At 56.2% G+C, this 113839-nt stretch carries 112 protein-coding genes, 1 tRNA gene and 1 pseudogene (1 of these 114 only partly in view); 39 read left to right on the top strand and 75 right to left on the bottom strand.

All coding sequences use genetic code 11. The features are described 5' to 3' along the window. The 4 genes in view from C5F52_RS01060 to fliJ are tightly spaced (at most 2 nt apart) and all read left to right on the top strand, a layout consistent with a single transcriptional unit that may run on beyond the window. Positions 1 to 460: the final stretch of a FliH/SctL family protein gene (locus C5F52_RS01060; protein WP_104796484.1), read on the top strand. Its footprint begins 956 nt before the window's first position; the window shows 460 of its 1416 coding nt (coding positions 957-1416); its start codon lies beyond the left edge, outside the window; it ends in the stop codon at positions 458 to 460. Next, complete coding sequence (locus C5F52_RS01055; RefSeq protein ID WP_104796483.1) at positions 447 to 1145, top strand: hypothetical protein; 699 nt, start codon at positions 447 to 449, stop codon at positions 1143 to 1145. The genes C5F52_RS01060 and C5F52_RS01055 overlap by 14 nt, the downstream gene beginning before the upstream one ends. Positions 1146 to 1147: 2 nt before the next feature. Then, positions 1148 to 2467 (top strand): FliI/YscN family ATPase, encoded by a 1320-nt coding sequence (locus C5F52_RS01050; protein ID WP_104796482.1) that lies wholly within the window; start codon positions 1148 to 1150, stop codon positions 2465 to 2467. Further along, the gene (fliJ, locus tag C5F52_RS01045; protein WP_104796481.1) at positions 2464 to 2904 is read left to right on the top strand and encodes a flagellar export protein FliJ; all 441 of its coding nucleotides are present in this window, start codon (positions 2464 to 2466) and stop codon (positions 2902 to 2904) included. Before C5F52_RS01050 ends, fliJ begins: the two co-directional genes overlap by 4 nt. On the opposite strand, the gene C5F52_RS01040 is transcribed toward fliJ, so the two are convergent. Continuing rightward, positions 2905 to 3645 carry a hypothetical protein gene (locus C5F52_RS01040; protein WP_104796480.1) on the bottom strand — a complete coding sequence of 247 codons (741 nt, stop codon included), beginning with the start codon at positions 3643 to 3645 and terminating at the stop codon, positions 2905 to 2907. It lies immediately after the preceding gene. 6 nt (positions 3646 to 3651) lie between these two features. Beyond that, on the bottom strand, positions 3652 to 4044 hold the full coding sequence (locus C5F52_RS01035) for a surface-adhesin E family protein (protein WP_104796479.1): 393 nt from the start codon (positions 4042 to 4044) through the stop codon (positions 3652 to 3654). Between the two features lie 104 nt (positions 4045 to 4148). Between C5F52_RS01035 and C5F52_RS01030 the strand changes: the two genes are divergently transcribed. Genes C5F52_RS01030 through C5F52_RS00995 form a run of 8 tightly spaced genes read left to right on the top strand, consistent with a single transcriptional unit; the run spans position 4149 to position 10696 of the window. Beyond that, entirely contained in the window at positions 4149 to 4421 is a 273-nt protein-coding gene (locus C5F52_RS01030) for a flagellar biosynthetic protein FliO (protein ID WP_104796478.1), read from the top strand. After that, positions 4411 to 5181, top strand: coding sequence for a flagellar type III secretion system pore protein FliP (gene fliP, locus C5F52_RS01025; protein WP_104796477.1), 771 nt, complete (start codon positions 4411 to 4413; stop codon positions 5179 to 5181). The genes C5F52_RS01030 and fliP overlap by 11 nt, the downstream gene beginning before the upstream one ends. An 11-nt stretch (positions 5182 to 5192) precedes the next feature. Further along, positions 5193 to 5462: a flagellar biosynthesis protein FliQ gene (gene fliQ / locus C5F52_RS01020; RefSeq protein WP_104796476.1), complete on the top strand. Its 270-nt coding sequence runs from the start codon at positions 5193 to 5195 to the stop codon at positions 5460 to 5462. 14 nt (positions 5463 to 5476) lie between these two features. Beyond that, positions 5477 to 6244 (top strand): flagellar biosynthetic protein FliR, encoded by a 768-nt coding sequence (fliR, locus tag C5F52_RS01015; protein ID WP_104796475.1) that lies wholly within the window; start codon positions 5477 to 5479, stop codon positions 6242 to 6244. Between the two features lies 1 nt (position 6245). Then, positions 6246 to 7394, top strand: coding sequence for a flagellar biosynthesis protein FlhB (gene flhB / locus C5F52_RS01010; RefSeq protein ID WP_104796474.1), 1149 nt, complete (start codon positions 6246 to 6248; stop codon positions 7392 to 7394). A gap of 20 nt (positions 7395 to 7414) precedes the next feature. Beyond that, positions 7415 to 8986, top strand: a complete 1572-nt coding sequence (locus C5F52_RS01005; protein ID WP_104796473.1) for an SPOR domain-containing protein — start codon at positions 7415 to 7417, stop codon at positions 8984 to 8986. Between the two features lie 22 nt (positions 8987 to 9008). Then, a complete protein-coding gene (locus tag C5F52_RS01000; protein ID WP_104796472.1) occupies positions 9009 to 9416 on the top strand; it encodes a hypothetical protein in 408 nt (135 codons plus the stop codon). Between the two features lie 2 nt (positions 9417 to 9418). Then, positions 9419 to 10696 carry a hypothetical protein gene (locus tag C5F52_RS00995; protein WP_104796471.1) on the top strand — a complete coding sequence of 426 codons (1278 nt, stop codon included), beginning with the start codon at positions 9419 to 9421 and terminating at the stop codon, positions 10694 to 10696. A gap of 62 nt (positions 10697 to 10758) precedes the next feature. Here C5F52_RS00995 and C5F52_RS00990 read toward each other — a convergent pair whose 3' ends face one another. The 3 genes from C5F52_RS00990 to C5F52_RS30350 are packed head-to-tail and all read right to left on the bottom strand — an operon-like array spanning position 10759 to position 13897. Beyond that, the gene (locus tag C5F52_RS00990) at positions 10759 to 12384 is read right to left on the bottom strand and encodes an FMN-binding glutamate synthase family protein (protein WP_104796470.1); all 1626 of its coding nucleotides are present in this window, start codon (positions 12382 to 12384) and stop codon (positions 10759 to 10761) included. Positions 12385 to 12413: 29 nt separating this feature from the next. After that, on the bottom strand, positions 12414 to 12941 hold the full coding sequence (locus tag C5F52_RS00985; protein ID WP_104796469.1) for a hypothetical protein: 528 nt from the start codon (positions 12939 to 12941) through the stop codon (positions 12414 to 12416). Further along, positions 12938 to 13897 carry a ParA family protein gene (locus tag C5F52_RS30350; RefSeq protein WP_255416338.1) on the bottom strand — a complete coding sequence of 320 codons (960 nt, stop codon included), beginning with the start codon at positions 13895 to 13897 and terminating at the stop codon, positions 12938 to 12940. Before C5F52_RS30350 ends, C5F52_RS00985 begins: the two co-directional genes overlap by 4 nt. 314 nt (positions 13898 to 14211) lie before the next feature. Here C5F52_RS30350 and C5F52_RS00975 point away from each other — a divergent pair, with 314 nt between their 5' ends. From C5F52_RS00975 to C5F52_RS00935, 9 genes are all read left to right on the top strand, one after another. Further along, on the top strand, positions 14212 to 14700 hold the full coding sequence (locus C5F52_RS00975; protein WP_236657676.1) for an OmpA family protein: 489 nt from the start codon (positions 14212 to 14214) through the stop codon (positions 14698 to 14700). A gap of 24 nt (positions 14701 to 14724) precedes the next feature. Then, positions 14725 to 15615, top strand: coding sequence for an NUDIX domain-containing protein (locus C5F52_RS00970; protein WP_104796466.1), 891 nt, complete (start codon positions 14725 to 14727; stop codon positions 15613 to 15615). Positions 15616 to 15620: 5 nt separating this feature from the next. After that, positions 15621 to 16388, top strand: coding sequence for an enoyl-ACP reductase FabI (fabI, locus tag C5F52_RS00965; protein ID WP_104797107.1), 768 nt, complete (start codon positions 15621 to 15623; stop codon positions 16386 to 16388). A gap of 8 nt (positions 16389 to 16396) precedes the next feature. Further along, positions 16397 to 17824, top strand: a complete 1428-nt coding sequence (locus tag C5F52_RS00960) for a bifunctional enoyl-CoA hydratase/phosphate acetyltransferase (RefSeq protein WP_104796465.1) — start codon at positions 16397 to 16399, stop codon at positions 17822 to 17824. Continuing rightward, on the top strand, positions 17821 to 19005 hold the full coding sequence (locus tag C5F52_RS00955; RefSeq protein ID WP_104796464.1) for an acetate/propionate family kinase: 1185 nt from the start codon (positions 17821 to 17823) through the stop codon (positions 19003 to 19005). The genes C5F52_RS00960 and C5F52_RS00955 overlap by 4 nt, the downstream gene beginning before the upstream one ends. Positions 19006 to 19026: 21 nt before the next feature. Continuing rightward, positions 19027 to 19497 carry a flavin reductase family protein gene (locus C5F52_RS00950; RefSeq protein ID WP_201746935.1) on the top strand — a complete coding sequence of 157 codons (471 nt, stop codon included), beginning with the start codon at positions 19027 to 19029 and terminating at the stop codon, positions 19495 to 19497. A 6-nt stretch (positions 19498 to 19503) separates the two neighbouring features. Beyond that, positions 19504 to 20418, top strand: a complete 915-nt coding sequence (locus C5F52_RS00945) for a ZIP family metal transporter (RefSeq protein WP_104796463.1) — start codon at positions 19504 to 19506, stop codon at positions 20416 to 20418. Positions 20419 to 20471: 53 nt separating this feature from the next. Beyond that, the gene (locus C5F52_RS00940) at positions 20472 to 20810 is read left to right on the top strand and encodes a hypothetical protein (protein WP_104796462.1); all 339 of its coding nucleotides are present in this window, start codon (positions 20472 to 20474) and stop codon (positions 20808 to 20810) included. Between the two features lie 58 nt (positions 20811 to 20868). After that, a tRNA-Met gene (locus tag C5F52_RS00935) sits at positions 20869 to 20945 on the top strand. 57 nt (positions 20946 to 21002) lie between these two features. Here C5F52_RS00935 and C5F52_RS00930 read toward each other — a convergent pair. The 7 genes from C5F52_RS00930 to C5F52_RS00900 all read right to left on the bottom strand — a co-directional run bounded on the left by C5F52_RS00930 (position 21003) and on the right by C5F52_RS00900 (position 27472). Then, on the bottom strand, positions 21003 to 21524 hold the full coding sequence (locus C5F52_RS00930; RefSeq protein ID WP_161499631.1) for a hypothetical protein: 522 nt from the start codon (positions 21522 to 21524) through the stop codon (positions 21003 to 21005). A gap of 115 nt (positions 21525 to 21639) precedes the next feature. Next, positions 21640 to 22377: a TerC family protein gene (locus tag C5F52_RS00925; RefSeq protein WP_104796460.1), complete on the bottom strand. Its 738-nt coding sequence runs from the start codon at positions 22375 to 22377 to the stop codon at positions 21640 to 21642. 87 nt (positions 22378 to 22464) lie between these two features. Next, positions 22465 to 23244 carry an enoyl-CoA hydratase gene (locus C5F52_RS00920; protein WP_104796459.1) on the bottom strand — a complete coding sequence of 260 codons (780 nt, stop codon included), beginning with the start codon at positions 23242 to 23244 and terminating at the stop codon, positions 22465 to 22467. 50 nt (positions 23245 to 23294) lie between these two features. Next, entirely contained in the window at positions 23295 to 25112 is a 1818-nt protein-coding gene (locus tag C5F52_RS00915) for a M61 family metallopeptidase (protein ID WP_104796458.1), read from the bottom strand. A 4-nt stretch (positions 25113 to 25116) separates the two neighbouring features. Further along, positions 25117 to 25569, bottom strand: a complete 453-nt coding sequence (locus C5F52_RS00910) for a DUF3429 domain-containing protein (protein WP_104796457.1) — start codon at positions 25567 to 25569, stop codon at positions 25117 to 25119. A gap of 33 nt (positions 25570 to 25602) precedes the next feature. Then, complete coding sequence (locus C5F52_RS00905; protein ID WP_104796456.1) at positions 25603 to 26328, bottom strand: DsbC family protein; 726 nt, start codon at positions 26326 to 26328, stop codon at positions 25603 to 25605. A 22-nt stretch (positions 26329 to 26350) separates the two neighbouring features. Continuing rightward, entirely contained in the window at positions 26351 to 27472 is a 1122-nt protein-coding gene (locus C5F52_RS00900) for an FAD-dependent monooxygenase (protein WP_104796455.1), read from the bottom strand. 32 nt (positions 27473 to 27504) lie between these two features. Here C5F52_RS00900 and C5F52_RS00895 point away from each other — a divergent pair, with 32 nt between their 5' ends. After that, positions 27505 to 28503 carry an MOSC domain-containing protein gene (locus tag C5F52_RS00895; RefSeq protein WP_236657675.1) on the top strand — a complete coding sequence of 333 codons (999 nt, stop codon included), beginning with the start codon at positions 27505 to 27507 and terminating at the stop codon, positions 28501 to 28503. Positions 28504 to 28528: 25 nt separating this feature from the next. Here C5F52_RS00895 and C5F52_RS00890 read toward each other — a convergent pair whose 3' ends face one another. Continuing rightward, complete coding sequence (locus tag C5F52_RS00890) at positions 28529 to 28960, bottom strand: hypothetical protein (RefSeq protein ID WP_104796454.1); 432 nt, start codon at positions 28958 to 28960, stop codon at positions 28529 to 28531. Between the two features lie 63 nt (positions 28961 to 29023). Here C5F52_RS00890 and ychF point away from each other — a divergent pair, with 63 nt between their 5' ends. Then, the gene (gene ychF, locus C5F52_RS00885) at positions 29024 to 30115 is read left to right on the top strand and encodes a redox-regulated ATPase YchF (RefSeq protein WP_104796453.1); all 1092 of its coding nucleotides are present in this window, start codon (positions 29024 to 29026) and stop codon (positions 30113 to 30115) included. A 64-nt stretch (positions 30116 to 30179) separates the two neighbouring features. Here the strand turns inward: ychF and accD are convergent, their stop codons facing one another. The 10 genes from accD to leuC form a co-directional block, all read right to left on the bottom strand. Further along, positions 30180 to 31052 (bottom strand): acetyl-CoA carboxylase, carboxyltransferase subunit beta, encoded by an 873-nt coding sequence (gene accD / locus C5F52_RS00880; RefSeq protein WP_104796452.1) that lies wholly within the window; start codon positions 31050 to 31052, stop codon positions 30180 to 30182. 73 nt (positions 31053 to 31125) lie between these two features. After that, positions 31126 to 31935, bottom strand: a complete 810-nt coding sequence (gene trpA / locus C5F52_RS00875) for a tryptophan synthase subunit alpha (protein WP_104797104.1) — start codon at positions 31933 to 31935, stop codon at positions 31126 to 31128. 8 nt (positions 31936 to 31943) lie between these two features. Further along, positions 31944 to 33233: a tryptophan synthase subunit beta gene (gene trpB, locus C5F52_RS00870; RefSeq protein WP_104796451.1), complete on the bottom strand. Its 1290-nt coding sequence runs from the start codon at positions 33231 to 33233 to the stop codon at positions 31944 to 31946. A 68-nt stretch (positions 33234 to 33301) separates the two neighbouring features. Next, positions 33302 to 33982, bottom strand: a complete 681-nt coding sequence (locus C5F52_RS00865) for a phosphoribosylanthranilate isomerase (protein WP_104796450.1) — start codon at positions 33980 to 33982, stop codon at positions 33302 to 33304. After that, the gene (gene truA, locus C5F52_RS00860; protein ID WP_104796449.1) at positions 33979 to 34776 is read right to left on the bottom strand and encodes a tRNA pseudouridine(38-40) synthase TruA; all 798 of its coding nucleotides are present in this window, start codon (positions 34774 to 34776) and stop codon (positions 33979 to 33981) included. The genes C5F52_RS00865 and truA overlap by 4 nt, the downstream gene beginning before the upstream one ends. A gap of 5 nt (positions 34777 to 34781) precedes the next feature. Beyond that, positions 34782 to 36443 carry a FimV family protein gene (locus C5F52_RS00855; RefSeq protein WP_104796448.1) on the bottom strand — a complete coding sequence of 554 codons (1662 nt, stop codon included), beginning with the start codon at positions 36441 to 36443 and terminating at the stop codon, positions 34782 to 34784. A 21-nt stretch (positions 36444 to 36464) separates the two neighbouring features. Beyond that, positions 36465 to 37595: an aspartate-semialdehyde dehydrogenase gene (gene asd, locus C5F52_RS00850; RefSeq protein ID WP_104796447.1), complete on the bottom strand. Its 1131-nt coding sequence runs from the start codon at positions 37593 to 37595 to the stop codon at positions 36465 to 36467. Positions 37596 to 37912: 317 nt separating this feature from the next. Beyond that, the gene (leuB, locus tag C5F52_RS00845; protein WP_104796446.1) at positions 37913 to 38998 is read right to left on the bottom strand and encodes a 3-isopropylmalate dehydrogenase; all 1086 of its coding nucleotides are present in this window, start codon (positions 38996 to 38998) and stop codon (positions 37913 to 37915) included. Positions 38999 to 39019: 21 nt separating this feature from the next. Next, entirely contained in the window at positions 39020 to 39664 is a 645-nt protein-coding gene (gene leuD / locus C5F52_RS00840; protein WP_104796445.1) for a 3-isopropylmalate dehydratase small subunit, read from the bottom strand. 12 nt (positions 39665 to 39676) lie between these two features. Next, on the bottom strand, positions 39677 to 41098 hold the full coding sequence (gene leuC, locus C5F52_RS00835) for a 3-isopropylmalate dehydratase large subunit (RefSeq protein ID WP_104796444.1): 1422 nt from the start codon (positions 41096 to 41098) through the stop codon (positions 39677 to 39679). Positions 41099 to 41326: 228 nt separating this feature from the next. On the opposite strand from leuC, the gene C5F52_RS00830 reads away from it, so the two are divergent. Further along, positions 41327 to 41956 (top strand): hypothetical protein, encoded by a 630-nt coding sequence (locus tag C5F52_RS00830; RefSeq protein WP_104796443.1) that lies wholly within the window; start codon positions 41327 to 41329, stop codon positions 41954 to 41956. Positions 41957 to 42019: 63 nt separating this feature from the next. Then, positions 42020 to 43237, top strand: coding sequence for a CaiB/BaiF CoA transferase family protein (locus C5F52_RS00825; protein ID WP_369951834.1), 1218 nt, complete (start codon positions 42020 to 42022; stop codon positions 43235 to 43237). A gap of 66 nt (positions 43238 to 43303) precedes the next feature. Here C5F52_RS00825 and C5F52_RS00820 read toward each other — a convergent pair whose 3' ends face one another. From C5F52_RS00820 to C5F52_RS00800, 5 genes are all read right to left on the bottom strand, one after another. Further along, positions 43304 to 43726, bottom strand: a complete 423-nt coding sequence (locus C5F52_RS00820; protein ID WP_104796441.1) for a biopolymer transporter ExbD — start codon at positions 43724 to 43726, stop codon at positions 43304 to 43306. A gap of 2 nt (positions 43727 to 43728) precedes the next feature. Further along, the gene (locus C5F52_RS00815; RefSeq protein ID WP_104796440.1) at positions 43729 to 44151 is read right to left on the bottom strand and encodes a biopolymer transporter ExbD; all 423 of its coding nucleotides are present in this window, start codon (positions 44149 to 44151) and stop codon (positions 43729 to 43731) included. 3 nt (positions 44152 to 44154) lie between these two features. Then, positions 44155 to 44907 (bottom strand): MotA/TolQ/ExbB proton channel family protein, encoded by a 753-nt coding sequence (locus C5F52_RS00810; protein ID WP_104796439.1) that lies wholly within the window; start codon positions 44905 to 44907, stop codon positions 44155 to 44157. Between the two features lie 48 nt (positions 44908 to 44955). Further along, positions 44956 to 45609, bottom strand: a complete 654-nt coding sequence (locus C5F52_RS00805; protein ID WP_236657674.1) for an energy transducer TonB — start codon at positions 45607 to 45609, stop codon at positions 44956 to 44958. 111 nt (positions 45610 to 45720) lie between these two features. Beyond that, positions 45721 to 46047, bottom strand: a complete 327-nt coding sequence (locus C5F52_RS00800) for a polymer-forming cytoskeletal protein (RefSeq protein ID WP_104796437.1) — start codon at positions 46045 to 46047, stop codon at positions 45721 to 45723. Positions 46048 to 46163: 116 nt separating this feature from the next. Between C5F52_RS00800 and C5F52_RS00795 the strand changes: the two genes are divergently transcribed. Next, positions 46164 to 46790 (top strand): ParA family protein, encoded by a 627-nt coding sequence (locus tag C5F52_RS00795; RefSeq protein ID WP_104796436.1) that lies wholly within the window; start codon positions 46164 to 46166, stop codon positions 46788 to 46790. A gap of 13 nt (positions 46791 to 46803) precedes the next feature. Here the strand turns inward: C5F52_RS00795 and C5F52_RS00790 are convergent, their stop codons facing one another. The 27 genes and pseudogenes from C5F52_RS00790 to recC form a co-directional block, all read right to left on the bottom strand. Then, a complete protein-coding gene (locus tag C5F52_RS00790; protein ID WP_201746934.1) occupies positions 46804 to 47160 on the bottom strand; it encodes a flagellar protein FlaG in 357 nt (118 codons plus the stop codon). Between the two features lie 137 nt (positions 47161 to 47297). Further along, on the bottom strand, positions 47298 to 49262 hold the full coding sequence (gene acs, locus C5F52_RS00785; protein WP_104796434.1) for an acetate--CoA ligase: 1965 nt from the start codon (positions 49260 to 49262) through the stop codon (positions 47298 to 47300). Positions 49263 to 49397: 135 nt separating this feature from the next. Further along, on the bottom strand, positions 49398 to 50846 hold the full coding sequence (locus tag C5F52_RS00780; protein ID WP_104796433.1) for an EH signature domain-containing protein: 1449 nt from the start codon (positions 50844 to 50846) through the stop codon (positions 49398 to 49400). Between the two features lie 15 nt (positions 50847 to 50861). Next, complete coding sequence (locus C5F52_RS00775; protein ID WP_104796432.1) at positions 50862 to 51614, bottom strand: OmpA family protein; 753 nt, start codon at positions 51612 to 51614, stop codon at positions 50862 to 50864. Between the two features lie 31 nt (positions 51615 to 51645). Further along, positions 51646 to 53196, bottom strand: a complete 1551-nt coding sequence (locus tag C5F52_RS00770) for a hypothetical protein (protein ID WP_104796431.1) — start codon at positions 53194 to 53196, stop codon at positions 51646 to 51648. Between the two features lie 57 nt (positions 53197 to 53253). After that, the gene (gene recD, locus C5F52_RS00765) at positions 53254 to 55071 is read right to left on the bottom strand and encodes an exodeoxyribonuclease V subunit alpha (protein WP_161499630.1); all 1818 of its coding nucleotides are present in this window, start codon (positions 55069 to 55071) and stop codon (positions 53254 to 53256) included. 5 nt (positions 55072 to 55076) lie between these two features. Next, the gene (paaX, locus tag C5F52_RS00760; protein ID WP_236657673.1) at positions 55077 to 55964 is read right to left on the bottom strand and encodes a phenylacetic acid degradation operon negative regulatory protein PaaX; all 888 of its coding nucleotides are present in this window, start codon (positions 55962 to 55964) and stop codon (positions 55077 to 55079) included. Between the two features lie 111 nt (positions 55965 to 56075). Continuing rightward, positions 56076 to 57134, bottom strand: coding sequence for an NAD(P)-dependent alcohol dehydrogenase (locus C5F52_RS00755; protein ID WP_104796428.1), 1059 nt, complete (start codon positions 57132 to 57134; stop codon positions 56076 to 56078). Beyond that, positions 57131 to 58351, bottom strand: coding sequence for an MFS transporter (locus tag C5F52_RS00750; RefSeq protein WP_104796427.1), 1221 nt, complete (start codon positions 58349 to 58351; stop codon positions 57131 to 57133). The genes C5F52_RS00755 and C5F52_RS00750 overlap by 4 nt, the downstream gene beginning before the upstream one ends. Positions 58352 to 58354: 3 nt before the next feature. Further along, entirely contained in the window at positions 58355 to 59452 is a 1098-nt protein-coding gene (gene paaE / locus C5F52_RS00745; protein WP_104796426.1) for a 1,2-phenylacetyl-CoA epoxidase subunit PaaE, read from the bottom strand. Between the two features lie 20 nt (positions 59453 to 59472). Beyond that, complete coding sequence (gene paaD, locus C5F52_RS00740; RefSeq protein ID WP_236657672.1) at positions 59473 to 59985, bottom strand: 1,2-phenylacetyl-CoA epoxidase subunit PaaD; 513 nt, start codon at positions 59983 to 59985, stop codon at positions 59473 to 59475. After that, a complete protein-coding gene (gene paaC / locus C5F52_RS00735; RefSeq protein WP_104796425.1) occupies positions 59982 to 60761 on the bottom strand; it encodes a 1,2-phenylacetyl-CoA epoxidase subunit PaaC in 780 nt (259 codons plus the stop codon). Before paaC ends, paaD begins: the two co-directional genes overlap by 4 nt. Further along, a complete protein-coding gene (gene paaB / locus C5F52_RS00730) occupies positions 60761 to 61072 on the bottom strand; it encodes a 1,2-phenylacetyl-CoA epoxidase subunit PaaB (protein WP_104796424.1) in 312 nt (103 codons plus the stop codon). The genes paaC and paaB overlap by 1 nt, the downstream gene beginning before the upstream one ends. Then, the gene (gene paaA / locus C5F52_RS00725) at positions 61069 to 62076 is read right to left on the bottom strand and encodes a 1,2-phenylacetyl-CoA epoxidase subunit PaaA (protein WP_104796423.1); all 1008 of its coding nucleotides are present in this window, start codon (positions 62074 to 62076) and stop codon (positions 61069 to 61071) included. Before paaA ends, paaB begins: the two co-directional genes overlap by 4 nt. A gap of 71 nt (positions 62077 to 62147) precedes the next feature. Continuing rightward, entirely contained in the window at positions 62148 to 63293 is a 1146-nt protein-coding gene (locus tag C5F52_RS00720) for an ABC transporter substrate-binding protein (RefSeq protein WP_104796422.1), read from the bottom strand. A 31-nt stretch (positions 63294 to 63324) separates the two neighbouring features. Then, entirely contained in the window at positions 63325 to 64530 is a 1206-nt protein-coding gene (gene pcaF / locus C5F52_RS00715; protein WP_104797102.1) for a 3-oxoadipyl-CoA thiolase, read from the bottom strand. A gap of 12 nt (positions 64531 to 64542) precedes the next feature. Then, positions 64543 to 65859 carry a phenylacetate--CoA ligase PaaK gene (paaK, locus tag C5F52_RS00710; RefSeq protein WP_104796421.1) on the bottom strand — a complete coding sequence of 439 codons (1317 nt, stop codon included), beginning with the start codon at positions 65857 to 65859 and terminating at the stop codon, positions 64543 to 64545. Between the two features lie 32 nt (positions 65860 to 65891). Next, on the bottom strand, positions 65892 to 66344 hold the full coding sequence (paaI, locus tag C5F52_RS00705) for a hydroxyphenylacetyl-CoA thioesterase PaaI (RefSeq protein WP_104796420.1): 453 nt from the start codon (positions 66342 to 66344) through the stop codon (positions 65892 to 65894). Positions 66345 to 66346: 2 nt separating this feature from the next. Beyond that, positions 66347 to 67144, bottom strand: coding sequence for a 2-(1,2-epoxy-1,2-dihydrophenyl)acetyl-CoA isomerase PaaG (gene paaG, locus C5F52_RS00700; RefSeq protein WP_104796419.1), 798 nt, complete (start codon positions 67142 to 67144; stop codon positions 66347 to 66349). Positions 67145 to 67159: 15 nt separating this feature from the next. Further along, positions 67160 to 68827 carry a phenylacetic acid degradation protein PaaN gene (gene paaN / locus C5F52_RS00695; protein WP_104796418.1) on the bottom strand — a complete coding sequence of 556 codons (1668 nt, stop codon included), beginning with the start codon at positions 68825 to 68827 and terminating at the stop codon, positions 67160 to 67162. 125 nt (positions 68828 to 68952) lie between these two features. Beyond that, the gene (locus tag C5F52_RS30140; protein WP_236657711.1) at positions 68953 to 69654 is read right to left on the bottom strand and encodes an ABC transporter ATP-binding protein; all 702 of its coding nucleotides are present in this window, start codon (positions 69652 to 69654) and stop codon (positions 68953 to 68955) included. A 216-nt stretch (positions 69655 to 69870) separates the two neighbouring features. Next, positions 69871 to 70263 (bottom strand): annotated as a pseudogene (locus C5F52_RS30135) (hemerythrin domain-containing protein); the annotation flags it as partial. 10 nt (positions 70264 to 70273) lie between these two features. Continuing rightward, positions 70274 to 71035: an ABC transporter ATP-binding protein gene (locus C5F52_RS00685; protein ID WP_104796416.1), complete on the bottom strand. Its 762-nt coding sequence runs from the start codon at positions 71033 to 71035 to the stop codon at positions 70274 to 70276. Between the two features lie 2 nt (positions 71036 to 71037). Next, positions 71038 to 71970 (bottom strand): branched-chain amino acid ABC transporter permease, encoded by a 933-nt coding sequence (locus C5F52_RS00680; RefSeq protein WP_104796415.1) that lies wholly within the window; start codon positions 71968 to 71970, stop codon positions 71038 to 71040. A gap of 2 nt (positions 71971 to 71972) precedes the next feature. Continuing rightward, positions 71973 to 72848 (bottom strand): branched-chain amino acid ABC transporter permease, encoded by an 876-nt coding sequence (locus tag C5F52_RS00675; protein WP_104796414.1) that lies wholly within the window; start codon positions 72846 to 72848, stop codon positions 71973 to 71975. 148 nt (positions 72849 to 72996) lie between these two features. Further along, complete coding sequence (recB, locus tag C5F52_RS00670) at positions 72997 to 76635, bottom strand: exodeoxyribonuclease V subunit beta (protein ID WP_104796413.1); 3639 nt, start codon at positions 76633 to 76635, stop codon at positions 72997 to 72999. Then, a complete protein-coding gene (recC, locus tag C5F52_RS00665; RefSeq protein ID WP_104796412.1) occupies positions 76632 to 80198 on the bottom strand; it encodes an exodeoxyribonuclease V subunit gamma in 3567 nt (1188 codons plus the stop codon). Before recC ends, recB begins: the two co-directional genes overlap by 4 nt. Before the next feature lie 157 nt (positions 80199 to 80355). On the opposite strand from recC, the gene C5F52_RS00660 reads away from it, so the two are divergent. Both C5F52_RS00660 and C5F52_RS00655 read left to right on the top strand, forming a co-directional pair. Then, complete coding sequence (locus C5F52_RS00660) at positions 80356 to 80595, top strand: DUF333 domain-containing protein (protein WP_104796411.1); 240 nt, start codon at positions 80356 to 80358, stop codon at positions 80593 to 80595. A 51-nt stretch (positions 80596 to 80646) separates the two neighbouring features. After that, positions 80647 to 81318, top strand: a complete 672-nt coding sequence (locus C5F52_RS00655; RefSeq protein WP_104796410.1) for a hypothetical protein — start codon at positions 80647 to 80649, stop codon at positions 81316 to 81318. A 22-nt stretch (positions 81319 to 81340) separates the two neighbouring features. Here C5F52_RS00655 and C5F52_RS00650 read toward each other — a convergent pair whose 3' ends face one another. Then, entirely contained in the window at positions 81341 to 82255 is a 915-nt protein-coding gene (locus tag C5F52_RS00650) for a LysR family transcriptional regulator (RefSeq protein ID WP_104796409.1), read from the bottom strand. A 95-nt stretch (positions 82256 to 82350) separates the two neighbouring features. On the opposite strand from C5F52_RS00650, the gene C5F52_RS00645 reads away from it, so the two are divergent. From C5F52_RS00645 to ttdB, 3 genes are read left to right on the top strand one after another with little or no spacing between them, the layout of a single operon-like run. Next, positions 82351 to 83319, top strand: a complete 969-nt coding sequence (locus C5F52_RS00645) for a tripartite tricarboxylate transporter substrate binding protein (protein ID WP_104796408.1) — start codon at positions 82351 to 82353, stop codon at positions 83317 to 83319. A 30-nt stretch (positions 83320 to 83349) separates the two neighbouring features. Continuing rightward, a complete protein-coding gene (gene ttdA / locus C5F52_RS00640) occupies positions 83350 to 84249 on the top strand; it encodes a L(+)-tartrate dehydratase subunit alpha (RefSeq protein WP_104796407.1) in 900 nt (299 codons plus the stop codon). After that, on the top strand, positions 84246 to 84854 hold the full coding sequence (ttdB, locus tag C5F52_RS00635) for a L(+)-tartrate dehydratase subunit beta (protein WP_104796406.1): 609 nt from the start codon (positions 84246 to 84248) through the stop codon (positions 84852 to 84854). The genes ttdA and ttdB overlap by 4 nt, the downstream gene beginning before the upstream one ends. Before the next feature lie 46 nt (positions 84855 to 84900). Here ttdB and C5F52_RS00630 read toward each other — a convergent pair whose 3' ends face one another. The 3 genes from C5F52_RS00630 to C5F52_RS00620 are packed head-to-tail and all read right to left on the bottom strand — an operon-like array spanning position 84901 to position 87688. Then, complete coding sequence (locus C5F52_RS00630) at positions 84901 to 85905, bottom strand: tripartite tricarboxylate transporter substrate binding protein (RefSeq protein ID WP_104796405.1); 1005 nt, start codon at positions 85903 to 85905, stop codon at positions 84901 to 84903. A gap of 17 nt (positions 85906 to 85922) precedes the next feature. Beyond that, positions 85923 to 86921 carry a tripartite tricarboxylate transporter substrate binding protein gene (locus C5F52_RS00625; protein ID WP_104796404.1) on the bottom strand — a complete coding sequence of 333 codons (999 nt, stop codon included), beginning with the start codon at positions 86919 to 86921 and terminating at the stop codon, positions 85923 to 85925. A gap of 26 nt (positions 86922 to 86947) precedes the next feature. Further along, positions 86948 to 87688: a GntR family transcriptional regulator gene (locus C5F52_RS00620; RefSeq protein ID WP_104796403.1), complete on the bottom strand. Its 741-nt coding sequence runs from the start codon at positions 87686 to 87688 to the stop codon at positions 86948 to 86950. Between the two features lie 37 nt (positions 87689 to 87725). On the opposite strand from C5F52_RS00620, the gene C5F52_RS00615 reads away from it, so the two are divergent. Continuing rightward, a complete protein-coding gene (locus C5F52_RS00615; protein WP_236657670.1) occupies positions 87726 to 88535 on the top strand; it encodes an amidohydrolase in 810 nt (269 codons plus the stop codon). 28 nt (positions 88536 to 88563) lie between these two features. After that, a complete protein-coding gene (locus C5F52_RS00610) occupies positions 88564 to 89541 on the top strand; it encodes a tripartite tricarboxylate transporter substrate binding protein (protein WP_104796401.1) in 978 nt (325 codons plus the stop codon). Here the strand turns inward: C5F52_RS00610 and C5F52_RS00605 are convergent. Both C5F52_RS00605 and C5F52_RS00600 read right to left on the bottom strand, forming a co-directional pair. Further along, complete coding sequence (locus tag C5F52_RS00605) at positions 89538 to 92612, bottom strand: efflux RND transporter permease subunit (protein ID WP_104796400.1); 3075 nt, start codon at positions 92610 to 92612, stop codon at positions 89538 to 89540. The genes C5F52_RS00610 and C5F52_RS00605 overlap by 4 nt on opposite strands. Beyond that, the gene (locus C5F52_RS00600) at positions 92609 to 93838 is read right to left on the bottom strand and encodes an efflux RND transporter periplasmic adaptor subunit (RefSeq protein ID WP_104796399.1); all 1230 of its coding nucleotides are present in this window, start codon (positions 93836 to 93838) and stop codon (positions 92609 to 92611) included. The genes C5F52_RS00605 and C5F52_RS00600 overlap by 4 nt, the downstream gene beginning before the upstream one ends. A 63-nt stretch (positions 93839 to 93901) precedes the next feature. Between C5F52_RS00600 and C5F52_RS00595 the strand changes: the two genes are divergently transcribed. Together C5F52_RS00595 and C5F52_RS00590 are read left to right on the top strand one after the other, a co-directional pair. After that, positions 93902 to 94591 carry a response regulator transcription factor gene (locus C5F52_RS00595; RefSeq protein ID WP_104796398.1) on the top strand — a complete coding sequence of 230 codons (690 nt, stop codon included), beginning with the start codon at positions 93902 to 93904 and terminating at the stop codon, positions 94589 to 94591. Further along, positions 94588 to 95988, top strand: coding sequence for a sensor histidine kinase (locus C5F52_RS00590; RefSeq protein ID WP_104796397.1), 1401 nt, complete (start codon positions 94588 to 94590; stop codon positions 95986 to 95988). Before C5F52_RS00595 ends, C5F52_RS00590 begins: the two co-directional genes overlap by 4 nt. 23 nt (positions 95989 to 96011) lie before the next feature. Here C5F52_RS00590 and C5F52_RS00585 read toward each other — a convergent pair whose 3' ends face one another. Next, the gene (locus C5F52_RS00585) at positions 96012 to 96800 is read right to left on the bottom strand and encodes an energy transducer TonB (protein WP_236657669.1); all 789 of its coding nucleotides are present in this window, start codon (positions 96798 to 96800) and stop codon (positions 96012 to 96014) included. 105 nt (positions 96801 to 96905) lie between these two features. Here C5F52_RS00585 and C5F52_RS30400 point away from each other — a divergent pair, with 105 nt between their 5' ends. Together C5F52_RS30400 and C5F52_RS30395 are read left to right on the top strand one after the other, a co-directional pair. Then, positions 96906 to 97205, top strand: coding sequence for a hypothetical protein (locus C5F52_RS30400; RefSeq protein WP_369951833.1), 300 nt, complete (start codon positions 96906 to 96908; stop codon positions 97203 to 97205). Then, positions 97187 to 97408 (top strand): hypothetical protein, encoded by a 222-nt coding sequence (locus C5F52_RS30395; protein ID WP_369951832.1) that lies wholly within the window; start codon positions 97187 to 97189, stop codon positions 97406 to 97408. The genes C5F52_RS30400 and C5F52_RS30395 overlap by 19 nt, the downstream gene beginning before the upstream one ends. 73 nt (positions 97409 to 97481) lie before the next feature. Here C5F52_RS30395 and C5F52_RS00575 read toward each other — a convergent pair whose 3' ends face one another. The 8 genes from C5F52_RS00575 to C5F52_RS00540 all read right to left on the bottom strand — a co-directional run bounded on the left by C5F52_RS00575 (position 97482) and on the right by C5F52_RS00540 (position 104837). Further along, positions 97482 to 98096 (bottom strand): flavin reductase family protein, encoded by a 615-nt coding sequence (locus C5F52_RS00575; protein WP_104796396.1) that lies wholly within the window; start codon positions 98094 to 98096, stop codon positions 97482 to 97484. 57 nt (positions 98097 to 98153) lie between these two features. Continuing rightward, the gene (locus tag C5F52_RS30345; protein ID WP_161499629.1) at positions 98154 to 99746 is read right to left on the bottom strand and encodes an ion transporter; all 1593 of its coding nucleotides are present in this window, start codon (positions 99744 to 99746) and stop codon (positions 98154 to 98156) included. 65 nt (positions 99747 to 99811) lie between these two features. After that, entirely contained in the window at positions 99812 to 100384 is a 573-nt protein-coding gene (locus C5F52_RS00565; protein WP_104796394.1) for a DUF4337 domain-containing protein, read from the bottom strand. A gap of 12 nt (positions 100385 to 100396) precedes the next feature. Next, on the bottom strand, positions 100397 to 100606 hold the full coding sequence (locus tag C5F52_RS00560) for a hypothetical protein (RefSeq protein ID WP_104796393.1): 210 nt from the start codon (positions 100604 to 100606) through the stop codon (positions 100397 to 100399). 18 nt (positions 100607 to 100624) lie between these two features. Continuing rightward, positions 100625 to 101581, bottom strand: coding sequence for an ion transporter (locus C5F52_RS00555; protein ID WP_161499628.1), 957 nt, complete (start codon positions 101579 to 101581; stop codon positions 100625 to 100627). Between the two features lie 8 nt (positions 101582 to 101589). Next, complete coding sequence (locus C5F52_RS00550; protein WP_104796391.1) at positions 101590 to 102501, bottom strand: ion transporter; 912 nt, start codon at positions 102499 to 102501, stop codon at positions 101590 to 101592. A gap of 108 nt (positions 102502 to 102609) precedes the next feature. Further along, positions 102610 to 104253, bottom strand: a complete 1644-nt coding sequence (locus tag C5F52_RS00545; protein WP_104796390.1) for an ion transporter — start codon at positions 104251 to 104253, stop codon at positions 102610 to 102612. 8 nt (positions 104254 to 104261) lie between these two features. Beyond that, the gene (locus C5F52_RS00540; RefSeq protein ID WP_104796389.1) at positions 104262 to 104837 is read right to left on the bottom strand and encodes a hypothetical protein; all 576 of its coding nucleotides are present in this window, start codon (positions 104835 to 104837) and stop codon (positions 104262 to 104264) included. A 409-nt stretch (positions 104838 to 105246) separates the two neighbouring features. Here C5F52_RS00540 and C5F52_RS00535 point away from each other — a divergent pair, with 409 nt between their 5' ends. After that, positions 105247 to 106506 (top strand): putative Na+/H+ antiporter, encoded by a 1260-nt coding sequence (locus C5F52_RS00535; protein ID WP_104796388.1) that lies wholly within the window; start codon positions 105247 to 105249, stop codon positions 106504 to 106506. Further along, complete coding sequence (locus C5F52_RS00530; protein WP_104796387.1) at positions 106503 to 108263, top strand: ABC transporter transmembrane domain-containing protein; 1761 nt, start codon at positions 106503 to 106505, stop codon at positions 108261 to 108263. Before C5F52_RS00535 ends, C5F52_RS00530 begins: the two co-directional genes overlap by 4 nt. On the opposite strand, the gene C5F52_RS00525 is transcribed toward C5F52_RS00530, so the two are convergent. From C5F52_RS00525 to C5F52_RS00505, 5 genes are all read right to left on the bottom strand, one after another. Continuing rightward, on the bottom strand, positions 108249 to 109016 hold the full coding sequence (locus C5F52_RS00525; RefSeq protein WP_104797100.1) for an ABC transporter permease: 768 nt from the start codon (positions 109014 to 109016) through the stop codon (positions 108249 to 108251). The two genes, C5F52_RS00530 and C5F52_RS00525, sit on opposite strands and share 15 nt — an antisense overlap. Before the next feature lie 5 nt (positions 109017 to 109021). Further along, on the bottom strand, positions 109022 to 109846 hold the full coding sequence (locus C5F52_RS00520; RefSeq protein WP_104796386.1) for an ABC transporter ATP-binding protein: 825 nt from the start codon (positions 109844 to 109846) through the stop codon (positions 109022 to 109024). Positions 109847 to 109861: 15 nt separating this feature from the next. Beyond that, on the bottom strand, positions 109862 to 110896 hold the full coding sequence (locus tag C5F52_RS00515; RefSeq protein ID WP_104796385.1) for an ABC transporter substrate-binding protein: 1035 nt from the start codon (positions 110894 to 110896) through the stop codon (positions 109862 to 109864). A gap of 247 nt (positions 110897 to 111143) precedes the next feature. Further along, on the bottom strand, positions 111144 to 111833 hold the full coding sequence (locus tag C5F52_RS00510) for a TerC family protein (RefSeq protein WP_104796384.1): 690 nt from the start codon (positions 111831 to 111833) through the stop codon (positions 111144 to 111146). A 202-nt stretch (positions 111834 to 112035) separates the two neighbouring features. Beyond that, positions 112036 to 113523, bottom strand: coding sequence for a nucleobase:cation symporter-2 family protein (locus C5F52_RS00505; RefSeq protein ID WP_104797099.1), 1488 nt, complete (start codon positions 113521 to 113523; stop codon positions 112036 to 112038). Between the last annotated feature and the right edge of the window lie 316 nt (positions 113524 to 113839).

The raw sequence follows: 113839 nt of genomic DNA, 5'->3' as shown, positions 1-113839 counted from the left end.
CGTCTCGACCGAACTGGGTGCTTTGATTGCAGACCCAAAGAAATTTTTCGAGCCACTCAAACGCCTCGCCCTGCACATTGCAGAGCAAGTGGTGGTGGGTGAGCTGCAAACATCCAGCAAAGCCATTGAGCGCTTGGTGCAACGCTGCTTGGATGAGTTAGATCACCCTGTGCATGGTGCCGTGGTGTTGGAACTCAACCCACAAGACAAAGAGCGCTTGCAAACACATGCCTCTGAGTTCATCCAAGGCATGCGCCTCGAAGCCGTGCATGACATGCAAATGGGCAGTGTGCGCGTGTTTGCCAATGACACGGTGGTGGAAGATTTGGTCGCACATCGACTCGAAGGCTTGGCACGTGCCCTGCTGGTCGATGTGGACGAGTGGCGTGCCAAATCGCCTTTGGCACAACGAATTTTAGAAGTTCAAGAAGAAGCGGAGGACGGCGATGTTCATTCCTGATGTCATCAATACTTTGTTGATGGGTTTGATTTTCATGGTCGTGATCGTGACCATCGTGCGCCCCTTTGTGCTCAATATGGTGGGCCATGCAGCATCGAACAGCGACATGCAAAAAGCAGCGGTTGCAGCGGTGGAGCGCGAGATGATTCGCAAAGCCGAATTGTTTGAGGCCCAACGCGCCGACAAAATCAAATACCAAATGTTGCTTTTGGAAAAACCCGAAAAGCCAAAACCAAAGCCTGTGTTCGAACCCGAGCCAGCACCCGAAGTGGTGCCCGTGCCTGTGGCTGAAGTGGTGCCAGAACCTGTGGTGGATGAAGCGCCTGAGATGGTGGCTGAACAGTCTGCAACGCCTGATGCGGTGGAAACGCACGCAGAAGAAGTGACCGCAGATGCCTTACCCACAGAAGGGGAGGCCACCACAGCCGAGACCGCAGAAGCGGCTAACGAAGAAGAAGCTTTGGGCGAAGGTGAAATTGAAATTCGCGAAGGCGAGACCTTGGCCGAAATCAAAGAGCGCATCCGCAAAGAACAACAAAAAGCCAAGAAGCCAACCATTCCGCCAGAGTTGCTCAACAGCGCCAACAGTTACGAAGACAAAGTGGGCGTGGTGCGCATGGTGGTGCAAGCCGACCAGAGTCGCGTGGCCAATGTCATTCGCGGCATGATTCAGGTCGGTAAATAAACATGCTCGACTTTGCCAAAGAAGTTCAGACCAGCTTGCCCAAGCTGCGCACGCCTGAGCCGCAACGCAGCGGCACCTTGGTGCGCTTGGTGGGACTGACTTTGGAGACGCGCGGCATCATGGCTCCCTTGGGCGCCTGCTGCGAAGTGATTGGCCAAGGCGGCCACCGCGTGGAAGCCGAGGTCGTGGGTTTCAACGACAAAACTTTGTATCTGATGCCCTTCACCGACCCCGTCGGTGTGGGCCCTGGTGACACGGTGCGCGTGATGTCTAACTCCGGCATGGTGAATTTGGGCAACGAACTTTTAGGCCGCGTGATTGATGGTCGAGGCATGCCGATTGATGGCAAGCCCATGCCGCACTTGCCCGATCAGCTCAGCCTGTTGGGCCGCCCGCTCAACCCCATGGAGCGCGGTCCGATTGACCACATTTTGGATGTGGGTGTCAAGGCCATCAATGGCGCATTGACGATTGGCCGTGGCCAACGCATTGGTTTGGTCGCAGGCTCTGGTGTGGGTAAGAGCGTGCTCTTGGGCATGCTGACGCGCTTCACCAAAGCCGACATCGTGGTGATTGGTTTGATTGGTGAACGTGGCCGCGAAGTGCAGGCGTTCATTCATGAATCGTTGGGTGAAGAGGGCTTGGCCAAATCGGTGGTGATTGCGGCACCCGCCAACGTGTCGCCTGTGCTGCGCCTCAAGGCCACGCACATGACACACGTGGTGGCTGAATATTTCCGCGACCAAGGCAAAAACGTGTTGATGCTGTGCGACAGCTTGACCCGTGTGGCCCATGCCCAACGCGAAATTGGCTTGGCCATTGGCGAGCCACCGACTGCCAAAGGCTATCCACCTTCCGTGTTTGCTTTGTTACCCAACTTGATTGAGCGTGGTGGTGTAGGCCGCCATGGCCATGGCTCGATCACCTCGATTTACACCGTGCTCGCTGAAGGCGATGACGGCAACGACCCGATTGTGGACATCGCGCGTGCGTCGCTCGACGGTCAAGTCATGTTGTCACGTCGCTTGGCGGACCAAGCGCATTACCCCGCAATTGACTTGAACGGTTCGATTTCGCGTGTGATGCAAACCTTGGTGAGCCCCGAAGAATTGAAGCAGTCCAACAAGCTGCGCCGCTTGTGGTCGGTCTACCAACAAAACGCCGATTTGGTGCAAGTGGGTGCGTACGAAGCGGGCAGCAACCCCGAGTTGGACGACGCCATTCGCCTGCGCGAGCAAATGGTGGACTTTTTGCGCCAAGACATGGACAAGGGCCAGGACTACGCGATGACGCGCAACCAACTGAGCCACATGCTGTCATGAAGCCACGCGCCGCATGGCCTGTGTTGGCCAAGAAAGCCAAAGAAAAATGCGATGAAGCCCTCGCAGAGCTTAAGAAAGAACGTGACCGTGCTTCGCATTTAGAGCAAAGCCGTGCACGTATGAACTTGCTGTATGTTGATTACATGCGACGCAGCAAAGAGGCAGAAAGCCGCGCTCACAGCATGTCTGAGACGTTGAATTTTCGGGGTTTCATGCAGCAATTGCAGTCCCTCATCAGTCGTGTAGACATTGACTTGATGGAGGCGCAGCACGCGGTCGAGGTCAAACGTTTAGCCCTTAAAGCGGCTGAGCAAAAACGCATCCAAATGGAAACCTTGGTCGAACAAGACCTCAAGGCGGTGCGTGATTTTCATCGCAAGCGCGAGCAAAAAGAAATGGATGCCGCAGGCGTCACTCTTTACAACCTCAAGCACTGATCAAGCACTGACCCAACCCGCTTGCAGCCAATGCCAGTAGCTGGGTTTGAACGCCCAAGGCATCCATGTGGTGTGCGTATCTGGTGCAAACACATGGCCCGTGAGGTGGTCTTGCCACACCTCTTTGGCGCCCACACTGGCCAACAGCTTTTGTGAAAACGCAGGCACCATGCCTTGCTTGGCCGAGACGTGGTGGCTCCACACATTCAAACCTGCAGGCAGCAAGCGTCCATCGGTGGGGCCTGACAATACATCATGCAAGCTGCCCCAGTTGCGGCCTTGGAGTGTGGTTTTGAGTTGCCCCAGTTCGCGTTCCACACGCGCTTCATCACGCACGCGGTAGCGGTGTTGGCCCAGCACGTTGTCAAACCAAATGCAAGCTTGTGGGCGTTCGTTCAAGATTTCTGGCAAAGCCACCAGCGCATCTAAGCGATGGTGATGCACCTCAATACCCATCGCCCTGAGGCTGCGGCCATGGCGCCAGTCGAACAGCCAAGGTGCCAAAGGGTCAATGTCGTAAGCATCGATGCGTTTGAAACGCGCCAACCAGCTTGGCGGCATCATCCAGCCAGCACTACCGCCTATGAGCAACAAGTGGTCAGACTTTGGCGTGACTTGCGCCAAGAACTGATCGACCAACTGCACCGTGGGTTGCCAGCGCTTGCGCGCGTAATGCGCATGCACGTGCCAGTTCAGGCCACCCGTGCCGCCTGCATGGATCAGATCGCGAAGCAAGCCCATGTGTGCTTAGCAGACCAAACGCATGATTTTGAAAATGGGGGTCTCGGGTGGCACAGGCTCAAACGGGCCAATCACACCTTCGGTCGACAAGGTGTCGCCACTCAAACGCACACCGGTGTGATACGACAGCGATAGGGTGCGCACGGTTTGTTCTTTGCAGTTGAACTCCATTTGCATGCGGGTGGATTTGAAGTTCTTGCCGGTGGGGGTGTGTACTTTGGGATCACGGTAGTCCAGCATGGTCCACGCTTTGTGGTTCTCGCCCGCATGGGTGATGTTGTCGAGGTCTACATAAAAAGTACCGATGTCAAACAAACCCACCGCCATCCACTGAGCGGCAAGCGTGAGGTTGCTGGTGAGCACGAGGCTGGCAAGGAGGAGGGCTTTGAGGTGATGCATGAAATAACTATACCGTGCCGAGAAGCTGGCACGTGCCTTGCAATACCCCTAGAGATAGGCACGTCCAGTGTCAAAAAACCGTCATCGCGCACAGGAAAAACATCATGCAAAGTTTCGATTGGGGTCAATTCATTGCCAGCACGCTCAGCGTGTTGCTGCTGCTATGCGGCGCCCTGTGGTGGGTCAAGCGCAACCGCGGTTTTGCAGCGAATGGTACCGAAGAAAAACGCATTCAAGTGCTGGAGGCCTTGCCTTTGAGCTTGAAGCACAAGATGGTGTTGATCCAAGTCGACAACCAAATGGTGCTGGCCAGTGTCAGCCCCGCAGAAGTGAAAACACTGCACGCTTGGACGCAGGAGGCCAGCCATGCTGCGTAAGCCCATCACCAAAAAAATTCTCTACGTCATCTTGGGCTTGCTCTTGGTGGCGTTGGCTTCGTTGCCCATGATGGCCCACGCCCAAGGCATTCCCTTGGTCAACGTGTCGGGCGCTGGCAAAGGTGGTCAGCAGTACAGCATGAGCCTGCAATTGCTGGGCTTGATGACCACGCTCACGCTGTTGCCATCCATGCTGTTGATGATGACGTCTTTTGTGCGCATCATCATCGTGCTCTCGATCTTGCGTCAAGCCATTGGCACCGCGCAAACGCCGCCCAACACCGTATTGGTCGGTTTGGCTTTGTTCCTGACCTTCTTCATCATGTCGCCCGTGTTTGAGACGGTTTACAAAGAAGCGATTGGCCCATACATGAACGGCAACCTCGACTTTGACAAAGCCTTGATCAAAGCCGAAGTGCCTGTGCGCGATTTCATGACCAAGCAAACCCGTGAAGACGACATTGCCATGTTCATGCAAATTTCTAACCGTCGTGAATTGACAGATGCCACGCAAGTGCCATTCACCACCTTGATGCCAGCGTTCATCACGTCTGAAATCAAGAGTGCATTCACGATTGGTTTCTTGATTTACATCCCGTTTGTGGTGATTGATTTGATCGTTGCCAGCGTGTTGATGTCCATGGGCATGATGATGTTGTCGCCCATGATCATTTCGATGCCGATCAAGCTCATGCTGTTCGTGCTGATTGACGGTTGGACGCTGTTGATGGCCTCGCTGGCCAACAGCTTTGTGTTTTAAGGAGCCGCATCATGGATAGCGCAGCAGTTGTTGATTTGGCCCGCCAGGCCCTGTGGATGACGATGATCATCTCAGGCCCTTTGCTGGCGGTGGGTTTGATCGTGGGTTTGGTGGTGGGTATTTTTCAAGCCGCCACCTCGATCAACGAGCAAACCTTGAGTTTTATTCCTAAGATTTTGGCGATTGGTTTGACCATGTCACTGGCCGGTGGCTGGATGATCAATACGATGGTGGACTACACCAAGAGTATCTTCACCCGCATCCCTAGCTTGTTCATGTAACTCGCCTTGACGCCATGAACGCTTCGCTCATTGAAATCCTAGACAAGTTTTTGGTCGTCATTTGGCCATTGCTTCGCTTGTCTGCGTTTTTGGCGTTCACGTCTATTTTTTCGGCCCGTGCGGTGAATATGCGCATTCGCATGTCACTGGCGTTTGCGATGGCATTTTTTGTATCGCAGCAAATTGAGATTCCCAAGATTGATCCTGTCACTGCCGACGGCTTGATGGAAATTTCGCGTCAAATTTTGATTGGCTTAACCATGGGCTTGGTGTTCCAAGTGGCCTCGGCCGCCTTGGTGGTAGCCGGCCAAGCCATGTCGGGCTCGATGGGCTTGTCCATGGCCAACATGGTTGACCCCAACATGGGCAGCGTGCCGGTGTTATCGCAGTTGTTCAACATCATGGGCACGCTGGTCTTCTTGGGCATGGGTGGCCATTTGATTGTGTTTGGCTTGGTGATGGAATCGTTCAAACTCATCCCCATTGGCCAGCCGTTTTTCAGCCAAGACATGTTGGGCAAGATGATCAACTGGAGCTCCATGATGTTTTTGGGTGCTTTGTTGATTGCTTTGCCTGTGATGATGACGTTGCTGTTCATCAACGTGGGTTTGGGTTTTGTGGCCCGTGCGGCACCCAGCTTGAATATTTTTACCGTGGGCTTTCCCGCGCTGATCTTGACGGGTTTCATCGTCATGATTTTTTCAATGGGCAACAACGTGGCTCGCATTGATTGGGTATGGACGCAGGCATTCATGATGCTGCGTTCGTATTTGGGAGGCTGACATGTCGGAAGAAAGCGGCCAAGACAAAACCGAAGAACCCACGGCGCAGCGGTTGAAGAAAGCCCGTGAAGACGGGCAAATCGCGCGTTCGCAAGAATTGGCGCCTGCAGCCATGATGGTGATCGCCACCATGTTTTTCAGCATGATGGGGCACCAAATTTTCAACGGCATGAGTAGCTTGTTCAAAAGCCAGTTGCAGTTTGATCGCCGCATCACCGACAAGGCCGAATTGCTGCCCGCAATTTTTGGTAACTCGATGGTGGATGGTTTCTTGATTGTGTTGCCGTTGATGGCCATTCTGTATGTGATCGCTATTTTGTCGACCACGTTGGCGGGGGGATTGATCTTCTCGCCCCAAATGGTCATGCCCAAGTTCAGCAAGCTCAACCCGATGACGGGTTTGGCGCGCATGTTTGGCAAAGATGCCTTGATCAATTTGGGCAAAGCCTTGATCAAGTTCTTGCTGGTCGGTGCCATTTTGTTGGTCTCGGTCATGAACAACTTGGAAGACCTCACGCATATCTCGCAGATGGATCTGAATGCCGCGATCAAAGTGGCTGGCACCATCATTGTGGATTCATGTGTTTGGCTCAGCCTCGGTCTGGTGTTGGTGGCCTTGGTCGATGTGCCACTGCAACGCCATCAGTTGAACGAAAAACTGAAAATGACCAAGCAAGAGGTGCGCGACGAGATGAAGAACTCGGAAGGTAACCCCGAGGTCAAGGGCCAAATCCGCCGTCGCCAACATGAAATCTTGAACAACAAGATGATGAGCAAAGTCAAAGATGCTGACGTGGTCATCACCAACCCCACACACTTTGCGGTGGCCCTGTCGTATGACCCCATGGGTGACGGTGCGCCGCTCTTGATTGCCAAGGGCGAAGACGGCTTGGCAGCTCGTATCCGTGAGGAAGCCAAAGAGCACAACGTTTATATTTTTGAGGCGCCTTTGTTGGCTCGCGCCTTATACTTCACGACCAAGCTGGATCATCCGATTCCAGAGGCGCTGTACCACGCTGTTGCGCAGGTCATTGCCTATGTGTTCAGCCTGAACCAGTCTTATGGTCGTGGCCAGGAAGTGGTCAAACCATCGCCCTCCGTTCCGAACGACATGAAGTTCGATTCGAACGGCGCTTTGATGAACTCTTAAGACCCGAAGTTTGAGCCTGCATGACTGACATCTACCAAAGCCCCGGTGACCGGTTGCGATTTGAAATCCTCCTGAAGTCTTTGACCGAAGGCAGTATCAATCTTGCCGTGTTGAGCGACCACGACAGGGTGCTCGATGACTACGGCAGCTTGTTTGAAGAGCGTCTGCGCGCCAAGGGTGAAAGCCACATCGAGTGGTGCAGCTCGACCAACTCAGAAAAGCTGGTTCAAAAGTTCAACGAAATTCTGTCTGAAATCACGCTCGACCAAGCGCTGGAGAAAGACAAAAAACACGCGCCACGTCGCTTCTTGCTATTCCGTGACTCGATCTTGATGCAAGACTTTGAGTTGCAGTTGTTGGCCCGTTTGGTCAATGGTTTTCCGGCTGGCAACATCAGCGTGATTTTGCTCATCAACAGCGCTGGCAACTACCACAGCAAGTTGGAAGCGTTTGGCAAAAACTTGCTCAAGTGGGAAGTTGAAACCGAAGCTGGTGAGGCCAAGCAAAAATTAACCGATTGGGTCGCTACCACACCCGATCCTGAACCCACCTTGATTGAGCCTTCTTTCTTGCCAGAGCCACCCACGCTCAGCGATGAAGTGACGCCTGTGTCTAAGCTGCTCAACCTCCCCACCAAAACGGCTTGGCGCGTGCCAGGCTTTGGTAAAAAGCAAGAGCCCCAGTTGGAGGTCGAGCCTTTGCCCGCGTTTGTGCCGCCTCCCTTGTCATCGGTTGCGCCCGCCCTTGCGCCATCTGTGCCGCCTGTGACGGCATCTGCTGCTGCGCTTGCTCCCGACGCCTCACGTGAACCTACCTTGAGTTCGCCAACGCCTTTGGCTGGCGCAACAGCGGCATCTGCCGATGTGGACCTGTTCAAACGTCCTGCGCGCAAATCGTACGCAGGTTGGGTGCTGTTGGTCTTGCTTTTGTCGATGGCTACGTTTGGCTTCATGTACAAAGATTTGGTGCTGGAAGAAGCTGAGTTGTTGAAGAAATATCTGCTGCGCGGCACACCCGCCGTGGCTGCCCCTGATGAAGCGGCCAGTGCTGCTGCCGCTGCTGCAGCCGCAAGTGCCGAGGCCTTGGCTGCTGCAGAGCTGGCCGCATCCGTGGCCAGCGATGCTGCGCGCGTGGCGAGCCAAGCCGACCAAGTGGCCTCTGCGGCCAGTGCCATGGCTGTGTCGGCCGTGCCCGCTGCGGTGGTGGCTTCTGAACCCGTCGCTGTCGCATCGGCCGAGCCGAAGGCAAAGAAGCCCGCTGACAAGGTTGAGGCAAAGGCGGAAGCCAAACCAGAGGCCAATTCAGATGAGGCATGGGTCAACCAATTGCCCACCAATGGTTATGTGGTCCAACTGGCCGCCATGGACACGCAAGATGAGATGCGCAGTTTTCAGCGCAGCAATGCGGTTTATGCCAAGGCCCGCATCATGCGTGCGCGCCACAAAGACTCGGGCAAGCGCTATTTCATTTTGGTGGCTGGGCCTTTTGAAACCAAGACTCAAGCCGATACGTTCATGCAGTCCAGCCCATTGCTGGCCAAAGGCTGGTTGCGTAGCACCAAGTCGATGAAAACCCAATTTACGAAGTCCTGACGCCTAGCTAGGAACGCGCCTTATGAGCCAAGAACACGACCAACCCAGCCTCACTGATGCGCCTGTGCATGAAGGTATTCATGTCGAGCCTCCGCCGTTTGAGCCGGGTTATCAACCTGAGTCATTGCCCCATATTTCGGTGCCTGATTTATCCCCAGACGCTGAAGGCTTAACAGCCGAAGCGCTGTCTCAGGTGCCCACGCTCACCGAGCTGGTCGATGAGGCGCCAGCCGAAGCGCTGCCAATTGCACCGGTGTTTGAGGTGTCTGCGCACCCCGCGCCCACAGAGGCCACTCAAGACGCGCCAGTTCAAGCCGATCTATGGGTTGAAGAGCTACATGTCCGCATGGGCAAGCTCACGGACGACATACACACACTCAACGCCCGCCTAGACCGGCTTGATGAACGAAACAAGACAACAAAGGCTTGAACATGGCTGAAGAACAGAAAACTGCAGAAGAGGTGGTCACGCCTGAAGAAGCCATCGTTGATGTTGGGGCAACTGCGGACCGCTTGAACGAAATCGCGTCTCAATCGCTAGACACCAACGAGGTGGCACGTCAAATTGAAGAACTGACATCGGTGGTGCTTGACTCCGCTGAGGTCTCCACACGTTCGGCTTCTATTGCGGCTGACGTCAGTGCCACCATGCGCGCTGTGGTGTCCAAGATTCAAGAAAACAACCGCCGCAATGTGATGCATTCACGCATCATGTTGGGGGCGTTTTGCGCATGTTTGTTGATTGCGATGGGTATTTTCTTTGCCATCACCTTGAAGATGAGCAAGTCCATCAAAGAGCTCGACACCATGGTCTATGCCATGGCCAAGCGTGTGATCGAGGTCGATGCCAGCCTGACGGCGATCGGTAAAACCAATTCTGACTTTTCTGAAATTACCGAAAAGCAAGACGAAGTCATCACCACCCAAACCCAAGTTGCGAAACGCTTGGAAGAAATCGGCAAGAGCATGGCCGCTATGCCTGCGGTGGTGGCGGTGGAAGCCAACAAGTCCAGCGACCTCAAATTCAAGGACATGCAAAAGCAGTTGACGGGTTTGGAAAGCAAGCTCCAGTCGTTTGACTCGAAGTTGCAGTCTGTGGCCGAAAAAGCATCTGCGCGTGTCCAACCACCCGCACCTGCCGCGCCGCAAGGACCGAGCACGCAAGTGTTGTTGACTGAAATTCAGAAAATCAAATCTGATTTGAATGCGGCTGTGCAAGTGCGTGAACGCGCACAGACGGCCGCAGAAGTAGCGGCCATCAAGAACGTTGAGAAAACGGTGGAGAAGGCTGCTGCCGCAGCAGGGGAGGCTCAAAAAGCTGCAGACAAAGCTGCGCAATCGGCCAAAGCTGCGGGCGATGCACAGAAGGCGGCTTTTGATGCACAAAAAGCTGCCGCTGCCTCTGAAAAAGCCTCTGCTGCTGAGCGTTTGGCGCAGCAAAGAGCGGCTGCCGAGCGTGCAGTGGCCATGCGCATGCAGCCTGAGAAACAAGAGAAATCAGCTGAGCAAATTGCCGCTGAACGTGCCGCTGCCGAACGTGCGGCAGCAGCCCGTGCAGCCAAAGCGGCGGCTGACAAAGCTGCCGCAGAAAAGGCCGCTGCCGCTGAGCGCGCGGCAGAGAAAGCCCGCGCAGCTGCTGCCGCAGCCGCAGCGCCTCAGCCAGTCATCGTGCGGGAAAAACCCATTCAGTACCCTCGCGTTCCTGACTGATCTTTGGTGGATGAACGAAAAAAGGCGACCTTTAGGCCGCCTTTTTTCATGGGAGTTTGGGCTTATGCCGTTTGGACTGCAAAGCTCCTTGCGCTGCTCAGCGGCCAATCGCTGAACACCGCAGGCAATGCGCTCACATCATTTTTCAGCAAGGCGTCGGGTGCGATGGTGTCTACCAGGTCAGACAAATGCAGTGTTTGCGTTTCGCTCACCCGGCGCATGATGTGGCGCGGTGTGAAGTCATGCGGCGTTTGCAAGCCTGAGGCTTCCATCAATTCTTGCAAGGCTTCCAGTGTGTGTGTGTGGAAGTTGTGCACGCGCTCGGCTTTGCTGGGCACGACCAGTGCCATTTGACGTGTGGGGTCTTGGGTGGTGACCCCGGTGGGGCAATTGCCGGTGTGACAGGTTTGGGCTTGAATGCAGCCCAGTGCAAACATGAACCCGCGCGCGCTGTTGCACCAATCAGCACCCAGTGCCAAAGTGCGTGCCATGTCAAAGGCGCTCACGATTTTTCCGCTGGCACCGACGCGAATGGCATCGCGCAAACCTGCGCCGACCAAGGTGTTGTGCACCAAACGCAGCGCTTCTTGCAAGGGCATGCCCATGTGGTCTGAGAACTCAAGCGGCGCGGCGCCTGTGCCACCTTCGGCGCCATCGACCACGATGAAGTCGGGCTGGATGCCGGTTTCTAGCATGGCTTTGACAATCGCAAACCATTCCCAGGGGTGACCGATACAGAGCTTGAAGCCCACGGGCTTGCCTTCGCTCAAGGTACGCAGCTGTTGGATGAAGGCCATCAATTCCAAGGGGGTGGTGAAACTGCTGTGGGTGGCGGGAGACACGCAGTCTTGGCCCACCATCACGCCGCGTGCTTCTGCGATTTCTTCTGTGACCTTGGGGCCGGGTAAAACGCCGCCATGTCCAGGTTTAGCGCCTTGGCTGAGTTTGATCTCCACCATCTTCACTTGCGGTGAGCGCACGTTCTCGGTGAAGTGCTCGGGGCTGAAATGCCCTTGCTCATCGCGGCAGCCAAAATAGCCAGAGCCGATTTCCCAAATCAAATCGCCGCCATTGACGCGGTGGTGACGCGAGATCGAGCCTTCACCCGTGTCGTGCGCAAAACCGCCCAGTTTGGCGCCTAAGTTCAAGGCTTGGATGGCATTGGCGCTCAGCGCGCCAAAGCTCATGGCCGAGACGTTGAACAGGCTGATGTCGTAGGGCTGTGTGCAATCTTTGCCACCGATTTTCACGCGGAAGTCGTGACCGGATAGTTTGGTGGGGGCGATGGAGTGGTTGATCCATTCATAGCCGATGGCACGCACGTCCAGTTGTGTGCCGAAAGGTCGTTTGTCAGAAGCGCCCTTGGCCCGTGAGTAGACCAAGGTGCGTTGAGCCCGCGAGAAAGGCGAAGCCTCGGTTTCTGACTCTAAAAAGTATTGGCGAATTTCAGGTCGGATGGTTTCGAGCATGAAGCGCAAATGCCCAAGGATGGGGTAGTTGCGCAAGATCGCATGGTGCGATTGCTGCAAGTCGTACAGGCCGATGACGCTGAGACATAAAAACAGCGCGGGCCACCAACCACTCAGCCCCATCACAGCTGCACCAAGCAGTGTGAAGATCAGTAAAACCACCGAGGCCATGAACGCTGTGTAGCGCACTGGATAAATCTGATTGAGTTTGTCCAGCATGCGAGGCGCTCCTTTGGCTTGGATGGTGTTTATCGTTTGTGGGTCAGCTTGGCTGCGAGTTTGGATTGCGCTAAAGCCGAGACTTCGGCGCGTAAGCGCGCGGAGGACAGTTGTTGGTCTGCCGCATGCTGCACATCTGCGAGGTGCGACAAGATCGTGCCGCGCAAATCGAGCAAATCTTGATCGAGCTTTTGCAAGCGCTCTTGCAACTCGCGTTGCAAAGCCATGCGCTGGGTGAGTAAATTCACTTCAGCCGCGATGGTGCGCCATGTTTGTGTCAGTTCGTCGCTAGGAGGCACACGCAATTGCTCAAACAACTCATGGATGAGTGGGTCGAACATGGGTGATGCGTTGTCGCTGGCCTCAGGGGTTTCCGTCAACGTGGGCACGTTTTCTGGTGCTGCAGCGTGTTGTGACTGAGGCTGGTACGAAGGCTGTGCAGGTGCCGATGCTTGCTGCGTGTGGGATTGCAAGATCGAATTGACTTGCCCCCACCCGTCTTCAGGCGTGTATTGCTTGAGTCCTTTGAAGGACAAGAATTGCGGTTCGGTGCTCATTTACTCATCACGCCCATAGACATGCGTTTGAGGAACTGGGGAATGCCCATGGACGCAATTTGTGTGGACGGTGGTGTCCCCGCATGTGGTGCGGATTTGTTGGCCATGTCTTCTGGTCGAACTTTTTGCATGCGGTGGCGCCCCAAGATGGAATATTGACTCGACAGCGTAGCCGAGTTCGCCAACGCGTTGTTGCGTCTCACTCCCGCAGTGGCTGCGTTTGGCATACCTGCCGTGCGAGGTGTGGGGGTGGTGATGCGTGAGTTGTTGGTTTGACGCATGCCTTGGGCAGATTCGCGCATTTCGCGAGCTGCACACACAGACTTACCAAATTCGTTGAAGGAGGCGCCACAAGCATCTTGCAAGTCCATCAAATAGCCGCGTTCAAACATTTCGCGGGCCGATTGGGCTTCCAGCACAGGCGGTGCAAGCATGAAGCTGACAGGGAAGCGTTGCTTAGAGAACACATCACTTTGCAGTTGTTCGGGTTGCACACGTGTGGGGCACACCAAGAGTGTGGGGGGCGTGTGAATGGCAGAGTCAAACACCCAGCGGTGGCGACTCAGGAAGCCAGCGGTGGCGGCCATTTCAATTTCAGACACGGACGTGGGCACGATGACCAAGTCGTATTCAAACATCAGCTCGCCTGCGATGGAGTCGGTCCACGTCAGGTCACAAATGACCACTTCAGAGCTGCTGGCGGCGCGGCGCAAGTGCAGACGCGCATCCAAGATCGGACGGTTGCCGCCTTGGTCCAAAGGCAAGACATGGTGTTGTACCACCACACCAATATTGGGTGCGCGTGTTAACCAAGTGCTGGAGGAACCGTGGGTGTCAAAGTCAATCAAGGTGACCGTTTGGCCTTGGCGACGCAAGTAAGCGGCTAAGTTGGCTGAAACGGTGCTTTTTCCGACGCCACCTTTTTGACTGGTGACCAAAATTTTGAATGTTGACATCTTTTTATCCTTCGCATGGAGGCCATGCTGCATTTGAGAAGCGCCCGAAATTTCTAGCGGGGAATGGAATTTACATGGGCCTCGCTCAGCCAGTCAATGTGCCGTTTTACCCGCAAATAGAGGCTGAAACGGCTTTTGCCTGCCTAATTGAATACTTTTAGATGCATAGATATATTTAAAAGAATCAATATTAAGAATATTTCCTATGTTGTTGATTTTTAAAAGAATTTTAAGAAGTGTCAAAAAAAACAACACTTCGATCCAAAAAAGTCATCCGTTAAAATTGTGGGGTTAATTTAAAAATGAAAGCTCTCATGTCCAAACGCCTTTTTGCCCTTCTTTCTATCGTGTCAGTCGCTTTGTTGTCGGCTTGCAGCTCTACCAAGTTGGACAACGTGTCGGATGCCAAAGCATCTTCCGCTGTCGCTTCTGTGGCTGCTGATCACTTGAACCCCAACAGCCTGATTTCTAAAGAGCGCAGCGTGTACTTTGACTTCGACAAGTTCGACATCAAAGCCAACCAAGCTGCAGTGGTTGAGCGTCAGGGTAAATACTTGGCTGCTAACCCAGCGTTGAAAATTCGTGCCGAAGGCAATGCCGACGAGCGCGGTGGCCGCGAGTACAACTTGGCTTTGGGCCAAAAGCGTGCTGAAGCTGTGGTGCGTGGCTTGAAAGCCTATGGCGTGAAAGACGGTCAAGTTGAACCCGTCAGCTTCGGTAGCGAAAAGTCTTTGGCCGCAGGCCATGACGAAGCCGCTTGGGCACAAAACCGCCGCGTTGACTTGGCTTACCCAAGCAAGTAATTCGTTGATTCATCGCTGAGGTTCATGCAACTCAACAGCGAAGTCATCACAACACCACCGCGGGCCTCGGCCACGGTGGTGTTGTTACGTGATGACCCCGAAAAAGGCCTAGAAGTCTTTTTATTGCGCCGCCACATGGCTTCGGCTGTGTTGGGTGGCGCTTATGTTTTTCCGGGTGGCAAATTGGATGACGCAGATTGCGCGCCTGATTTGCATGCCCATCTCGATGTCTCACCGCAAGCGCTGCACAGTGCCTTGGGTGAGCCCGAGTTATCCGAACACACCGCCGCTGGTTTGTATGTGGCGGCGGTCAGGGAAGTGCTGGAAGAGTGCGGCGTGTTGTACGCCCGCTTGCATGGCTCTTTGGCGCATGACGCTGCGCAACGTCTGCAATGGCAACAAGCGCTTCATGGTGGTCAATCCTTTGGCGAGGTGTTGCAACGTGCAGGTTTGCGTGTGGACACGCAGCACTTGGCGCCCTGGTCGCGTTGGATCACACCTGTGCAGCCTTCGGTGACCAACAAACGTTTTGACACCCGATTTTTTGTGGCTGTGTTGCCCGCGGGGCAGCATCCGATTCACGACAACATCGAAGCCATCGACAGCGTGTGGCTCAGCCCGCGCGAGGCTTTGGACCGCTATTGGGCAGGCGGCTTGCCGCTGGCGCCACCGCAAATCATGACCTTGGTGTCTTTGCTGTCACACACCTGTACGGCCAGTGTGTTGAACTGTGCCAAACAACAAACACCACCGGTGATCTTGCCCGAGCCGTTTGATGACGAGGGTGTGCGTACCCTGTGCTATCCCGGTGATGTGCGTCATTCGGTGACGCAGCGTGCCATGCGCGGGCCGACACGTTTGCGTTTTGTGGCGGGCCGTTTTGAGCCCGCTGGCGGTTTTGAGGAATTTTTATGAACACGATGTCTGCCTTTGATCTCAAAGGCAAAAAAGGTTTGGTGCTGGGCTTGGCCAACGAGCACAGCATTGCATGGGGTTGTGCGCGTCAAGCGCAGGCCATGGGGGCTGAGGTGGTGGCCTCGTGCTTGAATGAAAAGGCACGTCCCTTTGTCGAGCCACTCACCCAGCCGCTGGGCATGGACTTGCAAACCTGCAACATCGAAACACCAGAAGAGTTGGAAAATTTGGTGGCCTACGCCGTCGCTAAGTTTGGCCGTCTGGACTTTGTGATTCACTCCATCGCTTGGGCGCCGTTGGCCGATTTGCATGGCCGTGTGATTGACAGTTCCAGCGTTGGCTTTGCACGTGCCATGGAGGTGTCGTGCCATTCGTTCGCCACGCTCGCCAAACTGTGCGCACCTTACATGACACAGGGCGGCAGCATGGTCACCATGTCTTATTTGGGGGCTGACGAAGCCGTGCCGCACTATGGCTTGATGGGGCCTGTCAAAGCTGCACTCGAATCGTTGGTGCGCTACATGGCTTTGGAGCTCGGCTCGCAAGGCGTGCGCGTGCATGCCGTATCACCTGGGCCTATCCCCACGCGTGCCGCATCGGGCATCGAAGCCTTTGATGCACTCATGCAAAGCAACATGGCCAAAGCGCCTTTGGGCCGCTTGGTGACGCTGGAAGAGATTGCCAACCTCAGCACCTTCTTGTGCACTGATGCCGCCAGCGGCATGACAGGCCAAACCATTTATGTAGATGCCGGCAGCCATGCCGTGAACTGAAGACCCCCATGAACGACATCCTCGACACCACCAACGACCCTCACAACGAGTGGCTGGAAAACTACCCCTACGACAGCATCGTGGTGGGGCAAGCGGCACGCATGGTGCGCACACTCACGCTGGCGGATATCCAAGCTTTTGCCGCTGTGTCGGGTGACACCAACCCCGCGCACTTAGACCCCACGTATGCCAACGCCACGTTGTTCCATGGCGTGATTGGTCATGGCATGTGGGGTGGCTCGCTGATCAGCACCGTGTTAGGCACTGTGTTTCCAGGTCCAGGCACGATTTACTTGGAGCAAAACTTGCACTTCAGCCGCCCTGTGCGAATTGGTGACACGCTCAACGTGACCGTCACTTGCACAGCCAAACAAGACGATAAAAAGACCATTGAACTGGACTGCTTGTTGGTCAACCAAAAAGGTGAACGCGTGCTCTACGGCGTGGCCAAAGTGATGGCCCCAAGCGAAAAGTTGCGCATGCCGCGCATCCACGCGCCGCATATCAGCCTGTTTGACCCCGAGCAACGTCATGCCAATTTGTTGGCATTGGGCGCACACCTAGAGCCCGTGCGTTGCGGTGTGGTGCACCCGTGCGATGCCGATTCATTGCAAGGTGCGATGGACGCGCACCATGCAGGCCTGATTCACGCCGTGCTGATTGCGCCTGAGAAAAAACTGCGCGCTGTGGCAGCTGAGGCCGGCATTGATTTGACCGGCATCGAAGTGATTGACGTGGCGCACAGCCACGATGCAGCTGAGATGGCCGCACAAATGGCCGCTGACAAAAAGCTAGAAGCCTTGATGAAAGGCAGCTTGCACACCGATGAATTGATTCATGCCGTGGTGTCGCAAAAAGGGCTGCGCACAGGCCGCCGCATGTCGCACGTGTTTCGCTTTGAAGCGCCCATGTACCCCAAGCCGCTGTACATCACCGATGCCGCGCTCAACATCGCGCCCAACTTGGCCGAGAAAGCCGACATCGTGCAAAACGCGATTTTGTTTGCACAAATCATGGGCGTGGCCACACCGAAAGTGGCCATCCTCTCGGCGGTTGAAACCGTGAATCCCAACATCCCTTCCACCTTGGATGCGGCGGCCTTGTGCAAGATGGCCGACCGTGGACAAATCAAAGGTGGCTTGCTCGATGGCCCACTCGCGTTTGACAACGCCGTGTCTAGCCACGCAGCGGAGATCAAACACATTGCCTCTGCGGTGGCAGGTCAAGCTGACATTTTGGTGGCGCCTGATTTGGAGTCGGGCAACATGATGGCCAAGCAGCTCGAGTATTTGGCTGGCGCTTCAGGCTCGGGTGTGGTGCTCGGGGCACGCGTGCCGATTGCGCTCACCAGCCGTGCTGACACCGCCACCACGCGCAGCGCTTCGGCCTTGTTGGCCAAGCTGATTGCCCACCACTACCGCACGCATCCCGCATGAGCATCCTGTCTGTCAACGCGGGTTCGTCTAGCCTCAAGTTTGCGCTTTACCCCATTGAAGGGGCAGGCATTGGTGAAGCAGAAGTCACGGGCAACATCGAAGGCTTAGAGCCTTCGGGCGAGCCACGCATCTGCATGGCGATTCAGGGCCAAGGCAAAGAGATCACGGATGTGTGTGTCATGTCCGACCAAGAGCCCTTTGAGGCTGCATTGGAAGCGCTTGACAGTTTGCTGGCGTTGCGTTTTTCGCATTTGCGCGTGCAAGCCATTGCGCACCGTGTGGTGCATGGCGGTGCGTTCTACAGCAGCAGCGTGCGTGTCACGCCTGAGGTGATGGCGCAACTCGCCACGCTCAATGCCTTGGCGCCCTTGCACCAACCACACAACTTGGCGGGCATCAACGCATTTGCTGAATCGTTCCCCGATGTGCCGCAAGTGGCGTGTTTTGACACCGCGTTTCATCGCACCTTGTCGCCGCTTGAAACCACTTTTGCGATTGACAAAAAACTCACCGAACAAGGTGTGCGTCGCTATGGCTTTCATGGCTTGTCGTATCAATACGTGAGCCAAGTGTTGCAACGCGAGGTGCCGCGCTCGGCTGGCCGCGTGGTCATGGCCCACTTAGGTAATGGTGCGAGTGTGTGTGCCACCACAGACCACCAAAGCCGCGCCACCACCATGGGCTTCTCGGCCCTAGATGGCTTGATGATGGGCACGCGCAGTGGTGCGCTCGACCCTGGTGTTCTGCTGTACTTGATGGAGCAGGGTTGGGACCACGACGCAATTCAAAAGCTGCTTTACAAACAAAGCGGCTTACTGGGCGTATCAGGCGAGAGCGCTGACATGCGCACTTTGCGAGCCTCTCAAACTGAAGCCGCACGCTTTGCCACTGATTTGTTTGCCCACCGTGTGGTGCGCGAAGTAGGCGCACTCAGTGCCTGCATTGGTGGCTTGGATGTGTTGGCCTTCACCGGCGGCATTGGCGAGCACGATGCCGTGCTGCGCCAACAAGTGGGCGATGCTTTGGCTTACCTCGGCGTGCAGGTGGATGCCGCACGCAATGCAAAGGCCACTGGCGACCAAGCGGTTTCGATTCACGCCGACAATAGCGCCATCGAGGTGTGGGTGGTCCCCACCGACGAAGGCCGTGTGGCCGCACAAGACGCTCTCGCGTTTTTATAAAAATAATTCTGAAAGCACGGCGTGAACATCAAAGACGCAATGAGCTGCTTCACCACCGGCGTGACCGTGGTAACTGCTCACACCCAGGGCCTTGACTGGGGCATGACTTGCAACTCCTTCAACACCGTGTCGCTGGACCCAGCCATGGTGCTTTGGAGCGTGCGTAAAACATCGGCTAGCCATGAGGCGTTTGTCACCGCTGGTGGCTACATGGTCAACGTGTTGGGCGCTCAGCAAAAAGACGTGGCGCTTAATTTTGCGCAAGGCACGCAAGCCGAACGCTTTGCAGACCAGCATTTGGTGCGCGGCGTGAACCAGCACCCACGCTTAGAAGGTGTGATCGCTTGGTTTGATTGCCGCATCGCGCAAGTGGTGTCAGCGGGTGACCATGACATCTTGATTGGCGAAGTGCTTGACTTTGGCGTGCAAGCCGGCCATGGCTTGGCGTATGCGCAGCGCAGCTTTGGTGTGCTCGCACCCATGGAAGACTAAGCCGCCATGGACATGTATGTGGCTTGGGCCTTCGTCCTTGGTGTGATGTGTTCGGCCTCATTGCTGATCGGCTCTTTGATCGGCATTTATTTCAAGTTGCCTCAGCGCGTGGTGGGCTTGATGGCCGCTTTTGGTGCTGGCGCTTTGTTGTCGGCCTTGGCGATTGAGTTGGTCGCCCCGTCCATTGATGCGTTCATGCGTGCCACCTCAGCCGAGGTGCGTGCTGTGGAGGTGCGTAACTTTTTCCATTTGGTGGCCGGTGCCTTTGTGGGGGGCATTGTGTTTGTGCTGTTGGACTGGGTGTTGGTGGAGCATGGGGGTTACTTGCGTAAAACCGCATACCTCATTTCCAAAATCATGCATGAGCGGGCCCACTTGCCGCAGCATCACACACAGCCTTTGCCAACCGGCGAAGCACTAGAAAAGAAACACGCCTCTCATGACAATGCAGCCGTGGCTATTTGGTTGGGCAACTTGCTTGATGGGTTGCCTGAGAGTTTTGTGGTGGGCACGGTGCTCATGGCCACCGTCACGGTCAGCGTCCAGGCAGGGACGCCCATCGTGTTTTGGGATGTGTTGCCCTACACCTTGTTGGCTGGTTTGTTTTTGTCGAACTTGCCCGAGGCTTTGTCGAGTTCTGCGCAAATGCGCATGCAGGGTATGAGCGTGCAACGCATCCTCATCATGTGGCTGTCTTTGGTGTTGATGACCGGCATTGCCGCCGCGCTAGGCGCTGTGATGGGCGAGTGGGTGCCACACAATGCCATGGTGTTTATCGAAGGCTTGGCTGCAGGTGCCATGCTCACCATGATTTGCGCAGCCATGCTGCCTGAAGCGACACACTTAGCGCCACCCAATTGGGTGGGTTTGGCCACCTTGAGTGGTTTCTTTGCAGCGCTGCTGTTCAAAGTGTTTGAGTAATGTTTGCTCAATTATTCATCGCTAATTTTCAGCCTAGACCATAGAATCTATCCATGAGAGAAACATACCTTCGTTTTCTATCGCTGGCACAAACGCTTGATGCTGCGTCTGTGTCGACAGTAGACGAAACCGCCAGACATTTATTGCAGTTGATTGCCCTCCGGCACGCACAGGGCAATGCACTGACTGTGACCGAAGCCATGGCCATGTCGACTGTGGCTAGTCCTGCAACGATTCATCGCAAATTAGATGCTTTGCGTGAAGCAGGTCTGATTGCCCAAATGTTTGAGGGGCAGAATCGCCGTACCAAATACTTGGTTCCCACCGCAGCAGCAGATGCCTACTTTGCTGAACTTGGCGACGTGATGAGTGCGGCTGCTTCACGGGCTTAATGTCGAGTTTGATGCGCCTGAGAAGGTCTGAAAATGGTTTACAATTCTGCCCTGATTCGGTGGTATAGCTCAGTTGGTTAGAGCGCAGCATTCATAATGCTGATGTCGCAGGTTCAAATCCCGCTACCACCACCAAAATAAAAACCCACAGTCTTTTGACTGTGGGTTTTTTGTTGTCTGCGCAAACGCCGTTCACTGCTTCATCTGGCCAAGAGATTTAACGGTATGGATAACTACGCTTGCCGACGCCAGCACAAGCACCGTCCCAAACCAATCCCCGATGGCCATCACCAAGGTATTGGTGATGATGTGTTCCGTCTTGCCCGTCCAGAAATACCACACTTGATGGAGTAGGGCGCTGGTTAAGGCAAACAAGACAGAAATTTTGAAAAAACTCTTAGCGGTCAACCCCTCTAATTGCGTGTTGAGCTGCAAGAAGTGGATGGCCACAAAACGGGCCAAATAAGGTGATCCGCCAGAGATCAGGCCTGTGAGCAGGTTGAATGCATGGCTGTTGTCGGGTGAACCAAGCGCGTAGTTGGTGGCAACTGAGCCCAGCACGATGCCGATAGCCCCTGTGTGGGTCAGCACCAACACAAACAGCAGGCGTAAACCACTTGGGATGTAAAGCCAATTCACGCCATGGGCGAATTCAGACCATTCGAAAAAAAAGACGTTTAGCTGAAATGCATAGTAATAAGCAATGCCGCACATCAAGGTGATGAGGGCTTGCGTTTCTATGCTGAGTTTGGCTGACGATGGCATCAAACCATTCTATTTTGAATAGTTTGAACCTTGCATACACCTGCCTATCTGGCGTGTTTCCAAATTAAGGTCTTTGCTGGTGTAGCTGAACCACTTGTTTGGCGCGCTTGCGAAAGCGAATGTTGAGCATTTCCACAATCACCGAGAACGCCATGGCGAAGTAGATGTAGCCCTTCGGGATGTGATGACCCAATCCTTCTGCCATCAACACCACGCCCACCACGACCAAGAAGGTGAGGGCCAACATCTTGATGGAGGGGTGGTTCGACACAAAGCGACCAATGGCAGAGGCAAAGGCCATCATCAAGCCGACAGATGCGATGACGGCTGCAATCATGATGGCCACTTCGTCCACCATGCCCACGGCGGTGATGATGGAGTCGAGTGAGAACACCAAGTCAATCACCATGATTTGAAGAATGATGGCCGCCATGGTGGCTTTGACCGCGCTGCTACCGTGCTCTTCTTCGCCTTCCAGCGATTGATGGATTTCACCGGTGCTTTTCCAAATCAGAAACAAGCCGCCCGAAATCAAAATCAGGTCACGGCCTGAAATGTCTTTACCAAATGCAGTGAACAAGGGTTCGACCAACCCCACGATGACTGACAGCAAGAGCAGCAAGCCAATGCGCATGAACATGGCCATGAACAAACCAATGCGACGCGCCAACTCACGCTTCTCAGGTGGCAGCTTGTCTACCAAGATGGAAATGAAGATGATGTTGTCAATGCCCAGCACCAGCTCGAGTGCGGTGAGGGTGGCAAACGCTATCCACGCTTGTGGGTCGGTCAGGAGTTCCATGCAGTGCTTTCTTATTCAGATAACCCGCATGGTAGCGAGGGTCTAAAAGTCCACAAACTGTGGGCATTTAGACGCTTGAGGCATTGCTTATTGGTTTTTGAAGGCGGCTGGGCGTTTGTTGACAAACGCGTCCATGCCTTCTTTTTGGTCTGCGGTGGCAAACAAGGCGTGGAACATGCGGCGCTCAAACATCACGCCGTCAGACAGCGTGCCTTCAAAGGCGCGGTTGACCGACTCTTTGGCGGCCATGGCGGCGATTTGTGAATAGCCACAAATCATGATGGCTGCACCCAAAGTTTCTTCCATCAGTTTGTCCAGTGGCACAACGCGGCTGACCAAACCAGAGCGTTCGGCTTCAGCGGCGTCCATCATGCGGCCAGTCAGGGCCAAGTCCATGGCTTTGGATTTGCCCACGGCGCGAGGCAAGCGTTGTGTACCGCCCGCGCCTGGGATGACGCCGAGTTTGATTTCGGGTTGGCCAAACTTGGCGTTTTCAGCAGCGATGATGAAGTCGCACATCATGGCCAGCTCGCAGCCGCCGCCCAAGGCAAAGCCGCTCACGGCAGCGATGACGGGTTTGCGAATGCTGCGGATGGTTTCCCAATCGCGGGTGATGTAGTCGTTCTTGTACACATCGGCAAAGCTGTAGGTGGCCATGGCACCAATGTCAGCGCCTGCGGCAAATGCTTTTTCGCTGCCAGTGATGACCATGCAGCCAATGGCTTCGTTGGCATCAAAGTCTTTGAGGGCTTGGCCCAGTTCAATCATCAAACCAGCGTTGAGCGCATTGAGCTGCTTGGGGCGGTTCAGGGTGATGACGCCCACTTTGTCGGCTTCGGTGTGGACGGTGATGAATTCGTAGCTCATGGGATAACTTTCTAAATGGGTTCAGAGAGGTGAAAGGGTGTTGTTCTCAACTATAGGCCCAGCCACTTGGCGACGAGCTTGGGGTTGTCCAGCACGAGACGCCAAGTGCTGTTGGCTTTTGCGTCGGGTAATGCGAGGTTCAGACGCAGCAGCTGACGGTCACGGCTGATGAGGGCGGTTACTTTTTTGGCTGTACCCGCGTAGAGAGGTAAGTCGTCGAGCTTTTTGAGTCGCCACGCAGAAGGTGCCTGTGATGTCGTTTTACCAGCTACCTCAACACCTAGCCACTCATCACCCGGCGCAAAACCAGCCTTGTGGGCCGCACTGCCATTGAGCACGGTTTTGATTTGCACGCTGTGGTCTTCTGCAACACGCAGGCCCAAGCGCTGAGCCAGTTGTGCGGGGTCATGCTTCACGTTCACGCCGTGGTTTGCCAAGAGTTTTTCTAATGGCAGGTCGCGTGTGCCATGCACCCAAGCTTTGAACTCGGCTGTCCATGAACGGCCTGTGAGTTCTTTGAGAACGGCCAGCACATCTGCCTCAGTCATGGGGCCGTTGTGCTTTCCTGTGCAGCAACGTGTCCATAAGGCTCGCATCACATCGTCTAGCGACACGCTGTGGTTTTTCACGCCGTGCTGGCGCAACGTCAGGTCTAGGCTCAGGGCCACCAGTGCGCCCTTGGTGTAGTAGCTCACGGTCAGGTTGGGGCTGTTCGCGTCTTGGCGGTAGTACTTGGTCCACGCCTCAAAGCTCGACTGCGCCACGCTGTGGACTTCACGGCCCGGCGTTTGCAGCACTTGGTTGATGGTTTTGTTGAGCAGCTTCAGGTACTGCGCATCGTCAATCAGCCCTGCGCGGCGCAGCAGCAAATCGTCGTAGTAGCTGGTGAAGCCTTCAAAGAACCACAGTAGCTCGGTGTAGTTCTCTTGCGTGTAGTCGTAACGTGCAAACTCGGCAGGGCGCAAGCGCTTGACGTTCCACGTGTGGAAATACTCGTGGCTGATGAGGCCCAGCAGCGTGGTGTAGCCCTCGCTTTGTTTGGCGTCTTTGGCAGAGCCATCGATGCTGTTATGGCGCGGCAAGTCAGCGCGGTTGCAAATGAGTGCGGTGGAGTTGCTGTGCTCCAAGCCGCCATAGCCATCGGCTACAGCGTTGAGCATGAACACATAGTTTTTGTGCGGTGTTGCTGAGTGCTTTTTGCCGTGCCAAAAACGAATGGCGGTTTCGCAAATCTTTTGGGTGTCGCGCAGCAGGCGTTCGCCGTCAAACGCAGGTGTCGCACCGGCCACCACAAAGCGGTGTTCGATGCCGCAGGCTTTGAAGCTACCGCTCCAGAATGCGCCCATCTCCACGGGGCAATCTACCAGCTCGTCGTAGTTGGCGGCCACATAAGTGCCAAAACCTTGACGGTCGGTTTTGACTGGGGTGAGGCCGGTGGCCACTTTCCACTTCGAAGCCACGACACCCGCATTGAATGATTCAGCGACAAGTTCTAGCTGATGCGGCACATCGGCTTGCCCTTCAACTTGCAAACACAAACTCGTGCCATTGAAAAATCCGCGCTGCCCTGTTAACCAAGCAGTACGAACCGAATCGTCATGTGCATGCACTTGGTAGTGCAGGGTGATTGGTTTGCCTGCTTCGCAGTCCAAAGCCCAACTGGCTTTGTCTAGCTGATGCACAGTCACATTGCGCTTGCCTTGGCGTGCGCTGATGCCTGTGATTTGCTTGGCAAACTCGCGCACCATGTAGCTGCCAGCAATCCACACGGGCAGCGATACGAGTTGATTTGCTGCGGGTTGCTCAATGGTGAGCGTCACGCCATACAGATGGGCGTGCAGGTCGGCTGCTTCGATTCTGTAGTGCATGGTTTTAAGTTGCAGCAGCGCCTAGCAAGCAGCACAAGGTGGACACCACGGTCAAGCGAAAACGCATGGTCATCCAATCGCGCAGGCCTGCTTCGGGCCAAGTTTTTCGGTCCACCAAATAGCAAGCCACCAAGAGCATCGCGAGCAATGGCAAACCAGCGAAGGCGGGCATGATGACCGCTACCCAAGCCACCAGTGAAGGAATGACACCCCACACCATGTGCAGCTTGCGTTGCGGTGCGTTGTGACGCAGGCCAATCCCCCAATGGATGCCACCCAAAAATGCAGCGATGGTGGCGCCATAAGCGCTCAGCGCAATGGCCACAAACGGATGCGCCTCAGGCGTGACGATCCACATGAAAAAGGCGAGCACCACAAACGGGATGAGGCCCGCATAGCCCAAGCGTTCAATCAATTGGCCAGCATCGCTGTCGGGGGTGATGGGGGAGTGAACCATGTTGGACTCGTTTCTACTTTTTATGGGGCTTAGTTACTTGCTAGCGTCGGCCAACAGGCGCTCAATCTTGGCGTTGTCAATTGCACCCGGTACACGCGTGCCGTCTTGCGCCACCAAGGTGGGCGTGCCGGTAATTTTGTATTTACGGGCGAATTCAAGGTTGCGGTCAATCGCAGCGGTGTTGCACTGTGCTGCGGGCGCTGGCGTGTCTTTTTGCATCAGGTTGACCCAAGTAGCGGCTTGGTCTTTGGCGCACCACACATTGCGTGATTTCTCCACCGAGCCAGGGCCTAACACGGGCAACAAGAATAAGTACACCGTCACGTTGTCGACCTTGGCCAAATCGCGCTCAAAGCGTTTGCAGTAGCCGCAGTTGGGGTCTTCAAACACGGCGAGCTTGCGCTTGCCATTGCCGTGCACGATGGTGATGGCGTCTTTCAGAGGTAAGGCGTTGAAGTCGATCGCGCTCAGTTTGGCTTCGCGTTCTTCGGTCAGGTTGCGCTTGCTTTTGGTGTCAATCAAGTTGCCTTGAATGAGGAAGTTGCCGGCTGCGTCGCTGTAGTAAATCTCGTTGGTGCTCAGGCGCAGTTCGTAAATACCGGCCAAGGGTGTGGCGGTGATTTCTTCAATCTTGGGGATTTGTGGAATGCGCTCGCTCAGGTTTTTGCGAATCGTGGCTTCGTGGCCTTGGGCCATGGCGCTGGAAAAGCTGAGTGCCATCAGGGCAGCAGTGGCGAGTGAGCGGAATGTGTGTTGCATATGAAGCTTCTTTTCTAAATGTTTAGCCCATGGCCTGTTGCATGGCCCAAGCCTTCACAGGCGCGAGGCTGTTGAACCCATTCATGCCCCAGTTGCGCAGCGCTTGCACGCCGGTGTTGGGGTGGGCGAACAGGCGTTGCAAGCCATCGCAGGCCAGCCAAGTGGGCACCATGTCGGCTTTGCGGGCGCGTTCGTAGCGGCGCATAAAGTAGCGGTCACCCACACTGCGCCAGTAGTCTTTGGCTTCGCGGGCTTTCAGCACGTTTGCTAGCTCGGCCACATCGGCCAAGCCCAGGTTGAGCCCGAGGCCAGCGAGGGGGTGAATGTTGTGCGCCGCATCGCCCGCCAGCGCCCAAGCGCTGCCGTCGGCAAAGTTGCCGGTCCAGCGGTCGGCGTGGGCCAGTTGCAGCGGCCACATGGCGCGTTCGCTGGTGAGTTCGATTTGGCCGAGTGCGCCGTTGCTGGCGTTTTCTAGCGCAATGCCAAATGCGTCGGCGCTCAAGGCGAGCATGTCTTTGGTCCGCTCAGGCGGCAGCGACCACACCAAGCTGGCGGTGTCGCCCTGCGCGCCGCCCAAGGGCAGCAGCGCCAAAATTTCTAAACCCTGTGCACCGTGGTGAAACCACTGCAGCGCTTGCTGGCGGTGTGGTGTGCTGGAACGCACGCGGGCGGCCACCGCGTGTTGTTGGTAGGGCAGCACTTCAAAGTTCACACCCAGCTCATCGCGGGTGGCGCTGGCGCGGCCTTCGCACACCACGGTCAAAGCAGCGGGTTCGGCGGCAGTAAGCGAAGTAATTTCAGCTTGGTAACGCACAGCTTCAGCCAGCTGGGCTTCGAGCACGGGCACGTCCACAATCCAAGTCAGGCCCTCGGGCGTGGGGCTTTCAAAGTGGGTAAAGCCGCCATCGTCGCCCCACACACGCATGTGTTGCACGGGTGTGGCATGCAAGGCGTCAGGCCAGCAGCGAAGTTCTGAAAGCAAGTCGCGAGAGGCACTGTTGAGTGAGTAAGCCCTAACGTCCTGCGTAGTCTTGGGTGGTGAAGTAACCAATCCCACACGCAGTTTTTGGCGGGCAAGCAGCAGGGCCAAGGTGCGTCCCACCATGCCATCGCCGCGAATACAAACGTCCAGTTTTTGAGCCATGCATTGATTGTAGGAGGGCGGCACAATGCCGCATGACGTCAAGCTTTCAGCCCTCCATTTCGCAAGCCCAAGAGGCTGCTTTACCCATGCATTCGCCCGCCGAATTTGAAGCCTGCATTGCCGCCTTGTGGGTGTTTCCCATCAAGTCGTGCGCAGGCATCTCGGTGCAGCAAGCGGTGCTTACGCCTGCTGGCCTCGCCCACGACCGTGCGTGGATGGTGGTCGATACCGACGGCGAGATGGTCACCCAGCGCGAACTGCCGCGCATGGCGCTGATTCAGCCGGAGTTGGTTCATTCAGGGACGGGCTTGGTCGAGCTGGTGTTGCATGCGAGTGGCATGGCCGCTTTGCACTTACCGTTGACGACTGACGGGTGCTTTGTGCAGGCGGCAAATCCGTCTGTTTTATCCGAGGCTCGCACCGTCAAAGTCTGTGTGTGGGACGACCAAGTACCCGCTTTCGATATGGGCGCAGAAGCCAGCAAGTGGCTGACTGAATTTTTGGGCAACAGCCTAGGCCCTTTGCGTTTGGTGCGCTTTGACGACAACCACCATCGACCCAGTAACGTCAAGTGGACGCAAGGCTTTTCCTCGTTCAACCAGTTCAGTGACGGTTTTCCTGTGCTGGTGGCCAGCACCGCGTCGCTGGATGAACTCAATGCGCGTTTGCAAGCCAAAGGCGAAGCGATGGTGGATATGCGGCGTTTTCGTGCCAATGTGGTGTTGGGTGATATGGAGACGTCGTATCCGTTGAACGCACACGACGAAGACCGCATTGGCACGCTCACGTGTCACACCGAGCATGAGGCGGTGCAGCTCACGCCCGTTAAGCCTTGTCCACGTTGCCCTATCCCCAACATTAACCCCGATTCAGCCCAAAGCCACCCTGCGGTGAATGACACCTTGCAGGCCTATCGACAAGACCCGCGCGTCAATGGCGCATTGACCTTCGGCATGAACTGTTTGCCCGTGGCGGGCATTGGCCAAGTTCTGCGCGTGGGCCAACGCGTCAGCGCCGATTGGGCGTTTTAAGTCTGGGCATTGAAGCCCGCAGAGCTCAGCGATCAGGGTTGGGCGCAATAGGTCGCGTCACCTCGCGCAAGATGCCGCCACTTTGCACACTGCCCGTGCTGTTGCCATCCCCACGCACACGGGCTTCGCAGGCCTCGCGGTCGTCGCCCTTGAACACGCGGCAGCGCTTGAGTTGGTTCTTTTCAAACAAGTTGGCTGTGGTGTCGCTCAGCAGGTTGCGTTTGGCTTCGGCCAAGGCATTGCGTGCTTCTAGGCGGCAAGCGGCTAAGTCTTGCGTGGTTTGCTGGGCTTCGCATTCGGCCAAGTCTTGTTGGTAGCGGGCCGTGAGTTCGTCTTGCGGCTGTGCAGGTGTTTGAGCTTGTGCGTGCAGGCAAAAGCTGGCGCAAATTAGCACTTGGGCGGCGAGCAAAGCGGGGCGAAAAACGATTGAAAAAATGGTGCTGTTTATGCGGTTCATCAGTGGTTCCTAGGCGAGCAACCCGCCTCATTACAATCTACACCAGTTACAAGGAATATTTTTATGAGTTTGAAATGCGGCATCGTGGGTTTGCCCAACGTTGGCAAATCCACCCTGTTCAACGCCCTGACCAAAGCGGGCATCGCGGCAGAGAATTACCCCTTTTGCACCATTGAGCCAAACACCGGCGTGGTCGAAGTGCCTGATCCACGCTTGCAACAGCTGTCAGACATCATCATCCCAGAGCGCGTGGTACCTGCCATTGTGGAATTTGTGGACATCGCTGGCCTCGTAGCTGGCGCCAGCACGGGCGAAGGCTTGGGCAACAAGTTCTTGGCCCACATCCGCGAAACCGACGCCATCGTCAACGTGGTGCGCTGCTTTGAAGACGACAACGTCATTCACGTGGCCAACAAGGTTGACCCCATTGCCGACATCGAAGTCATTCAGACCGAGCTGTGCTTGGCCGACTTGGCCGCTGTGGAAAAAGCCATTCACCGAGTGAGCAAAATTGCCCGCTCTGGCGACAAAGAAGCCGTCAAGCAAATGGCGATTCTTGAGAAGTGCCAAGCTGCACTGAACGACACCAAGCCCGTGCGCACCATCGACTTCAGCAAAGAAGAGCGCGCCGAACTCAAGCAGTTCTTCTTCATCACCGCCAAGCCAGCTATGTTTGTGGCCAACGTGTCGGAAGACGGCTTTGAGAACAACCCGTTCTTGGACCGCCTCAAAGAGTTTGCGAAAGCGCAAAACGCACCCGTGGTGGCCATCTGCGCCAAGATCGAAGCCGAGTTGTCCGAGATGGAAGACGCTGACCGCTTGGAGTTCCTCAAAGAACTCGGCCAAGACGAGCCAGGCCTGAACCGCCTCATTCGCTCTGCCTACACCTTGCTGGGCTTGCAAACTTACTTCACCGCTGGCGTGAAAGAAGTGCGCGCATGGACCATCCATGTGGGCGACACCGGCCCACAAGCCGCTGGCGTGATTCACACCGACTTCGAAAAGGGCTACATCCGCGCCCAGACCATCGCGTTTGACGACTTCATCACCTTTAAAGGTGAACAAGGCGCCAAAGACGCAGGCAAGATGCGCGCTGAAGGCAAGGAATACGTGGTCAAAGATGGCGACGTGATGAACTTCTTATTCAGCTCTTAATTGCGCATTGCCCACAAAAAAGCCCGCTTACAGAGCGAGCTTTTTTGATGGGGCGTGGCTTTGGTCAGACCACAGCATCCGCGGGCTGACGTTGCAACATAGCCAAGGTGCTGGCAATGGTTTTGCGCAGTTCGCGACGGTCGCAAATCATGTCGATGGCGCCTTTTTGCTGCAAGAACTCGGCACGTTGGAAGCCTGCGGGCAATGTCACGCGCACGGTGTTTTCAATCACGCGTGGGCCGGCAAAGCCAATCAGCGCGTTAGGTTCAGCGATAACCACGTCACCTACAAACGCAAAGCCGGCTGACACGCCGCCCATGGTGGGGTCGGTCAACACGGCGATGTAGGGCAAACCTTTTTTGGCCAAGCGGGTGAGCGAGGCGTTGGTTTTGGCCATTTGCATGAGCGAGAGCAATCCCTCTTGCATGCGTGCGCCGCCGGTGGCGGTGAAGCAGATGAACGGCACTTTTTGCTCAATGGCGGCGTGCACGCCGCGCACAAAGCGCTCGCCCACGACCGAGCCCATTGAGCCGCCCATGAAGTCAAATTCAAAACAGGCCACAACCACGTTGATGTTGTGCACCGCGCCGCCCATGACCACCAAGGCGTCTGTTTCGCCTGTGTTTTGCATGGCTTCTTTGAGGCGCTCTGGGTACTTGCGGCTGTCTTTGAACTTCAAGGCGTCCACAGGCAGCACTTCTTGACCGATTTCGTAGCGGCCTTCGGCGTCGAGGAACATGTCCAAACGGTCGCGGGCGCTCATGCGGTGGTGGTGGCTGCAAGTAGGGCAGACGTTGTGGTTGGCTTGCAAGTCGCTCTTGTAGAGCACGGTTTCGCAGCTGGGGCACTTGACCCAAACACCTTCGGGCACGCTACGGCGCTCAGACGGTTCGGTGTGTTGAATTTTTGGGGGAAGCAGTTTTTCGAGCCAACTCATGGTGAGCCTTTCGTCAGTTCTTTTGGAATTGATGCATTTTAACGGGCAGGGTGGTTGTGGCTACAAGGGCGCTTTATGCGTCCAAAGCCTTGCGAATACCCGCCAAAAACTCATGGGCAGCAGCCACTTCTTGGCCTGCTGGTGCGGCTTCAAGCAGCTGGATGATGCGGCTGCCAATCACCACGGCATCGGCTACGCGGCCCACGGCAGTAGCGGTGGCGGCATCGCGAATGCCAAAGCCCACACCCACGGGGATGTGTACATGCTGGCGAATGCGCGGCAGCATGGCTTCTACGGCGTCGGTGTCTAGGTTGCCAGCGCCTGTCACGCCTTTGAGCGAGACGTAATACACGTAGCCGCTGGCAATGCGTGCCACTTGTTCCATGCGTTTGTCGGTGCTGGTGGGCGCGAGCAAGAAGATCAAGTCCATGCTGTGCGCGCGCAATGTGGCTGCGAACTCTTCGCACTCTTCCGGTGGGTAGTCGACGATCAGCACGCCGTCCACGCCTGCGGCAGAAGCGTCTTTCACAAATGAGTCTGCACCGTGTTTGAGGTTGTAGCACTCCACAGGGTTGGCGTAGCCCATCAGCACCACGGGCGTGGTGTTGTTGGTTTTGCGGAACTCGCGCACCATGTCCAGCACTTGGGCTGTGCCAATGCCAAAACGCAGCGCGGCTTCGCCTGCTTTTTGAATCACTGCGCCGTCGGCCATGGGGTCGCTAAAAGGCACGCCCAGTTCGATGATGTCCGCGCCTGCATCCACCATGCCGTGCATGAGGGCGGGCGTGATGTTGGCTTGCGGGAAGCCTGCCATCACATAGGGGATGAGGGCTTTGCGGCCTTGGGCCTTGAGGGCGGCGAGGGTGGTGTCGATACGGCTCATGGTGCGGTTCACTTCACAAATTTCATGGTTTGTTCGGCAGGGCCACCTTTGACCGTTTGGCCTTGGCAGCTGGGGCGACAGAAGAAGTCTGCGTTGCTCAGGTCGGCCACCGTGCCAATGTCTTTGTCGCCACGGCCCGAGAGGTTGACCAAGATGGACTGCTCGGGCTTCATGGTCTTGGCCAGCTTCATGGCGTAGGCCACGGCATGGCTCGATTCCAGCGCGGGAATGATGCCCTCGGTGCGGCACAGGTAGTGGAAGGCTTCGAGCGCTTCTGTGTCGGTGATGCCCACGTATTCGGCGCGGCCGATGTCCTTGAGGAAGGCGTGCTCGGGGCCCACGCCTGGGTAGTCAAGGCCAGCGCTCACGCTGTGCGTCTCAGTAATCTGGCCGTTCTCGTCTTGCAAGATGTAGGTGCGGTTGCCGTGTAACACGCCGGGCGCGCCCAGCTGCAACGAGCACGAGTGGCGGTCGGTGTCCATACCTTCGCCAGCGGCTTCCACGCCAATGAGGCGTGTGTTGGCATGGTTGATGTAGGGGTAGAAGATGCCCATGGCATTGCTGCCGCCGCCCACGCAAGCAATGACGGCATCAGGCTGTTCTTCGGCCATCTTCAGGCTCTTGAACATCTCTGGCATTTGCGTGAGGCACTCTTCGCCAATCACGCTTTGGAAATCGCGCACCATCATCGGGTAGGGGTGAGGCCCAGCCACAGTGCCGATGATGTAGAAGGTGTTGTCCACGTTGGCTACCCAGTCGCGCATGGCTTCGTTCAGCGCGTCTTTGAGGGTGCGGCTGCCGCTCTCCACAGGTACAACCGTCGCGCCCAAGAGCTTCATGCGGTACACGTTGGGGCTTTGACGTTTGACGTCTTCTGCGCCCATGTAGACCACGCATTCCAAACCGTAGCGTGCGCAAATGGTGGCTGTGGCCACGCCGTGTTGGCCTGCGCCGGTTTCGGCAATCACGCGGGGCTTGCTCATGCGCTTGGCAAGCATGGCTTGGCCAATGGTGTTGTTGATCTTGTGGGCACCGGTGTGGTTCAGGTCTTCACGCTTCAAGAAGATTTGCGCGCCACCCATTTCGCGGCTCATGCGGGCTGCGTGGTAAATGGGCGAAGGGCGGCCGACGAAGTGGGCCAGTTCCGACTTGAACTCGGCGATGAAGTCGGGGTCGTGCTGGTATTTGGCGTAGGCCTCTTTCAGCTCTTCGATGGCGTGGGTCAGCGTTTCGCTGATGAAGCTGCCGCCGTAAATGCCAAAGTGGCCTTTGGCATCGGGTTGTTGGTAGTTCGACATAGGTTGCCTGCAATAGTTGCCTTGAGGCTTGGGCCTCAAGTGCTTCAAACAAAAAAAGGGAAGGAGGCTTAGAGCGGGTGCTCTGCGTCTGCTGCGCGAACGGCTCTGACGAACTCGTGAATCTTGGCCGCATCTTTGATGCCTTTCGCCGATTCCACGCCAGAGCTCACGTCCACTGCCAATGAATGGCCGTGGTTACGCAGCGCGCGAATGCCATCGGTCACGTTGGCAGCGTTGAGTCCACCAGACAAGACGAGGTGAGCGTTGACGTTTTGAGGAAGCTGTGACCAATTGAATGTTTTGCCGCCGCCGCCGTAACCGTCGACATGCGCGTCGAGCAGCACCGCTTGGGCGTCTGAGTAATCTTGCGCGTATTTTAAGAGGTCGAAAGGTTCTTCGCCCGCAGGGGTTTCTAGCGGAATACGCGCAGCGCGCATCCAGCGGCGGCCCAAGGTGCGGGCAATCTTGCGGCAGTGGTCGGGCGTTTCGTCGCCATGAAACTGCAGCCAAGCGCCCGGCACTTGCACACAGGCGTGGGCAATGGCCTCAGACGTTTCGTTCACAAACAGCAGCACGGGCGTGACGAAGGCGGGCAGGCGCAAGGCCAGCTCGGCGGCGCGTTCTACCGTCACAGCACGGGGGCTGGGGGCGTACATGACAAAGCCAATGGCGTCCACGCCAGCGGCCACGGCGGCGTCGACGTCTTGCTCACGGGTGAGCCCACAAATTTTGATACGCGTGCGGTTCATGGCAATCCATCATACGCAGGGGTACGGTCAGGCAAATCCCACTGTGCGTCGTAGCGGGGGCCCAAGAAATACAAACCATCGGGGCTGAAGGTGGGGGCGGCGGCATCGCGGTCGCGGGCGGCCAGCACGTCGGCCATCCACTCCGGCGGTTTGTCGCCACTGCCAATCTTCACAAAGCAGCCCATGAGGTTGCGAATCATGTGGTGCAAAAACGCGCTGGCTTCAAACTCAAAGCGCCACACGGCTGAGCCGTGCTGTGTGCTTTTGCGGGTGATGTCGATGCGCGTCATGGTTTTGACGGGTGTGAGGGCTTGGCAGCTGGAGGCGCGAAACGAGGTGAAGTCGTGTTCGCCCATCAGGTACTGCGCGGCTTTTTGCATAGCTTCTAGGTCGAGCGGGCGGTACACCCAGCCCACACGACCCACTTCGACGCTGGGGCGCACGGCGGATTCGAGCACCACGTAGGCATAGCGGCGTGCAATGGCGCTGCCACGGCAGTGAAATTCACGCGGCATTTCACGCGCCCATTGCACCGCAATGTCGAGGGGCAAATAGCGGTTGGTGCCGCGCACCCACGAGTAAGGCGTGCGGTCAAGCTCGGTGTCAAAGTGGATGACTTGCATGAGGCCGTGCACACCGGCATCGGTACGGCCTGCACACAAGGTAGAGACGGGGGTTTGGGTGAACTTGGACAAGGCTTTTTCAAGCTTGTCCTGCACTGTTTTACCTGATAGCTGACTTTGCCAGCCTTCGTAGGCTTGGCCGTTGTAGCTCAAGCCCATCGCAATGCGCATGAGGGTTAGCCTCGCTCAGCCAGCCACTTGAGGGCTTTTTCTTTGTCAGCGCCAGAGGCTTCGTTGGCCACTTCTTCCATCAAAGCACGGCTGGTGTGCAGTTGGCCCAAGTTCCACAGTTCATCGGCCAAGTCGATGCGCACTTGGTAGGGGCCAGCGGGTGTATCGTGTTCGTCCAAATCCAAGGAGATGTTGGGCATCTCCATGGTCGGGCGAATGGCGTGTGCATCGTGTGGCGCGTGCGTTTCTTCTTGCAGGTCATCCGCGTCATGGGCGTGGTGCTCATGGTCATGTGGATGTTCATGCGTGTCTTGCATATGCGTGGCCACATCGTGGATGTAGGCGCGTTCGACGGGCTCCGCATGGTCGTGCTCAGGTAGGTCGAGGTTGAACTTCACGTTCAAGGGCGGCAATCCATGGATGTCGTCTTCGCGCTTGTTCAAAGCGCGACGGCGCCATAAGCCCACCAACACCAAGATGGCGATCAGACTGCCAGCACCCACGGGAGTGAGTGAGTTTTCGCGCAGCTCGTTTAGCCATTCGCTGTTGGCCTCAGCCGCGCTGGCGGGTATATCGACAGCTAAGACGCCAGAGGCTGCCTCGGAGGCCGGTGCTGCTGAGCCAGTCACTGTGGCGGCTGCGATTTTGCCGAGTTCAGCGATGTTGCGGCTGAGCTCTGCCGCGCGAGTTGCCACGTCTTGGGCTTCGCGTTGCTGTGCAATCTTGTCTTCAGCCGCAGTGTCTTTGCTGCCAGGTTTGGCCAAAGTCAATTTGTCTTGGTTGGCCTTGGCATTTTTGTTTTGTACTTTGGCGTCGAGTTTGCCTTCGGCATCGCGTGACACTTTGGGCACCACACCGCCTGGGGCGCGTGCGGCTAGCTCGGCACGGTAGGCCTCAAAGTCTTTGGCCTGGATTTGAATTTCACGGCGCGCTTCTTCGCGCGACACGGCTTTGGCTTCTTGCTCGGTGGGCAAGGTCAGCAAAGCGCCTTCTTTCATGCGGTTGACGTTGGATTCAACAAACGCATCGGGGTTGCTGCGCAACAAGGCCACCAGCATTTGTTCAAGCGACACACCTTCAGGCGTTTTGCCAGCACTCAGTTCGCTGGCGGTATCGCCACGTTTGACCGTGATTTGTCCGTTGGACTGTCCATTTTTGCTATAGACCGAAGGCATCTCAGCTGTTTTGAGATTGCGTTCGCCAATGCCCGGCATCAAAGGGGCGTTAGGCTTTTTGGCACTGCCATCGTCAATGGACAGACTCACATCGCGCAGCAAACGGCCTGTGGCCCAACGCAAATCAATCAGCAAATCCAAAAAGTTGCTGTTGATGGCTTGTTTGCTGGTGATTTTTAAATAGGGCCAACCGTGGTCTCGGCGCAACAGTTGCACCTGAACATCGATGGGTTGGCCATTGACCATCGGTACTTCTACCTTGGCTGCTTTGTAAACCTCAGGGCTGGCAATTTTGGCTTCGAGCTCAATTTGTTCAGCGATGGTGATTTCGCTGACATCGATCTCTACGCGCAAAGCCTCGCCCTGCTTGCTTTGTACGACAGGTCGGCTCAAAGTGAGTGCCTGCGCACCGCCGAAGACCGACAGTGACAAGGCTGCCCACAGCGCTGATCGCCGGAACAAATGGGAAGCAGAGCGGTGAGCTTTTTTCATAGCCAAAGATATTACTTTGTTTTATGCCTCGAGCAGGATGCGCAACATGCGACGCAATGGCTCAGCAGCGCCCCACAAGAGCTGGTCACCCACGGTGAACGCGCCAAGATAGTCGTTGCCCATGGCCATTTTGTGCAAGCGGCCCACTGGCACTGTCAAAGTACCGGTCACGGCTGCGGGTGTCAGGTCGCGTTCGCTGATTTCGCGCACGTTAGGCACCACTTTGACCCAGTCGTTGGCGCTGGCCAAGATGCTTTCGATCTCGTCCATCGGCACATCTTTTTTCAGCTTGATGGTCAAGCCTTGTGAGTGGCAGCGCATGGCGCCAATGCGCACGCACAAACCGTCGATGGGGATAGAGCCCGCAGAGCGGAACGCTGGGTTGCCCAAGATCTTGTTGCACTCGGCGCCGCCCTTCCACTCTTCCTTGCTTTGGCCGTGTTCGACAGGCACGTCGATCCAAGGGATCAAGCTGCCAGCCAAGGCGGTGTTGCGGAAGTTTTTGGTGGGGAACTCAGCACTGCGCATGGTGGCCGACACTTTGCGGTCGATGTCCAAGATGGCAGAAGAGGGGTTGGCCAAGTCGTCTTTGACGGCATCGTGCAAAGCGCCCATTTGGCTCAGCAACTCGCGCATATTTTGTGCACCCGCGCCCGAAGCCGCTTGGTACGTCATTGCGCTGACCCACTCCACCATGTTGTGTTGGAACAAGCCGCCCAAGCCCATGAGCATCAAGCTCACGGTGCAGTTGCCGCCGATCCAGTTTTTGCCGCCTTTGCCCAAGGCCGCGTCGATGACGTTGCGGTTGACGGGGTCGAGCACGATGATGGCGTCGTCGGCCATGCGCAGGCTAGAGGCTGCGTCAATCCAGTGGCCGTTCCAACCCGCTGCGCGCAGCTTGGGGTACACCTCTTTGGTGTAGTCGCCGCCTTGGCAGGTCAGCACGATGTCGCACTTTTTCAGTGCTTCGATGTCGTTGGCGTCTTTGAGCGTGGTTTCGTTCTTGGCTTGCGCGGGGGCTTTGCCACCTGCGTTAGACGTGGAGAAGAACACAGGTTCGATCAGGTCGAAATCCTTCTCTTGAACCATGCGGTCGATCAGCACCGAGCCGACCATGCCGCGCCAACCGACTAAACCTACTAACTTGCTCATTTTTCAACGCCTTTTCAAATGTAGAAAACAGTGCCAGACCTGACTGTTTGCCCGGCTCGTCTGGCCGGGGGGCGCACGACGAACCGGAGCTGATTAGCCCTTAATGGTCGTGGTTTTGATGGTGATTGCACGCGCGCGAGCAGCCACCAGTGCGGGGGCAGCGAAGTTCAGAGAGAACGAGCGGGCGTGAAACATGGGTGGCATTGTATCGGATGGGTGCTTGGGTCAAGCTGACAGATTTAGAGGATGAAGTCTGATTGGGCTGAAATAAAAAACGCGCCATGGAGGCGCGTTCTTCATCAGGGGGAAGGCTTCAATCAGCGCAAAGCCTTCACCACCGCATCACCCATCTGAGCCGTACCCACTTTGGTCGTGCCTTCGCTGTAGATGTCAGGGGTGCGCAGGCCTTGGGCCAACACGGCTTTCACAGCGGTCTCGATGCGATCAGCCGCTGCAGCTTGGTTCAAGCTGAAGCGCAACATCATGGCGGCGCTGAGGATGGTGGCCAAGGGGTTGGCCACGCCTTTGCCAGCGATGTCGGGTGCGCTGCCGTGGCTAGGTTCGTACAAACCTTGGTTCTTTGAGTTCAAAGAAGCAGAAGGCAACATGCCGATGGAGCCAGTCAGCATGGAAGCTTCGTCGCTCAAGATGTCGCCAAACATATTGCCGGTCACAACCACGTCAAAGCGCTTGGGCTCTTTCACCAGTTGCATGGCGGCGTTGTCGACGTACATGTGGTCGAGGGCGATGTCTGGGTACTCTTTGCCCACTTCGCTTACCACGTCTTTCCAGAATTGGAAGGTTTCCAGCACGTTGGCTTTGTCCACGCTGGTCACGCGGCCTTCTGTGCCTGCGGCTTTGCGCTTGCGGGCGGCTTGAAAAGCCACGTGGGCAATGCGCTCGATCTCGGGCTTGGAATAGCGCATGGTGTCGAACGCTTCTTCTGCACCTGGGAAGTGGCCGTCGGTGGCCACGCGGCGGCCGCGGGGTTGGCCAAAGTAAATGTCGCCGGTCAGTTCGCGGATGATCAAAATGTCCAAGCCCGCAATCAGCTCAGGCTTTAAGCTTGATGCGCCCACCAACTGCTCGTAGCAAATGGCAGGGCGGAAGTTGGCGAACAGGCCCATGTTTTTGCGCAAACCCAAAATGGCTTGCTCAGGACGCAGAGGACGGTCGAGGGTGTCGTATTTCCAGTCGCCCACAGAGCCGAACAACACGGCATCAGCATCCATCGCCAACTTGAGGGTGGCTTCTGGCAAAGGGTGGCCGTGCGCGTCAAACGCTGCACCGCCGACCAAGGCTGTTTCGGATTCAAACTTGAGGTCGAGGACGTTCAAGACCTTGACCGCTTCGGCCACGATTTCTGGGCCGATGCCGTCGCCGGGGAGGATTGCGATTTTCATGTGTTGTTCTTCTAAATGGGTTTACATCGTGTGAGCCAACCAAGGCTTGGTGGCCAAGCGCTCGGCTTCAAAGGCTTTGATCTTGTCGGACTGGCGCAGGGTCAGGCCAATGTCGTCGAAGCCGTTGAGCAAGCAGTACTTTCGGAAGGCTTGCACTTCAAATGGAATGGTCTCGCCTTGTGGGCGCACGATGACTTGGTTTTCAAGGTCAATCGTCAACTCATAGCCTGGGAAGGCATGCACCTCGTTGAACAACAGGTCAATCGCGGCTTCGGGCAACACGATGGGCAGCAAGCCGTTTTTGAAACAGTTGTTAAAGAAAATGTCGGCAAAGCTAGGGGCGATGACGGCGCGGAAGCCGTATTGGTCAATCGCCCAAGGTGCGTGTTCGCGTGACGAGCCGCAGCCAAAGTTCTTGCGGGCCAACAGCACCGATGCGCCTTTGTAGCGCGGCTGGTTCAGCACGAAGTCTGGGTTGGGCTTGCGGCTGGCGGGGTTTTGGCCGGGCTCGCCGTGGTCCAAATAGCGCCACTCGTCAAACAAGTTGGGGCCAAAGCCCGTCTTGCGGATGGACTTTAAAAACTGCTTGGGGATGATGGCGTCGGTGTCGACGTTCTCGCGGTCCATGGGGGCCACGATGCCTTTGTGGAGGGTGAATTTCTGCATGATTTTTATCCCTTAGGCGAACTTGCGAACGTCCACAAAGTGGCCGTGAATGGCAGCAGCAGCGGCCATGGCGGGGCTGACCAAGTGCGTGCGACCACCGTTGCCTTGACGGCCTTCGAAGTTGCGGTTGCTGGTAGAGGCGCAGCGCTCGCCTGGCTCTAAGCGGTCGGCGTTCATGGCCAAACACATCGAGCAACCTGGCTCGCGCCACTCAAAGCCAGCGGCTTTGAAAATCTCGTGCAGGCCTTCTTTCTCGGCTTGTTCTTTGACCAAGCCTGAGCCGGGCACAACCAAAGCGAGCTTGATGTTCTTGGCCACTTTTTGGCCAAGCTTCTTCACCACGGCTGCGGCTTCGCGCATGTCTTCGATGCGGCTGTTGGTGCATGAGCCAATGAACACTTTATCGACAAACAAATCGTTCAACGCTTTGCCTGGCTGCAAGTCCATGTACGTCAACGCGCGTTCAATTGCACCGCGCTTGTTGGCGTCTTTTTCTTTGTCGGGGTCAGGCACGATGCCGTTGATGTCGAGCACCATTTCGGGCGACGTGCCCCAAGTGACTTGCGGCAAGATGTCTTCGGCTTTGAGCTCGACCACGGCGTCAAACTTGGCGTCGGCGTCCGAGTGCAAGGTTTTCCAATACGCCACGGCTTGGTCCCATTCCACGCCTGTTGGCGAGAGGGGGCGGCCTTTGACGTACTCAATGGTTTTGTCGTCCACCGCCACCAAACCAGCGCGCGCGCCGCCTTCGATGGCCATGTTGCAGACCGTCATGCGTCCTTCCATGCTGAGCGAGCGAATGGCAGAGCCTGCAAACTCAATGGTGTAGCCCGTGCCGCCGGCTGTGCCGATCTTGCCGATGATGGCCAGCACCACGTCTTTGCCAGTCACGCCTTTGGTCAGCGTGCCTTCGACTTTGATGAGCATGTTCTTGGCTTTTTTGGCCAACAAGGTTTGCGTGGCCATGACGTGCTCGACCTCAGAAGTGCCGATGCCGTGAGCCAACGCGCCAAACGCGCCGTGGGTGGAAGTGTGGCTGTCGCCGCACACCACGGTCATGCCGGGCAGGGTAGCGCCGTTTTCAGGGCCAATCACGTGCACGATGCCTTGGCGCTTGGACATGAACGGGAAGAACGCGGCAGAGCCGAACTCGGCCATGTTGCTGTCCAGCGTGGTGATTTGTTCTTTGCTGATCGGGTCGGTGATGCCGTCGTAGCCCAGCTCCCAGCCGGTGGTGGGCGTGTTGTGGTCGGCGGTGGCCACGATCGAGCTGACGCGCCAGACCTTGCGGCCCGCTTGACGAATTCCCTCAAACGCTTGTGGGCTGGTGACTTCGTGCACCAAATGGCGGTCGATGTAGAGGATGGACGTGCCATCTTCTTCGGTGTGGACGACGTGCTCGTCCCAAATCTTGTCGTAAAGGGTGCGTCCCATGAGTCTTCCTTAAATGGAGCCTGCGATTTTATGCGGGAGCACGGCTGCTGATTCATGGAAATGAAATAAAGCCTTTCTACAATGAATCCATGGCGACACCGCGCCGTGTTTCAACTTCTATTTTCAGACGTGCTTCGCCTCATCCCTTCCTCTGTTCAGCTGCGCCAAACGCTTCTCGCTTTCGGGCTGGTTGCTCTGTGTGCGAGCCAGGCTCAAGCCGCTCGCCCCATGAACACCGATGACGCCAACATCGTGGACGACAAAGCCTGTCAGTTGGAAAGTTGGGTCAAAAGCACCCACACGTCGCTAGAACGCTGGGCCATTCCTGGCTGCAACTTGGGTGGCGAGGTGGAGTGGTCTGTCGGCGGCAATGCTCAAACCGATGATGGGCTGGGTAAAACCCAATTTTGGGTGGCGCAAGCCAAAAAGCGTTGGGTGCCTGTGGGCGAGAACACCGTGGGTATCTCAACCACCTTGGGCGCCATGGCCACGCGCCCCGCTTTGGGAAATAAGCCTGAAGACAAAGACTATTACTTCAACGTGCCAGTCACTTTGCCTTTGGGGCAAGACCGTTTGGTTCACCTGAATGCGGGATGGGTCAACCACCAAACCTTGGGCGTGAATCGAGCCACTTGGGGTGTGGGCGGAGAGCTGCCGTTGACCGCGAGAGTCATTGCGATTGCGGAAACCTATGGCGAAGCCGCGATGGGCACCCGTTACCAACTGGGTTTGCGGATGTGGGTGGTGCCCCAGCGTGTGCAGATTGACACCACTTATGGCAACCGCATAGGTCAGCCTGAACACGAACGGTGGTTCACCGTGGGCTTGCGTTTGCTCAGCCCTGCGTTCTTGCCCTGAGCCGTGTCGCCTGCGTGAAGACGTGGGTGCCCAGTTGTTGCGGGCATGGGCACAATGCCAAGCATGAACAGCTCAGCCACACACAGCCCCGCCCAAACCCCACTTCACGGCCTGCGCGTGGTCGAACTTGGCCAGCTCATCGCAGGCCCTTTTGCTGCCAAAACTTTGGCCGACTTTGGCGCAGATGTGGTGAAGATTGAAACCCCAAAGACGGGTGACCCACTGCGCAAATGGCGTTTGCTCAAAGACGGCACCTCGGTGTGGTGGCAAGTGCAGTCGCGCAACAAGCGCTCGGTGGCGTTGGACCTGAAAGAAAAAGAAGCACAAGACATCGTGCGTCAGCTCGCCAAAGACGCGGATGTGTTGATCGAGAACTTCCGCCCAGGCGCGATGGAAGGTTGGGGCCTCGGGCCGGACGAACTGTTGGCCATCAACCCGCGCCTCATCATGTTGCGCATCAGCGGCTATGGACAAACTGGACCTTACCGAGACAAGCCAGGCTTTGGTGTGGTGGCCGAGGCCATGAGTGGCTTGCGCCACCTGACTGCCGAGCCCGGTCGTGTGCCCGTGCGTGTGGGCGTGAGCATTGGCGACACGCTGGCTTCATTGCATGGCGTGATCGGCATTTTGACGGCGCTGCACGAGCGCGAGCGAAGCGGTCAAGGTCAAGTGATTGATGTGGCTTTGTACGAAGCCGTCTTCAACTGCATGGAAAGTTTGCTGCCCGAGTACAGCGCGTTTGGCGCAGTGCGCGAAGCAGCGGGCAGTGCATTGCCCGGCATTGCACCCAGCAATGCCTACCGCTGTGGAGATGAGGGTTATGTGCTGATTGCAGGCAACGGCGACAGCATTTTCAAACGCCTCATGCACACGCTGGGCCGTGATGATTTGGGCAACGATCCTGCTCTGGGGGACAACGCAGGCCGCGTGAAACGCGTGGCCGAGATTGATGCTGCCATTGGTGCGTGGACCGCACAGCTCACTGTGGCGCAAGTGTTAGACGCTTTAGACAAAGCGGCGGTGCCGGCCGGCCGCATCTACACCGTGGCTGACATTGCGGCTGACCCGCATTACCAAGCACGCGAGATGATTCAACAGGTGCAGATGGATGACGGCACATCACTGGCTGTGCCCGGCATCATTCCCAAACTATCACGCACCCCCGGCAGCCACCGCCGCAACGCGCCCACCATTGGGCAAGACACGGATGCGGTGTTGAATGAAATTGGGTTGACGGCGGCGCAGATTCAAGCGCTCAAGGACAAGGGCATCGTCGCTTAAGCCAACGGTTTGCGAGGTGTGCGCCAAATGTAGGCTAGCTTGCTAAAACGCAACTTGCGTCGTGCTTTAAGGTGCAGCAAATGCCTCAGTGCCCACAATACCAATCTTGGTCAGGCCTTGACGTTGCGCGCTGGCCAGCACACCGGCCACCGCTTCGTATTTGGCTTTGCCTTGGGCTTTGATGTGCAGCTCGGGTTGTGGCTCTTGGGCTTTGGCCTCTAGCAACAGCGCATCGAGTGCAGCACGATCAGCCAAAGGCTTGCCGTTCCAGTTGACGACGCTGCGTGCGTCAACTTCGATACGTACCACATTGGGCTTTTTGGTTTGCGGCGTGGCGCTTTGCGGCATGTCGAGGTTGACCGAATGCAGCTGCACGGGGATGGTGATGATGAGCATGATCAGCAGCACCAGCATCACGTCGATCAACGGCGTGGTGTTGATGTCCATCATCACTTCGGGTTCGTCTTGGGTTTGAAGATTCATCGCCATGCTTATTTCCCCTGCGGGTCCGTGACAAACCTCACCTTGGTCAACCCCGCCACCTGAGCGGCATACAGCACGCGGCCCACGGCTTCAAAGTCGGTCTTCGCGTCACCGCGAATTTGCACTTCGGGTTGTGGCGTTTTCTCGGCAAAGGTTTGCAGCTGCTTGATGAGGTCTGCGTTGCTGCGCACGGGCGCGTCATACAAATAGGCTTGGCCTTGCGCATTCACCGACAAGATGATGTTGTCAGGTTTAGTTTCGCGCGGTTGTTGTACCTCTTGAGGCAGATCCACTTTGACAGAGGTGGTCACCACCGGAATGGTGATGAGAAAGATGATGAGCAGCACCAGCATCACATCCACCAACGGCGTGGTGTTGATGGTGGTCAGCAGCTCATCGTCGCCCTCGCTGGGGCCTAGGTGCATGGCCATGGCTTACTTCTGTGCCGCGCCAGATTGAGCAGAACCTAGGAGCACCGCGTGCAAGTCAGCGCCAAAGGCGTGCACTTCTTCCATCGCCACTTTGTTGCGGCGCACCAACCAGTTGTAGCCCAACACCGCAGGCACAGCCACAGCCAAACCAATGGCCGTCATGATGAGCGACTCGCCCACAGGGCCCGCCACTTTGTCGATGCTGGCTTGGCCCGACATGCCAATCTTCACCAGCGCGTTGTAAATGCCCCAGACCGTGCCAAACAAACCGACGAACGGCGCGGTGGAGCCCACAGTGGCCAACACCGCCAAACCATCTTGCATGCGGCTTTGCACGTTGTTCATGGCGCGTTGGATGCTCATGGTCACCCAGTCATTGAAGTTGATATTGCCCAACAAGCCGGTGTGCTTGCCTGCGCTCTCCAACCCTTTTTCGGCGATGAAGCGGAAAGGGCTGTCTTCTTCCAAGCCATCTGCGCCTTGGCGCACGTTGCCTGCGGTCCAAAAGTTGTCTTGCGCCGTTTTGGCAAAGCGCAACACGCGGTTTTGTTCAGCCAACTTGGTGAAGATCACATACCAGCTGCCCATGCTCATGATGACCAAAATCAGCAGCGTGGCCTTGGCCACCACGTCGCCTTGAGCCCACAGGGCGGACAAGCCGTAGGGGTTCTCAACGGCTTCTTCAGCCATGACGCTGGCGCTGAAGGCCAGTGTTGAGAGTGCGGCAGCGGCGCGTGTGAAGGTGTGTTGCAACATGGGTGTTTCCTTGTGACTGACTTTGTGTGAGCGTGTTGGGTAAGGCGCTTATTCCAAGCGCCAGGTGTATTTGATGCTGGCCCAGCTTTGCTCGGGCTTACCGTCCACCGTGCCGGGGCGGAACTGGCATTTCGATAGCGCATTGCGTGCGGCTTCGTCCAGACGGGTGAAGCCCGATGATTTTTCAACATCGGCCTGCAACACCTTACCGTCCGCACCAATCAAAAACTTCAGCGTCACTGTGCCTTCTTCTTCCATGCGGCGCGAGGCGCTGGGGTAGTCGGGCTTGGCGCAATGTGCACCCGCTTGAATGACGGCACCCATGCGAATGGCTGGCGCTTGGGGTGCTGCTGCTGGCGGTGCCGCAGTTTGCGTGATGGCCGGTGCTGTGCTGGTGGGCGCAGGCGGCGGCGGTGCGGGTGTTTTAGGCAGCGGTGTTTTGGGGGGCGGCGTGGGCGCAGGCGGCGGCGCCTCAGACATCAGCACGGCCTCGACGGTGTTCTCGGTCATCTGCACCACATCGCGTGCCAAGCCCGTTGAGATGGCCCACAGCAGCAGAGCGTGGAGCAGCACAACCCAGCCAATGCCAGTCAGATGTTTGCGGGGTGAGCGTTGACGCGCCGCATAGGGCGAAGCTGCCATTGTTTGGATGGCGCTGGTTGAGGTGTCAGCGGCTGCGTGTGAGGGGGACGAGTGAGGCAAACGAGGATGCTCTGAAAGTTTCACTCATTTTAAGTGGGCTACATGTCACGCTGTATGCAGCCCAAGTGGCGCAACACAGCCTTGCCCTTTGGGTCAAGGCTGTCGCAGGTGTTAGACCTGCTTCATGGAGCCTTTGACTTTGCCGCCACGTTCGATTTCGATTTCGCCGTAAGTCACATCGCCCGTGACCTTGCCCGTGTTGCGCACGATCAGCACATTTTTGCTGGTGATGGATTGGTTCAACTCACCTTTGACGTCGATGAAGTCAGCTTCGGTGGTACCGGTGACCACACCTGCAGCACCAATGAGTACATCTTTGGCAACCAAGTCGCCTTCCACCGTGCCTGAGATGATGGCTTGGTTAGGGGCATTGATCGAGCCCTTGAACACCACACCGGCGCCAATGAAAATGCTTTTGTCTTTGCTGCCTTCGCTCATACAGTTGTCTTTCTGAAATATGAATGCTTTCGAGTTTATATGGATATTGTCAATTTCTTCAATTAAATACGCCAAATGGCGTACGAGTGACGTTTATCAGATGAAAATAAAACACTATGAAAGTCGTTGTTGTTGCCAATCCAAAAGGTGGTGCAGGTAAATCTACCCTCTCCACCAACATTGCCGGTTACTTTGCGTCGCAAGGCCATCAGGTCATGCTGGGCGATGCAGACACCCAACAGTCGTCCAAGTTTTGGCTAAGCCAGCGGCCTGACACCCTGCCGAGCATTGCCACTTGGGAATACCAACCCGACTTGGTTTTGACGGCCAAGCCACCACGCGGCACCACGCATGTGGTAATCGACACACCGGGCGGCATCAGTGGTTGGCGCTTGCAAGAGGTGATTGAGCGGGCCGACAAGGTCATCGTGCCCGTCATGCCCAGTGTGTTTGACATGCAAGCTACGAATGAGTTTTTGAATCAGCTGGTGCAAATCACCGCCAAGCTGCCCACGCAAGTGGGCGTGGTGGGCAACCGTGTGGACACGCGCACCATCTCGGCGGGTAACTTGCGCAAGTTCATCGAGTCCTTGCAAGTACCCGTGCTGACCTACTTGCGTGATACCCAGTACTACTTGCACATGGCGGCGCACGGCTTGTCGATGTTTGACATCACGCCATCGAAAGTGCAAAAAGATTTAGAGCAGTGGGAGCCTATTTGCCATTGGCTCGACCAAGACTGACGCGGTTGAAGCGTTAAGCCGCGTTGTCCACGTAGCGGCCTTTGTAGCCGTGGGTGCTGAATTCCATGGCTTGAAAACCTTGGAAGTCGAGCTGGCGAATGAACTCGCCTGATTGCTTGTTGACCACTTTCACCGACAGCGTGCTGGACTGTTTGTCAAACGAGTAATTGAGCTGACTGCGATCCAACGATTGGTTCAGGCGTTGCACTCGCACCTCTTTGTCTGCCTGCATCTGCTGAACAGGGTCCACTTTTTTGGCAGGCGCCTCTGCCGGTGCTTGCGGTGCTGCGCCCGCGCTCACCTTTGCGGGTGCGGGCTTGGCAGCCGGCACAGCATGGGTTTGAGCAGTGGGTGACGCAATGGTGGGCACAGCAGTTCTCGTAATGTGCAGATTTGATTTTAAATTAGAGAAATTTTAAGTTCAACCCAATAAACCCTGAATGAGCATAAAAAAACCCGCCAATTAGGCGGGTTTTCAGAGCCTTTCGGCTGATTCGGTAAGCCAGATCAGTGGTTGTCTGTCAACTGGTCCAGAATCGCTGGGTTTTCCAAGGTCGAGGTGTCTTGTGTGATCGCCTCGTTCTTGGCCAAGCTGCGCAGCAAGCGGCGCATGATCTTGCCAGAGCGGGTCTTGGGCAAGTTGTCGCCGAAGCGGATGTCTTTTGGCTTGGCGATGGGGCCAATTTCTTTGCCCACGTGGTCGCGCAAGATTTTGGCAATCGCTTTGGCTTCGTCGCCTGTGGGGCGTGAACGCTTCAACACCACAAACGCACAGATGGCTTCGCCCGTGGTGTCGTCCGGACGACCCACCACAGCGGCTTCAGCCACCAATTCGGTGCAGCTCACCAAGGCAGATTCGATTTCCATCGTGCCCATGCGGTGGCCTGACACGTTTAACACGTCGTCGATACGGCCAGTGATGGTGAAGTAGCCCGTTTTCTCGTCGCGGATCGCGCCGTCGCCAGCCAAGTAGTACTTGCCCTTGAATTCTTCTGGGTAGTAGCTCTTGATGAAGCGCTCTGAGTCACCCCAGATGTTGCGAATCATCGAAGGCCATGGGCGCTTGACCACCAAGATACCGCCTTGGCCGTTAGGCATGTCGTTACCAGCCTCGTCCACGATGGCAGCTTGAATGCCGGGGAAGGGCAATGTGCAAGAGCCGGGAACCATAGGAGTCACGCCTGGCAGAGGGGTGATCATGTGGCCGCCGGTTTCGGTTTGCCAGAAGGTGTCGACGATGGGGCAACGGCTGCCGCCCACGTGCTTGTAGTACCACTCCCAAGCGGCTGGGTTGATGGGCTCGCCGACCGAACCCAACAAACGCAGGCTAGACAAGTCGTAGCTCTTGGGATGCACAGCATCGTTGGCTTCAGCGGCTTTGATGAGTGAACGGATGGCTGTTGGCGCTGTGTAGAAGATCGAGACTTTGTGGTCTTGGATCATCTTCCAGAAGCGGCCAGCGTCTGGGTAAGTGGGCACGCCTTCGAAAACGATCTCAGTGCCGCCCAAAGCCAATGGGCCGTAGGTGATGTAAGTGTGGCCTGTGACCCAACCGATGTCGGCGGTACACCAGAACACGTCGTTGGCTTTCAAGTCGAAGGTCCACTTGGTGGTCAATGCTGCGTGCAGAAGATAGCCGCCGGTGCTGTGTTGCACGCCTTTTGGCTTGCCTGTGGAGCCTGAGGTGTAGAGCAAGAACAGGGGGTGCTCAGCGCCCACCCATTCTGGTTCGCAGGTGGTGGCTTGCTTGTCGGCCAAGTCGGCCATCCATTGGTCACGGCCTGCCACCATGGCGATGTCGCCACCAGTGCGCTTGACCACCAACACGTTTTTCACAGAGTCGCAGCCGCCCAAGGTGAGGGCTTCGTCGACGATGGCTTTCAAAGGCAGATGCTTGCCACCGCGCACTTGTTGGTCAGCGGTGATGATGGCCACGGCGCCTGTGTCTTCCACGCGGTCACGCAAAGATTGAGCAGAGAAACCGCCGAACACCACCGAGTGGGTTGCGCCGATACGGGCGCAGGCTTGCATCGCGGCCACGCCTTCGATCGACATGGAGATGTAGATCATCACGCGGTCGCCTTTTTTCACGCCGACTGATTTCAGGGCGTTGGCGTATTGGCAAGTCTTGGCCAGCAATTGGCTGTAAGTGGCTTTGGTCACTTCGCCGCCGTCGGCTTCGAAGATGATGGCGGTCTTGTCGCCCAAGCCTTTTTCGATGTTGCGGTCCAAGCAGTTGTAAGAGGCGTTCAATGTGCCGTCTTCGAACCACTTAAAGAAAGGTGCGTTGCTCTCATCGAGCACTTTGGTGAAGGGGGTCTTCCAGCTCAGCAACTCGCGTGCTTGCTCGGCCCAAAAGCCTTCGTAATCAGTCTCAGCTTTTTTGCACAAGGCTTCGTAGGCGGCCATGCCGGATACGTTGGCTTGCTTGACGAACTCAGCTGATGGCTGGTGAATGGTGATGTCGCTCATGAACCGGTCTCCTCTTATATGACGGTATCTGTCAAAACCCCGTGACTGTGAGCTTGGGCTCTTACAAGGGTCTGACTTTTTTGGTGCATACAAACCCTTGGATGGGACGCGGGTTTGTGTTTTATCAATTTAGCCTTATTTACTGGGCGTTTCGCTGGGCATGAGCTCGCTGAGCTCTAAGTGAATACCCAGGTGCTGATCAATGAAGTGCCGCGCCGTGTCCTGCCAGCCGCCCAGTTCGGACTCGTAGTGCAACAGGCCGGGGTCATCCAGCTGGCCATCGTTGAAGTCCAGCGTGGTGGGGAAACGCAGCTGGAACAGTTCGTACTCGTTTTGGTACAGCTTGGGTGCTTGCTTGGCGTTGTGTGCAATGGCGCGCAAACGGCCTTGGTGGCTCCAGTCGCAAAACAAGATATTGCCCATGCGCAGCATGAGCACGCATTGGTTAGGCGCGATCTTGCCCAAGATCTTGGCGTAGCTCAGCTCGCCATAGCCCCGCTCTCCACTCTGGTCAATTTTTTGCAGCTGTTGAACAGCTTGCTCGCCCAAGGCAATCCAGGCTTCCAAGATGTGGCCGGCGTGGAAATAGGCTTCCCAAAAGCGGCGGCGGTAGGGGCCAATGTCGTCTTCGGTGTGGCGCAAGATTTCAAAAAACGCATCCATGGTGCGGCTGGTCAGCCAGCGGCTGGCCGTCTCGATGGCTTCGCGGCGCACGCCCAGCCAGCCTGCGTGGTTGTGGCGCGGGTCGCCCAAGGTGCGCAGCAACTCAGACAGCAGTGCGTTTTTGATGTCTTGTGGCGGGTTGCGGTCAAACCAAGGTGAGAGCAGGCTGTAGGCAAACTCGTCGCGGCACAGCGGGTAGCGCAGGCGCTGTGTAGGTTGGCCGATGTCGTGCATGGCCCATTCGCACATGCGCTTCACATAGCCAAGGCTGCTGCGCACTTCTTCGGGGGCTTGCAAGGCTTCGATGAAGGCTTGTTTGCAAAAGTTGTTCAGCCAAAAGCCTTGGGTCAGCGCATGGCGCTCTTGCCATTGGGCCAAGGTTTTGTCGGCGGGCATGCCAAGAATGTCGTTGGCCACATGCACGGGGCCATTGAGCGGGTCCAGCACATCGAGGGTGCTGATGAGGCGCTCCAAACCATTGGCTTCGGTCTCTGACAACGAGGCCAACACGCGTGGGTCTAAAAAGAACGCGCGTGCCGTGTGGGCCAACTTTAAGAAGACGGGGTTCTCTGGGTTGAAGCCTTGCAAATAGGTGTGCAGCAAGCCACGGCCCCACTTGAGGGGACGGCGCGTGTTCAGTGCCTCGGGCACCGCCACTTCAAAGTAGCGGTCGGTCAGCGGTGTGTGGGTGTGCAGGCCGCGCTCGGCGTCGAGCCACAACGCGTAGGGAATGTTTCGCCAATCGCGCTGGCGCGGTGTAGGGCTGTTGTGCGCAAACTGCACGCGTTCAAACGCGCTGTAGGTGCGCTCGCCCACGGTGCGCAAGTCTGGGTCTTTGCCAAAGCCGCCGCCACGCTTGGTCCGCGCAGCATGGGCCAGCTGGTCAAAGTCTTGCGGCAGTGGGGCGAAAAACTCGTGCATGTTTGTGGCGGTGGATCAGCGCACCGTGTCTTGCATCTTCTTCAAGGTGCTGCTCGGGCCTTTGGCCGCACCGGTGTCGGTGGGCTGGAATGCCAACACAAAGCGCAGCTCCACGCGGCGGTTTTGTGTGTCGTTGTCTTTGCTGCTGGGGCGCTCGTCTGCATACGAGCTGATGCCAAATACCGGCTGCTCGCGCTCGTTGCGGTAGCTCTGCATGCCTTCAGAACCCAGCACTTTGTAAACCGCGCGTGCGCGGTCTAGGCCCAAATGCCAGTTGTTGTAGTCGCCACGGTGCAGGGGCACAGAGTCGGTGTGGCCTTCAATCAGGATGGTTTCAATCTCCACCTGTTGCGGGTTGGGCGGGCAGTCGTCTGGCAGGCGGCGGCGTTGTGAATAGATGTAGCAGGGCAGCACTTGTTGCAGCTGCTCGGCCGATTGGCGCAGCGTGCGCACGCCCAAGCCTTCTAGCTCGGCGCTGCCACGCGCAAACAAAGTGTCAGCGGGCAAGCTGATGACGCCCGACACTTGGTTGATGGTCACCGGTACGCCCGCGTTTTGCAGCTTGGTCCCAATGGTGTGCACCACGGTGGCCAATGGGTCGGCGGGGGGCTCGGGTGGCTGCTCAGGCTTGCGTGAAAGCAGCACCATCACCATCACGATGAAGATGAACAGCAGGCCAATCATCAGGTCACTGGCCGAAGCCATGTAACCCGACTCTTCCACCTGCTCGTTGGTGGCTGCGGTGTTGCGGCGTGTTTTGATGAACATGATTGACGCGTTTAACTTTGACTTTTAGGCTTTAAGCCTTGGGTGGCAAAGCGTCGATGAACTCGTCCAACACTTCTTCCAGGTTGGTGATGCTGCCACTCAGCTGGTTCACCGCGCTGGCCAAGTGTTGATCCATCTTGGTGTGCAGGTCAGAAATTTGAGTGCTGTAGCCCGACACACCTTTGGTCAGAGCATCCACCGTGCCGGTGAGTGCTTTTTGTGCGTCTTGCAAATGCGAACGCACATGGCCCAGCGCTTCTTCGGCAGACACCGCGCTTAGTTTGAGCGTGTCCACGGTTTGGCCGAGGGCTTGGTTCATCGGAATCAAGGCTTCTTTAAAGTCAGTGGCCGCTGCACGCTGCAGGCCCACCGCACCTTCGATGGCGTTGGCGCTGTCTTTGAACTTCTCAGCCGTTTGGTCAATGCGCTCGACCGTGCCTTGCAAGCCCGACATCGCGCCTTGCACCGTTTGCACGGTTTGGCCCAAGTTGCCCAGCAGGGTTTCGAGTTGTTGCGTGCCGGTTTGGCCCATCGCGCTGGCACGCGCGAGGGACGCATCCAGCTCGGTGATGGTGGTGCGGGTGTTTTGAATGGTTTGCGCCAAAGTGCCCACTGCATCGCCAAAGGAGGCGAGGCCGTTTGAGATGCCTTGGGTCAAGGTCTCGCCAGCTTTGCTCAGCTCGACCGCCGCTTGGCTACCCGCATTGCCAAAGCTTTGGCTAGAGGTTTGAATGCTGTCGGCCAGTTGGGCCAGCTTGTCAAACGCGGGCTGCATATTGCGCGAGAGGGCGTCGCCAATCGCGTTGGCAAAGTCGCCTTCAAAGCGGCGCAGTTGGCTCACCTGTGAACGGCTCTCGTCCAAGATGTCTTGGAACAAAGCCAACTGCATGCGCACGCTGGCTTCGGCTGCGTTATCGGGCACTTTGGCACGCAGGGTGTGGCAGAGTGTGTCGATGCTTGACTGCAAGTTTTCCAGCGCTACTTTGGCGCGCCAGTTCCACACCAGCGAACACAACAAGCCCGCGATGGAGGTGATGAACTTACCGCCTGCTGTGGCAATGAGCGACTGCAAAGCTTGGTCTTGTTGACGTGCCGACACATCCAGCGCATTGAGCGCCAAGCCTGCTTGCTGCAAGGCCACCGCTAAGAAGATGAAGGTACACATCAAACCAAAACCAATCAGCAAATTGGGCATGGTCTCGAACAGGGCCAAGTTCATGCGGCCACCGAGTACGCTGCGCACCGTCCATGTGTCGGCGTGGCTGCGAAAGCTATAACTGCTGCGTGGGCCTTGGCTCACACCATGTTGCGTGGGTAGGTCAATCAGGCCCGCCTCGGTCTCGCGCAGCAAAAACTTCAGCTCGTCGTCGGTGGTTTTGCTCTCAGCCAAAGCCAGCGCTTCGCGGCTGCTGCCTTTGTGTGCGCCTAGACGTGCGTCAAGTGCCACCACCTCGGCACGCACGCGGCGAATGCGCGAAGCCCACACGCCGAAGCTGATGAGTGAGAACACAAAAATCACGGCCGCGATGGCCAGTGGCACAGCCAACTGTTCGAGTTGGACTAGGTATTGATTCGTAGGCATGCCTCTATTGTGAACAAGTCTGAGGCACTACTTGCCAAGTGCGAAGCAAGCTGTTTTTCAGTCGCCCAAACCACCGCTGCGCAACACGCGCCGCGCACAGCCATTCCACAGAACGCCCAGTTGCGGGGCCCACAGCGTGAGGCGCTGGCGCGCACGGGTCAGGCCGGTGTACACCAGCTCGCGTGTGAGCACGGGCGACTCGAGTGCTGGAATCACCAGCAACACATGTGTGAACTCCGAGCCCTGCGATTTGTGCACCGTCATGGCAAACACAGTCTCCACACTGTCAAGGCGCGAGGGCATGACCCAACGCACACCACCATCCACGGCAGCGAAGGCCACGCGCAACACACCATCGTGGCCGGGCAGGCACAGACCGATGTCGCCGTTCATCAGCTCTAGCGCGTAGTCGTTGCGCGTCACCATCACAGGGCGGCCGGCATACCAAGCACTTTGGCCCAAGCCCAGCGCGTGCTCGACTTGTGCGTTGAGCTGCACCACGCCCAGCGGGCCTTCGCGCACCGCGCACAACACACAAAACTCGGTGAAGGCGTTGAGCAAGGCGACCGCCTGTGCATCGCTGCACGCTGCAGCTGGCGCTGTTTTGCTAGGGCGATGTGCGTCTAACAAAGCCAACCAATTGCGCCATCCGTATCGCAAGCCCACGGCCAGCTTGGCATCGCTGGCGCTGGCCAGTTGCAGGCGGGTCACATCGGGTTCTGCGGCATCGCCCACTTCGTCAAGAAGAACGCTTTGTTGCAAAGGCAACGTGGCCAGCCAATCGGGTGCAGCGTTCCACAGCGCTTTGAGGGCGGGTGTGTTGTCGGCCATATCCGCGTTCACGGTGCGCGCCCATTGGCCAATGCCGCTCTTGGCATCAAAGCGGTGGCTGTGAATGAGCGTGACGGTTTGAGCTTTGAGCAAACTGCCCGTGCACAACTGCGACATGACTGCACCTGCTTCTACAGACGCCAGCTGGTCTTTGTCGCCCAGCAAGATCAAGCGTGCGTTAGGCGGCACAGCTTGCAGCAAACGGGCCATCATTTCTAGGTCAATCATCGACGCTTCGTCGACCACCACCACATCGGTTGCTAGCTGGTGCACCTGTGCGGCTTTGCTATTGGTTTGCAACAAGCGGTGCAGTGTTTGCGCTTGGGTGGGAATGCGCGCCTGTACATCAGCAGGCATTTTGGTGAGCGCGTTGCTGATGGACTCGGTCAAACGCGCCGCCGCTTTGCCCGTGGGCGCAGCGAGGTGGATTTGCAATTCGTTTGAAGACGTGCCCACCAAGAGCGACAGCAGCTTCACCACCGTGGTGGTCTTGCCCGTGCCGGGCCCACCTGTGATGAGCGTGATGCGGTTTTGTGCGGCCACCTCGCAAGCCAACCGTTGCATGTCGGGCTCGCCATCTCTGGCGGGTGTGAACAACGCATCCAAGCGTTGTTGCAAATCAGCAGGCACGTCACACGGCAGTGCCAAACGTTGTGCAATGTTTTGACGGATGTTTTGCTCAGCCGTCCAAGCGCGGCGCAAATACAAGCATGCGCTGTCTTTGTCTTCGGTCAGCACCAAGGGGCTGGCTTCGCCCTGCGTCCATGGCAGTGTGCTGACAGCTTGGTGCAAGCCTGCGGGCAGTGCAGCGGTTTGCTCGTCACTCCAGCCTAGCAATGCCGTGGCTTGGGTTTGCAAAGTGGCCAGGTCAAGGCACGCATGGCCGCGGCCCCATTGGTGGCTGGTGAGGGCTGCTAGCCACAGGTGGCGTGGGTCATCGCTGGGTTGCTTGCTGTTCAGCAAGTTGGCCAGTGATTTGTCTAATCCTGTGAGCGGGGTGGCTTGGGCCCAAGATGATTGGAGAAGCGGAGATAAGGCTTGCATCGAGTTCAAAGTGCGTCTGCTGACAGAGGGTCGCATTCAAATCGACGCAACACCAAATCAGAAGCCGCAGGCGCTTCACCATTGGCAAGTATCAAGTGTTTGTTCAGATGGCTTTCAGAAGGCGCAAGCAAACGGCGGTACAGCTCTTTGGTGAGCATGCGCGCAGTTTGGCCCGGCCATTTGGCAGGCAGAAGCACCTCTGGAAGCTCAGGGTCGCGCAAGAGTAACCGGCGGTAATCGTGGATCAACAGCGTGCGTGTGAGAAAAGCGCTTTCCTCATCGATGCTCGACTTCTTGGCTTTTTGCAGTGCGTCCAAGATGCCTTTGTATGTTTTGACAAACGCAACATAGTCCTCACCCAGATGTGCCAAGTCCCAGGCTGAGCGAACAATGTCGGCGTCATTGGCCGATTGGCCTAAGCGTGGATTCACAGCCACCAGTGGCATGAGTTGAGGCAACACATCAGCCATACCATCGACACGCAATGCATCGAACGCGGCTGCTAGGTCGGCGCTGGGGTGGACAAAGCAGTTGGCGTTGAGTTCACCAAAACCCTGCCAATAAAACGCGCGGCGCAATTGCTCACGTACTTTGGGGGGCAGCTCAGCCACCAACATGACGAGACGCCACCGGTTGTCCCAGTTAGGTGCATTCGAGGCATAAATTTGCTTGGAAGCTTCTTCAAAGCGTCGCCATCCACTGGTCGACAGTTTGTAGTCGGTGCGACGGCCTTGGGTTTGTGTGGTGAGCCACTCGTCTTTGACCAAACGAAACACAGTGGTTCGAATGAGGCGCTCATTCAGGTCAAGCGGTGCGAGCAAGTTAATCAAACCACCCAGCCAGATTTCGCCACCGCGTGGCAAAACGGCATCGCCAAAAACAGAAATGATCAAAGAACCGGCTTTGACTCGATTTCTTTCACGAAATTTATCCAAAAGATCTTGGACGGGTTTGATGGAACAGTGGCTCATTGCAATTGATTTTACAGAGCCGCTGTTGAATGCTTAGATAAACGCCAGTGTTTGAAGGTCAATTACAAATCTGTACTTCACATCACTTCGGCCCATGCGTTCAAACGCGGCGTTGATGTCTTGCGCTGGAATCAACTCAATGTCCGCCGATATGTTGTGCTCGGCACAAAAATCAAGCATAGCTTGGGTATCGGCAATGCCACCAATCAGCGAGCCCTCGAGGGAGCGTTGACCAAAGATCAAAGGCGAGGTGTTGAGTGGCGGCTCAAGTGGCCCAAAGTAGCCCACCAAGACCAACTTGCCGCCGTGAGTGAGCAAGCCCACAAAGGGGTTGACGTCGTGCGCTTCAGGAATGGTGTCAAGGATGAGGTCAAACTTGCCTCTGAGTGAAGACATGTTTTTCTTGTCACCCGACAAAGCCACATGGTCTACGCCCAATGCTTTGGCTGCTTCAATCTTGTTATCTGAGTGGGTTAGGAGTGTCACCTCAGCGCCCAAACCTTTGGCCAACTTAACGGCCATGTGGCCTAAGCCACCCAAACCCACCACGGCCACTTGGCTGCCCTTTGTGATGTGGGCCCGCTTGAGTGGCGACCATGCGGTGATACCCGCACACAAAAGCGGTGCAGCGTGACTGAGTTCCAGGCCGTTTGGGATGCGCAGCACAAAGTCTTGCGACACCACGATCACATCCGAGAAGCCACCTTGCGTGGCTTGTCCGTCATGCCGGTCCAAACTGCCATAGCCATATGTGGGCTGCTTCACGCAAAACTGCTCATCCCCTTTTTGGCAGGGCTGGCACGTGCGGCAAGAGTCGACCAAGCAACCCACACCCACAGCGTCATGGACTTTGAACTTGGTCACGTTAGTGCCTATTTGCACCACACGGCCCACCATCTCATGACCAGGAACCATGGGGTATTTGGAATAGCCCCAGTCGTTGCGTACGTTGTGCAAATCTGAGTGGCAGATGCCGCAGTACAGCAGTTCAATCACCACATCATCAGCGCGAGGTTCGCGCCGTACGAAATGAAACAGTCCTAACGGACTGGTGCTGGATAAGGCAGCGTAGCCGCGCGCTTGTCGTGTCATCGTGACTTCAATCGCAAATACAACCAGCCTGTGATGGACACGTTCAACAGGTTCCAAGCAATGCCGTTGACAAAGGCTGCTTTGTAGCTGCCCGTCATGTCAAAAATCCAACCCGACAACCAACCGCCCAAGGCCATGCCCACTAAGGTGGCCATGATGACGCTGCCCACTCGCTCGCCCACCTCTTTGGGGGAGAAGTGTTCGCGAACAATGATGGCGTAAGACGGAACAATGCCGCCTTGGAATAAACCAAAGGTGGCCGAGATCACATACAGCGGCACCATTCCATCAAAAGGCAAGAAGGCCAGTAGCGCAATGCCTTGCAACACAGAACCGAGCAGCAAAGTTTTGATGCCACCGATGCGATCACAAATCAGCCCTGACACCAAGCGGCTCACGATGCCGCAGGTGAGCATCAAAGACAACATTTCAGCGCCGCGTGCAGCACCGTAGCCAAGGTCTGTGCAGTAAGCCACGATGTGCACTTGTGGCATGGCCATGGCCACGCAACATGCCACGCCTGCCGTGCACAAAAGCAACTGAGCGCGTGAGGGACGCAAGCCAAATGGCCGTGCCGAGTCATCACTCGTGGTGGACGCTGTGGCGACGGACACTTTAGGGATGGGGGGCTTGGCGCGCATCTTGAGCGACAACAAAAACATACCAATGCCACACACCAACCCAAGCAGCAAATAGGTGTTTCGCCAGCCAATGGTGGTGATGCCATGCTGCACCAAAGGCGGCCAAATAGCGCCCGCAATGTAGTTGCCACACGCGCAAATAGCCACGGCAATGCCACGGCGTTTTTGCCACCACAGGGCGGTGTCGGCTATGAGTGGCGCAAATGTGGATGAGCTACCAATCAGACCAAGAATGCCGTGTGCCAAACCAAACAGCCAAATGCTTTGCGCATTCGCGGCCAGTGCAAAGCCACCAAACACCGCCAACGCACCGCACCAAAGAATCGGGGTAAGGCCATGACGATCGGCCAAGCGGCCGGTCCAAATACCACCCAGCCCTAAGCAGACCATCATCAACGTGTAGGGTAGCGATGCATCTGCGCGCCCAATGCCAAACTCGCTCTGCACCGCAGGCAAGACCACCGACACCACGTACATGCTGCTGTTGCCAAGGACGACAAGCCCGAGGGTCACCAACAGCCGAAGCGCTGCTTGAGGTGAATCAATCAGGCTTTCGTCGGCATGGGTTTGGCTCATGGATTAGCGGTGGTCGAAACTGATTACCAGTTTTTGTGTGGCTGCACGTGCTTGGCAGCTGAGGGCAAAGCCTTGTGCCATTTCATCGGCTTCAAGCGTGAAGTTTTTGTCCATGGTCACTTCGCCTTCGGTCACCTTGCAGCGGCAGGTGCTGCACACACCGGCTTTGCAAGAGAACGGCAAATCCAAACCGGCGTTGAGCGCCGCATCCAGCACATGCTCATCGGGGCTCAGCGCGACTTCGTGTTCTTTGCCATCCAACAAGATGGTCATGTGCACGCTCTTGGCCGACGATGTTTTCTGTTTCGATGCGTCGATGTCAGCTTGAACCTTGTGTGCTTGCGACGCAGAGGTGGTAAAGCGTTCGCTGTGCACGCGGTTGGCGGGAACGCCTGAATCGATCAAGGCTTTTTCCGTCACTTCAATCATGGCCTCTGGGCCACAAATGAACACCTCGTCCATGCTCTTGGCGGGCAGCAACGCGCTGACGATGGATTTGATCTTGTCCGCATCAATGCGGCCTTGCAGCAAATCCACCTCTTGCGCTTGTTGCGACAAGATATGAATCATGGTGAAACGACCAGGGAAGCGATCTTTCAAGTCTTGTAAAGCTTCGTTGAACATCACGCTCGACATGCGACGGTTGCCGTAAATCAAAGTGAATTTGGATTCGGTTTGCTCTTCCAGCGTGGTGGCAGCAATCGACAAAATTGGCGTGATACCAGAGCCCGCCGCAAAACCCACACGATGAATGGCGCGTGGTTTTTTGATGGTGAAGCGGCCTTCGGGTGGCATCACCTTCAGTGTGTCACCCGCTTTGAGTTGCGTGGCGGCCCAGTTAGAGAAAACACCGCCTTCGACGGGGCGAATGCCAATTTCAAGTTCGCTGTGTTTCAAAAACTGGCTGCGTGGGCTGCTGATCGAGTAATTGCGGCGCACATCTTGGCCGTTCACGTCAGCACGCAAGGTCAAAAACTGACCGGGCTCGAAATGAAACTTCTCCAGCGATTCCGAAGGAATGTCAAAAGTGATGGCCACCGAGCCTGCGGCTTCTTGGCTAACTTTCTTGATCGAAAGTTCATGGAACGAAGGGGAAGACATTTGAATTTCTCCGAGAAAACTTAATAAGGTTTGAAGTAGTCAAAAGGCTCTTGGCAATCTAAGCATTTGTAGAGCGATTTGCATGCGGTCGATCCAAAGTGTGACGATTCAAAGGTGTGCGTGGAGCCGCAGCGTGGGCATACCACTGCTTCTTCAGCCTGCAAGGGCTTGCGCATGAAATGAATCACACTGGTTTGCTCTGACGCTGCGCCGCACTTGCGGTTAGGTGGCGCAATGCCATACGCCTTGAGCTTGTCTTTGGCTACCTCGGTCATCCAATCGGTGGTCCACGCGGGCGCGAGCTGCGTGCGTACCTCCACGTTCAAGCCAAGCGCTTTCACTGTGCTGTAGATGTCGTCATGGATTTGTTCCATGGCAGGGCAGCCGCTGTAGGTGGGGGTGATTACCACCACCACAGCGTTGTCCGCGACATGCTCTACATCACGAATGATGCCCATCTCGCGCAGCGTGACGACTGGAATTTCTGGATCGGTCAGACCGTCCAGCGCGTTCCATACATCTTGCGTGATCACCACACGCCTTCTGGATGTGTGCGTGCGAGGCTTTGCATCTCGTTGAGCAAGAAACTCAAATGCTCCGAGTGCGCGCCTTGCTTACCCGTGGTTACAAAACCATCGGTGGACGATAGTGTCAAGGTAGCTTCTTGCACGGTGTGTTGCACCATGCTTTCCCAATCGGTTTTGAGTTGCGTGGCATCTACGCCAACGCCAGACTTGGCAGCCGCTGATTCAAACGCGCTGGTGGTCCAAAACTCCTGGGTGTAAGGCATCAAGTGGTTCAGTGCGGCTTGTGCGCGTGCGTGCGATTCCTCTGTGCCGTCACCAAAGCGCACCAACCAATCATGCGAGTGGCGTAAGTGGTAGCGCACTTCTTTGAGTGATTTGGCGGCAATCGCAGCGATGTGTTCGTCTTGCGAGGCTTGCAACTTTTCCCATACCAGGGCCATGAAGGCGCTGTACAGAAAGTTGCGAACAATCGTCACGGCATAGTCACGGTTGTCCACTGCATAGCCCACCAAGGCGCCATGGTGTGGCAGCTCTAGCAAGGTGTAATTCTTGAAGTCCTGCGCATCGCGAAAGTACGCTAACGAGTCTTCGGTAGTGCCATCGTTTTTCAGCGAGGCTGCATACTGGTAGAGCATGCGTGCTTGACCAATCAAGTCCAAACTATTGTTGGCCATCGCAATGTCCTCTTCGAGGATGGGGCCGTGGCCGCACCACTCGGCATTGCGTTGACCCAACACGATGGCGCTGTCCGCCAAGTGAAGTACGTAATCAACGTTGGCCATCACATGTGCCCCACTTCTTCTGGGATGGTGTAGAACGTGGGGTGACGGTAAATCTTGTCGCTGGCGGGTTCGAAGAACTCGCCCTTGTCATCGGGCGCGCTGGCCGTGATGCTGTTGGATTCGACCACCCAAATGCTCACACCTTCTTGGCGGCGTGTGTATACATCGCGGGCCATTTGCAAGGCATGTTGTGCATCGCTGGCATGCAAGCTACCGCAGTGTTTGTGCTCCAAGCCTTGCTTGCTGCGCACGAAGATTTCCCATAAAGGCCATTCGCTCAAGGCTTTGGTTGGTTTGCTGGCGGTTGTCATGCTGCTTCCTTCAGTGTGTGTTGTTTGCGTGCGTGTGCCAGAGCTGCATCACGCACCCATTGGCCTTCATTCCATGCTTTCACACGGGTGCTTAAACGTTCTTTGTTACAAGGGCCGTTGCCATTGACGGTGGCCCAAAATTCGTCCCAATCAATTGAGCCGTAGTCGTAGTGCTGACGCTCTTCGTTCCACTTCAAATCAGGGTCGGGCAGGGTGATATCCAAGACCTTTGCTTGGGGCACGGTGGCGTCCACAAACTTTTGGCGCAAGTCGTCATTGCTGATACGTTTGATACCCCAACGCATGCCCTGCGCACTGTTTGGGCTGTCGGCATCAGGTGGTCCAAACATGGCCAAGCATTTCCACCACCAGCGATTCACGGCGTCTTGCACCATGGCTTTTTGTTCGGCAGTGCCCGTCATCATTACTAACAAAGCTTCGTAGCCTTGACGTTGGTGGAAGCTTTCTTCTTTGCACACGCGAATCATGGCGCGTGCATATGGGCCGTAAGAGCAACGGCACAAAGGAATTTGGTTCATGATGGCTGCGCCATCTACTAACCAACCAATCACGCCGACATCGGCCCAGGTGATGGTGGGGTAGTTGAAGATCGAGCTGTATTTGGCGCGGCCTGTGTGCAATGCATTGAGCATTTGGTCACGGCTGGTGCCCAGAGTTTCTGCGGCGCTGTACAAGTACAAACCGTGGCCGCCTTCGTCTTGCACTTTGGCAATCAAAATCGCTTTGCGTTTCAAGCTAGGTGCGCGGCTGATCCAATTACCTTCAGGCAGCATGCCCACAATCTCGCTGTGCGCGTGTTGACTGATTTGACGCACCAGTGTTTTACGGTATGCCTCTGGCATCCAGTCTTGAGGTTCAATGCGGCCATCGGCATCGATGCACGCGTCAAATTTTTCCATCAAGTCTGCTGGCTCAATCGCCGCAACAGACGGCTTGCCTTTCGGTGCTGAGTCATCAGGAACACTGAATGATTGTGTGTACATGTCTTTTCCTAGTCGTTTGAACTGTTCAATCCATCCCAACCGTGCCATCACGGTTGGGCGGATGTGTTGGATTACTTGACCAAAGCCCAGTTGCCGTTCTTGACTTCCAACATGCGGAAGGCAGACAGGTTCAGGCCCATGTGGTCTTCAGGGCTCATGTTGAACGTGCCGCTGGTGGCCACAAAGCCTTTGGTCGCTTCGATAGCGTCACGCACTTTGGCTTTATCAGTGCTGCCTGCACGCTTCAATGCATCGACGGTCAGTAAGAGAGCGTCATAGGCATAGCCACCAAAGGTAGAAGCTTCGCTTTTGTATTTCATCTTATAAGCGGCGTCGTAGGCAGCGACGATGCCTTTTTGTGGATCATTCGCTGGCAGTTGCTCTGGGATCAACTGGGCAGGTGATGGCAAGCGCACGCCATCTGCAGCAGGGCCAGAAAGTTTCAAGAACTCATCAGAAGCCACACCGTGTGATTGGTACAGAGGCAAAGTGATGCCCAGTTGGCGGTAGTTCTTGGTCACGATGGCAGGGCCTTGACCCAAACCAAACACAAACACGGCTTGCACACCGTCTGTGTTTTTGATCTTGGTCAGCTGAGGGCTGGCATCGGTGTCTTTGGGGCCATAGGTTTCGCTGGCTATCAAGGTGATGCCGTATTTGGCAGCCACGCCTTCTGTTTCTTTCTTGCCAGATTGGCCAAAGCCACTGGTCTCAGAGAGCAACGCCACTTTGGTGATGTTGCGCTTCTTCATGTCTTCAAACACTTTTTCAGCGGCCATGCGGTCGGTGTGAGGCGTTTTGAAAACCCACTTCTTCACAGGCTCCACCACCACCACTGCACCGGCGAGAGAGATGAATGGCACTTCTGCTTTGGTGACCAAGGGCACCATCGACATGGTGGCACCTGTCGTAGTGCCGCCAATCAAGATGTCGATCTTGTCGTCTTCGATCAAACGCTTCGTAAAGCTGTTGGCCTTGTTGGCATCGCTGCCATCGTCATAGTGAACGAGTTCGAGTTGACGGCCCAGTACGCCGCCTTTTTTGTTGAGCTCTTCCACATAGAGCTGCAATGTTTTCAGTTCAGGGTCGCCTAAGAAGGCAGCAGGGCCAGTGACTGAGAGCACCGATCCGATCTTGATGGTGTCAGCAGCTAATGCAGACAGTGAGCTCACTGCAATGGCTGTCCCGAGGGCAATTTGTTTCAATGAAAATTTCATAGTTGTCTCCTAGTCGTGGTTGAGTTATTTGTTAAACGCGTTCGATGATTAAGGCAATACCTTGTCCGACACCAATGCACATCGTGCATAGGGCATACCGACCACCACGACGTGCCAGCTCGTAGCTGGCCGTGGTGATCAGACGTGCACCGCTCATGCCCAAGGGGTGGCCCAAGGCAATCGCGCCGCCGTTGGGGTTCACGTGTGCGGCGTCATCGGGCAAGCCCAAGTCACGCATCACGGCTAACCCTTGGGCAGCAAAAGCTTCATTCAGTTCAATCACATCCATTTGGTCGAGCGTCAAGCCCGTTTTGGCCAACACCTTGCGCACAGCAGGTGCCGGGCCAAATCCCATGATGCGTGGGGCCAAGCCCGCAGTGGCCATACCCATCACACGTGCTTTAGGTGTCAAACCATATTTGGAGGCAGCCGATTCAGAGGCCAGCAACAAAGCGCAAGCGCCGTCGTTCACGCCAGAGGCATTACCAGCGGTCACGGTCAACTCAGCACCATTCACGCCTTTGAGTTTGGCCAACATCGCCAATGTGGTTTCAGGGCGAGGGTGCTCGTCTGTGGTGAAAACAATTGGGTCGCCTTTTTTCTGTGGAATCGTCACAGGGACGATTTCATCGTCAAAGCGGCCAGCTGCATTGGCTGCGCCCCAGCGTTGTTGTGAACGTATGGCAAATGCATCTTGGTCTTCGCGACCAATGTTGAAGTCCGCAGCCACGTTGTCTGCCGTTTGTGGCATCGAATGCGTGTCGTACATTTTTTTCATCAACGGGTTGACGAAGCGCCAACCGATGGTGGTGTCGTACACGGCGTTGTTGCGGCTGAATGCGCTGTCTGCTTTGGGCATGACAAACGGTGCGCGGCTCATGCTTTCTACGCCGCCTGCAATCATCAATTCAGTTTCACCCGATTTGATAGAGCGTGAGGCCAAACCCACCGCATCCATGCCTGAACCACACAAGCGATTAATGGTCGTGCCTGGTACTTCTGCAGGTAAGCCCGCCAATAAGCTCGACATGCGTGCCACGTTGCGGTTGTCTTCACCCGCTTGGTTGGCGCAGCCATAAATCACATCTTCTACCGCAGCCCAATCGACTTGGGGGTTACGTGTCATCAGCGCTTTGATGGGCACAGCGCCCAAGTCGTCAGCGCGCACGGCAGACAGTGTGCCGCCGTAACGACCAATGGGTGTGCGAATCGCGTCGCAAATAAAAGCTTCAGTCATGCGTGTGTCCAATTAATTTTGTTTGGGGCGAACGTCGATCACGCGACGTGCCTTGCCCACTTCCGTGCGTTGCATGCTGTTGGCTGGCATGACCTTGACATGGGTGGAAATGCCAATCACGGTTTTGATGTGGTGTTGCAGTTCCTTCGTGATCTGTTGAGTTTCTGCAGGGTTCGCCGTCGGCAGTAATTCGCAATGCACCTCCACGTTGTCCAAGTGGCCGTCGCGGTTGAGGTGAATTTGGTAGATCGCCGCCAAACGCTTGTCGCGCATGATTTGCTCTTCGATTTGGCTGGGGAACACATTCACACCACGCACGATCAACATGTCGTCCGAGCGGCCGGTGATTTTGCCCATGCGACGGAATGAACGCGAGGTGGGTTCTAGCAGTCGCGTCAAATCCCGGGTGCGATAGCGGATGACGGGGAAAGCTTCTTTGGTCAACGAGGTGAACACCAATTCACCCAACGAACCTTCAGGCAACACTTCACCTGTTTCAGGATCAATGATTTCTGGATAGAAGTGGTCTTCCCAAATCACGGGGCCGTCTTTGGATTCAACGCATTCAGAAGCTACGCCGGGGCCAATCACTTCTGTTAGGCCGTAAATGTCAACCGCATCAACGCCCAGTTTGGCTTCGATGGCGCTACGCATTCCTTCGCCCCAAGGTTCAGCACCAAAGATGCCTACCTTCAACGAGATGTCATTGGGTTGAATGCCTTGACGTTCAAACTCTTCTGCAATCACCAGTGAATACGAAGGTGTCACCATGATGGCGTCGGGTTTGAAGTCCATGATGAGCTGAACCTGTTTTTCAGTTTGGCCACCTGACATAGGCACCACGGTGCAGCCTGCACGCTCAATGCCTGCGTGTGCGCCTAAGCCACCGGTGAACATGCCGTAGCCATAAGAGTTGTGCACCATCTCACCTGGGCGCACACCTGCTGCGCGCAGCGAGCGCGCCATTAAATCGGCCCAGTTGCTCAAGTCGCTCTGGGTGTAGCCCACCACGACTGATTTACCCGTGGTGCCGCTCGATGCATGCAAACGGGCCACTTTTTCTCTGGGGACGGCAAACAAACCAAAGGGGTAGTTGTCACGCAAATCCAGCTTGGTCATGAAGGGAAACTTGGCCAAGTCGGCCAACGATTTCAAATCATCCGGATGCACGCCTTTGGCTTCGCATTTTTTGCGATAGGGTGCGACGTTGTCATAGGTGTGGCGCACCGACCACTTCAAGCGTTCCAGTTGCAGGGCGCTGATTTCATCGCGGCTGGCTTTTTCAATCGGGTCTAGCAGCGAAGCGTTGGGGCTTTGTTTTGAAGTCATGTGTGTCTCTTCCACTCTGGTATTTTTTTGAATCAGTTATGGCCTTCTAGGCCTGCGATGACTTCGCCTTTAATACGGTAGCTTTTGCCGCGGAAAAGCGCGACTGTGTTTGCCCCTAGAACCTTGACTTCAATGTCGTAAACGCCTGTGCGTCCTGAGGTCGAGCGTTCAACTGCAATGGCTTCCAAAACATCGCCTTCGCGCGCAGGTGCCAAGAAATCGATGCTGCAAGCCGAGGCCACGGTGTTGAGGTTGTAGCTGTTGCAGGCATACGCAAACGCGCTGTCAGCTAAGGTGAAGATCAATCCGCCGTGGCAAATGTGATGGCCATTTACCATGTCAGAACGCACGGTCATACGCATCACGGCATGGCCTGGGGCGACGGACACCAGCGTCATGCCCAGTGCATGTGTGGCGTTGTCGCGGGTCCACATAGCTTGGGTGGCTGCATTCGCCAGTTCTTGCGGTGTCATTGCGTCAGCCATATTCATTCCCCAGTAAATTTCGGTGCGCGCTTTTCTAAGAAGGCGCTCACACCTTCCACGTAGTCCGCGCTTTTGCCCAGCTCACGCATGAGCGTGCCCTCGTAGGTGAGGTGCTCTTCAAAGGTGTGCGTATTGGCCAACTGCATGGCTTGGCGTGTGCGCACCAGCGCTTTGGTGGGCATGGTGGCCAGTTTGGCGGCCAGTGTGTCCACGCTGCTCGCGAATGCAGCGTCTTCTACCGCTTCCCAAATCATTCCCCATTCAGCGGCTTGTGTTGCTGGCAATTTTTTGCCCGTCAAGGCCAAGCCCATCGCACGTGCTTGGCCAATGCGTTGTGGCAGATGCCATGAGCAGCCGGTGTCTGGAATCAAACCAATGTTTGAGAAAGGCAGCACAAATGAAGCCGACTGTGTGGCCACCACCATGTCGCAGGCGAGTGCCAAGCTGGCACCTGCGCCGGCTGCAATGCCGTTGACGGCTGCGATGGTGGGCACGCGTAGTTGGCTCAAACGCATGACCAATGGTTTGTAGTGGCGCTCAACGACATCACCCAAATCGGGCGGTGTTTCACCTGGGGTGAATCGCACCTCGGCATCGGCTAAATCTTGGCCTGCACAAAAACCACGACCTGAACCTGTGATCACCAACACTCGCGCTGCTGCGTTGGTTTGAATGCTGTCCAACGCATGACGCACTTCGGCGTGCATTTCTGCATTAAAGCTGTTCATCTTGTCGGGACGGTTGAGCGTGAGGCGTGCCACGCCATCACGCACGTCGAACTGAATCAGGCTGTAGTTCATGGCAGCTGTTCTCGCTTAGACGTGGTAGCGGCGTTGCACCACGCGGAAGCGGTTGGCTACAAAGGCAGAGTCGGCATACGACGCATTGGCCGATGGGTTGCCGCCTGTGCCGTGGTAGTCAGAGAACGCAGACGATTGGTTCACAAACACACCGCTGGTGAGGTTGATCGACAAGGCCACTTGGCCACGCCATGTGGCGTGCGTCATCGCATCAATCACTTCTTGGTGTGTGGAATACAAACCGACGGTCAGCGCGCCATGCGTTTGCACAATGCGCTCGGAAAGTGCAATGGCAGCCGCAGTGTCAGCGGCTTTGACGATAAAGCTGATGGGGCCAAAACGCTCTTCCATGTAAGCGCTTTCGTTAGCGGCATCGCAGGCCAACAACACGGGTGTGCGCACATCGGCACCGGTGAATTCTGGGTTGCTTAGTTTGGTCGAGGCCAACACAACTTTGCCGAGCTTGCCGCTGTTGGCGAGGTCAATGCGGTCTGCTGTGGCGCTTGATTGAATCGCGCCCAACACTGCGCAGGCCACTTCGGGTTTGCTGAGGAATTTCTCGACCGTCTTGGCCAAATCGGCGCACACCTCGTCGTAGCTCTTGTGGCCTTCGTCCGTCTCAATGCCATTGGCCGGCACGATGATGGCTTGAGAGGTGGTGCACATCTGACCCGAGTACAACGACAAGGTGAATGCTAAATTACCCAGCATGGCTTTGTAGGCATTGGTCGAGTCGATGACGATGTTGTTCACACCGGCCAGCTCGGCATACACCTGTGCTTGTTTGCTGTGGTCGATCAACCATTGGCCAAACACATTGCTGCCGGTGAAGTCGACCGACTTCACCAGTGGATGTGTGGCCAACTCTTGTGTGGTGCTTCGTTTGTCAGTCACGCACAGGGTGACCAAGTTGGGGTCAATGCCGTTTTCGCTCAACACGGCGCGTATGGTGCGCACGGTGATAGCCGCTGGTAACACAGCATTGCTGTGAGGCTTGATGATCACGGCGTTGCCGGTGGAGAGCGCTGCAAACAAACCGGGGTAAGTGTTCCAAGTGGGGAAGGTGCCGCAGCCGACCACCAAGCCCACGCCACGACCCACGATTTCAAAATGCTTGGTCATCACCAGCGCTGGGTTTTTGCCTTGTGGCTTTTCCCATGTGCTTTGTGCGGGCACAAAGCTTTGCTCGCGCCAAGCGTATGCCACGGCTTCAAGGCCACGGTCTTGTGCATGTGGCGCACCCGCTTGGAAGGCCATCATCCAGCCTTGACCGGTTGTCATCATCACGGCGTGGCCCAATTCGAAGCTTTGCTTGTTCAAGCGGTCCAACATTTCTAAGCAAATGCCAGTGCGGCCTTGTGCACCCACAGCTTGCCAGCCAGTCATCGCAGCTTCGCCAGCTTTCAATAAAGCTTCGTGGTCACACAAGGGGTACTTGACATCCAGTGCCATACCGTAGGGAGATGTCTCACCACCCACCCAGCCTGTTTGGCCGGGTTGGTTGAGTTCAAATTTTTTGCCCAAATGCGCGTCATAAGCAGCTTTGCCATCTGCGGCGGCAGTCTCACCATAAACCTTGGGGCTTGGCATCTCGCTGTAAGGAGACCAGTAGCCGCGTGTTGCGATGGCATGGAGCGCTCCATCCAAAGTGGCAAGGTGTTTTTCAAACAAAGGGTGAGTCATGAAAGGTTCTCCGAAAAGTCGAGAGGGTTTTAAAATGTTACAAAATTTTATCTATATCAACTAAAAATGTATCGCAATGAGGGGTAAAAAAAGATCAGGGTTTTCCCACTGATCTGATTTTTTATTTACATGCCCAGGTAGGCCGCGCGTACTTTTTCGTTCTTGATGAGGTCTTGGCCATTGCCCGTCAGGGTGATTTCGCCAGTTTCCAGCACATAGCCTCGGTCAGCCAATGCCAAGGCAGCAAATGCGTTTTGTTCGGCCAAGATGATGGTCATGCCTTCACGCTTGAGGGCTTTGACCACGTTGAACACTTCTTCCACCAGCAGCGGCGCTAAACCCATTGAGGGTTCGTCAAGTAGCAAGAGTTTGGGGCGGCCCATCAGTGCGCGGCCAATCGCCAGCATTTGTTGTTGGCCACCCGACAGCGTGCCTGCGGGTAGTTGGCGTTTTTCTTTCAGAATCGGGAACATGGTGTACACACGCTCTAGGTCTTGCGCTAGGTATTGCTTGGGCTGTGTGTAGGCGCCCAAGCGCAAGTTGTCTTCAATCGAGAGTGGGCCGAAAACTTGGCGGCCTTCTGGGCTGTGGCAAATGCCTCGGCGCATGCGTTGGTCAGAGCGCACACCCGACACATCTTCGCCATCAAACCAAACTTCGCCTGCGCCCATGGGTTGTACGCCAGACAGGGCGCGCAAGAATGTGGTCTTGCCAGCGCCATTGGCACCTACCAGCGCTACGGTTTCGCCACGACGCACTTCGATGTTCAAACCTTTCAAGGCTTTGATACGGCCGTAGCTGCTTTCAAGCCCTGTCACCTTCAACAAAATGTCGCCTGACACAGGCTTAGCATAGCGGTCCAGTGTGCCACTGCTATGGCTACCCAAGCCTATGGAATCGGGGGCCAAACTCACCACGCGGTGGTACAGCTCGCGGAAATCCGAACGCGCTTGTTCGCCAAACACTGGGTCTTGGTTGTCTAAAAACTTGGTGTCGATCTCGTGCCAATCTTCGGCCGTCAAAATTTGACGCGCCAGTGGCATGGCTTCGGTTTCTTCTTTGGTGATGTGCGTTTTCAAGCGTCGCGTGTAGTCGCGCAACGATTGGGTGAGGTCGGCATATTCGCCGTGTTTGGCTTTGGCGAATTTGTCTTTGAGTTGATTCAGGTGCTCTTTGGCCAGACGGTGGTCGTCTTCCAGCGCGTCGATCATCGGTTGCGCTGTGTCTGAGCGCAAGCGCATCAATCGAAAGAGGTGATCGTCCTCTTTCAAGTGGTGCGCATGGTCTGCAAAGTTTTCGATGTAGTTGAAAACAGACTCAAAGAATGCGGGATCGACTTTTTCACCCTGGTCGATCTCGTCTGCCACATGTTCGAGCGTGACGGCAATGCGCCAAAAGTTTTTGTGCTCGTCGGAAATGATGCGTAGTGCTTCCATGTCTTGGTCCTTAGGCGTGTGCGCCCAGATAAGCCGCAATCACGTCGGGGTTCTTGCGCACTTCGGCGCAGGTACCTTCGGTGAGCCTCTTGCCGTAGTCCAGCACCAAGATGCGGTCGGACAGGTTCATCACCATCTTCATGTCATGCTCTACCAACACTACGGTGATGCCCGAGTCGGCTAGTTTGCGCACAAGGCGATCAATCTCAATGGTTTCTTTGGGGTTCAATCCTGCAGCGGGTTCGTCCAAGAAAATCACGCGAGGCTTCATGGCCAAGGCACGTGCAATTTCAAGACGCTTGAGCACGCCATACGACATGGCATCTGAGCGTGCATGGATGTATTGCCCTAGGCCCACAAACTTCATCAGCTCGGCGGCCTCTTCGCGCAACTCGTTGTCTCGGCGACGCATGGACGGCCAGCGCATGGCGGCCTTAAACACATTACGGTCAAGCCGCAAGTGCCCGCCCACCATCACGTTCTCAAGGGCGCTCATGTTCATGCAGATTTGCAAGTTTTGAAATGTGCGTGCCACGCCTCGTTCGGCCAGCTCATTGGGCGACTTGCCTTGGATCAATTCGCCATCTAGGCGGATCTCACCCGAGGTGGGTTTGTAAACACCGGTAATTAGGTTAAACAGGGTGGTCTTGCCTGCGCCATTGGGGCCGATGACCGAATACACAATGCCTGCGTCAATGTTGAACGACACATTTTGAACGGCCTTCACGCCGCCGAAATGGATGGAGAGATCTTTCACTTCAAGCAACGACATGCTCAATCTCCCTTGCCAAACTTAGCAGCCAAAGTAGGGACCAAGCCCTTTGGCAAAAATATCATGCACAGCATGAGAACCGAGCCAAACACCACGGTCTCCCAGCCTTCAAATGTGGCCAGTGCTTGCGGCAGGGCGGTCAGCAACACAGCGCCCACGATCGAGCCAAACACTGAGGCCATGCCACCCACCACCACCATCGTCACCAGTTCAATCGAGTGGAAGAAGTCGGCAAAGTTGGGCGTGACAAAACCAATGTAGTGTGCGGTGATGCTACCCATGATGCTGGCAAACACAGCCGACAACACAAAGATCGACACCTTGTAGCGAACGATGTTCACGCCCACCACTTGTGACGCGACTTCTGAGCCATGCAGCGCACGCAGTGCGCGGCCAAACGGCGAGTCGATGATGTTGAGCGAAGCCCACACGCTGATGACCAACAGGGCTGCCACCACCCAGTACCACTGCTTGTCGCTGCTGAGCTCAATGCCAAACAAAGCAAACGCTGGTACGGCCATGCCGTCCGGCCCGCCAGTCCACTGGGCTTCGTTGCGCAGTGCGATGTTGATGATGATGCCCAGCCCCAGCGTGGCCATGGCCAAGTAGTTGCCTTTGAGTTTGAAGATGGGCTTGGCCACCACGCCTGCAATCACGGCGGTAGCGGCTGCACCTGCGGCCATGGCCAGCAGTGGGTGAAAACCAAAGTGCGTGGGCAACACGGCCGATGCATAAGCGCCAATGCCTAAGAAGCCTGCGTGGCCCAAACTGATTTGCCCCGCAAATCCAATGAGTAAGTTGAGGCCAATCACGATGATGGCGTTGATGGCCATACGTATAGCCAAGTCCATGTAGTAACTGTTGGGCAGTATGAAAGGCAGCGCCAACAAAACAGCAATCACAAGGCCTAGGCCTAGATAAGCATTCTTGTGCATGGTTACACCCGGTCTGTCGATTTGCCGCCGAATAAACCTCGAGGCATGAAGAAAAGAATAAACAGAATCAGCACAAACGGCATCGCGTCTTTGTACGCCGATGAGATGTAGCCCGCGCCCATGGCTTCCAAGACTCCTACCAGTAAGCCGCCCAACACAGCGCCCAAACCATTGCCTAAACCGCCGACCACAGCTGCCACAAAACCTTTGAGTCCGAGCATGATGCCCACGTCATACGACGTCATCGTGATGGGGGTCACCAAGATGCCGCCCACTGCGCCTAAACCAGCTGACATGGCAAAGCTCAAGAACAGCACAAAGTTGGTGTTGATGCCCACCAACTCGGCAGCGGTGCGGTTGAACGATGTGGCCAACATGGCCTTGCCCGTGAGCGTTTTGCTGAAGAAGTACCAAAGCGATACCACCAGTAACGACGTGATGACCAACACCCACAAGCTTTGTGGCAACAAGGTCGCGCCCAAAATGTGAATTGGCTCATCACCCGAAAACGCGGGCAAGCTGAAAGTACCCTTGCCCAACCAAACTTGAATCAAACCGCGAATCACCAGTGATGCGCCGATGGTGATGATGATCAAAGACACCGTGTCAGCGCCTTTGACGGGCTCGATGGCCACCTTCTCCATGAAGATACCCACCAGTGCAGGAATCACGATGGCTAGCAGCAAAGCGATGGGTAAAGGCAAGCCCATTTGCGCAAAGAGCACCGCCAACATACCGCCCAACATGATGAATTCGCCTTGTGCGAAATTGATCACGTTGCTGGCGTTGTAAATCAGTGTGAAGCCCAAGGCGGCAAGCGCATACGTGGCCCCTACCGTGATGCCAGAAAACAAAAATTGCAAAAACTGTGAAAGCATCACAAACCCTCTATTTGCTGCAGATCAAATTAAGCTGCTTTTCAATATGTTACTTATTATTCTGTAAAAACAGAAAAAAAGTATCGCTTTGAGGCGCGAAAGATCGCTTTCTAGGGTAAGTCCTAGCACGTCAAACAGGGTTGATGACTCACTGTGAGCAGTAAGTGTCGGGATTACCCGTGAATAAGCTATCCAACGCTTCAATCAGCGCCTGCGGTGGGCGCTGCAAATGCACACCCGCACCTTCGGCGTGAATACCGCGCAAGAACATGTACACCGCACCGCCCATGTGTTGGGCGTAGTCGTAGCCGGGCAGGCGCACTTTGAGCAAGCGGTGCAGCGCCAAGGTGTAAAGCACGTATTGCACTTCGTAGCGTTTGTGCAGCACCGCGTCTTGCAAGGTGGCGCTGTCGTAGCTAGGCAGTTTGTTCGACTTGTAGTCCACCACCCAATAGCGGCCATCGTGTTGCAATACCAAGTCCATCGAGCCGGTGAGCATGCCTTGCATCACACGCGCTTGCAGAGCAGGGCGGAGCGTGCCTTCAAACACATGGCTTTGAATGAGTTGGTCCAGCGCGGTGGCGCTGACGTGGCTCACTTCTAAGTTGAACTCCATCTCGGGCCACATGTGCTCGGTGCTCAGGTCGCGCAGTGTCAAAGGCGCAGCGTTCAGCTCGTGCAAAGGCAGCGGCGTTTGCACCACGGCTTGCAGCCATGGTTCTAGTTGAGCGCGGGGTGCATCGTCTAGTTGCAACCAGCTGGCTTTACGCTCTAGTAAATTGGCCCACGCGTGTTTGGCCCACTCTGGCGCGTTCTCATTCGCCACAGGCCAATTGTTTTGCGACAGCCATTCCAACAAATCGTGAAGCAGCGTGCCGTAGCGCGCACCGGCAGGGAAGCTTTGCCATGCGCTGATGCTCTCAGGCTCTGGTGTGGCTGCAGCCACTGCATAGGGCTGCGCATCGGAGGTTGCGTCCGTGATGGCATCAGCCACCGCTTCGTCGCGTTTCGATTCAGACACCAGCCCACGCGTGATGGCGCTAAAGCTGGCCGTCCACCACAGGCTGTGGTGGGTGCGTGTGGGGGTCAGGGCATCTTTGGGTGCGCTGGTGGCGGCAGGCGCTTGGTAGCGGATGCCTTGCAGCTCTGGCAATGCAGCCACTTGGATGTGCGCGCATGTGCCCCACAAGCTGTGCAGCTGGTTGCTCAAATCGCCACGCGCTTCGCGTTTGAGTAGCAGTGACAAGGCGCTGCGTTTCAATTCGGTTTTAGCGGTGGCCTTGCTCAAATCAAATTTAGTTTCGGCCACGCCCATCCACAAGCCACGTTGCGCACGCGTGAGGGCCACATACAACAAGCGCATGTCTTCTTCCACCGAGGTGGCGGTTGGGTCGCTGTCGTCCTCGCCTTCGTCTTCTTGTGCGAAGTTGGTCTTGGCTTTTTTCTCCACCGCAAACGCGCCTGCAAATGGCACAAACACCAGCGGGTATTGCAAGCCCTTGCTCTTGTGATATGTGATGACTTTCACGCACAAGGCATCGGTTTCTAGGCGCGCTTGCTGTGCATCGCTGTCGTGGTGTTGGCTTTGAATTTGTTCGCCCAGGTGGCGCACCAGTGCGTGTTCGCCTTGCAGGCTTTGCTCGGCGTGTTGCAGCAGCTCGCCCAAGTGCAGCAGGTTGCTCAAGCGGCGTTCACCATCGGGCTGCGCCAACATGCGCTGCGCCACATGTTGGCTGTGCAGCCACTGGTGCAGCATGGGCAGCACGCCGTGTTGTTGCCACAGGCTGTGCCATTGGTGGAATTGTTCTAGCAGTTGCTCCCACTGCGCTTCGTCTTGCGTGGTGGCCAGCACCTCGTGCAAGTCCAGCGCCCACAAGCGGCTGCCCACTGCGGCACGCACCCAGCTTGTTTGACGGGGCGAAGCCACTGCACGCAACAAGCGCCACAAGTCGGTGGCCTCGGTCGATTGGTACACGCTGGTGTGGTCCGACAAATACACACTGGGAATGAGCCGCGCACGCAGGGCGTGGCGCACCGCATCGGCTTGCTTCTGGCTGCGCACCAGCACGGCCATGTCGCCGGGGGTGGCTGCGCCTTTGTTCAGCAGGTCTGCTATTTGGTCGGCAAACACTTGTGCGGTGTGGTTCAAGTAGCTGGTGCTGCTCACCACATCCGCATCACCTTGCGGGTGCATTTGCCACACGGTGAAGGGTGGGCACTCTTCGCCATTCACCACCAGCGCAGGCTCTTTGCCTTGTGCAGACACTTCTACAAATTCAATCTCGCCTTGTGTTGATGCAAACGGTTGTTCGGTTTGCATGAACACATGGTTCAACGCTTGCACCAAGCCCACGCTGGAGCGGTGGTTGCCGGTGAGGGTATGCAGTGGGTCGGTGTCATGCGCTTGCGCATTTTTATCGATAGCTTGTGCGTCTTTGCGCGCTTGCAAGTAAGTGCCCAAGTCTGCGCCACGGAAGCTGTAGATGGCTTGCTTGGGGTCGCCAATCATCACCAGCGCGTTGGCATCTGTGCAAGCGTCTGGTGCATAGATGCGGTTGAGCGTGCCGTACTGCCAAGGGTCGGTGTCTTGAAACTCGTCTACCAACGCCACGGGGTATTGCTGGCGAATGGCAGTAGCCAATCGGCCATCGTCGGCCATCACGGCGTGATGCAGGTTTTGCAACAGGTCTGAAAAGTCAAACGCGGCGCGTTGTGTTTTGGCTGCCTTGTAGGCTTCGCCCACGGCGTGTGCGGCGTGCAGGGCAATGTGTTTGTCAGTGCTTGGCTTGGCGTCAAACAACGCAACATAGGTTTGCATCGCAGCGAAGAAAGCAAAGCCCTCAGCCTCAGTCCAGCCTTTGTCTTGCAGGGCTTGGGTGGTGAAGCGCTCGAGTATTTTGAATTCTTCTTTGCTGATGTGCGCCTTCGCGCTTTGCGTGGCCCACGCTTGCAGCGCTTTGAGCCAGTTGGCAAAGTAGTCGGCACGCAAGCCTTTGATTTTTTTCTGTGCGCCTGCTTCTTGCAGGGCCTGCAGCGTCGTCTCACTCCACGCTTCACGCGCAGCAAGTGCTGCAGCTTCGACTTGTGCTTGCCACGCCATGTGCGTGTCAATGGCTTGTGTGGGTGTGATGTCGGGTGCCACCACTGCGCGTGGTTTGCGCTCTTGCTCCTTCCACATCTCGCTCAAGGTTTTCAGCAGCTTGGCTGGGTCTTGGCCAATGAGGGGCGTGATGTGTTGCAGCGTGTCGCCGCTGAGTGGGTAAAACCATTCGCGCCAATAGTCTTGCACCAGCGTGAGCTTGAGCTGGTCGGCGTTCTCAAGCCGCGTTTGTTCAAACAGGTTGTGGCTCTCTAGCGCGTGCTGCGTGAGCATGCGGCGTGACCAACCGTGAATGGTGTAGATGGCCGCATCGTCCATCCACTCGGCGGCGCAGTTGAGTTGCAGCGCACAGCGTGGCCAAAGTGCTTCGTCAAAGCTGTCGCGCAGTGTTTCTAAAAACGCATCCACCTTCAACGAGGCAGGGTAGTCGCGGCCTTGCGCGCTCAAGTCAAAGTAAGTGGCGGCTTGGCTCAGGCGTGTGCGAATGCGTTCGCGCAGCTCGGCGGTGGCGGCGTCGGTAAACGTCATCACCAAAATTTGCGGGGGCAGCAAAGCCTCGGTGCGTTCGTGGCCCAGCACCAGGCGCAGGTACAGCGCAGCGAGTGTCCAAGTTTTGCCTGTGCCTGCGCTGGCCTCTATCACTTGGCGGCCGTGCAGCGGCAGTGTGTGTGCGTTGAGGGCTTTCATGCGTCAGCCTCCTCAGCGTGGTCGGCATTGAGGTGAATCACCTTGGCAGCTTTGAACATGGGTTCGTACAAGCGGGTGGCCCAATGGTTTAGGTCTGCTTCCACATCTTCAAAACTCGTGAACACCCGTTGCAAGGCGGGCGAGCCTGTGTATTCGCCGCTCTTGCCAAAGCCGCCTTCAAACGCAGCTTGCGCTTTGCTCATCGCGTCTTTGCTGCCGCCGTACACGCCCATCACAAACGCGCAGGCGGTTTTGGCGGCCACGGGCAGGGGCTGCGCCCATGCTTCTAAATAGGCATCGCACAGGTCTTGCAAATGCGCTTGTGCCGTGTCTGCATCGATGGGCTTGAGTTCGATGGCCGCATCAAACCCAATTTGCACGCTGGTGGTGGACGTGCCACTGGCGCACGCGGCCAAGTGGTGGAGCCACAGTTGGCCGAGTGTGTCGATACGGGCGACTTGGTTTTCTTTTTTGCCTTCGGTCACCGCACCTGGGCGCAGGGCCACTTGCAGCCATTGCTGCCCAGCGGCATGCGCTTTGCCATTCGTGTGCCACATGGTTTGGCCATTGGCCCACTCGGCACTCAGGTGCGTGTGGCCCAGTTGCCAGTGGGCAGATTGCACGCTCAAGTGGTTTGGCCACTTGGGCAACAACACATCCAGTTGCTCGCGCAGTTTTTCGCGATCGTTCTCAAACAAATGTTGCTGCGCTTCGCCAAAACCAGCCATGGCCAGTTGGCCACTCAGGCGCAGTTGGTCAATGGCTTGCTGCGCATCTTCGGCTTGTGCAATGCGTTGGTTGAGTTTGTATTTTTCTAAACCGTCGAGCGAGAAAGGCTCTTCTTCCTCGGCGGCTTCTTCGGGTTGGTCTAGGCGCAAGCGCAGACGGTCCACCAAAAACACTTCCACGGGTTGACGCAACAAGCGCTGCAAATGTTGCAGGGTTAGCTCGGTGGGCGCTGTTTCGCTTTGCGTTGCTTCGTTTGACGCAGTTGCAGCAGACGAAGCAGAGGACGACAACAACGCACGCTGCCAATCATCCGCATAGGTTTGGAACGTGGAGTCTTGCGTGAAGTACTTGGACGAGAACGCTTGCAGTGGCTGCAACGGTGCAACGCAAGCCAATCCACCCTCATGCGTCCACACCGCATTGAGGTAGTCCATCAGTTGCGCCACCAACACCGAGGGTGGCTTCACTTCATGGTCTGTCGTGCGCCGTCCTTGCCAGCTGATGTAGAGCTTGTCGCGTGCGGATAGCAAGGCTTCTAAAAACAAATAGCGGTCGTCTTCGCGGCGCGAGCGGTCGCCTGCGCGCCAATGTGATTGGGTGCTGCCTGCGTGTGCGGCGTCGCTCATCAAATCAAAGTCGCGTGGGGTTTGGCTGCGTGGGTAGTCGCCATCGTTCATGCCCAACAAGCACACGCACTTGAAGGGGATGGAGCGCATGGGCATCAGCGTGGCGAACTGCACGCCACCACCAAAGAAGCGGCGTTGCATGGCGGGCTGTTGCAGCTGGGCCATCCAGTGTTCGCGCACCACCACCAGTGGCAGTGGGCTATCGAGGCGGGCCAGTTGGCATTCGGCAAGCCATGTTTCTAGCGGGGCCATCACGCGTTCTATCAGTCGCTCATCCGCTTCGTCGCTCGGTTTGAAGAACAAGCTCACCAACTGCTGCAACACAGCCACCCATTCGGTAGGTGTGTGTTCTTGGCGCAGTTTGATCAGCGCAATTTGTGTGTGGCGCAGCCATTGCAATAGGCCATCCACCACGCGTGCATCTAGCCCGCCCACACCTGCTTGCGGCAGTGTGTCGGCCCATGGTGTGGCGAGGTCGTCGCTTGCGCCTGTGGCGTAGCCCAGCAGCAAACGCTCGATGCCAAACAGCCAACTGTTTTGGTTGGCGTCGGCCATGTCAGGGGCAATGCCCCACGGTTTGCGGTGTGGTGCGTCTAGGCCCCAGCGCACGCCGGCGTCGGCCAGCCAAGTGTCGAGCTGGGCCACGTCGTGTTCTTCTAGGCCAAAGCGTTCGCGCACGGCGGCCACTTCAAACAGGCTTTGCCATTCCACGCGTGTCACGCGCAGTTGGGGCAGTTGCAGCAGGGTGTCAAGGGCCTGCACCAATGGCTCGGTGCGCGGCGTGGTGTCGGCCACGGTGTAGGGCAGGTGGCGTGCGTCATTGCTGGTGAAGCGCCCAAACACCGCATGGATGTGCGGCGCAAAGTTGGCCATGTCGGGGACCATCACCATGATGTCGGCGGGCTTGAGCGTGGGGTCTGCATCCAGCCACGCCAGCAAGCGGTCGTGCAGCACCTCGACCTCGCGCTGGGCCGAGTGCGTTTGCACAAAGCGCACGCTGGTGTCGTCTGCGGGCACGTCGGTCAAGTGGTCGGGCAGTGGCGCAAGGTTAAGAAGGGACGACTGCAAGTGTTCCAGCATCGTGGGCTTGCGGCCTTTGGCTTCACTTACGGGGTCGACAAACACATCCACACGGTGGAACAGGCCTTTGTATTGGTCTACATCGTCAAAGCCATCGAGCAAGTGCAAATAGTCGCGGCCATGTTTACCCCATGCGGCGAGCAGTGGGTGCGTGTCGGTGTGCAGGGTGTATTGGTCGGCCTCGGACAGCGAGCCATCGTCTTGCGGCACGGGCAAACCGGCTTTGTGTGCTTGGCGTTGCTTGGACAGCTTGGCTAACTTGATCAAGGGCACACGGCTTTCCACCACATGACCCCAGTAGTGCTGACAGGGGTTTTGCACCAGCATGAGCACTTGGCACACGCGGCCCAAAGCGGCCAGCGCCTGCACGGTTTGCATGGGCAGCGACGTCACGCCAAACACCATGATGCGGTGTGGCACACCCGCAGGGCGTTGGCCCTCGGGCATGGTGTCCATCTTGGCCATAAACGCTTCATGCACTTTGGCGCGTGAGCTGAAGCTGTGTTGCAGCTCAGCCTTCACCTCGGCGTCAGCCGCAAGGTCGTCCAGCAAATCGCGCCACAGCTCGGGCTGCCAGCTTTGTGCGGCGGGTAGGGGTGTGGCTGTGCCAGTTTGTGTGCGCAGTGTGTCTTTGTGATTGGCCCAGTCTTCTAGCCAATCGGCGCGGTAGTTTTGGTAGCCGTCCAGCACGTCTGCCAGTTGCGCGGCCAACTGATACGCGCGGCGGTTCATGGGCGACGCGTCAGCCTCGGCTTGGCCTAGGTAGTTTTTCAGCGGCGCAAAGCTGGGCTTGGCCAACAAACTGGGGAGCAAACGCATGATGCGCCACACCAGTGGCGACTTGTCCAGCGGCATGTGCGCGGGCACATTGCTGGGGCCCAGCACGGCGCGGTAAATCTGCCACAGCTTGGCAGACGGCAGCTCCACCTGCGTGGCCGCGCAAATGCCAAGGTCTTTGGCCAATGCCAGCTCTAGCCAATGCTTCATCCCGTTGCTTTGCACCAGCAACACTTCGGGCGCGAGCACGGGCAGTGGGTGGTTGCGGATGAACTGCACCGCCAACTCGCGCAGGCCCTCTAGCTGGTTGCTATGAAGCACCATAAAACCGGTGGCGTGGGGGCTAGACATGTGGGGCGGAACGGGCGAAAAAACGGGCTAAATATTTGCGTAAGTCAGTGAGCATACTGGATGGCTGGGCGCAAACCATGAGCCTGCTAACCGTCTATATATCGACACAATAGAATTAACTTAAATTGAATAAACGAATACATGACGGTTAATTGACATGCATCTGCCGCAAATTGCCACCCTCTGCGCCCTCGCCCTAGCCAGCTGCGCCTGCTCACCGTCTGACAAGCCCCATGTTCCCGTCGCCGAAATGGCCAACCCCGCGTCGGTCAACTGCATCAACGCAGGCGGCAAGCTGATCATCAAACGCACCCCGCAAGACGAATTTGGCATGTGCCAATTGCCCTCGGGCAAGGTGTGCGAGGAGTGGGCTTTGTTTCGGGGTGAGTGCTCTTAATTTACGTTCAATTTTTAGAAATTACATTGTTGATTCAGAAGGACTTTTTAAATGCCCCAAACAACAGCTTGTGTTGCAAAGGAACTTGCGCGTCTGAGCACGGATTGCTCTTTTTTGTTGACGCATTTGATACGTCAAAACGACGATAAGAATGATGATGAAGCTAAAAAAATTCTTTCTTCGATTCTCGATTTCGTTGGGGCTCATCAAAAACCTCTGCTGAAAGCATCGAATTCAGGTTGGTACAGCGCAGCAGCCCCGAAGATTTTTAATCCAGTAACCAGAACATTCAATGGTTCAAGTCATACCAAGGCTGTGTGCTTTACTGAAAGTACCCTTTCAGGGTTGAAAGCGCATCGGGACATGTTTAATGCTAAATACGGTATTGCATTTGATAGAGATTTGCTCTTTTCAAAAGGGGCAAATCCATGTCTCAACATTCGCGAATCTTTGCTAAAGAAGAGTTTCGTTTGTAATGAAGAGGTTTATGCACGATTTGTGTACAACTTCATTCCAGTTGAGCTGCACCCATTTGTAAACATCATTCATGATGGTTTTGATGCAACTCATGAAAGAGAGTGGCGTGTACCGAACGACTTATCTTTCGAATTGTGTGAGGTTCTTTTTATTTTTTGCCCAGCTGATGAGTTTGAGTATTTTTCAAAAATTCAGTCGGCAGCTCAACCTATTCTTTTTGATTTGGCTTGGCTTGACCGTGTGTGACTTTTTAAAATCAAAGAGTTTTTCAGCGCTTAAACGCTGCCGCTACAAAATCAATCAACGCTTTTACCCGCACCGAGGTGCGGTGGCGTTCTGCGTAGATGGCATATATGTCGGCATCGGGGCTGTTGTAGCTGGGTAGCAGCTGCACCAGTTTGCCGGACTGCACATATTTATCCACATCCCATTGCGCGCGTAGCAGCACGCCGTGGCCGTCGAGTGCCCAGTTCAACGCCACACCGCCATCGTTGGTGGTGAGGTTGCCGCGAATTTTCACGCTCTCGGTTTGTTGCTCTTTGGCTTTGCCCTTGGCGGTGGTGAAGCGCCACAGGCCATAGGCTTCGTCGCCTTGGCGTATGCCAATGCAGTTGTGCTTCACCAACTCCGACGGTGTTTTGGGTGTGCCAAATTTTTTCAAGTACGCAGGCGAGGCCACCACCACGCGTTGGTTGGCGGCAATGAAGCGCGCGATCGAGCGCGAGTCGGGTGGGTTGCCAAAGCGAAAGCAAATGTCAAATGCATCGTCGCCACTGGGCGGTGGGTTGACCGAGAGCTGCAACTGCACATCTACCTTGGGGTGCAGGCGTGTGAACTGCGAAATGAGTGGCGCAATATGGCTACGGCCAAAGCCCAAGGTGGCGTTGACGCGCAGCAGGCCTTGCGGTGCCGCAGTGGCACCCAGCAAGTGAGTTTCAAGGCCTTCGATGTCGCCCATGATTTTGCGGGCGTAGTCCAAATACACCTCGCCCTCGGGCGTGAGGCCCATGCGCCGTGTGGTGCGGTTGACCAGCGGAATGCCTAAGCGTGATTCCATCAACCCCAAGTGGCGGCTGACCGCTGCGGTAGAAATGCCTTGTTCGCGCGCTGCTGCACTGAGCGAGCCTGCGTTGGCCAGTGCGATGAAAAAGCCTAAGTCGGCAGGGCTGATGAGCTTGGTCATATTTTTAGCTTTAGGTTAACAATGCTTTGAATATAGCGCTGAACTTTTACCCTTCAAATATTTACAGTTGTTTCCATCAAATAAAGGAGACAACCATGTTGAACACATTTAAAAAACAAATTTTGGTTGCCGCTATGTGCGGCATAGCAGGTTTGGCGCAAGCCCAAGCGTGGCCCACCAAGACCATCACCATCGTTGTGCCGTTCCCACCGGGTGGCACTACGGACGTACTGGCCCGTGCGGTATCCACCAAGCTTTCGGCGAATTTGGGTCAGACCGTCATCGTTGAAAACAAGCCCGGTGCAGGTGCCACTTTGGGGGCTGCACAAGTGGCCAAGGCCAATGCGGATGGCTACACCTTGCTGATGGGCGCGGTGCACCACACCATTGCCACCAGTGTGTACAAGGGCCTGACCTACAACTTCGACAAAGACTTCGCACCCATTACTACCGTGGCCTTGGTGCCCAACGTGTTGGTGGTCAATGCCAAGTCGCCTTACAACAGTGTGAAAGACCTCGTCGCCGCAGGTAAGGCCACGCCTGATAAGTTGGCCTATGGCTCTAACGGCAACGGTACTGCGCAGCACATGATTGGCACACAATTTCAAGTTGTTTCGGGTGCTCAAATTTTGCATGTGCCCTACAAAGGCAGCGCGCCGTTGACAACCGACTTGTTGGGTGGTCAAGTAGACATGTCGTTTGACACTGTCACACCTGTGTTGCCCTTCATCAAAGAAGGTAAGTTGAAACCGTTGGCTGTGACCACTGCCAAGCGTTCTTCCACGTTGCCCAATGTGCCAACGTTGCAAGAGGCGGGTGTGCCTGGCATTGCCATTGGCACATGGTTTGGCTTGCTTGCGCCTGCAGCTACCCCTAAAGATGTGGTGACCAAACTCAACGCAGAAGTGGTAAAGATCATCCACACGCCCGAGTTTAAAAAGCAAATGTTTGACATCGGCGCAGAGCCCATCGGCAACAAGCCCGACGAGATGGCCAAACAAATCAAAGAAGAAACCGAAAAGTTTGCTGGCTTAGTCAAAGCAGGCAAGGTCACGCTCGACTGAGCGCCCACCCATTTACCAAAGGAGTTCCCCGTGAACAAAGAAACAGCAGTAGCAGACCTGACCCATGTGATGGCGAAGTTCACGTCATACATCGGCAAGCGCTTGCCCACCGACGTGACCGAAAAGCTGGGTGAGTTGCGTGAGAAAGAAGTCAACTTCTTGGCCAAAGAGGTGTACGAGTCCATGCGTCAAAACCAAGACGCCGCCGACAAGTTAGACCGCCCGAGCTGCCAAGACACCGGCGTCATTCAATACTTCCTCACCGCAGGTTCTAACTTTCCATTGTTGGGTGAGCTGGAAGAAATTTTGTTGGGCGCCACACAAGGCGCTACCAAAGACGGCCCACTGCGCCACAACGCGGTGGAGACCTTTGTCGAGAAAAACACAGGCACCAACACCGGTTCAAAAATTCCATGGCTCGATTGGGAAATCGTGCCCGGTGACGACAGCGTCATCATCGATGTGTACATGGCAGGTGGCGGTTGCACCTTGCCGGGTGCCGCCAAAGTATTGATGCCCGGCCAAGGCTACGAAGGTGTGGCCGAGTTTGTGTTTGACGTCATCACCTCACGCGGTGTGAATGCTTGCCCACCTTTGTTGGTTGGTGTGGGGGTGTCTACCTCGGCTGAAACCGCGGCACGTTTGTCGAAGAAAGCCATTCTTCGCCCCGTGACCTCGCGCCACAGCAACGACAACGCCGCCTTGATGGAAGAGCTGTTGACCGATGGCTTAAACGAATTGGGCTTGGGCCCTCAAGGCTTGACGGGTAACAACAGTGTGATGGGCGTGAACATCGAGTCATCTGCACGTCACCCATCCACCATTGGTGTGGCGGTATCCACCGGCTGCTGGGCGCACCGTCGCGGCAAGATCAAGATCAATGCCGATATGTCTTACGAAATCATTTCGCACAAAGGATTCACGCTGTGAAGAAAATTCTCACCACCCCCATCAAAGACGAAGACCTGGAGTCGTTGAACATCGGTGACGTGGTGTACCTCACAGGTACGCTGGTCACTTGCCGCGATGTAGCGCACCGCCGATTGATTGAGCTGGGCCGCGAGCTGCCCGTCAACTTAGAAGGCGGCGCGATTTTTCATGCGGGCCCCATCGTGCGCCAAAAAGAAAACGGCGAATACGAAATGGTGTCCATTGGCCCCACCACCAGCATGCGCATGGAAAAGTTTGAAAAGGAATTCATCAAACGCACTGGCGTTAAATTGATTGTGGGTAAGGGCGGCATGGGCCCTGAAACACAAGCGGGCTGCATGGAAAACAAAGCGGTGCATGCCATCTTCCCAGGCGGCTGCGCTGTGTTGGCCGCCACGCAAGTGGAGAAGATTGAAGCCGCAGAGTGGACTGACCTAGGCATGCCCGAAACCTTGTGGGTCAACCGCGTGAAAGAGTTTGGCCCCTTGATCATCTCGATTGACACCAAAGGTAAAAACTTGATTGAAGAAAACAAAGCGGTGTTCAACGAAAAGAAGAAACCGATTCTTGAGCGCATCAACCAACAAATTCGCTTCATCAAATAAGCGAATTCACAGCCAAAGAAAAATCCACCCTTGGGTGGCTTTTTTGTTAAACGCCTTCAGGCTTGATTTGTGCCCGCGCGATGACGGGCTTCCAACGCGCTTGTTCGACTTTGATGAAAGCTTCAAACTCGGCGCGCGTGTTGCCCACGGCCAGTGCGGTGTCTTGGCTGAGTTTGTCATTCACGATCTTGCTGCGCGCAGCGGCAATAGCTTCTTTCTCTAACTTGTCGATGTTGGCTTTGGCCATTTTGCTAGGGGCCATCAGGCCGTACCACTGCGTCATCTCAAAGCCCTTAAAGCCTTGCTCAGCCACGGTGGGCACATCGGGCAACTGAGGCAAACGTGTGCTGGTGCCCGTGGCAATGCAACGCAGCTTGCCCGCTTTGATGAATTGCAGCAGCGCTGGTGCGCCGACAGCAGCTGCATCTAAGCGGCCCGCCATCAGGTCGGTCAACATGGGTCCTGTACCGCGGTAGGGCACGTGCAAGATGAAGGTGTCTGACACCATCTTGAGGTATTCAAACGCCAAGTGGCCCGCGCTGCCGTTGCCTGCAGAGCCGTAGTTGAGTTTGCCTGGGTTGGCTTTGGCGTAAGCCACAAACTCTTTGAGGTTCTTCACGGGCAAGTCTGGGTGCACCACATACAAGCTGGGTACTTTAGAAATTAACGTGATGGGCGTGAAGTCTTTCGCTGGGTCATACGACAGCTTAGGAAAGATATAGGGGTTCACAGCCAAGGTGCCAATGTGGCCCAAGATGAGGGTGTGCTCGTCGGTCGAGTTGGCCACTTCTTGCATGGCAATGTTGCCAGCCGCGCCGGGTTTGTTGTCCACAAACACGCTTTGACCGATCGTCTTGCCCATCTCACCCGCCAAGGCGCGTGCCACGATTTCAGAGCTACCGCCCGGTGCGAAAGGCACAACCAAACGCAAAGGTTTGCTAGGCCATGCAGCTTGTGCTTGTGAGAAAGTGGGTGACAAAGCCAGAGCAGAAGCTGCGGTGCTGGCCAAGAGTTGGCGACGTGTGAGTGCGGATGTGTCGAAGTGGTTCACTGTTTTCTTTTCAGGGGTTATTCGGTGGTGATGCCACGTTCTTTGATCACGCGACTCCACTGGTTGATTTGTTGGTCGATGAATTTCTTGGCCTCATCGGGTGAACCTTTTTGAATGTCACCACCCAGTTGTGCCACGCGTGCTTTCACTTCATGTGACTCTAGCGCTTGTTGAAACGCAGCGGCCAGTTTGGCCACCACAGGTTCGGGTGTGTTGGCGGGCGCGAACACCGCATTCCATTCGTAAATTTCTGCACCTTTCAAACCTGACTCAGCCAATGTAGGCACATCGGGCAAGATGGGCGAGCGCTTGGCAGATGTCACTGCCAATCCTTTGAGCTTGCCCGATTGCACGTGTTGCAAGGTCGATGCGAGGTTGCCAAAGAACAAAGGCACTTGGCCGCCAATCACATCATTCAGTGCGGGGCCGCCACCTTTGTAGGGCACGTGCACCATGTCCACCTTGGCAGCTGATTCAAACAAAGCGCCTGCTAGGTGTTGGGCCGAGCCGTTGCCCGATGAGGCATATGACACTGCGTCTTTTGTCTTGCGTGCAGCAGCAGTTAACTCAGCAATATTTTTGGCAGGGAAGTTGGCATTGACCAAGACCACGTTGGGGAACAAGGCCACCACACCAATCGGCTTGAAGGCTTTGAGGCTGTCATATGGCAGCTTGGGGTAAAGGGCGGGGTTGGCTGAGAACGAGGACGCATCCAACATCAAGGTGTAACCATCGGGTGCAGCTTTGGCAACGGCCGAAGCGCCAATTTGTCCGCTGGCACCCGGTTTGTTTTCGATGATGACGGCTTGGCCCAGTGCTTCACCCATCTTGGGAGCGATTAAGCGCGCCATGGCATCTGCACCACCGCCCGGTGGGTATGTGACGACCAAGGTGATGGGCTTGTTGGGGAATGCGCCTTGCGCATTGGCAGCCGGTGCAATAACACTCAATGCGAGCGTTGTTAACGCCAGCGTTTGCAGGGCGTGGCGGCGGTTGGTTTGGGTACGTTTTGTCATGGTCTGTCTCCTTTGTCTTATGGGGCTTACTGCAATTGGGTGTTGTACTTGAACGAAAAAGCATCGCCACGCGTAGTGCGTAACTCGACGCAGCGGCCAGCCATGTCAAACGCATGGCGTTCCACCAGCACGCAGGGGTGCGCGGGGGCGAGCTTGAGGCGTTTGGCTTGGGTGGCGTTGAGCTGTGAAAAGCTCAAGCTGTCTTGTGTTTTTTGAATCACCACGCCGCAGCGTTGTTGAAACATGGGGTAGAGCAAGTCGTCCCACGCATCCGTGTCGGAATCCACCAACTTGCCAAACAGCGGCAGTGGCAACACGATGGTTTCTAGTAAGCAGGGTTCGTTGCCGATGCTGCGCAGGCGTTCGAGTTGCAGCACCTGCGCTGCTTTTGCGATGCCAAAAGCATTGGCTTCTTGTGTGGTGGCCGTGCGCAGGCGGCTAGACAAAATGCGTGACTGTGGGGCTTCGCTGCTGGCGTCGTCCACGCCTCGAAAGCGAAAGAAACGCATCATCGATGCGCCATCCACGCCTTTGGTGACAAAGGTGCCTTTGCCGTGACGGCGTTGCAGCACGCCGTCTTCCACCAGTAGGGCCAGTGCTTGGCGAATGGTGCCCAGTGCCACACCGTAGCTTTGCGCCAAACTGGATTCAGCTGGAATCACTTCGCCCGGCGTCCATTCGCCTTGCAAGATGCGGTCGCGCAAGGCCAAGGCCAGCTTGCCATAACGGCTTTGGCCTGGGGTGTAGGTGAGACGTGCGGTGTTCATTTATAAACTAGACATCTAGAGGACTAGAATGTACACCATGAATTCACAACCGTCAAAAAACTGGGTGGACACCCACTTTCATGTGTTCCATGCAGGTGTGGCTGTCAAGGGCGCGCGCTACGTGCCGCACTACACCGCCGCACTGCAAGACTGGATAGCGCTTGCGCAAGGCGTGGGTGTGACACGTGGCGTTTGGGTGCAGCCCAGCTTTTTAGGCATCGACAACAGCCTGATGGTGAGCGCCCTCAAAACGCACTCGGATGTTTTGCGTGGTGTGGCTGTGGTGGCTGCCACCGCAGATGTCGAAGTGTTAGAGGCTTTGCATGCGGTGGGTGTGCGGGGGCTGCGTTTGAATTTGGCAGGCATCTCGCATGACATACCCGAGTGGACACAGGCTGAACCTGTGTGGCACACGATGCACCAACTGGGTTGGCATCTTGAAGTGCATACCGATCAAGGCGGCTTACCCAAGGTGTTGGCGCAGTTGCCAACCGACATGCCACTGGTGGTGGATCACATGGGCAAACCCAACGAAGCACACGCAATGGATGCCAGCGTGGCTGCTTTGATTGCCCGTACGAAACATGTGCCCACCTATGTCAAGCTCAGTGGCGCATACCGCCTAGGCGGCGTAGATGCTTTAAATCTTGCTCGTATTTGGTTGCACGAACTCGGACCTTCGGCTTTGCTTTGGGGGAGTGATTGGCCTTGCACCAACCATGAGCAACTGGCGAGTTACCCGGACTTATTTGCTTCGCTTGAAACCTGGGTTGGCCACGAGCACCTGGACCAAGTGCTGTCACATAACCCACAGCGTTTGTATTGGTCTGATGCTGTACCGTTGTAGCATCTGTGCGCATAACACTTGGAGTTGGATGATGAAACGATCGACGTTTTTAATAGCGCTCGCCACCTTGGCCGCTTCGACTGCATGGGCCGAGCCAACGTATCCCAGCAAGCCAATTCGCATCATCGTGCCGTTCACGCCTGGTGGCAGCCCTGATGTGTTGGCGCGCACCATCGGCCAAAAAATTACTGAGAGCACGGGTGCGGCCGTGGTGATTGAAAACGTGCCAGGTGCTGGCGGCACTATCGGTGCGGACCGCGCGTCTAAGGCCGCCCCCGACGGCTACACCTTGTTGATGGGCCATGTCGGCACTTTGGCTGTTGCACCCTCGGTATATCCCAACTTGCCTTATGACCCTGTGAAGTCTTTTGCCCCGGTGGCTTGGGTGGCCAAGGTACCTAACGTGTTGGCCATTCATCCATCAGTGCCAGCTAACAACGTGACCGAGTTGGTGAAGTACCTCAAAGCCAATCCAGGCAAAGTCAATTACGGCTCGGGTGGCAATGGCAGTGCCGCGCATTTGGCGATGGAATATTTCAAACTGTCGACCCAAACCTTTGTGGTGCATGTGCCCTACAGAGGCACCGCACCGTCGGTGACCGATGCCGTGGCCGGACAAATTCAAATGGTGTTCACGGGTGCGCCCGCGTTGGTTCCGATGGTGAAGGCCGGCAAGCTGCGTGCCATTGCCGTGTCGAGCCCCAAACGTTTGGATTTATTGCCCGATGTGCCCACGTTGGCTGAGTCAGGCGTGAAAGGTTTGGAGGGGTTCGAGGCCGACCAATGGTATGGCTTGGTGGCGCCCGCGGGCACTCCTACAGCCGTGGTGCAAAAACTCAACCAAGTCGTCAACGCCAATTTGTCTACGCCTGAAATGGTGGTCCGACTCAAGACCGAAGGTGCAACGGCAACGCCGACAACGCCCGAGGCGTTTGGCCAACTGATTCAGCGCGAGATCAAGCGTTGGCGACCTGTGGTGTTGAACGCCAAGATCACGGCGGACTAAGCTGTTGTTTCTTTTTTAGGTGTGGAGAACCACGCCACATACAGGGCTGGCAACACCACCAAAGTTAGCAATGTGGCCGTGACCAAGCCACCAATTACCACAATGGCCAAGGGGCGTTGGGTCTCAGACCCAATGTCTCGGCTCAGTGCCATGGGCAGCAAGCCTAGCGCGGCCAACATGGCGGTCATCAGCACCGTGCGCAGGCGCTGCAGTGCACCTTCTTTCACAGCATCCAGCACGGTGTAGCCTGCATTACGCAGCTGCTGAAACACCGACAACATCACCACACCATTCAGCACCGCTTGGCCCGACAGCGCGATGAAGCCAATGGCCGCAGACACCGACAGCGGAATGTTGAAAATCCACAGCGCCACAAAACCGCCAATCAAAGCCAAAGGCACGTTGATCAAAATCAGACCTGCGGTTTTGAATGAGCTGAACGCGTCAAACAACAACACAAAGATCAGCAACAGTGAGATAGGCACCACTACGGCCAAGCGTTGCATGGCGCGTTCTTGGTTTTCAAATTCGCCCGACCAGGTGAGTGCGTAGTTGCGGGGGATTTCCACCTTCTTGGCCACGGCGTCTTTCATGTCGGCCACGATCGAGCCCATGTCTCGGCCCTTGATGAATATGCCAATCGCCATGGTGCGGCGGCCCGCTTCACGTGCGATGTTCATCGCGCCACTGCTTTCGCGAATGGTGGCCACGCTGCTGAGGGGTGTGCTGCCGCCGTTGGGCGTAGGGATCAAGATGCTGTCGAGGTTGACCATGGCACGTCGCTGTTCAGACAAACGCACCGCCACAGTGAAGCGGCGTTCGCCTTCCCACAGGTTGGTGGTGGCTTTGCCGGCTAACGCGGTTTCAATCACGTCTTCAATGTCGCCCACGTTTAAACCTAAGCGGGCGGCGCGTTCGCGGTCGATGTCGATCAACAGCTGAGGTAGTTCACCTTGGCGGTCAATCTCGGCGCGGTAGACACCGCGTACATGGCGAATTTCTTTTTCTACTGCCTCGGTGGTGTTGCGCAGAACATCCAAGTCGTCGCCTGAAATTTTGATGACGATCTGGCCGTCAATTTGCGAAATCGATTCGAGCACGTTGTCGCGAATCGGCTGTGAGAACGTGGGCTGCATGCCGGGCAACACCGACACGGCGTGGTCCATGTCTTCAATCAGTTGTTCACGCGTCAGGCCTTTGCGCCATTGCTCGGGTGGCTTCACATCCACAAACACCTCGGCCATGCTGATGGTCTTGGGGTCTGTGCCGTCTTCGGGCTGGCCCGCTTTAGACACGGTGGTGCGCACCTCGGGCACGGTCATCAAAGCTTTGCGCACGTTGTGCAATGTCTTGGCTGCCTCGTCGTTGGAGATGCTGGCAGGTAAACGCACGTTCACCCAAATCGTGCCTTCGTTCAACTCAGGCAAAAACTCAGAGCCCAGTTGCGAGGCCACCAACATGGAGAGGAAGAAGCCGGACACCGCCATGGTTACCACTTTGCGCGGCTGCGCGATGGACCAATTCAAAACAGGTTCATACACGCGTTTGGCCCAAGCCACCACCGCGTTGTCGCCGTGGGGAATGCCTTTGCGCAACATCCAATACGCCAGCAGCGGCACAAGGGTGAGCGAAAAGATGAGCGAGCCCACCAGCGCGGTGGTGACCGACAAAGCCATAGGCTGGAAGATGCGGCCTTCGTGGCGTTGCAGCGCAAAGATAGGAATGTGCGCTGCGATGATGATGAGCATCGAGAACAACGTAGGGCGGCCCACTTCGTTGGTGGCTTCGGTGATGAGGGTGCGGCGCTCTTTCTCGTTCATGCCTTCGCCACGTTCGGCCAAGCGGTGCATGATGTTTTCCACCACGATCACCGCGCCGTCCACGATGATGCCAAAGTCCATCGCGCCCAAGCTCAGCAAGTTGGCAGGCACGCCCATGATCTTCAGGCCCATGAAGGTGGCCAGCAGCGACAGCGGAATGACCACCACCACCGCCAACGATGCGCGCATGTTCGACAAGAACAAGTAGAGCACCAGTGCCACCAGTAAAGCGCCTTCGACCAAGTTTTTAAACACAGTGGTGAGGGTTTTGCCCATCAACCAACTGCGGTCATAAAACGGCACGATCTGCACGCCCGCAGGCAACACGCGTGCGTTCAAATCTTCAATGCGTTCTTTCACACCCTTCAACACCACGCTGGGGTTTTCGCCTTTGCGCATGATGATGATGCCGGTCACCACGTCGTCGTCCATGTCCTGACCCACGGTGCCCAAGCGGGGCACTGCCCCGATGGTGACGTGTGCCACATCGCGCACAAGGATGGGCGTGTTGCCACGCGCAGTCACCACCACGCGACCAATGTCATCGGCCGAGTGCAGCAAGCCCAAACCACGGATGGCGTATTGCTGTACGCCTTGCGTCACATAGCTGCCGCCTGCGTTGCTGTTGCCACGGCCCAATGCTTCAGATAAATCTTGCAGCGTGAGCTTGAACTGGCTGAGCTTTTGCAGGTCGGGCTGCACTTCGTATTGTTTGATGAAGCCGCCCATGGCCACCACATCGGCCACACCCGGCACTTGGCGCATGCTGCGCTCCACAGTCCAGTCTTGCAGGGTGCGTAGCTCGGTGGTGTTCAGGCCATCGCCACGCAGGCGGTAGCGCATGATCTCGCCCACAGGTGTGGCGTTGGGCGCAATTTGCGCTTCCACACCTTCGGGCAGTTGAATGCCGCGCAAGCGTTCGTTCACTTGCTGACGCACGAGGTTGACTTCTGCGTTGTCGTTGTACGTGACCACGGTGAACGACAAACCAAACTGCGTGTGCGAGAACACGCGAATCGAATTAGGCAAACCCGCCAGCGCCACTTCGATGGGCAGGGTGACTTGCTTCTCCACCTCTTCAGCCGCACGGCCGGGGTAGAGCGAGATGACCGTCACTTGCGTGTCGGTCACATCAGGAAAAGCTTCGACCGATAAGTTCTTGAACGCAAACACGCCCGCCATGACAAACAGCAGCGTGCCCAGCAAGATGAAAAGCGGCTGGTTGAGCGCGTAATGAATCAGGCGCTTCATTTGGGCTCTGCCGGTTTGTGTGCGTTTTCTTGGGCAATGCGGAACTCGCGTGCCAACAGCAAGCCGTTGTCTTTGACGATTTGTTCACCCGCTTGCACGCCTTCGACGATCAGCACCTCTTTGATGCCTTCGTAGCCCAGCTTCACGCGGCGGGGTTCATACACACCGGCTTCGGTTTGCACATAGGCCCAGTGTTCAGCACCGCGCAGTTGCACCGCGCTAGAGGGCACAAGTACGCCGGCTGCTAGCTTGCGTTGAATGCGGGCGGTGCCCAGCATTTCGGCTTTGAGCAAACGCTTGGCGTTGTCCACCACGGCGCGCACTTTGATGGCGCGGGTGTTGCTGTCAATGAAGTCGCCCGTGGCAGCGATCTTGGCGTCAAAGCTTTGGTCGGGGTAGTTGGGCAGGGTCAATGAAATTTGGGTGCCCGGCTGCAGCGAGGCAATATCGGCTTCGCGTGCATCAATTTGCACCCACAGCACGCTGGGGTCGCTCACCACAAACAGGGCTGGGTTGCCGGGGCCGCCTTGGTCGGGGCGCACTTCTTGGCCCGCACTCAGGTTGCGCTCGACCACCACACCTTTGATGGTGGCAGCTAGGCCCAGTTGTTGGTTCACGTTTTGGGCGCTGCCATACATGCGCGTGCGGGCTTGGGCGCGGGCCAGTTCGGCGCGGGCACGCAGGGCTTCGGCTTCGGTGCTGTCGAGTTCTTTGCGCGAAATCACATCGGCTTCAAACAAGGTTTGGTGGCGTGCCAGCGCACGTTCGGCCACTTGGGCATCGGCCATGGCTTTGGCAGTGTCGGCTTGGGCTGCACCAAACTCGGGCGAGGCGAGGGTGGCCAGCACTTGCCCTGCATTCACGCTTTGGCCAATGTCGGCATTCAGGCTCAGCACGCGGCCCGCAAACGCGGGGTAGATGCGCTGGGTGCGTTCTTCGTTCCACACCAAGCGGGCAGGCAGCTCGATGGTGATGCTTTCAGCGGCTTTGGCCGCTACTGTGCCCAGCAGCGCAATTTGTGGATGGCCTGCAGGAAAGCGTAGCTGCTCGCCTTGCACGATGGGTTCGGGTGTGGGTGGTTTGGCTGTGGGGGTGGGGTTGAGCACGGTATAGGCCAACACGGCGATGGCCAATGCACTGCCCCCCGCGATGATGCGTTTGGTGGGCGTGTTGAAAAGGGCGGCGGCTTGGCGCAGGGGCGCTTGCAGGTTCTGTCGTATGCTCATGCCACGTTTATCGTTGACCGTGGCTGACCAGCCCCTGACTTAACTTTTACATCTGTCACCCTTGTGCGAATCTTGTTGATTGAAGACGATGCCGTGCTGCAAGCGGTCATGCTGCGCAGCCTAGGCGATGCGGGGCACCGCGTGGACGCCGCCAGCCACTTGGAAGAGGCGGCACACTTTTGGCAAGTGCAGGCCTATGACGCCGTGCTGCTGGACCTCAACCTGCCTTTGAACGGCCAAGCCCACGCGGCTCAAGGCAGCGGCCTGCAGCTCCTGCGCGAAGCACGCGCGCGTGGCGACCGCACACCCGTACTGGTGCTGACGGCGCGCAACCGCACCGACGAACGCATAGCCGGTCTAGATGCCGGCGCTGACGACTATCTGGGCAAGCCCTTTGATTTAGACGAAGTGGAAGCCCGCCTGCGTGCCCTAGTGCGTCGCACGCAAGGGGTGGACGACGAGGTGCAAGTGGGCCAACTGCGCCTGCACCGCAAGCTGCGCCGCATCTTTGTGAATGACGCCGATTTGGCTTTACCCGCCCGTGAGTTTGAAGTGCTGTGCGAGCTCATGACACCACCGGGACGAGCAGTGAGCAAGCGCGTGTTGTCTGACAAGCTGTCTGGCTTTGATGAAGCTTTGGGCGACAACGCACTCGAAGCTTTTATTTCTCGCTTGCGCAAAAAGCTGGCTGACAGTGGTGCGTGCATTCGCACCCTGCGCGGCATTGGCTATGTTTTAGAAGAGCAGGCATGAGCCAGACCCAAAGCAAACCCTCGTTGCGCAACCGGCTGCTGCGCCATGTGTTGATTCCATTGGCTGTCACTTGGTTGGTGGGTACGGCTTTGGTGGTGGGCATTGCCTCGTACTTTGCGCAGCAGGCGTTTGACCGTGCTTTGTTAGACGATGCTTATTTGGTGGCCAGCCATGTGCGCCGGGCCAATGACGCCAGCGGTGGTGGCCTAGAACTGAGCCTATCTGCGCAAGAGATGAGCACCGTGCTGTTTGACCAAAGCGAAACTTTGTATTTTGCGGTGCTGCGCCCAGATGGCTCGCTGTTGGCAGGGCACCCAGGGCTGCGGCCCACACGGCTGCAAGAAGACTTGAAGCCCATGTTTGATGCGTTGGATTACCAAGGCCGCACACTGCGCAGCGTGACGGTGCACCGCCAACAACCGGCAGATTTTTATGTGGTGATGGCGCAAACCACGGCCAGCCGCGACAGCTTGTTGCAACGCTTGCTGACTTTCTCGGTCATTCCCCAAGTGCTGTTGTTGGGTTTGTTGGCTGCGTGGTTGTACCGCGCGATTGAAGAAGATTTGGTACCCCTAGCTGAGCTAGAAACGGCAGTGGGTCAACGTGACGTGCGCGACCTCACACCTGTGCCCGTGACCGCCACCACCCACGATGTGCAGCGCTTGGGCCAAGCCATCAATGCGCTGTTGGGTCGCATTGCCTTTAGCGTGCAAGCGCAGCGCGAGTTCTCGGGCAATGTGGCGCACGAGCTGCGCACACCGTTGGCAGGCATTCGCGCCTTGGCCGACTACGGCCTGCGCCACACCGACCCACAGGTGTGGCACGAGCAGCTGCACGGCATTGCTAAAAGCCAAGAGCGAGCTAGCCATTTGGTCGACCAGCTGCTGGCGCTGGCCTTGGCAGATGAAGCGCATCAAGATTTAGAAAAAACTGCGGTGTCATTAGATGCACTCGTGGGCGAAGCCGTGCTGCGGTATTTGCCCAAGGCCGATGCCACAGGTGTGGACCTCGGTGCCAAAGGCATTGACCATGCGGTGGTCGTGCAGGGCAATGCGGCGCTGATAGAAGGCATCTTGAACAACCTCATCGATAACGCGCTGCGCTATGGCCGTGCACACAACGGCGAGAGCCACATCACCGTTGCGGTCGAGACGACGCCTTATAGCGTGGTGCTGTCGGTCACTGACAACGGCGCGGGTGTACCGCCCGACAAGCTGCAGCAAATCAGCCAGCGTTGGGTGCAAGGTGCAGCGGGCGAGGCGCTCAAAGCGGGCGTGGGTTTGGGCTTGGCGATTGTGGGCACCTATGCCAAGCTGCTGGGCGCGCGTGTTGCCCTTGCTGCTGCGCAGCCGCATGGCTTGTGTGTTCATGTGACGTTTGACAAGTCGTCGCTATAGCGTGGCCCTTATGCACTCTTCTCTCAGCGCCCCGTTTTAGAACTGCCCCATTGGTCCATCACGCGTTGGTCACGCGTCATCTCAGCTTCGATGGAGTCTTTCGGTAATTGCCTCAAGCACTCTTCCATGGCCTTTGCATCTAGTTTGGGCTGCGGGGGTTCGCTATGAGTTTTGGTTTGCTCAGATTTGCCGTCCCACGCGAACGGATTTTTAAATGACGGTGTGTCGGGCAGGCAGTCGTCTTTGTAGCTTGGCGCACCATCTGATGCGAATGGCGAAAACGAAATTGTTTTTTCAAAAATCAGGGGCTTGCCAGTGGGTGTAGGGGGCAAGGGCGGCATGTTTTGAATCGCTTGGCGCGCCAGTTTTTCTGCGAGTGCCGAGGTGCTCCACAAAGTATCCAGTTGAGCCAGCGTGCCGTTGGGCGCTATTTCGATGCGAAAGCGCACTTCACCCTGATCGGGCCCCTCCACCGCTGTCCCCATCATGCTGCGCACTTGTTGGCCCCAGCTGTGACGATAGCCTTTGCTGTTTTTATTGGTGTACTGAGCGGCAAATGCCCACTCTTCAGCGGTAGGCGCTGAGGGGGCCGACAGGGTGGCAGGTGTTTTTTCGGCTTTGGCTTTGGTCGTGTCGGCATCCATGGCCGACATGGTTTGCTCGATCTGTGGTGCAGCGCTAGGTGGTGGCTCGGCTTTGATGAAAAACACCTCGGCTTCTAGCTCTTGCACCTTGGCAGTTTGTCTGACGCCAAACAAATGTTGGCTCGCGCCAATGACCACCACCACGTGTAACGCGATGGCGACAGTCAAAAATATCAGGCGTTGTGGGCCGCTTAGCAAGCGCGTGGGCACGGGTTGTTAAATAAGTAGTGTCTAATATTATTGACTAATATCGATTTTGAACAGGATTGCACCATGCACACATCTGACCATTGGGAAAACGTCTATCGCCAAAAATCATTTGATGCGGTGAGTTGGTATGCACCTCACTTGGGCGAGTCGTTGCGTTTGATTCAAGAGTTATGCCCCGACGCCACCGCCTCCATCATTGACATTGGTGGTGGCGAGTCCACTTTGGTGGATGACCTGCTGCATCGCCAATACGTCGATGTGTCGGTGTTAGACATCTCGTCCACAGCGATTGACTTCACACGCCAACGTCTTGGGCCGCTTGCTCAAGACAGGCCTATGTTGAATTGGTTCGACGTTCTGTGAAGCCAGGCGGCTATGTGTTGATGGCGACGTTTGGACCTGACGGCCCTTTGCAGTGCAGTGGTTTAGATGTGGTGCGCTACGACGATCAAAGTTTGCATCATGAGTTTGGCGAAGGCTTCCAGATGATGGGAAGCCAGCTAGCCGAACACAACACCCCTATGGGAACACGCCAACAGTTTTTGTATTGCTGGTGTAGGGCTTAAAAAGTTAGACGAGGAGAAATGCAAATGAGTCGCCAAGCAAGTGCTGCGCATGCTGTAAGCTGAGATGTCAGCCTCAGGCGGGTGGCCGTGACATCTTGAACAGCTGCTCTGGCCCAATGCTGAAGTAATCAGCTGGACCGCCGCCACGCAAAATGTGGCCCGCGTTGGCGGTGTCGTACACACCGTCTTTGAGTAAGTGGCTGGCAATGTGCACACCGACCACTTCACCCAGCACCAACCATGTGGGCACTTTTTGTTTGTCCAGCCCTTCAAGCTGAATGATTTGCGTGCTGCGGCATTCAAACGACACAGGGCTGTCGGCCACACGCGGCACATCCACCACGCGTGAGGGCGCGGTCTTCAAACCGGCCAATTCAAACTCATTCACCTCGGGACCCACAGGTGCGCAGGTTTGGTTCATAGCTTCGGCTAAAGGGCGCGTGACTAGGTTCCACACAAACATGCCGTTTTCTTGCACGTTGCGCAAAGAGTCTTTGGGGCCGGTGCTAGAAAAACCAATGATGGGTGGGATGTAGTTGAACGCGGTGAAGAAACTGTAAGGGGCAAGATTCAACACGCCGTCATTACTGACGGTCGAGACCCAGCCAATGGGCCGAGGGCCAACAATGGCGTTGAAGGGGTCGTGGGGCAGGCCGTGGCCGTTTTTGGGTTCGTAAAAATGCGTCATAGCGATACGGTAAACGCAAACCTGCACCCCTGCTGTCGCAGGGTTAACTCATGACACTCAGCTCGGCTTTTTATCCAACAGGTTCAGCACCGCCAACGCAGCTGTTGCATCCCCTGTGGTGTGGGTCAGGCTCTGGCGCAGTGTGTCGGTGCCCGTGGCTTGGGCAATCAAATCCAGCTGCGCGACCAGGAGGTTGAACTGAGCCGCTGCGAGTTGAGGGTGTGCTTTGGCGTCGAGTATCAAACCATTGGCTTGGGTGAGTTGTTCGGTGGCTTTGGCTTCAAATTCGGCCTTGGCTTCTGCAGTGAGTCGCTTGACTTCTTCATGCGACAAGTGCAAACGCTCAGCTTCGGCCACGATGAGTTCGCGTTCAGCGCCATCGAGCAAGCCGTCTTCAAAAGCCATCATCAAGCGGTGCTTGAAGGCATCGCGGTCAATGCGCAATTGGTCAGTAAAGGCTGACGCCAGCAAACCGGCAGGGATGGCAAAAATACCAATGCCCAGCAACGCCAGCACCACGGTAAGTGCGCGGCCCATGGGAGTGATGGGCGAGATGTCGCCATAGCCCACCGAGGCCAGTGTGACCACCGCCCAATAAATGGATTGGGGAATGTTCTCGAACTTGTCGGGTTGTGCAGGGTGCTCAAACAAGTAACCCAAGCTGGCGGTGAGCACCACCAATAGCATCATCACGAACACCGAGGCAAAGATGATTTGCCACTCGCGCAGCACCACTTTGTAAAGCGTTTCCATGGCCGAGGTGTAGCGCGTGAGTTTGAGCATGCGCATCAAGCGGAAGACCCGCAAAAAACGCAAATCCAAATGCTGGCTGAACAAACTCTCGAGGATGAACGGCAAGATGGTGAACAAGTCGATGATGGCTTGCCCCGTGCGCACATGGGCCCAATGCGGCATGCGCAGGTGTTTGTATTTCGGGTTCTCTGGCGCTGAGTAGACGCGTGCGATGTATTCGAGGGTGAAGATGGTGAACGCAATTACGTCAATCACCATGAACTCGGTGGCGAACAAGGCATGCACTGACGCCACGGTCTCAAACACCACACAGGTGATGGACAAGGCAATCCAAAACACGATGAAGTTGTCAATGTAGGTGTGCAAGCGACCCGAGTGGCCGGTGGGCTCCAACATGGCAAACACTTTGGCACGCAAGCTGCGTCCCGCATTGAGTTCTTGAAACTCATGCCACGCAGGAATGAGTTGGCGCGAGAGTTTGAACATTCGCGCCAGTCGCATGACTCGCAAAACGCGCAACATCTCCACGTCCACATCGACAAAGCGTGCGAAGTAGAACGGGGCAATGGCGATCAAATCGACCAACGCGTAAAAGCTGAATGCATAACGCAAACGCGGAAAAGACTTGCCCGCAAAGTCGGGGTTGACGTGGGCAGTGGCCACACGCAGCAGGTATTCCGCTGTGAAGATGCCCACAGTCACCACATCAAACCAATGAAACCATGCGGTGTGAGCGTTGTAAATCTCGGGTGTGTTTTCAATCAACACCGCGATGACGCTGGCGACGATGAGAAATCCAATGCTGCGCTCGACGACATGGTGAAAACCGTGTTTGAACTCTGGGTCAAACAACCACTTGTAGATCTTGGCAAGCAGCGAAGTGTGGGTGTGTGTCATGTGGGTCGTCATGGGTGTGATTTAAAAAGGCTCCAGTAGGAGCCTTTGAGTGGTGTGTGAGGGGCTTAGATCAAAAGCAAAAAGCCGTTGATCGTTGAAAAAATGCCCAGGATACCTAGGGCGCATGGCACCCAGAACAGCACATGTGCGCCAGTCAGAATGGCCACCGAGGTCAGCACGATGGCAATTTGCAACAAGGCTTCTGCGTAGTCAAACCATGGGTCTTGGCGCAAAGCGATGTCGCGCTCGTGTTCATGCGCTTTGGCTTTTTCCATCAACTCTTTTTTGCCGTCGCCAGTCTCTGGCTCGGACTCATAGCGGGCGATGTTCTTTTCGTAGGCTTCGAGCTTTTTCTCAGCCAAAGCTTTGGCGGCAGGCGAGAGCTTGTCGTTGGCAATTTGGATGCGCAATTCGTCAGCCGCAATTTTGTAGTCGGTCTGGCGGATGTTTTTGGCTTGGTAAAACGAATACGCGTTGGCTGCCAAGATGTTGTTGCTCATGCTTTCTTTGGCAGCGTTGTTGCCGCCTAAGCTGGCAATGGCCAAACACATGGCCAAGATGGACACCAACATGGCACAACGGGTGCGAAAGGGGTCGTTGCCGTGCTCTGGTAATTCGGTTTCTGGCACTTCACTCATGGTTCTTCCTTGTTATTCTTTGTGGTCGTCGGAATGCTTGTTTTTGCGTTTGGCAAAAATTTTATACAAAGCAAACACGGCCAACACCACGGCCACCACACACACCACCAATTCAGCGTTCGTTAATTTGTGGACAAACTGATCGACGTAGTCGTAGGTCGACAGCGGCGTGTAGACGTCGGGGTTCTCTTGTTTGTACTTTTGGTAGGCGCCGTTGTCCATGATGACCTTTGTTGGGAGTTACTTGGATTGCTTGTTGGCTTCTGAGATGTGTTTTTCTTCTTGCATCTGGTGTTTGATGGCTTCAACTTGCTCGTCAGACATCCCCAGCTTAGCTTGCATGATTTTAAGTTGAGCTTGCTCCTCCTCGGTGACAACACCATCGGACAGTACGGAACGAACTTCCATTTCATACAGGGCTTGACGGCGCTCCACCTGCGCGGTGTAGGCCGTGGCCACCACACCGGTCAGAATCGCAGCCAAGGCGATGGACAAGATTTGCGTGAGGATCACCAACACCGTACCCACAAATGTCACGGGGTCTACGTTGCCCCAACCCGAGATGATGGTGATGACAAACCAGTGCATGGCCGCTGGAATGGATGGGAAGACATCAGGTTGCTCATGGCCTTCGATGATGTAGATCAGTGAAGAGAAAAGCAAGCAACTGATGAACAACAAGAACACGGCAGACGAAAAAGAGTCTCGCTCCGCCTTGACCGCAGCCACCATGTCTTCAAACGCGCTGTTGTAGCGAGAGAGCTTGAAAATTCGCATCAAGCGGAACATGCGCAGCACGCGCAAGTCGGCGCCTGGGAAAAGCAATTGCAAATAAAACGGCACGGTGCTGACAAAGTCGATGATGCCGTAGAAGCTGAACACATATTCTTTGCGGCCTTGCCATGCGGTGCCGCCACTGTGGAGGTACTTTTCGCTGTACGACCACACGCGCAAGATGAATTCGACAGAGAACACGGCCACGCTGAACACGTCAAAGGCATGGAACTCGTACATGAAGGCTTCATGGATCTCCGGCACGGATTCCAAGATGATGCCCACCACGTTGGCGACCACCAAGAGCGCGATGAAGATTTCGACGAAATGGCTGTACTTGTCGGGGACTTCACCTTCCATGATTTCGAAGGTGCGGCGCTTGATGCGCTGGTAAGTCGTGAGGTTAGCGGCTGCTGTGTTCATGGTGGCGCTCATTCATTCGATGAGGATTTATTTTTCGCGCGCAGCATCATGGCTTCGACCTGTTCATCGCTGAGGCGGTAGTGCGCTTGCAAGCGCTGCAGTGTTTGTTGTTCTTCTTCAGACATGTTGCCGTCTTTGAAGACTTCGCGCAGTTGCGCTTCAAACGCCGCCTTTTTACGCGCCACTTGGTTGGAGAAGGCCGAGGCCACGATACCGGTCATGATGGCGGCCATACACACCCCCAAGAAGCCGGTGATGAGCGCAATGGCTTCGCCGGCTTTGGTGGTGGGTTCGACGTTGCCGTAGCCAGATGTGATGGTGACGATCGCCCAATAGATGGAATGTGGAATCGTGCCAAAGAACTCTGGCTGGTGATGGCCTTCTGCGAAGTGCATCAACGAAGCTGACACGATGGTGGCAATGGTCAATAAAAACACCGCAGAACCAAACGCCTGACGTTCAGAATGGATGGCATGAAATAAGTCTTGCAGTGCGGTGTTGTATTTGGAGAGTTTCAAGATTCGCAGTAAGCGCAAGACGCGCAAGATACGTAAATCCAGTCCTGGCAAGAAGATGTGCATGTAGTAGGGCATGGTGGCAAAAAAGTCCACCAATCCGAACGGGCTGAGCATGTATTCGAAGCGACCTTTCCATGAGCCGCCATGCGCCTTGTCATATTTCGCACCCAAGGACCACACGCGTGAAATGTATTCACCCGTGAAGAACATGACGCTCCAGAACTCCAACTCGTGGAAGAAGTCTTTGAATTCAGCGTGAATTTCTGGGACGGAATCAAGAATCACCGCAGAGCAGTTGACCAGTACCACCAGGGTGATGGCCCATTCGACGTAACGGCTGGCAGCGTGCTTGGGCGAGCCGTCCAATATTTCCATCAGTGTTTGTTTGGGGCCTGTTGTCATGGCGAAGGTCTAACGGTATTGAATGTAGAGGGCTTAATTGATAAGCGGTCACACAGCATGTGTGTGACCGCTTTTTTTAAGACTTGAGTCATCAAGCCAAGCGGCGTTTTAAGCCTTGCCTTGAATTTTTTGCCACAAGGCAAATTCGTTAGCAGACAGGCGATCGCCTTGTTGTGCAGCTTGGTCAAACTGTGCGGCATCCACTTGCACGCCGAGTTGTCGGATTTGGCCCAACAAGACTTTGTAGTGCTCCACAGCCAAGGCTGGGTTTTCGGCGATTTTGTGGATTGGAAGTGGGTTGCGTTCTTCGAGCTCGTGCTCTTTGATCACCACTTCAATCAGAGCATTCACCTCTTCCACCGTCAAGTGCAAGCGCTTGGCTTCTGCACGAATGATGGCGGCTTCTGCTTCAGTGATGTGGCCATCTTTCAGAATGCTGAACAGTTTGGCTTTCAACTGGTCACGTTCTTTGACCAACTCATCGCTGAAGGCGGACGCCAACAAGGCAGCGGGGATGGCGAAGATACCAATACCCATCAGAGCCAAGATGCTGGTCATGGCGCGGCCCATCGGTGTGACGGGTGAAATATCACCGTAACCCACAGAGGCCAAGGTGATGACCGCCCAATAGATGGAGGTGGGGATGTTTTCAAACTTCTCAGGCTGAGCGTCGTATTCAAACAAGTAGCCCAAGCTGGCAGTCAAGACCAGCAGCAACATCATGATGAAGGTGGCAGCGCCCATCACAGGCCACTCACGCACCACCACTTTGACCAACACGGCGGTGGCATCGCTGCCGCGTGTGAGTTTGAGCAATCGTGCCAAACGAAACACTCGCAAGAAGCGCAAGTCCATCAGGTGGTGCAAGAACACTTCTAAGAAGAAGGGCACGATCGCCAAGAAGTCGATGAGTGTCGATGGCGATTTGGCTTGCTTGATGCGACCGATGATGGTGCCTTTGTAGCCAGGCTCTTCCACGCAAGCGTACATGCGCATGCAGTACTCCACCGTGAAGATGGCCACAGCCACTGCGTCCAAGATGACGAATTGCAGATGCAAGATGTAGTTGATGCCTTTGACTGATTCCAAGATCACGGCCAATACAGACAAGATCACCCACACACCAATGAACACCTCAAAGATGTGTTGCATGGTGCCGCCGAAATCGCTTGGGAACACCAAGGCGTGCACTTTTTGACGGAAGGTGCGGCCTTTGTTGAGTTCTTTGAATTCAGCGATGGCTGGAATCAAAACACGGAACAGCTTCATGATTCGCAAGAGTCGCAGGAATCGCAACACGCGCAAGTCGATGGGAATGAAGGCTTGCAAGTAGAACGGTGCCACAGCCAAGAAGTCGATGATGGCAAATGGGCTGGTCACAAAGCCCAAGCGGGCGTTCTTGCGGTTCTTGAATTCTTCGTCTTCAGGTGCGAGGTAAAAGCGCAAGGCGTATTCAATGGTGAATACGGCCACAGAGAAGATGTCAAAACACTCAAACCACACGCGATACGGTTCGTACACCGCAGGAACGTGCTCGAACATCAGGGTGAACAAGTTGATGATGATCAGGTAGCTGACCCACTTGTCCAACTCTTTTTGGAAGTTGCCGGGGATGTTTGGATCGAGCAACCATGCGTAAAGCCACTTGCGCATAGGCAAGTTGCGGTCGATGTTGGCTTCTACGTCTTGGCTCAGAATGGCTTTGACGTCGAGGTCTTCGAGGAATTTGTCGTGTTTGGTAGTTGTATTCATGTCAGACCTCAGAACTCGAACTCAGCAACTTTGATAGCAGCGCCACCTTTGTCACACACAGAAAGGCGCAGTTGCATCTTGTAGTCAACGCTGTCTGTCTCAAGTAGCTGGGAGGCCACGAAAGGCGTGGCTGAGCCGGGAGGCGTGGGCATCAAATCTTCCAGCAGGATGGCACCCATCAAGGTGCGATCTTTGGGGTCGCAGGCGGCCACGAAATGGGGGGGCTTGTTGAAAAATGTGTTGACTTGGTCTTTCAGCTCGGTCGTCGCCATGATGTGAGCCAAGCAAGCGCCCCAAGTGCCGGGGGTGTCGGCTTTGGCATCGGCTGTAGGTTTGACACCACCTTTGCACGCAGGATGCGGCGTGTTGGCCTCAAAACGTGTGGTGCCGGTTTCGGTCAACCATGCCACCCAAGCTTCGCCGTTGCTTTTGGCCGCTTCAACTTTGAGGGCTTCTCTGTAGTTGACAACGCCCAGCCAAGTGACGGCCACCACAATCAAGACCAAAAAGGCCAAAAAGAGCTTGTCTGCTGAGTTGGGACCGAGATGCATGTGCTCGGTGGTGTGTTCACTGGAAGATGCCATGTGTATCGCCTTGAATAGAGGGAATCCGGCGTGCCAAGGTAGGCCTAGCGCTAGACAAAAGTGGCGTTGATGATATTCGTAAATTTGGCGAATTTATCGAATTAAGGCTAGAAATTCGATGAACTTACGGTTTCCAATGAATATTTAAGGCATAAAAAAGCCGCGGTTGAAGCGGCTTTTGAAAGCACCAGGGGCCTCTCATTTTGAATGATGGCTGCCTGTGTATTTTCACTTGTTGCATGTCATTCAACCCAATCGTTGTGCCCGGCTCCTCATGCCAATGGTGAAACCAACAGCAAACGAATGGTTGATGTGTGTTCATTAGAATGGAGGCGGGTGTTCATTCAATGATGAGTCAACAGGTTTAGCGTCGGTCGGGCCGCCACGCGAGAAAACCTGTGTGTTTGCTATGACCCCTATTTCTATTGAGTGGGTGGCAGCTGTTTTATTTGCAGTGGCCCTGATTCACACCTTTGCCGCCAAGTACTTTGAGCGGCTTTCCCACCGCTATCCCAAACACGCTGGTTTGTTTCACCTCTTAGGTGAAGTGGAAGTGGTGTTTGGCTTTTGGGCCATCGTCCTGATCGTGTGCATGGCATGGCTGCAAGACGGCACGCAAGCTTTGGCCTATGCCGAATCGCGCCAATACACCGAGCCGCTGTTTGTATTTGTGGTGATGGTGGTGGCGGCGTCTAAACCTATTTTGAGTTTTGTCATGTCGGCAGTCGATGCAGCCTCGCGCCTCATGCCCATGCGGGCTTCGTTGGCCAAGGCTTGGTTGGGCTTGTTTGCCGTGCCTTTGCTGGGCTCGGCCATCACCGAACCCGCGGCCATGACCATTGCCGCGCTGATGCTGGCCCCCCAAGTGTTTCGGTCTGAAGTGCCAGAGCGGGTGAAGTACTTTGCGCTGGGCGTGTTGTTTGTCAATATTTCGATTGGCGGCACGCTCACTTCATATGCTGCACCGCCCGTGTTGATGGTGGCCACTGTGTGGGGCTGGGACAGTGCGTTTATGTTTACCCAGTTTGGCTGGAAGGCTGCGTTGGCTGTGCTGGTGAATGCCACTGTGGCGGTTTTTGTGTTGCGCAACCATTTGGGTGCAAATACCAGTGCAGACGAATCGCCCGTGACAGATCGCATTCCTAAAACCGTGGTGCTTGTGCATTTGGCGTTTTTGGGCGCTGTGGTGGTGATGGCGCATCACCCCGTGGCGTTCATTGGCCTGTTTGTGATGTTCATGGGCTTTGCACAAGCCTATGAGCGCTACCAGAACCCGCTGATTTTGAAAGAGGCTTTGTTGGTGGGCTTTTTCTTGGCGGGCTTGGTGGTGTTGGGCGGCATGCAGCAGTGGTGGTTGCAACCCATTGTGTCGACCATGGACCCGCAGGTGTTGTTCTACGGAACCACGGTGCTGACCGCCTTCACCGACAACGCTGCCCTGACATATTTGGGCTCGTTGATTTTGGATATCTCGGACGAAGCCAAATACAGCTTGGTGGCTGGTGCGGTGGCAGGCGGCGGCTTGACCGTGATTGCCAACGCACCCAACCCCGCAGGCGTGGCGCTGCTGCGTGCGGGGTTTGCCGATGCGTCGGTGGGGGCGGGTGGTTTGCTGGTGGGGGCGTTGTTCCCTACACTGGTGGCCATGGCAGCCTTACTTTATTTATGAAACCCACCCCCCAATCGCTGTCTGGACTGATTCCATTCATTCGCCCTTACCGTGTTCAGGTGGCCCTTGCGGGTGTGTTTTTGTTGCTGGCGGCTGGCACGACCTTGGCCTTTCCGTGGGCGCTGCGCACGCTGATTGACCAAGGCTTGGCCGAGCAGGCCACGCCCGAGGTGTTGGCCACTCAGTTTGTTGAGCTGTTCATGGTGGCAGCGGCCTTGGCGGTGTTTTCGTCGGCACGGTTTTACATGGTGAGCTGGCTGGGCGAGAAGATCACGGTGGACTTGAAAAACAAGGTCTACGCCCATGTGCTGCAGCAAAGCCCCACGTTTTTTGAAACCACGCAGTCGGGCGAGGTGCTGTCGCGTTTGACGAGCGACGCCACCTTGATTCAAACCGTGGTGGGTTCGTCGTTGTCGATGGGGCTGCGCAATGCGGTGATGGGTGTGGGCGCAATGGCCATGCTGATTTGGACCAACCCTTGGCTGATGTTGCAGGTGATTGGGGTGCTGGCGCTGGTGGTGTTTCCGAGTGTGTATTTGGGCCGCCGTGTGCGCCGTCTGTCGCGGGCCAGCCAAGACCGTGTGGCCGATTCGAGCGCCATGGCGTCTGAGGTTCTGAATGCCATTTCGGTGGTGCAAAGCTACACGGCTGAGCGGCGCGAGGCTTTGCGATTCAGTGGCTCTACCGCGCAAGCCTTGGCCACATCGCTACGCCGCGTGCGAGCGCGTTCGGCTTTGGTGGGCTTCATCATCATGGCGTCGAGTGCGGCCTTGTTGTGGGGCTTGTACATGGGCGCACTGTCGGTGCGTGCGGGCACGACCACCGCTGGTGAGCTGGGCCAAACCGTGGTTTATGTGGTGTTGCTGGCCAGTGCCTTTGCCGTGCTGGGCGAGGTGTATGGCGACGTGCTGCGTGCCGCAGGCGCGACCGAGCGGCTGATGGAGCTGCTGCACACCCAGTCGGATGTGCGTTCGCCCGAGCAGCCACAGCGTGCGCCATGGCCCACACACGGTTCGAGCTTGGTGTTGCGTGAGGTGAGTTTCAACTACCCGTCGCGGCCCGCGCAGCGCGCCCTCAATGGCTTGACGGGCGAGGTCCATGCAGGGCAAACCGTGGCCATTGTTGGCCCCAGTGGTGCGGGCAAGACCACGCTGTTTTCTTTGTTGATGCGTTTTTATGCGCCCCAGCAAGGCGAGGTGCTGTTAGACGGCGTGGCGATTGAGCAAATGGATTTGCACGACTTGCGTCAGCGCATTGGCGTGGTGCCGCAAGAGCCGGTGGTGTTTTCGGGCACGGTGATGGAGAACATCCGCTACGGCCAACCCGATGCCACCGACCAAGCCGTGCACGCAGCGGCAGAAGCGGCGTTTGCCACGGAATTTATCAACGAACTGCCCGAAGGCTTTGACACGTATTTGGGTGACCGAGGCGTGCGCTTGTCTGGGGGGCAGCGTCAGCGCATTGCGATTGCAAGGGCTATTTTGAAAAACCCGCCCATGCTGCTGTTGGACGAAGCCACCAGCGCTTTGGACGCCAACAGCGAGCGCATGGTGCAAGCCGCTTTAGAGAAAGCCATGCAAGGCCGCACGACCCTCGTGATTGCACACCGCTTGGCCACGGTGCAGCGTGCCGACTGTATTTGGGTGCTAGAGCATGGCCGCTTGGTAGAGCAGGGCACACACGCCGAGCTGATGGCGCGTGCGGGTCTGTATGCCAGTTTGGCCGCCTTGCAGTTTTCCGACTCAGTGGTTTTGTGAACCGCGGTGCGCCCAACCGGTGGTGTGTTTTTCGATCATGCTGAACAGCTCGTACATGGTCATGGCCATGGCGCCGACCACCACCAAGCCCGCAAACGCCAAGCCCATTTGCATGGCCGAGCCAGCGGAAATGAGCAAGTAGCCAATGCCTTCGTTGGCGGCGGTCATCTCTGACACGGTGGTGCCCACAAAAGCCAAGGTGATGGCAACTTTGAGCGAGCCGTAAAAGTAAGGCATGGAGCGGGGCAAGCCCACTTTGATCAACACGTCCCAGCGCTTGGCACCCAACACGCGCAGCACATCTTCCAGCTCAGGCTCTAAGGTAGCCAAGCCCGTGGCGATGTTCACCATGATGGGGAAGAAGCTGATGAGGAAGGCCGTCAAGATGGCAGGGCCTACGCCAATGCCAAACCACACCACCAAGATCGGCACAAACGCTGCTTTTGGTAAGGCGTTGAAGCCGGTCATGAGTGGGTACACGGCGGCATAAGCCAAAGGCGAGCTGCCAATCACGAAACCGAGCAAGACACCCACTACGATGGCAATGCCGAAGCCCACCATGGTCACCCAGAAGGTGCGCCAGGCGTGGCCCGCAATGACGTCGCGGTATTCGACCATTTGTTCCCAAATGCGCAGAGGCGAGGGGAACACAAATTCGGACACGTTAAAGAGCGAGCAGGCACCTTGCCAAATCAGCAAGGTAGCGATGAGCAAGCCCCACGGTGCCCAAGTTTCGAGTTGTTTTTGATTCATGGTGTTCACTGCCCGAGGTTAGTGCCGTCTTTACGCATCGCGCCAATGTGGCCGCGCAGCTCGTGAACGATGTTGGTGAACTCGGGGGTGTAGGTCACCTCCAAGTCGCGGGGGCGAGGTAAATCAATGTCGCGTTTGACCACAAAGCGGCCTGGGCTCTTGCTCATCACATAAACCGTGTCGGCCAAAAAGACGGACTCGCGCAAATCGTGGGTGACCAAGATGACGTTGAACTTTTGCATGGCATGCAAGTCGCGCAGCGTGCACCACAGCTCTTCGCGGGTGAAGGCGTCGAGCGCACCAAACGGTTCGTCGAGCAACAGCATCTTGGGCTCATGAATCAACGCGCGGCAAATGCTGGCGCGCTGTTGCATGCCGCCTGACAGCTCCCACGGGAACTTGCGCTCGTAGCCGCCCAGACCGACGGTCTTGAGCAGGTCGATGGCTCGGGCTTCGTACTCGGCTTTCTTGGCTTTGAAGTTAGAGCGGTAAGGCTCCACGATTTCCAAGGGCAGCAACACGTTGTCGAGCGTGGTGCGCCAAGGCAAGAGCGAGGGTGACTGAAACGCCATGCCACTGATCTTGAGCGGGCCGTTGACGGGCTGGCCATCAACATAAATCTCACCACGGCTGGGTTTTTTCAAACCCGTGGTGAGCTTCATGAAGGTGGATTTGCCGCAACCCGAGGGCCCCACAATGGCGATGAACTCGCCTTGTTTGACCTGCAGGTTGATGTCTTCCACCGCAAAGTGGTTTTGCGCTAACAACTCATCGTTGTAGGCGAGCCAGACGTTTTGAAAGTCGACGAAGTGTTCGGGAGAAGCGGTCATGCAGCAGTGCCTAGATTACTTTTTACCTTTGGGCAACACGTCGAGTTCTTTGGCTGTGGGCAAGAAAGAACCGTTCCAAATGTCGTCAGCCTTCACGCGAGTTTTGGTGTTGAACGCATCAGACACTTGAGAGGCCATCAAGCTCAGGCGTGGGCCTTTGACTTGGCCAAAGCCTTCAGCGCGTGCGTCTGGGCTGTTGATGACGGTGTCGATGGCCAACTTCAAGCGGCGTGTTTCGAGTTCGCTGTTGATGATGCCGTCGCGGGCCTTGACGGTTTCAATGGCTTTGACTGGGTCAGCGATCACGTCTTTCGCACCTTTGGCAAACGCAGCCAAGAAGGCTTTGAGGGCGGCTGGGTTTTCTTTGATGAGCTTGGGCGTGGCAATGATGGCGTTGCCATACAGCTTCACGCCCAAGTCTGGGTATTGCATGACCACCACGTCATCGGCTTTCACGCCACGGGCTTCGATGTTGAGCAACGAGGTGAAGGTGAAGCCGGTGATGGCATCCACATCGCCGCGCACCAACATGGTTTCGCGCAATGGGGGATCCATGGTGACCCAGTTCACAGTGCCTACGCTGTTGGCTTTTGCAAAGATGGGGAAGGCGCGACGGCCTGCGTCAAACACGGGCGCGCCGAGTTTTTTACCAGCCAAGTCGGCTGGGGTTTTGATGCCAGATTTTTTCAAGGCCATCACCGATGCGGGCGTGTTGTTGTAGACCATCATCACGGCCACAGGCTTGTTGGGCGCGTCAGGGTTGTTGGCGTGGAACTCCATCAAGGCGGCCAAGTCGGCAAAGCCCACGTCATAAGCGCCTGAAGCCACGCGGTTGACCGCACCGCCAGAACCGTTGCCAGCATCGACGGTCACGTCGAGCTTGGCGTCTTTGAAATAGCCTTTGGCCACAGGTACCAAGAAGAAAGCAGAGGGGCCTTCAAAGCGCCAGTCGAGTTGGAACTTGAGGGGCGTTGTCTGTGCCGAAGCACCTGCAAAACTGGCAGCCAGTGCCAAGCCGAGGGTGGTTTTGATGAAGGTGCGTTTGATCATGTGGGCCTCTGAAAAATAAAATGAGTAAAGGGTGATGTATACAAGCTTGCAATATTGGTGCCTAGCGTGAGGTACCTGTTTGCGGGCTGCTGAGGATAAATTGTGCGCGACTTTGGTTTGTATACAAAAAGGGTTTGCACCAGTCTGGTGTTTTGCACCAACGTGGTGCGTTACTCTTGGTTTCGATCACCCACAAAAAAGCCAGCACGGTGGCTGGCTTTTGGGAAGAAGCTACAAGCGGAAAGGCTTATGCGGCTTCTGCTGTTTTGTGTTTACGCGACTGGTTGAATTTGCCCCATGCAAAAACAGCGGCGGCACCTGCCGCTGCTGCGGTCAAATGGAACCAAGAGTTGGCCGCGCTGAATTCGCGCAACACGGCATCGCTGGCGATGGTCTCACCACCCACCCAGCCGATCAAAGCGGCCCCCAAAGTGATGATGACGGGATAGCGCTCCATCAGTTTGATCATCAAGGTGCTGCCAAAGATGACCAAAGGAATGCTGATGGCCAAGCCAATGATGAGCAAGACCTCATCACCTTTGGCGGCAGCAGCCACAGCAATCACGTTGTCCAAGCTCATGACCACGTCAGCAATCAAGATGGTACGGATGGCAGAAAAAAGGTTACCTTGTTCGCCGCCTTCACCATCGTCTTCGTCTTCGCCAGCCAGCAATTGCGCGCCAATCCAGAGCAGCAAGATGCCACCCACGATTTGCAGGTATTCCAACGTCATCAATTTCGCGGCCACCACGGTCAAACCGATACGCAACACCACGGCAGCACCAGAGCCAAACATGATGGCTTTTTTCTGTTGCTCAGGGGGCAAGCTGCGTGCAGCCAATGCGATCACGACGGCGTTGTCGCCTGACAAGATGATGTTGATCCAAATGATCAGCAGCAGGCCTAGCCAGAAATCGGTGCTTTGAAGTAGTTCCATGTTTTGTTTGCTCCAGACAAAGGAAATGTTGTTGTTTGAGTGCCTTGAGACAAAGCAACTTTTTGATCGACGAGTGTAACGGCGCGCTATTGCTGAGCCTGTTGGTATTACTGCTTATGCGACACACCGCAGGCCGTGCAAGGTTTGTTGCCCAAAAAAAAGCCCGCTTGTTCGGCGGGCTATGCACAAGGCGTTTGCCTTTTTAGTGGCTGTCGGCTTGACGTGCCGCTGCTACCGCAGCCGAGTCGTCTTTGGACGCGCCGTTGAAGAACAGGTTCAACACCACGGCAGAGATGGAGGCCAACAAGATGCCTGACTCAATCAGTGGATGCAGGTTGTGGGGCATCCATTGCTTGAAGTTAGGGGCGATCAGCGGAATCATGCCGATGCCGATGGAGATGGCCACGACCAAGCTGTTGAAGCGGTTGTTCTTGAAGTCCACGCCGCCCAAGATGCGAATGCCGGTGGCTGCCACCATGCCAAACATCACCAAGCCAGCACCACCCAAGACCACGGTGGGGAGCGATTCAACCAAAGCGGCCATCTTAGGAATCACACCCAAGACGATCAAGATGATGCCACCGGCCACGCACACAAAGCGGCTCTTGACGCCAGTGACTGCCACGAGGCCCACGTTTTGCGAGAAGCTGGTGTAGGGGAAGGTGTTGAAGATGCCGCCAATCAGCGTGCCCAAACCATCGGTTCGTAAACCACGGGTAAGCGCGGCGCGGTCCACATGACGGTCGGTCATCTCGCCCAAGGCTAAGAACATGCCGGTGGATTCGATCATCACCACGATCATCACCAAGGTCATGGTGAGGATGAGCACGGGGTCAAACACAGGCATACCAAACTGGAACGGTGTGACGATGCCAAACCATTCGGCTTTGCCCACTTTGTCAAAGTTCATTAGCCCGAAGCTGGTGGCCACGACGCCGCCAATGACGATGCCCAAGAGCACTGAGATGTTTGCGATGAAGCCTTTGGCGAACTTAGAAATCATCAAGATGGACACCAAGACCAAAGATGCAATGCCCACGCCTGTGAGGTCGGCGTATTTGGGGTTAGGCACTTTAGCCATCAAAGCCAAATCTTTGGGCACGGCAGCCAGCGTTGAGCCTGGGGCCGAGGCCGCAGCCGCAGCGTCAGCCAGCCACTTGGCGTGCTCTGGGTTGACGATGGATGGGGCTGTGGGGCCGAAGGGGTTGCCAAAAATCCAGTTGATGCCAATGCGCATCAAGCTGATACCGATGACGGCAATGATGGTGCCAGTCACCACGGGCGGGAAGAACCGCAACATGCGGCTGACCAGCGGCGCGATGAGGATAGAAATGGCACCTGCGCCCATGATGGCGCCGAAGATGAGCTGAGCCCCAGCATCGCCAGGGTTAGCACCGGCCATGGCCACCATCGGTGCCACAGCAGCAAAGGTCACGCCCATCATGACGGGCAAGCGAATGCCAAACCATTGGGTGGCGCCCCACGATTGAATGAGGGTGACCAAGCCACACACAAACAAGTCAGCAGAGATAAGCATCGCCACTTGTTCGGGGCTGAGCTTCAAAGCACGGCCAACGATGAGTGGCACAGCCACAGCGCCTGCATACATGACAAGCACGTGTTGCAAGCCGAGAGCGGCGAGCTTGCCGGTGGGCAAGTGTTCGTCGACGGGATGGGTGGATTGGGACATCATTTCTCCTTGTGGATTTTTCGCATACAAAACTGTATACAAAATATGCTTGGGTTGTTTTACGGAGAAACCCTATTTTTTGAGTTTGTTTTGCTGGGCTCGCTGTGCGCAGAGGACTTGGGCCGGTTCCTCATGCTGGGTACAGAAATCGTCACCGGCCCAAGCCCTCTAAGCACAGACTGCGGCTGGCAAATGTTTGGTTAGAACTGTTCCTTGCAGAGGTTTGTTCTTTGGCTTGCATATGTGCACCGATTCATCGCACGCTGCCAGTTCGCAAATTTGTACCGGCAACGTGAAGCGTGGGCCTAAGGTGTTT

This window comes from Limnohabitans sp. TS-CS-82 (assembly GCF_002943475.1).
This window is presented reverse-complemented; position numbering and strand designations above follow the sequence as displayed.

Bases quoted from the DNA above. Each gene is read 5' to 3' on its own strand.
- C5F52_RS01055 (WP_104796483.1), top strand. From the start codon at position 447: ATGTTCATTCCTGATGTCATCAATACTTTGTTGATGGGTTTGATTTTC.
- C5F52_RS01050 (WP_104796482.1), top strand. From the start codon at position 1,148: ATGCTCGACTTTGCCAAAGAAGTTCAGACCAGCTTGCCCAAGCTGCGC.
- fliJ (WP_104796481.1), top strand. From the start codon at position 2,464: ATGAAGCCACGCGCCGCATGGCCTGTGTTGGCCAAGAAAGCCAAAGAA.
- C5F52_RS01040 (WP_104796480.1), bottom strand. From the start codon at position 3,645: ATGGGCTTGCTTCGCGATCTGATCCATGCAGGCGGCACGGGTGGCCTG.
- C5F52_RS01035 (WP_104796479.1), bottom strand. From the start codon at position 4,044: ATGCATCACCTCAAAGCCCTCCTCCTTGCCAGCCTCGTGCTCACCAGC.
- C5F52_RS01030 (WP_104796478.1), top strand. From the start codon at position 4,149: ATGCAAAGTTTCGATTGGGGTCAATTCATTGCCAGCACGCTCAGCGTG.
- fliP (WP_104796477.1), top strand. From the start codon at position 4,411: ATGCTGCGTAAGCCCATCACCAAAAAAATTCTCTACGTCATCTTGGGC.
- fliQ (WP_104796476.1), top strand. From the start codon at position 5,193: ATGGATAGCGCAGCAGTTGTTGATTTGGCCCGCCAGGCCCTGTGGATG.
- fliR (WP_104796475.1), top strand. From the start codon at position 5,477: ATGAACGCTTCGCTCATTGAAATCCTAGACAAGTTTTTGGTCGTCATT.
- flhB (WP_104796474.1), top strand. From the start codon at position 6,246: ATGTCGGAAGAAAGCGGCCAAGACAAAACCGAAGAACCCACGGCGCAG.
- C5F52_RS01005 (WP_104796473.1), top strand. From the start codon at position 7,415: ATGACTGACATCTACCAAAGCCCCGGTGACCGGTTGCGATTTGAAATC.
- C5F52_RS01000 (WP_104796472.1), top strand. From the start codon at position 9,009: ATGAGCCAAGAACACGACCAACCCAGCCTCACTGATGCGCCTGTGCAT.
- C5F52_RS00995 (WP_104796471.1), top strand. From the start codon at position 9,419: ATGGCTGAAGAACAGAAAACTGCAGAAGAGGTGGTCACGCCTGAAGAA.
- C5F52_RS00990 (WP_104796470.1), bottom strand. From the start codon at position 12,384: ATGCTGGACAAACTCAATCAGATTTATCCAGTGCGCTACACAGCGTTC.
- C5F52_RS00985 (WP_104796469.1), bottom strand. From the start codon at position 12,941: ATGAGCACCGAACCGCAATTCTTGTCCTTCAAAGGACTCAAGCAATAC.
- C5F52_RS30350 (WP_255416338.1), bottom strand. From the start codon at position 13,897: ATGTCAACATTCAAAATTTTGGTCACCAGTCAAAAAGGTGGCGTCGGA.
- C5F52_RS00975 (WP_236657676.1), top strand. From the start codon at position 14,212: ATGTCCAAACGCCTTTTTGCCCTTCTTTCTATCGTGTCAGTCGCTTTG.
- C5F52_RS00970 (WP_104796466.1), top strand. From the start codon at position 14,725: ATGCAACTCAACAGCGAAGTCATCACAACACCACCGCGGGCCTCGGCC.
- fabI (WP_104797107.1), top strand. From the start codon at position 15,621: ATGTCTGCCTTTGATCTCAAAGGCAAAAAAGGTTTGGTGCTGGGCTTG.
- C5F52_RS00960 (WP_104796465.1), top strand. From the start codon at position 16,397: ATGAACGACATCCTCGACACCACCAACGACCCTCACAACGAGTGGCTG.
- C5F52_RS00955 (WP_104796464.1), top strand. From the start codon at position 17,821: ATGAGCATCCTGTCTGTCAACGCGGGTTCGTCTAGCCTCAAGTTTGCG.
- C5F52_RS00945 (WP_104796463.1), top strand. From the start codon at position 19,504: ATGGACATGTATGTGGCTTGGGCCTTCGTCCTTGGTGTGATGTGTTCG.
- C5F52_RS00940 (WP_104796462.1), top strand. From the start codon at position 20,472: ATGAGAGAAACATACCTTCGTTTTCTATCGCTGGCACAAACGCTTGAT.
- C5F52_RS00930 (WP_161499631.1), bottom strand. From the start codon at position 21,524: ATGTGCGGCATTGCTTATTACTATGCATTTCAGCTAAACGTCTTTTTT.
- C5F52_RS00925 (WP_104796460.1), bottom strand. From the start codon at position 22,377: ATGGAACTCCTGACCGACCCACAAGCGTGGATAGCGTTTGCCACCCTC.
- C5F52_RS00920 (WP_104796459.1), bottom strand. From the start codon at position 23,244: ATGAGCTACGAATTCATCACCGTCCACACCGAAGCCGACAAAGTGGGC.
- C5F52_RS00915 (WP_104796458.1), bottom strand. From the start codon at position 25,112: ATGCACTACAGAATCGAAGCAGCCGACCTGCACGCCCATCTGTATGGC.
- C5F52_RS00910 (WP_104796457.1), bottom strand. From the start codon at position 25,569: ATGGTTCACTCCCCCATCACCCCCGACAGCGATGCTGGCCAATTGATT.
- C5F52_RS00905 (WP_104796456.1), bottom strand. From the start codon at position 26,328: ATGCAACACACATTCCGCTCACTCGCCACTGCTGCCCTGATGGCACTC.
- C5F52_RS00900 (WP_104796455.1), bottom strand. From the start codon at position 27,472: ATGGCTCAAAAACTGGACGTTTGTATTCGCGGCGATGGCATGGTGGGA.
- C5F52_RS00895 (WP_236657675.1), top strand. From the start codon at position 27,505: ATGACGTCAAGCTTTCAGCCCTCCATTTCGCAAGCCCAAGAGGCTGCT.
- C5F52_RS00890 (WP_104796454.1), bottom strand. From the start codon at position 28,960: ATGAACCGCATAAACAGCACCATTTTTTCAATCGTTTTTCGCCCCGCT.
- ychF (WP_104796453.1), top strand. From the start codon at position 29,024: ATGAGTTTGAAATGCGGCATCGTGGGTTTGCCCAACGTTGGCAAATCC.
- accD (WP_104796452.1), bottom strand. From the start codon at position 31,052: ATGAGTTGGCTCGAAAAACTGCTTCCCCCAAAAATTCAACACACCGAA.
- trpA (WP_104797104.1), bottom strand. From the start codon at position 31,935: ATGAGCCGTATCGACACCACCCTCGCCGCCCTCAAGGCCCAAGGCCGC.
- trpB (WP_104796451.1), bottom strand. From the start codon at position 33,233: ATGTCGAACTACCAACAACCCGATGCCAAAGGCCACTTTGGCATTTAC.
- C5F52_RS00865 (WP_104796450.1), bottom strand. From the start codon at position 33,982: ATGAACCGCACGCGTATCAAAATTTGTGGGCTCACCCGTGAGCAAGAC.
- truA (WP_104796449.1), bottom strand. From the start codon at position 34,776: ATGCGCATTGCGATGGGCTTGAGCTACAACGGCCAAGCCTACGAAGGC.
- C5F52_RS00855 (WP_104796448.1), bottom strand. From the start codon at position 36,443: ATGAAAAAAGCTCACCGCTCTGCTTCCCATTTGTTCCGGCGATCAGCG.
- asd (WP_104796447.1), bottom strand. From the start codon at position 37,595: ATGAGCAAGTTAGTAGGTTTAGTCGGTTGGCGCGGCATGGTCGGCTCG.
- leuB (WP_104796446.1), bottom strand. From the start codon at position 38,998: ATGAAAATCGCAATCCTCCCCGGCGACGGCATCGGCCCAGAAATCGTG.
- leuD (WP_104796445.1), bottom strand. From the start codon at position 39,664: ATGCAGAAATTCACCCTCCACAAAGGCATCGTGGCCCCCATGGACCGC.
- leuC (WP_104796444.1), bottom strand. From the start codon at position 41,098: ATGGGACGCACCCTTTACGACAAGATTTGGGACGAGCACGTCGTCCAC.
- C5F52_RS00830 (WP_104796443.1), top strand. From the start codon at position 41,327: ATGAACACCGATGACGCCAACATCGTGGACGACAAAGCCTGTCAGTTG.
- C5F52_RS00825 (WP_369951834.1), top strand. From the start codon at position 42,020: ATGAACAGCTCAGCCACACACAGCCCCGCCCAAACCCCACTTCACGGC.
- C5F52_RS00820 (WP_104796441.1), bottom strand. From the start codon at position 43,726: ATGGCGATGAATCTTCAAACCCAAGACGAACCCGAAGTGATGATGGAC.
- C5F52_RS00815 (WP_104796440.1), bottom strand. From the start codon at position 44,151: ATGGCCATGCACCTAGGCCCCAGCGAGGGCGACGATGAGCTGCTGACC.
- C5F52_RS00810 (WP_104796439.1), bottom strand. From the start codon at position 44,907: ATGTTGCAACACACCTTCACACGCGCCGCTGCCGCACTCTCAACACTG.
- C5F52_RS00800 (WP_104796437.1), bottom strand. From the start codon at position 46,047: ATGAGCGAAGGCAGCAAAGACAAAAGCATTTTCATTGGCGCCGGTGTG.
- C5F52_RS00795 (WP_104796436.1), top strand. From the start codon at position 46,164: ATGAAAGTCGTTGTTGTTGCCAATCCAAAAGGTGGTGCAGGTAAATCT.
- acs (WP_104796434.1), bottom strand. From the start codon at position 49,262: ATGAGCGACATCACCATTCACCAGCCATCAGCTGAGTTCGTCAAGCAA.
- C5F52_RS00780 (WP_104796433.1), bottom strand. From the start codon at position 50,846: ATGCACGAGTTTTTCGCCCCACTGCCGCAAGACTTTGACCAGCTGGCC.
- C5F52_RS00775 (WP_104796432.1), bottom strand. From the start codon at position 51,614: ATGTTCATCAAAACACGCCGCAACACCGCAGCCACCAACGAGCAGGTG.
- C5F52_RS00770 (WP_104796431.1), bottom strand. From the start codon at position 53,196: ATGCCTACGAATCAATACCTAGTCCAACTCGAACAGTTGGCTGTGCCA.
- recD (WP_161499630.1), bottom strand. From the start codon at position 55,071: ATGCAAGCCTTATCTCCGCTTCTCCAATCATCTTGGGCCCAAGCCACC.
- C5F52_RS00755 (WP_104796428.1), bottom strand. From the start codon at position 57,134: ATGACACGACAAGCGCGCGGCTACGCTGCCTTATCCAGCACCAGTCCG.
- C5F52_RS00750 (WP_104796427.1), bottom strand. From the start codon at position 58,351: ATGAGCCAAACCCATGCCGACGAAAGCCTGATTGATTCACCTCAAGCA.
- paaE (WP_104796426.1), bottom strand. From the start codon at position 59,452: ATGTCTTCCCCTTCGTTCCATGAACTTTCGATCAAGAAAGTTAGCCAA.
- paaC (WP_104796425.1), bottom strand. From the start codon at position 60,761: ATGGCCAACGTTGATTACGTACTTCACTTGGCGGACAGCGCCATCGTG.
- paaB (WP_104796424.1), bottom strand. From the start codon at position 61,072: ATGACAACCGCCAGCAAACCAACCAAAGCCTTGAGCGAATGGCCTTTA.
- paaA (WP_104796423.1), bottom strand. From the start codon at position 62,076: ATGTACACACAATCATTCAGTGTTCCTGATGACTCAGCACCGAAAGGC.
- C5F52_RS00720 (WP_104796422.1), bottom strand. From the start codon at position 63,293: ATGAAATTTTCATTGAAACAAATTGCCCTCGGGACAGCCATTGCAGTG.
- pcaF (WP_104797102.1), bottom strand. From the start codon at position 64,530: ATGACTGAAGCTTTTATTTGCGACGCGATTCGCACACCCATTGGTCGT.
- paaK (WP_104796421.1), bottom strand. From the start codon at position 65,859: ATGACTTCAAAACAAAGCCCCAACGCTTCGCTGCTAGACCCGATTGAA.
- paaI (WP_104796420.1), bottom strand. From the start codon at position 66,344: ATGGCTGACGCAATGACACCGCAAGAACTGGCGAATGCAGCCACCCAA.
- paaG (WP_104796419.1), bottom strand. From the start codon at position 67,144: ATGAACTACAGCCTGATTCAGTTCGACGTGCGTGATGGCGTGGCACGC.
- paaN (WP_104796418.1), bottom strand. From the start codon at position 68,827: ATGACTCACCCTTTGTTTGAAAAACACCTTGCCACTTTGGATGGAGCG.
- C5F52_RS00685 (WP_104796416.1), bottom strand. From the start codon at position 71,035: ATGTCGTTGCTTGAAGTGAAAGATCTCTCCATCCATTTCGGCGGCGTG.
- C5F52_RS00680 (WP_104796415.1), bottom strand. From the start codon at position 71,970: ATGCACAAGAATGCTTATCTAGGCCTAGGCCTTGTGATTGCTGTTTTG.
- C5F52_RS00675 (WP_104796414.1), bottom strand. From the start codon at position 72,848: ATGCTTTCACAGTTTTTGCAATTTTTGTTTTCTGGCATCACGGTAGGG.
- recB (WP_104796413.1), bottom strand. From the start codon at position 76,635: ATGAAAGCCCTCAACGCACACACACTGCCGCTGCACGGCCGCCAAGTG.
- recC (WP_104796412.1), bottom strand. From the start codon at position 80,198: ATGTCTAGCCCCCACGCCACCGGTTTTATGGTGCTTCATAGCAACCAG.
- C5F52_RS00660 (WP_104796411.1), top strand. From the start codon at position 80,356: ATGCATCTGCCGCAAATTGCCACCCTCTGCGCCCTCGCCCTAGCCAGC.
- C5F52_RS00655 (WP_104796410.1), top strand. From the start codon at position 80,647: ATGCCCCAAACAACAGCTTGTGTTGCAAAGGAACTTGCGCGTCTGAGC.
- C5F52_RS00650 (WP_104796409.1), bottom strand. From the start codon at position 82,255: ATGACCAAGCTCATCAGCCCTGCCGACTTAGGCTTTTTCATCGCACTG.
- C5F52_RS00645 (WP_104796408.1), top strand. From the start codon at position 82,351: ATGTTGAACACATTTAAAAAACAAATTTTGGTTGCCGCTATGTGCGGC.
- C5F52_RS00625 (WP_104796404.1), bottom strand. From the start codon at position 86,921: ATGACAAAACGTACCCAAACCAACCGCCGCCACGCCCTGCAAACGCTG.
- C5F52_RS00620 (WP_104796403.1), bottom strand. From the start codon at position 87,688: ATGAACACCGCACGTCTCACCTACACCCCAGGCCAAAGCCGTTATGGC.
- C5F52_RS00615 (WP_236657670.1), top strand. From the start codon at position 87,726: ATGAATTCACAACCGTCAAAAAACTGGGTGGACACCCACTTTCATGTG.
- C5F52_RS00610 (WP_104796401.1), top strand. From the start codon at position 88,564: ATGATGAAACGATCGACGTTTTTAATAGCGCTCGCCACCTTGGCCGCT.
- C5F52_RS00605 (WP_104796400.1), bottom strand. From the start codon at position 92,612: ATGAAGCGCCTGATTCATTACGCGCTCAACCAGCCGCTTTTCATCTTG.
- C5F52_RS00600 (WP_104796399.1), bottom strand. From the start codon at position 93,838: ATGAGCATACGACAGAACCTGCAAGCGCCCCTGCGCCAAGCCGCCGCC.
- C5F52_RS00590 (WP_104796397.1), top strand. From the start codon at position 94,588: ATGAGCCAGACCCAAAGCAAACCCTCGTTGCGCAACCGGCTGCTGCGC.
- C5F52_RS30400 (WP_369951833.1), top strand. From the start codon at position 96,906: ATGCACACATCTGACCATTGGGAAAACGTCTATCGCCAAAAATCATTT.
- C5F52_RS00575 (WP_104796396.1), bottom strand. From the start codon at position 98,096: ATGACGCATTTTTACGAACCCAAAAACGGCCACGGCCTGCCCCACGAC.
- C5F52_RS30345 (WP_161499629.1), bottom strand. From the start codon at position 99,746: ATGACACACACCCACACTTCGCTGCTTGCCAAGATCTACAAGTGGTTG.
- C5F52_RS00565 (WP_104796394.1), bottom strand. From the start codon at position 100,384: ATGAGTGAAGTGCCAGAAACCGAATTACCAGAGCACGGCAACGACCCC.
- C5F52_RS00560 (WP_104796393.1), bottom strand. From the start codon at position 100,606: ATGGACAACGGCGCCTACCAAAAGTACAAACAAGAGAACCCCGACGTC.
- C5F52_RS00555 (WP_161499628.1), bottom strand. From the start codon at position 101,581: ATGAACACAGCAGCCGCTAACCTCACGACTTACCAGCGCATCAAGCGC.
- C5F52_RS00550 (WP_104796391.1), bottom strand. From the start codon at position 102,501: ATGACAACAGGCCCCAAACAAACACTGATGGAAATATTGGACGGCTCG.
- C5F52_RS00545 (WP_104796390.1), bottom strand. From the start codon at position 104,253: ATGAATACAACTACCAAACACGACAAATTCCTCGAAGACCTCGACGTC.
- C5F52_RS00540 (WP_104796389.1), bottom strand. From the start codon at position 104,837: ATGGCATCTTCCAGTGAACACACCACCGAGCACATGCATCTCGGTCCC.
- C5F52_RS00535 (WP_104796388.1), top strand. From the start codon at position 105,247: ATGACCCCTATTTCTATTGAGTGGGTGGCAGCTGTTTTATTTGCAGTG.
- C5F52_RS00530 (WP_104796387.1), top strand. From the start codon at position 106,503: ATGAAACCCACCCCCCAATCGCTGTCTGGACTGATTCCATTCATTCGC.
- C5F52_RS00525 (WP_104797100.1), bottom strand. From the start codon at position 109,016: ATGAATCAAAAACAACTCGAAACTTGGGCACCGTGGGGCTTGCTCATC.
- C5F52_RS00520 (WP_104796386.1), bottom strand. From the start codon at position 109,846: ATGACCGCTTCTCCCGAACACTTCGTCGACTTTCAAAACGTCTGGCTC.
- C5F52_RS00515 (WP_104796385.1), bottom strand. From the start codon at position 110,896: ATGATCAAACGCACCTTCATCAAAACCACCCTCGGCTTGGCACTGGCT.
- C5F52_RS00510 (WP_104796384.1), bottom strand. From the start codon at position 111,833: ATGGAACTACTTCAAAGCACCGATTTCTGGCTAGGCCTGCTGCTGATC.
- C5F52_RS00505 (WP_104797099.1), bottom strand. From the start codon at position 113,523: ATGTCCCAATCCACCCATCCCGTCGACGAACACTTGCCCACCGGCAAG.